Source organism: Allomuricauda sp. M10, from assembly GCF_020782875.1.
Lineage (GTDB): Bacteria > Bacteroidota > Bacteroidia > Flavobacteriales > Flavobacteriaceae > Flagellimonas.
Genome location: NZ_JAJGBN010000004.1, coordinates 172,788 through 288,130, shown reverse-complemented (window position 1 = coordinate 288,130; position 115,343 = coordinate 172,788). Strand labels below are relative to the sequence as shown.

At 42.0% G+C, this 115,343-nt stretch carries 104 protein-coding genes and 2 tRNA genes (2 of these 106 cut by a window edge); 57 read left to right on the top strand and 49 right to left on the bottom strand.

Going from position 1 to position 115,343, the window contains the following annotated elements:
* Nucleotides 1-83: the end of a hypothetical protein gene (locus LKX84_RS12530; protein ID WP_228237502.1), read on the top strand. The gene continues 808 nt to the left of window position 1, outside the view; the window shows 83 of its 891 coding nt (coding positions 809-891); the start codon falls outside the window, past its left edge; it ends in the stop codon at nucleotides 81-83.
* A gap of 5 nt (nucleotides 84-88) precedes the next feature.
* Here the strand turns inward: LKX84_RS12530 and LKX84_RS12525 are convergent, their stop codons facing one another.
* From LKX84_RS12525 to LKX84_RS12515, 3 genes are read right to left on the bottom strand one after another with little or no spacing between them, the layout of a single operon-like run.
* Entirely contained in the window at nucleotides 89-799 is a 711-nt protein-coding gene (locus tag LKX84_RS12525; RefSeq protein ID WP_228237501.1) for an acetolactate decarboxylase, read from the bottom strand.
* A 10-nt stretch (nucleotides 800-809) separates the two neighbouring features.
* Nucleotides 810-1,787: a permease gene (locus LKX84_RS12520; RefSeq protein ID WP_228237500.1), complete on the bottom strand. Its 978-nt coding sequence runs from the start codon at nucleotides 1,785-1,787 to the stop codon at nucleotides 810-812.
* Nucleotides 1,788-1,808: 21 nt separating this feature from the next.
* Nucleotides 1,809-2,045 carry a thioredoxin family protein gene (locus LKX84_RS12515; RefSeq protein WP_228237499.1) on the bottom strand — a complete coding sequence of 79 codons (237 nt, stop codon included), beginning with the start codon at nucleotides 2,043-2,045 and terminating at the stop codon, nucleotides 1,809-1,811.
* A 179-nt stretch (nucleotides 2,046-2,224) separates the two neighbouring features.
* On the opposite strand from LKX84_RS12515, the gene LKX84_RS12510 reads away from it, so the two are divergent.
* The 6 genes from LKX84_RS12510 (at nucleotide 2,225) to LKX84_RS12485 (ending at nucleotide 8,550) form a co-directional block, all read left to right on the top strand.
* Nucleotides 2,225-2,899, top strand: a complete 675-nt coding sequence (locus LKX84_RS12510; protein WP_228237498.1) for a response regulator transcription factor — start codon at nucleotides 2,225-2,227, stop codon at nucleotides 2,897-2,899.
* Nucleotides 2,900-2,902: 3 nt separating this feature from the next.
* Nucleotides 2,903-4,159: a sensor histidine kinase gene (locus LKX84_RS12505; RefSeq protein WP_228237497.1), complete on the top strand. Its 1,257-nt coding sequence runs from the start codon at nucleotides 2,903-2,905 to the stop codon at nucleotides 4,157-4,159.
* An 89-nt stretch (nucleotides 4,160-4,248) separates the two neighbouring features.
* Entirely contained in the window at nucleotides 4,249-6,666 is a 2,418-nt protein-coding gene (locus LKX84_RS12500) for a TonB-dependent receptor domain-containing protein (protein WP_228237496.1), read from the top strand.
* Nucleotides 6,667-6,676: 10 nt separating this feature from the next.
* The gene (locus LKX84_RS12495) at nucleotides 6,677-7,438 is read left to right on the top strand and encodes a hypothetical protein (RefSeq protein WP_228237495.1); all 762 of its coding nucleotides are present in this window, start codon (nucleotides 6,677-6,679) and stop codon (nucleotides 7,436-7,438) included.
* Nucleotides 7,439-7,514: 76 nt separating this feature from the next.
* Nucleotides 7,515-7,961, top strand: a complete 447-nt coding sequence (locus tag LKX84_RS12490; protein ID WP_228237494.1) for a PepSY-like domain-containing protein — start codon at nucleotides 7,515-7,517, stop codon at nucleotides 7,959-7,961.
* Nucleotides 7,954-8,550 carry a phosphatase PAP2 family protein gene (locus LKX84_RS12485; protein WP_228237493.1) on the top strand — a complete coding sequence of 199 codons (597 nt, stop codon included), beginning with the start codon at nucleotides 7,954-7,956 and terminating at the stop codon, nucleotides 8,548-8,550. The genes LKX84_RS12490 and LKX84_RS12485 overlap by 8 nt, the downstream gene beginning before the upstream one ends.
* A gap of 66 nt (nucleotides 8,551-8,616) precedes the next feature.
* Here LKX84_RS12485 and mnmE read toward each other — a convergent pair whose 3' ends face one another.
* A complete protein-coding gene (gene mnmE / locus LKX84_RS12480) occupies nucleotides 8,617-9,987 on the bottom strand; it encodes a tRNA uridine-5-carboxymethylaminomethyl(34) synthesis GTPase MnmE (RefSeq protein ID WP_228237492.1) in 1,371 nt (456 codons plus the stop codon).
* An 88-nt stretch (nucleotides 9,988-10,075) separates the two neighbouring features.
* Between mnmE and LKX84_RS12475 the strand changes: the two genes are divergently transcribed.
* From LKX84_RS12475 to LKX84_RS12465, 3 genes are all read left to right on the top strand, one after another.
* The gene (locus tag LKX84_RS12475) at nucleotides 10,076-10,438 is read left to right on the top strand and encodes a DUF4870 domain-containing protein (RefSeq protein WP_228237491.1); all 363 of its coding nucleotides are present in this window, start codon (nucleotides 10,076-10,078) and stop codon (nucleotides 10,436-10,438) included.
* An 84-nt stretch (nucleotides 10,439-10,522) separates the two neighbouring features.
* On the top strand, nucleotides 10,523-11,185 hold the full coding sequence (locus LKX84_RS12470; RefSeq protein WP_228237490.1) for an acetyltransferase: 663 nt from the start codon (nucleotides 10,523-10,525) through the stop codon (nucleotides 11,183-11,185).
* 117 nt (nucleotides 11,186-11,302) lie between these two features.
* A complete protein-coding gene (locus LKX84_RS12465) occupies nucleotides 11,303-12,610 on the top strand; it encodes a CoF synthetase (RefSeq protein ID WP_228237489.1) in 1,308 nt (435 codons plus the stop codon).
* Between the two features lie 43 nt (nucleotides 12,611-12,653).
* Here the strand turns inward: LKX84_RS12465 and LKX84_RS12460 are convergent, their stop codons facing one another.
* The 7 genes from LKX84_RS12460 to LKX84_RS12430 form a co-directional block, all read right to left on the bottom strand.
* Entirely contained in the window at nucleotides 12,654-13,466 is an 813-nt protein-coding gene (locus tag LKX84_RS12460; RefSeq protein WP_228237488.1) for a hypothetical protein, read from the bottom strand.
* Nucleotides 13,467-13,756: 290 nt separating this feature from the next.
* Nucleotides 13,757-14,839, bottom strand: a complete 1,083-nt coding sequence (locus LKX84_RS12455; protein ID WP_228237487.1) for a hypothetical protein — start codon at nucleotides 14,837-14,839, stop codon at nucleotides 13,757-13,759.
* A 154-nt stretch (nucleotides 14,840-14,993) separates the two neighbouring features.
* Entirely contained in the window at nucleotides 14,994-16,112 is a 1,119-nt protein-coding gene (gene dnaN, locus LKX84_RS12450) for a DNA polymerase III subunit beta (protein WP_228237486.1), read from the bottom strand.
* A gap of 122 nt (nucleotides 16,113-16,234) precedes the next feature.
* Nucleotides 16,235-17,899: a gliding motility-associated ABC transporter substrate-binding protein GldG gene (gene gldG / locus LKX84_RS12445; protein ID WP_228237485.1), complete on the bottom strand. Its 1,665-nt coding sequence runs from the start codon at nucleotides 17,897-17,899 to the stop codon at nucleotides 16,235-16,237.
* On the bottom strand, nucleotides 17,899-18,630 hold the full coding sequence (gene gldF, locus LKX84_RS12440) for a gliding motility-associated ABC transporter permease subunit GldF (RefSeq protein ID WP_228237484.1): 732 nt from the start codon (nucleotides 18,628-18,630) through the stop codon (nucleotides 17,899-17,901). The genes gldG and gldF overlap by 1 nt, the downstream gene beginning before the upstream one ends.
* A complete protein-coding gene (locus LKX84_RS12435; RefSeq protein ID WP_228237483.1) occupies nucleotides 18,630-18,932 on the bottom strand; it encodes a putative quinol monooxygenase in 303 nt (100 codons plus the stop codon). Before LKX84_RS12435 ends, gldF begins: the two co-directional genes overlap by 1 nt.
* Entirely contained in the window at nucleotides 18,933-19,763 is an 831-nt protein-coding gene (locus LKX84_RS12430) for an S-adenosyl-l-methionine hydroxide adenosyltransferase family protein (protein WP_228237482.1), read from the bottom strand.
* A 120-nt stretch (nucleotides 19,764-19,883) separates the two neighbouring features.
* Between LKX84_RS12430 and LKX84_RS12425 the strand changes: the two genes are divergently transcribed.
* The 10 genes from LKX84_RS12425 (at nucleotide 19,884) to acs (ending at nucleotide 30,962) form a co-directional block, all read left to right on the top strand.
* The gene (locus LKX84_RS12425) at nucleotides 19,884-20,843 is read left to right on the top strand and encodes a PhoH family protein (RefSeq protein WP_163633692.1); all 960 of its coding nucleotides are present in this window, start codon (nucleotides 19,884-19,886) and stop codon (nucleotides 20,841-20,843) included.
* 1 nt (nucleotide 20,844) lies between these two features.
* Complete coding sequence (locus tag LKX84_RS12420; protein WP_228237481.1) at nucleotides 20,845-21,798, top strand: phosphoribosylaminoimidazolesuccinocarboxamide synthase; 954 nt, start codon at nucleotides 20,845-20,847, stop codon at nucleotides 21,796-21,798.
* A gap of 123 nt (nucleotides 21,799-21,921) precedes the next feature.
* On the top strand, nucleotides 21,922-22,341 hold the full coding sequence (locus LKX84_RS12415) for a helix-turn-helix domain-containing protein (RefSeq protein WP_228237480.1): 420 nt from the start codon (nucleotides 21,922-21,924) through the stop codon (nucleotides 22,339-22,341).
* 90 nt (nucleotides 22,342-22,431) lie between these two features.
* Complete coding sequence (locus LKX84_RS12410; RefSeq protein WP_228237479.1) at nucleotides 22,432-23,658, top strand: hypothetical protein; 1,227 nt, start codon at nucleotides 22,432-22,434, stop codon at nucleotides 23,656-23,658.
* Nucleotides 23,659-23,677: 19 nt separating this feature from the next.
* Nucleotides 23,678-23,941 carry a DUF4212 domain-containing protein gene (locus LKX84_RS12405; protein ID WP_228237478.1) on the top strand — a complete coding sequence of 88 codons (264 nt, stop codon included), beginning with the start codon at nucleotides 23,678-23,680 and terminating at the stop codon, nucleotides 23,939-23,941.
* Between the two features lie 23 nt (nucleotides 23,942-23,964).
* Nucleotides 23,965-25,671, top strand: a complete 1,707-nt coding sequence (locus LKX84_RS12400; protein ID WP_228237477.1) for a sodium:solute symporter family protein — start codon at nucleotides 23,965-23,967, stop codon at nucleotides 25,669-25,671.
* A gap of 82 nt (nucleotides 25,672-25,753) precedes the next feature.
* A complete protein-coding gene (locus LKX84_RS12395; protein ID WP_228237476.1) occupies nucleotides 25,754-25,948 on the top strand; it encodes a hypothetical protein in 195 nt (64 codons plus the stop codon).
* Entirely contained in the window at nucleotides 25,941-28,637 is a 2,697-nt protein-coding gene (locus LKX84_RS12390) for a sodium:solute symporter family transporter (protein ID WP_228237475.1), read from the top strand. The genes LKX84_RS12395 and LKX84_RS12390 overlap by 8 nt, the downstream gene beginning before the upstream one ends.
* Nucleotides 28,634-28,996 (top strand): response regulator transcription factor, encoded by a 363-nt coding sequence (locus LKX84_RS12385; RefSeq protein WP_228237474.1) that lies wholly within the window; start codon nucleotides 28,634-28,636, stop codon nucleotides 28,994-28,996. Before LKX84_RS12390 ends, LKX84_RS12385 begins: the two co-directional genes overlap by 4 nt.
* Nucleotides 28,997-29,054: 58 nt before the next feature.
* Entirely contained in the window at nucleotides 29,055-30,962 is a 1,908-nt protein-coding gene (gene acs, locus LKX84_RS12380) for an acetate--CoA ligase (RefSeq protein ID WP_228237473.1), read from the top strand.
* A 7-nt stretch (nucleotides 30,963-30,969) separates the two neighbouring features.
* Here acs and LKX84_RS12375 read toward each other — a convergent pair whose 3' ends face one another.
* From LKX84_RS12375 to LKX84_RS12365, 3 genes are all read right to left on the bottom strand, one after another.
* Nucleotides 30,970-31,647 (bottom strand): PolC-type DNA polymerase III, encoded by a 678-nt coding sequence (locus LKX84_RS12375; RefSeq protein WP_228237472.1) that lies wholly within the window; start codon nucleotides 31,645-31,647, stop codon nucleotides 30,970-30,972.
* A complete protein-coding gene (locus tag LKX84_RS12370) occupies nucleotides 31,647-33,569 on the bottom strand; it encodes a DUF294 nucleotidyltransferase-like domain-containing protein (protein WP_228237471.1) in 1,923 nt (640 codons plus the stop codon). The genes LKX84_RS12375 and LKX84_RS12370 overlap by 1 nt, the downstream gene beginning before the upstream one ends.
* Before the next feature lie 82 nt (nucleotides 33,570-33,651).
* Nucleotides 33,652-33,725, bottom strand: a tRNA-Met gene (locus LKX84_RS12365).
* A gap of 137 nt (nucleotides 33,726-33,862) precedes the next feature.
* Between LKX84_RS12365 and LKX84_RS12360 the strand changes: the two genes are divergently transcribed.
* Together LKX84_RS12360 and LKX84_RS12355 are read left to right on the top strand one after the other, a co-directional pair.
* Nucleotides 33,863-34,246, top strand: a complete 384-nt coding sequence (locus LKX84_RS12360) for an START-like domain-containing protein (protein ID WP_163633715.1) — start codon at nucleotides 33,863-33,865, stop codon at nucleotides 34,244-34,246.
* Nucleotides 34,247-34,299: 53 nt separating this feature from the next.
* Nucleotides 34,300-35,154: an aminotransferase class IV gene (locus LKX84_RS12355; RefSeq protein ID WP_228237470.1), complete on the top strand. Its 855-nt coding sequence runs from the start codon at nucleotides 34,300-34,302 to the stop codon at nucleotides 35,152-35,154.
* Here LKX84_RS12355 and LKX84_RS12350 read toward each other — a convergent pair.
* The 5 genes from LKX84_RS12350 to LKX84_RS12330 form a co-directional block, all read right to left on the bottom strand.
* Nucleotides 35,147-35,707, bottom strand: coding sequence for a YqgE/AlgH family protein (locus LKX84_RS12350; protein WP_228237597.1), 561 nt, complete (start codon nucleotides 35,705-35,707; stop codon nucleotides 35,147-35,149). The two genes, LKX84_RS12355 and LKX84_RS12350, sit on opposite strands and share 8 nt — an antisense overlap.
* A gap of 122 nt (nucleotides 35,708-35,829) precedes the next feature.
* Entirely contained in the window at nucleotides 35,830-36,102 is a 273-nt protein-coding gene (locus LKX84_RS12345; RefSeq protein ID WP_163633719.1) for an HU family DNA-binding protein, read from the bottom strand.
* A gap of 177 nt (nucleotides 36,103-36,279) precedes the next feature.
* Entirely contained in the window at nucleotides 36,280-37,242 is a 963-nt protein-coding gene (gene fmt / locus LKX84_RS12340; protein WP_228237469.1) for a methionyl-tRNA formyltransferase, read from the bottom strand.
* Entirely contained in the window at nucleotides 37,223-39,115 is a 1,893-nt protein-coding gene (locus LKX84_RS12335) for an ATP-dependent DNA helicase RecQ (RefSeq protein ID WP_228237468.1), read from the bottom strand. Before LKX84_RS12335 ends, fmt begins: the two co-directional genes overlap by 20 nt.
* Entirely contained in the window at nucleotides 39,115-39,678 is a 564-nt protein-coding gene (locus LKX84_RS12330; RefSeq protein WP_228237467.1) for an AAA family ATPase, read from the bottom strand. Before LKX84_RS12330 ends, LKX84_RS12335 begins: the two co-directional genes overlap by 1 nt.
* Before the next feature lie 88 nt (nucleotides 39,679-39,766).
* Between LKX84_RS12330 and LKX84_RS12325 the strand changes: the two genes are divergently transcribed.
* The 3 genes from LKX84_RS12325 to murA all read left to right on the top strand — a co-directional run bounded on the left by LKX84_RS12325 (nucleotide 39,767) and on the right by murA (nucleotide 42,108).
* Nucleotides 39,767-40,054, top strand: coding sequence for a DUF493 family protein (locus LKX84_RS12325; RefSeq protein WP_228237466.1), 288 nt, complete (start codon nucleotides 39,767-39,769; stop codon nucleotides 40,052-40,054).
* Between the two features lie 83 nt (nucleotides 40,055-40,137).
* A complete protein-coding gene (locus tag LKX84_RS12320; protein ID WP_228237465.1) occupies nucleotides 40,138-40,785 on the top strand; it encodes a DUF4290 domain-containing protein in 648 nt (215 codons plus the stop codon).
* Between the two features lie 15 nt (nucleotides 40,786-40,800).
* Nucleotides 40,801-42,108, top strand: coding sequence for a UDP-N-acetylglucosamine 1-carboxyvinyltransferase (gene murA / locus LKX84_RS12315; RefSeq protein WP_228237464.1), 1,308 nt, complete (start codon nucleotides 40,801-40,803; stop codon nucleotides 42,106-42,108).
* Here murA and LKX84_RS12310 read toward each other — a convergent pair whose 3' ends face one another.
* The 10 genes from LKX84_RS12310 to LKX84_RS12265 form a co-directional block, all read right to left on the bottom strand.
* Nucleotides 42,109-42,519, bottom strand: coding sequence for an SRPBCC family protein (locus tag LKX84_RS12310; RefSeq protein ID WP_228237463.1), 411 nt, complete (start codon nucleotides 42,517-42,519; stop codon nucleotides 42,109-42,111).
* A 9-nt stretch (nucleotides 42,520-42,528) separates the two neighbouring features.
* Nucleotides 42,529-43,023, bottom strand: a complete 495-nt coding sequence (locus tag LKX84_RS12305) for an SRPBCC domain-containing protein (RefSeq protein ID WP_228237462.1) — start codon at nucleotides 43,021-43,023, stop codon at nucleotides 42,529-42,531.
* Complete coding sequence (locus LKX84_RS12300) at nucleotides 43,020-43,472, bottom strand: SRPBCC family protein (protein ID WP_228237461.1); 453 nt, start codon at nucleotides 43,470-43,472, stop codon at nucleotides 43,020-43,022. Before LKX84_RS12300 ends, LKX84_RS12305 begins: the two co-directional genes overlap by 4 nt.
* The gene (locus LKX84_RS12295) at nucleotides 43,459-43,797 is read right to left on the bottom strand and encodes a metalloregulator ArsR/SmtB family transcription factor (protein WP_228237596.1); all 339 of its coding nucleotides are present in this window, start codon (nucleotides 43,795-43,797) and stop codon (nucleotides 43,459-43,461) included. Before LKX84_RS12295 ends, LKX84_RS12300 begins: the two co-directional genes overlap by 14 nt.
* A 104-nt stretch (nucleotides 43,798-43,901) precedes the next feature.
* Complete coding sequence (locus LKX84_RS12290) at nucleotides 43,902-44,840, bottom strand: alpha/beta hydrolase (RefSeq protein ID WP_228237460.1); 939 nt, start codon at nucleotides 44,838-44,840, stop codon at nucleotides 43,902-43,904.
* A 15-nt stretch (nucleotides 44,841-44,855) separates the two neighbouring features.
* The gene (locus LKX84_RS12285; RefSeq protein ID WP_228237459.1) at nucleotides 44,856-45,857 is read right to left on the bottom strand and encodes a pirin family protein; all 1,002 of its coding nucleotides are present in this window, start codon (nucleotides 45,855-45,857) and stop codon (nucleotides 44,856-44,858) included.
* 89 nt (nucleotides 45,858-45,946) lie between these two features.
* Nucleotides 45,947-47,374, bottom strand: a complete 1,428-nt coding sequence (locus LKX84_RS12280; RefSeq protein WP_228237458.1) for an amidohydrolase — start codon at nucleotides 47,372-47,374, stop codon at nucleotides 45,947-45,949.
* A gap of 97 nt (nucleotides 47,375-47,471) precedes the next feature.
* A complete protein-coding gene (locus tag LKX84_RS12275) occupies nucleotides 47,472-48,785 on the bottom strand; it encodes a cryptochrome/photolyase family protein (protein ID WP_228237457.1) in 1,314 nt (437 codons plus the stop codon).
* Nucleotides 48,782-49,477: an SDR family NAD(P)-dependent oxidoreductase gene (locus tag LKX84_RS12270; RefSeq protein ID WP_228237456.1), complete on the bottom strand. Its 696-nt coding sequence runs from the start codon at nucleotides 49,475-49,477 to the stop codon at nucleotides 48,782-48,784. Before LKX84_RS12270 ends, LKX84_RS12275 begins: the two co-directional genes overlap by 4 nt.
* On the bottom strand, nucleotides 49,474-49,974 hold the full coding sequence (locus LKX84_RS12265) for an SRPBCC family protein (RefSeq protein WP_228237595.1): 501 nt from the start codon (nucleotides 49,972-49,974) through the stop codon (nucleotides 49,474-49,476). The genes LKX84_RS12270 and LKX84_RS12265 overlap by 4 nt, the downstream gene beginning before the upstream one ends.
* Before the next feature lie 176 nt (nucleotides 49,975-50,150).
* Here LKX84_RS12265 and LKX84_RS12260 point away from each other — a divergent pair, with 176 nt between their 5' ends.
* Nucleotides 50,151-51,005, top strand: coding sequence for a DUF2911 domain-containing protein (locus LKX84_RS12260; protein WP_228237455.1), 855 nt, complete (start codon nucleotides 50,151-50,153; stop codon nucleotides 51,003-51,005).
* A 48-nt stretch (nucleotides 51,006-51,053) separates the two neighbouring features.
* Here LKX84_RS12260 and LKX84_RS12255 read toward each other — a convergent pair whose 3' ends face one another.
* Entirely contained in the window at nucleotides 51,054-52,766 is a 1,713-nt protein-coding gene (locus tag LKX84_RS12255) for a sodium:solute symporter (RefSeq protein WP_228237454.1), read from the bottom strand.
* 111 nt (nucleotides 52,767-52,877) lie between these two features.
* Nucleotides 52,878-55,409, bottom strand: a complete 2,532-nt coding sequence (locus LKX84_RS12250) for a PIG-L family deacetylase (protein WP_228237453.1) — start codon at nucleotides 55,407-55,409, stop codon at nucleotides 52,878-52,880.
* A gap of 246 nt (nucleotides 55,410-55,655) precedes the next feature.
* On the opposite strand from LKX84_RS12250, the gene LKX84_RS12245 reads away from it, so the two are divergent.
* Complete coding sequence (locus tag LKX84_RS12245) at nucleotides 55,656-56,900, top strand: peptidase U32 family protein (protein WP_228237452.1); 1,245 nt, start codon at nucleotides 55,656-55,658, stop codon at nucleotides 56,898-56,900.
* Complete coding sequence (locus LKX84_RS12240; protein ID WP_163633756.1) at nucleotides 56,900-57,130, top strand: ferredoxin; 231 nt, start codon at nucleotides 56,900-56,902, stop codon at nucleotides 57,128-57,130. Before LKX84_RS12245 ends, LKX84_RS12240 begins: the two co-directional genes overlap by 1 nt.
* Here the strand turns inward: LKX84_RS12240 and LKX84_RS12235 are convergent, their stop codons facing one another.
* Genes LKX84_RS12235 through LKX84_RS12225 form a run of 3 tightly spaced genes read right to left on the bottom strand, consistent with a single transcriptional unit; the run spans nucleotide 57,131 to nucleotide 58,989 of the window.
* Entirely contained in the window at nucleotides 57,131-57,694 is a 564-nt protein-coding gene (locus tag LKX84_RS12235) for a Maf-like protein (protein ID WP_228237451.1), read from the bottom strand.
* Nucleotides 57,695-57,716: 22 nt separating this feature from the next.
* Nucleotides 57,717-58,244: a KdsC family phosphatase gene (locus LKX84_RS12230; protein ID WP_228237450.1), complete on the bottom strand. Its 528-nt coding sequence runs from the start codon at nucleotides 58,242-58,244 to the stop codon at nucleotides 57,717-57,719.
* Nucleotides 58,228-58,989 (bottom strand): Rossmann-like and DUF2520 domain-containing protein, encoded by a 762-nt coding sequence (locus LKX84_RS12225; protein ID WP_228237449.1) that lies wholly within the window; start codon nucleotides 58,987-58,989, stop codon nucleotides 58,228-58,230. Before LKX84_RS12225 ends, LKX84_RS12230 begins: the two co-directional genes overlap by 17 nt.
* Before the next feature lie 122 nt (nucleotides 58,990-59,111).
* On the opposite strand from LKX84_RS12225, the gene ccsA reads away from it, so the two are divergent.
* The 4 genes from ccsA to bshB1 all read left to right on the top strand — a co-directional run bounded on the left by ccsA (nucleotide 59,112) and on the right by bshB1 (nucleotide 65,796).
* Nucleotides 59,112-62,282 (top strand): cytochrome c biogenesis protein, encoded by a 3,171-nt coding sequence (gene ccsA, locus LKX84_RS12220; protein WP_228237448.1) that lies wholly within the window; start codon nucleotides 59,112-59,114, stop codon nucleotides 62,280-62,282.
* 172 nt (nucleotides 62,283-62,454) lie between these two features.
* Nucleotides 62,455-63,864, top strand: a complete 1,410-nt coding sequence (locus tag LKX84_RS12215) for an MATE family efflux transporter (protein ID WP_228237447.1) — start codon at nucleotides 62,455-62,457, stop codon at nucleotides 63,862-63,864.
* A gap of 35 nt (nucleotides 63,865-63,899) precedes the next feature.
* Nucleotides 63,900-65,066, top strand: a complete 1,167-nt coding sequence (locus LKX84_RS12210) for a trans-sulfuration enzyme family protein (RefSeq protein ID WP_228237446.1) — start codon at nucleotides 63,900-63,902, stop codon at nucleotides 65,064-65,066.
* 7 nt (nucleotides 65,067-65,073) lie between these two features.
* Entirely contained in the window at nucleotides 65,074-65,796 is a 723-nt protein-coding gene (gene bshB1, locus LKX84_RS12205; RefSeq protein ID WP_228237445.1) for a bacillithiol biosynthesis deacetylase BshB1, read from the top strand.
* Here bshB1 and LKX84_RS12200 read toward each other — a convergent pair whose 3' ends face one another.
* Entirely contained in the window at nucleotides 65,797-67,866 is a 2,070-nt protein-coding gene (locus LKX84_RS12200; RefSeq protein WP_228237444.1) for an ATP-binding protein, read from the bottom strand.
* A gap of 285 nt (nucleotides 67,867-68,151) precedes the next feature.
* Between LKX84_RS12200 and LKX84_RS12195 the strand changes: the two genes are divergently transcribed.
* Nucleotides 68,152-68,227 (top strand) — tRNA-His (locus tag LKX84_RS12195).
* Between the two features lie 102 nt (nucleotides 68,228-68,329).
* Here LKX84_RS12195 and LKX84_RS12190 read toward each other — a convergent pair.
* Complete coding sequence (locus LKX84_RS12190; protein WP_228237443.1) at nucleotides 68,330-69,886, bottom strand: M28 family peptidase; 1,557 nt, start codon at nucleotides 69,884-69,886, stop codon at nucleotides 68,330-68,332.
* Between the two features lie 140 nt (nucleotides 69,887-70,026).
* Between LKX84_RS12190 and LKX84_RS12185 the strand changes: the two genes are divergently transcribed.
* Together LKX84_RS12185 and LKX84_RS12180 are read left to right on the top strand one after the other, a co-directional pair.
* Nucleotides 70,027-71,283: an NAD(P)/FAD-dependent oxidoreductase gene (locus tag LKX84_RS12185; protein WP_228237442.1), complete on the top strand. Its 1,257-nt coding sequence runs from the start codon at nucleotides 70,027-70,029 to the stop codon at nucleotides 71,281-71,283.
* An 84-nt stretch (nucleotides 71,284-71,367) separates the two neighbouring features.
* On the top strand, nucleotides 71,368-72,303 hold the full coding sequence (locus LKX84_RS12180; RefSeq protein ID WP_228237441.1) for a hypothetical protein: 936 nt from the start codon (nucleotides 71,368-71,370) through the stop codon (nucleotides 72,301-72,303).
* 2 nt (nucleotides 72,304-72,305) lie between these two features.
* On the opposite strand, the gene LKX84_RS12175 is transcribed toward LKX84_RS12180, so the two are convergent.
* The gene (locus LKX84_RS12175) at nucleotides 72,306-72,968 is read right to left on the bottom strand and encodes an alpha/beta hydrolase (RefSeq protein ID WP_228237440.1); all 663 of its coding nucleotides are present in this window, start codon (nucleotides 72,966-72,968) and stop codon (nucleotides 72,306-72,308) included.
* Nucleotides 72,969-73,028: 60 nt separating this feature from the next.
* Between LKX84_RS12175 and LKX84_RS12170 the strand changes: the two genes are divergently transcribed.
* From LKX84_RS12170 to LKX84_RS12130, 9 genes are all read left to right on the top strand, one after another.
* Nucleotides 73,029-73,451 carry a PaaI family thioesterase gene (locus tag LKX84_RS12170; protein ID WP_228237439.1) on the top strand — a complete coding sequence of 141 codons (423 nt, stop codon included), beginning with the start codon at nucleotides 73,029-73,031 and terminating at the stop codon, nucleotides 73,449-73,451.
* The gene (locus tag LKX84_RS12165) at nucleotides 73,432-74,493 is read left to right on the top strand and encodes a chorismate-binding protein (RefSeq protein ID WP_228237438.1); all 1,062 of its coding nucleotides are present in this window, start codon (nucleotides 73,432-73,434) and stop codon (nucleotides 74,491-74,493) included. The genes LKX84_RS12170 and LKX84_RS12165 overlap by 20 nt, the downstream gene beginning before the upstream one ends.
* A 53-nt stretch (nucleotides 74,494-74,546) precedes the next feature.
* Nucleotides 74,547-76,283 carry a 2-succinyl-5-enolpyruvyl-6-hydroxy-3-cyclohexene-1-carboxylic-acid synthase gene (gene menD, locus LKX84_RS12160; protein WP_228237437.1) on the top strand — a complete coding sequence of 579 codons (1,737 nt, stop codon included), beginning with the start codon at nucleotides 74,547-74,549 and terminating at the stop codon, nucleotides 76,281-76,283.
* Between the two features lie 36 nt (nucleotides 76,284-76,319).
* Nucleotides 76,320-76,661, top strand: a complete 342-nt coding sequence (locus tag LKX84_RS12155) for a DUF2853 family protein (protein WP_228237436.1) — start codon at nucleotides 76,320-76,322, stop codon at nucleotides 76,659-76,661.
* A 64-nt stretch (nucleotides 76,662-76,725) separates the two neighbouring features.
* Complete coding sequence (locus LKX84_RS12150) at nucleotides 76,726-77,556, top strand: S1 RNA-binding domain-containing protein (RefSeq protein WP_228237435.1); 831 nt, start codon at nucleotides 76,726-76,728, stop codon at nucleotides 77,554-77,556.
* 159 nt (nucleotides 77,557-77,715) lie between these two features.
* The gene (locus tag LKX84_RS12145) at nucleotides 77,716-78,315 is read left to right on the top strand and encodes an SPOR domain-containing protein (RefSeq protein ID WP_228237434.1); all 600 of its coding nucleotides are present in this window, start codon (nucleotides 77,716-77,718) and stop codon (nucleotides 78,313-78,315) included.
* Between the two features lie 2 nt (nucleotides 78,316-78,317).
* Nucleotides 78,318-79,226 carry a 1,4-dihydroxy-2-naphthoate octaprenyltransferase gene (gene menA, locus LKX84_RS12140; protein ID WP_228237433.1) on the top strand — a complete coding sequence of 303 codons (909 nt, stop codon included), beginning with the start codon at nucleotides 78,318-78,320 and terminating at the stop codon, nucleotides 79,224-79,226.
* A gap of 33 nt (nucleotides 79,227-79,259) precedes the next feature.
* Nucleotides 79,260-80,012 (top strand): LytR/AlgR family response regulator transcription factor, encoded by a 753-nt coding sequence (locus LKX84_RS12135; protein WP_228237432.1) that lies wholly within the window; start codon nucleotides 79,260-79,262, stop codon nucleotides 80,010-80,012.
* A 1,430-nt stretch (nucleotides 80,013-81,442) separates the two neighbouring features.
* Nucleotides 81,443-83,404, top strand: a complete 1,962-nt coding sequence (locus LKX84_RS12130; protein ID WP_228237431.1) for a sensor histidine kinase — start codon at nucleotides 81,443-81,445, stop codon at nucleotides 83,402-83,404.
* Between the two features lies 1 nt (nucleotide 83,405).
* On the opposite strand, the gene LKX84_RS12125 is transcribed toward LKX84_RS12130, so the two are convergent.
* Complete coding sequence (locus LKX84_RS12125) at nucleotides 83,406-84,200, bottom strand: SDR family oxidoreductase (RefSeq protein WP_228237430.1); 795 nt, start codon at nucleotides 84,198-84,200, stop codon at nucleotides 83,406-83,408.
* 46 nt (nucleotides 84,201-84,246) lie between these two features.
* Here LKX84_RS12125 and LKX84_RS12120 point away from each other — a divergent pair, with 46 nt between their 5' ends.
* From LKX84_RS12120 to LKX84_RS12090, 7 genes are all read left to right on the top strand, one after another.
* A complete protein-coding gene (locus LKX84_RS12120) occupies nucleotides 84,247-85,299 on the top strand; it encodes an o-succinylbenzoate synthase (protein WP_228237429.1) in 1,053 nt (350 codons plus the stop codon).
* Entirely contained in the window at nucleotides 85,290-86,252 is a 963-nt protein-coding gene (locus LKX84_RS12115; RefSeq protein ID WP_228237428.1) for a CPBP family intramembrane glutamic endopeptidase, read from the top strand. The genes LKX84_RS12120 and LKX84_RS12115 overlap by 10 nt, the downstream gene beginning before the upstream one ends.
* Complete coding sequence (locus tag LKX84_RS12110; protein ID WP_228237427.1) at nucleotides 86,230-87,303, top strand: AMP-binding protein; 1,074 nt, start codon at nucleotides 86,230-86,232, stop codon at nucleotides 87,301-87,303. Before LKX84_RS12115 ends, LKX84_RS12110 begins: the two co-directional genes overlap by 23 nt.
* Before the next feature lie 32 nt (nucleotides 87,304-87,335).
* Nucleotides 87,336-88,682, top strand: coding sequence for a M24 family metallopeptidase (locus LKX84_RS12105; protein WP_228237426.1), 1,347 nt, complete (start codon nucleotides 87,336-87,338; stop codon nucleotides 88,680-88,682).
* Between the two features lie 37 nt (nucleotides 88,683-88,719).
* Nucleotides 88,720-90,909 (top strand): TonB-dependent receptor plug domain-containing protein, encoded by a 2,190-nt coding sequence (locus LKX84_RS12100; RefSeq protein WP_228237425.1) that lies wholly within the window; start codon nucleotides 88,720-88,722, stop codon nucleotides 90,907-90,909.
* A gap of 56 nt (nucleotides 90,910-90,965) precedes the next feature.
* A complete protein-coding gene (locus tag LKX84_RS12095; RefSeq protein WP_228237424.1) occupies nucleotides 90,966-92,714 on the top strand; it encodes a carboxypeptidase-like regulatory domain-containing protein in 1,749 nt (582 codons plus the stop codon).
* Between the two features lie 70 nt (nucleotides 92,715-92,784).
* Nucleotides 92,785-94,479: a carboxypeptidase-like regulatory domain-containing protein gene (locus tag LKX84_RS12090; RefSeq protein ID WP_228237423.1), complete on the top strand. Its 1,695-nt coding sequence runs from the start codon at nucleotides 92,785-92,787 to the stop codon at nucleotides 94,477-94,479.
* Nucleotides 94,480-94,484: 5 nt separating this feature from the next.
* Here LKX84_RS12090 and LKX84_RS12085 read toward each other — a convergent pair whose 3' ends face one another.
* Nucleotides 94,485-96,113 (bottom strand): acyl-CoA carboxylase subunit beta, encoded by a 1,629-nt coding sequence (locus tag LKX84_RS12085; RefSeq protein ID WP_228237422.1) that lies wholly within the window; start codon nucleotides 96,111-96,113, stop codon nucleotides 94,485-94,487.
* Between the two features lie 249 nt (nucleotides 96,114-96,362).
* Here LKX84_RS12085 and LKX84_RS12080 point away from each other — a divergent pair, with 249 nt between their 5' ends.
* From LKX84_RS12080 to ettA, 3 genes are all read left to right on the top strand, one after another.
* Entirely contained in the window at nucleotides 96,363-97,346 is a 984-nt protein-coding gene (locus LKX84_RS12080) for a Gfo/Idh/MocA family protein (protein ID WP_228237421.1), read from the top strand.
* Nucleotides 97,347-97,418: 72 nt separating this feature from the next.
* Nucleotides 97,419-97,595, top strand: coding sequence for a CAL67264 family membrane protein (locus LKX84_RS12075; protein ID WP_228237420.1), 177 nt, complete (start codon nucleotides 97,419-97,421; stop codon nucleotides 97,593-97,595).
* Nucleotides 97,596-97,630: 35 nt separating this feature from the next.
* Nucleotides 97,631-99,322, top strand: a complete 1,692-nt coding sequence (gene ettA, locus LKX84_RS12070; protein WP_228237419.1) for an energy-dependent translational throttle protein EttA — start codon at nucleotides 97,631-97,633, stop codon at nucleotides 99,320-99,322.
* A gap of 8 nt (nucleotides 99,323-99,330) precedes the next feature.
* Here the strand turns inward: ettA and LKX84_RS12065 are convergent, their stop codons facing one another.
* Both LKX84_RS12065 and LKX84_RS12060 read right to left on the bottom strand, forming a co-directional pair.
* The gene (locus LKX84_RS12065; RefSeq protein ID WP_228237418.1) at nucleotides 99,331-100,020 is read right to left on the bottom strand and encodes a hypothetical protein; all 690 of its coding nucleotides are present in this window, start codon (nucleotides 100,018-100,020) and stop codon (nucleotides 99,331-99,333) included.
* Between the two features lie 68 nt (nucleotides 100,021-100,088).
* A complete protein-coding gene (locus LKX84_RS12060) occupies nucleotides 100,089-100,874 on the bottom strand; it encodes an MBL fold metallo-hydrolase (RefSeq protein WP_228237417.1) in 786 nt (261 codons plus the stop codon).
* 163 nt (nucleotides 100,875-101,037) lie between these two features.
* Between LKX84_RS12060 and LKX84_RS12055 the strand changes: the two genes are divergently transcribed.
* Entirely contained in the window at nucleotides 101,038-101,928 is an 891-nt protein-coding gene (locus tag LKX84_RS12055) for a hypothetical protein (RefSeq protein WP_228237416.1), read from the top strand.
* A 78-nt stretch (nucleotides 101,929-102,006) separates the two neighbouring features.
* Here LKX84_RS12055 and fumC read toward each other — a convergent pair whose 3' ends face one another.
* Nucleotides 102,007-103,404 carry a class II fumarate hydratase gene (fumC, locus tag LKX84_RS12050; protein ID WP_228237415.1) on the bottom strand — a complete coding sequence of 466 codons (1,398 nt, stop codon included), beginning with the start codon at nucleotides 103,402-103,404 and terminating at the stop codon, nucleotides 102,007-102,009.
* A 156-nt stretch (nucleotides 103,405-103,560) separates the two neighbouring features.
* Here fumC and LKX84_RS12045 point away from each other — a divergent pair, with 156 nt between their 5' ends.
* Nucleotides 103,561-104,454 (top strand): DUF2167 domain-containing protein, encoded by an 894-nt coding sequence (locus LKX84_RS12045; protein ID WP_228237414.1) that lies wholly within the window; start codon nucleotides 103,561-103,563, stop codon nucleotides 104,452-104,454.
* Between the two features lie 395 nt (nucleotides 104,455-104,849).
* Here LKX84_RS12045 and LKX84_RS12040 read toward each other — a convergent pair whose 3' ends face one another.
* From LKX84_RS12040 to LKX84_RS12010, 7 genes are all read right to left on the bottom strand, one after another.
* On the bottom strand, nucleotides 104,850-107,333 hold the full coding sequence (locus LKX84_RS12040; RefSeq protein ID WP_228237413.1) for a TonB-dependent receptor domain-containing protein: 2,484 nt from the start codon (nucleotides 107,331-107,333) through the stop codon (nucleotides 104,850-104,852).
* A gap of 101 nt (nucleotides 107,334-107,434) precedes the next feature.
* The gene (locus tag LKX84_RS12035) at nucleotides 107,435-107,923 is read right to left on the bottom strand and encodes a hypothetical protein (RefSeq protein WP_228237412.1); all 489 of its coding nucleotides are present in this window, start codon (nucleotides 107,921-107,923) and stop codon (nucleotides 107,435-107,437) included.
* 62 nt (nucleotides 107,924-107,985) lie between these two features.
* A complete protein-coding gene (arsC, locus tag LKX84_RS12030) occupies nucleotides 107,986-108,333 on the bottom strand; it encodes an arsenate reductase (glutaredoxin) (RefSeq protein ID WP_228237411.1) in 348 nt (115 codons plus the stop codon).
* Nucleotides 108,334-108,373: 40 nt separating this feature from the next.
* Nucleotides 108,374-109,472 (bottom strand): peptide chain release factor 2 gene (gene prfB, locus LKX84_RS12025; RefSeq protein WP_228237410.1). Its coding sequence is split into 2 segments (ribosomal slippage): nucleotides 108,374-109,408 and nucleotides 109,410-109,472, totalling 1,098 coding nucleotides; the frame shifts between segments, so codons are not numbered across the junction.
* 49 nt (nucleotides 109,473-109,521) lie between these two features.
* Entirely contained in the window at nucleotides 109,522-110,388 is an 867-nt protein-coding gene (locus LKX84_RS12020; RefSeq protein ID WP_228237409.1) for a transglutaminase-like domain-containing protein, read from the bottom strand.
* Between the two features lie 29 nt (nucleotides 110,389-110,417).
* Complete coding sequence (locus LKX84_RS12015; protein WP_228237408.1) at nucleotides 110,418-111,365, bottom strand: alpha-E domain-containing protein; 948 nt, start codon at nucleotides 111,363-111,365, stop codon at nucleotides 110,418-110,420.
* 7 nt (nucleotides 111,366-111,372) lie between these two features.
* Entirely contained in the window at nucleotides 111,373-112,839 is a 1,467-nt protein-coding gene (locus LKX84_RS12010; protein WP_228237407.1) for a circularly permuted type 2 ATP-grasp protein, read from the bottom strand.
* Nucleotides 112,840-113,032: 193 nt separating this feature from the next.
* Here LKX84_RS12010 and LKX84_RS12005 point away from each other — a divergent pair, with 193 nt between their 5' ends.
* Nucleotides 113,033-115,343, top strand: the 5' portion of a protein-coding gene (locus tag LKX84_RS12005; RefSeq protein WP_228237406.1) for a zinc-dependent metalloprotease. Its footprint extends 92 nt past the window's final position; only the first 2,311 of its 2,403 coding nucleotides appear in the window; it begins with the start codon at nucleotides 113,033-113,035; its stop codon lies beyond the right edge, outside the window.

Below are 115,343 nucleotides of genomic sequence, written 5' to 3'. Positions count from 1 at the left end.
ATGGGGTGTATGAAGAGGATTTAAAAAATGTGTTCTATTGGTCTGCGGGCATCAGTTACTGGTTCAAGACCAAAAAGAATTGATCCAACTAATTCCGTTTTGGGAGATATAATTTGTAGGATGACGACTTTGTGTTGATTTCATCCAAATGACCCATGAACGATTTGTCCTTCTTCAAGAAATGGATATGAACAAAACTATCGGCGTGGGTGAACACACCTTGATGGTTTTCGGAATAAAACCCGACCAATTCGCCTTCCGTTTCTTCGAAAATAAATTTTTGCGACTTAACACCTTCACGATATCCTTCCACTTCCTGATTTCGGGGCGTTACAATATGGGCTGTTAGTTCATCAAATGGACCTTTGATCACAAATGGGAAAGGCTGTTTTAGATCATATCCGTTATCCTTGGCAATGGATGCCACCACATCTTGAATACCTGCCAAACAATCGAAGGAACTGGTTATTTTAAAAACCTTCCATTCCTTCACATCGGCATACACAAAAAAAGGTGATCGGATGTTCCAATCGGTGCCTACTTGGTATTTTCCGTCCTCAAAGGCCGTGGCAAAGTAGGGTTTACCATCGACAACGGTTATTTCGCCCTTCATTCTATCATAAGGGCCCATACCGTACAAATGCGATTTAGGAGAAATGGTATCCAATAAAATATGAAGGTCATAGGTGTTGCCCATGTCTTTCATGGAACCAGTGTTGTGAACCTTTGGAGTCTGGGCATGGAGTGTGCCCACAGCAAGCACATTAAAAAGAATTGATAGTAGATGTAAGTTTTTCATTTGGGTACAATTATAATATGATGTTGAAAAGATAACCCGAAACCATGATGCAGAGCATAACAACTCCAAAAAATATTCCAATCAATTTCATCGACATAACTTTTTTCAAAAGCATGGCCTCTGGTAATGAGAGGCCAACAACTCCCATCATAAACGCAATGGCCGTGCCCAAGGGAATGCCTTTGTCCACCAAAACTTGTACTACGGGCAAAATACCGGAAGCGTTGGAATACATCGGAACCGATAGCAATGTTGCAATGGGAACGGCAAAAAGATTGTCCTTGGCCATGTATTTTTCGAAAAATCCGGATGGGATATAACCGTGCATCAATCCGCCAATGGCAATACCGATGATAACATAGGGGAGCACTCCCTTGAGGATTTTTACTGCTTCATTCCAAATAATGGGCAAACGTTGTTTGAACATCTGTTTTTCGGCTACAAAGAGGTCTTGTTCCTTCTGTGCATTGGCCAGTACTTCCTTAATCCAAGGGGTCAAGTATTTTTCTAGTTTTAGTTTTTGAAGGATCAATCCAGAAATGGTTCCCAGGAAAATACCACTGACTACATAAATCAAGGTGGTTTTGAGTCCAAAGAGACCCACAAACAATCCGATGGCCACTTCGTTCACCAAAGGTGAAGTAACCAAGAACGCAAAAGTCACACCCAATGGAATACCCCCTCTTACAAACCCGATGAACAGCGGAACAGACGAACAGGAACAGAACGGGGTGACTACTCCGAAGAGGCTAGCCATCAGGAATTCGGCACCGTATAATTTGTTGCGGGACAGGTAGTTTTTGACTTTATCTACGGGGAAATAACTATTGATGATTCCCATTAAAAAGACTACGGTGAAGAGCAGTAATAAAATTTTGATGCTATCATAAATAAAAAAGTCAAACGCCTTGGCCAAATGATCTTCAGGAGGCAGTTGCAAAACATCAAAAACAAGCCATTTGGCCATTTGTTCCAACCAATTGAACATGGTACTTGAACTAGGGAATGATTAATTGAATAGGGCCAAAATCTCTTCCTTGGAAGGAATACGACCTTTCATGACCACTTTTTCGTCCACTACCAAAGCGGGAGTCAGCATCACGTTGTATTGCATTATATCCATAATATCTTCCACTTTTTCCACGGAGGCATTCACCTGATTTTCAGCGATTACCTCTTTTACCATTTTGGTCAGGTTTTGGCATTTGGGACATCCGGTCCCCAAGATTTTCACTGTATGTTTCATCGCAATATGTCTTTAAATTCAATAGGAATCCATTCAAAGGTACGTTGGGATGATGGGGCACACTGTGACATTTGTCACCAACAAAATCAAAGTGAGCGTCGAATGGCTCATTTATCTAAATAAGATATTTAAGATTTCCTAAAGAATTGGAACCTACATTTAATCCTTAAATTTAAATAATGAAAATCCTCATAGCCGAAGACGAGACTGAACTTCAAAATTCCATTGTTACCTACTTGGAAAGGGATGGAAACGTTTGTGAAACGGCTTGCGATTATTTTGAGGCCCTGTATAAAATAGATTTGTACGAGTATGATCTTTTAGTCTTGGATATCAACTTGATTACTGGTAATGGTCTCGATATTCTGAAGGTGATTAAAAGGAATAAGTCCAAAACCCCAGTCATTATTATATCAGCTAACAATTCGTTGGATGATAAACTTGAAGGCTTGGATTTGGGAGCTGACGATTACTTGACTAAACCGTTTCATTTGGCCGAACTGAATTCGCGCATTAAAGCAGTGTTAAGGAGAGGTAAGTTTGGTGGTACGGAGCGGATTGAATTCAATGAAATTTCCATAGATACCAATTCAAGAACTGCATATGTGGACAACATTCCTATCGTGTTGACCCGAAAGGAGTACGACCTATTATTATTTTTTATAACCAATAAGGGAAGGGTACTATCTAAAGAAATTATAGCCGAACACCTTTGGGGCGATAATAGTGATCTGGCCGATAATTTTGATTTTATCTACGTTCATATCAACAATCTACGTAAAAAGTTGACCGAAGCCGGAGGCAGGTATATCAAAACAGCGTATGGTAGTGGTTATAAATTCATGGAGGACTGATACATGAACAAGAAAATCAAGAAGATTCCACTGATTCAGAAAACCTCCAAGACTTTTATTTGGATAAGCCTTGTTTTGATGTTGGGGAGTTCTGTGATGCTCTACTACTATCTTCGGGTTATCCTGCGGACAGAGGTTGAGGAAGAGCTACATTCAACAGAGTCAAGGTTAGAAAAATCCATAGAGGAAGGTGGCGAGGTTTACCAGTTGCCCCCAATTGTGGAAGTGAAAAAGGTAACCGACCTGAATAAGGAAATTCTCAAGGACACGCTTATTTATGATCCGTCGCAGGATGAATTGGAAGAGTTCCGCGAACTGTCCACTTTTTCAATGATCAATGGTGAAAACTACAGGATTACGGTCAGGGCATTGGTGGTTGAATCCGAAAACATTTTGTTGGCTGTGGTACTTTCCTATTTGGTTATAATTTTGGTCGTCTTCGTCTTCTTGTTTTATCTCAATAAATCAAGAAACCAAAAGGTGTGGCACCCATTTTTCAGGAATTTGGACCAGATGAAGAGTTTTAGCCTTACATCAGAAAAACCAATTGTGTTGATGGAAAGCGATATTTTGGAGTTTTCCGAAATGAATAATGAAATAACCACTTTAACCAATAAAGTCCGTACAGATTATAAAAATTTAAAACAGTATACAGAGGATGTTTCCCATGAAATGCAAACGCCTTTGGCCATTATTCAGGCCAAAATTGAGAATGTGATCAATGGTGAAATGTTGGATAATGATCAATTTGTACAATTGACCTCTATCCAAAAGGACATACAACGCCTATCCCAAATTACAAAGCGTTTGACCTTGTTGACCAAAATTGAAAATAATCAATTCTTGAATAGGGAAAGATTGGATATCTCAAGTAAAATGAGCGAAACCATTCATGATTTCAGTGAAATTTCCACTATTAACATAGACTTTGAGATTCGGGAAAATGTCTGGGTCACTATGGACCCCTATTTGGCTCAAGTGCTTTGCAGTAATTTGATTTCCAATGCCATAAAATACTCATCGGGGCGTAAAAATATTTTAGTTACTACCCAACAAGGGCAATTGACCATTGCCAATCCAGGTGAATCTTCCATACAACGTCCTGAAATGCTCTTTTCTCGATTTTATAGGGAATCGGATGGAGCAAAATCAACCGGTTTGGGATTGGCGATTGTTAAACGCATTTGTGATCTGTATGGGTTTTCCATTGCGTATTATTTTGAAAGAGGAATGCATTACTTCACCATTTCCTTTTCATAATTTCTAAGGATTACACCTAGATTTCCAACAACTTTAAATTCCCTTAAGAATCTAGGGTTAGTTTTGGTTTTGAACTAATACGTTATCCTATGTACAAGGTGTTATCCGTTTTATTCCTTCTTCTTACACACCAAACTTTATTTTCCCAAGAGAACATTACAATAAGCGGGCAATTGATTGATTCTGAAACCCAACAACCTCTTTCATATGCGAATGTGGCTGTTCATGGTTTGGATAATGATCAGCTCATAACTGGGGCCATCACAGATGAGAATGGACGATTTAGGATTGTAGATCTTCCCTTAGGAAAGTACAAATTGTATTTCACCTTCTTGGGGTATACGGGTACTGAGAAGACTATGGTTGCAGGGGGATTGAATACCGTATTTGATCTGGGTACCATTTCCCTTTCCCCAGATGCACAATCACTGGAGGAAGTCGAGGTAGTTGGCAAACAGGCCACTACCAATGCCGCCCTCGACAAAAAGTCCTTTAATCTGGAAGACAATATAGCCCAATCCGGAGGTTCGGTCATGGATGCCATGAAAACGCTCCCTGGAGTAACTTTTGATCAAGATGGCAAAGTTATTTTAAGGGGAAGTGATAAAGTCGTGGTGCTGATTGATGGAAAGCAAAGCAGTCTTACAGGTTTTGGTAACCAAAAAGGTCTGGCCAATATTCCAGCCTCTAATATTGAAAAAATTGAAATCATCAACAATCCCTCGGCCAAGTACGACGCCAACGGATTTGCGGGTATTGTGAATATCATTTATAAAAAAGAAAAACAGACTGGGTTAAATGGAGATATTGGACTTTCTTTTGGCCTGGGTGCCCTTGGTAAAAGACGGGCAGATACGCCCACAGAGCTTGGCAGTTTTTCGGTCAACCCAAAAGTGATTCCCAGCCTCAACCTAAATTATAGAAAGGACAAGGTCAATTATTTTCTTCAGTCTGAATTCATTTTACAAGAGGCTTTGCCCAACAATGAGTTTACCACAAGGAACTATGATGATGGTAGAAACATTATTTCGCAGGTTCCCGAGAACAGAAAACAATTCCGATCTATAGTCAATGGCGGAATTGATTATGAGATGGATGACAAAAATAGTTTCACCTTTTCGGGGCTTTACGATCGAGAGCGGCATATCGATTCGGCCCAAGTTGCTTTCATCAATCTAAATACGAATAATAGAAATCGTTTTTATAGTTGGCAAGAGGAGGAAATAACCCGTTTTATTAATGCCACGGTAAATTACAGACATAAATTTGAACAACCAGGTCACACGTTAAGTGCCAGTGCCCAGTACACCCAAGGGCTCGAGGATGAAACCTATTCCTTAAATGATAGTTCTTCGGTAAGGATCGGAACGGATATGACGAACATCCGTGCCATTGAGAACACCACATCACTTGCTTCTGATTATGTTCGCCCCTTGAGTTCAGGACGAATGGAACTCGGGGCCAAACTGCGGATCAGAAGACTGCCAGTGGATTATACGATAACTCCGGGGAACCATTCCATTATCTATCCTGGTTTGGGAACGTTTTCCGATTGGGGTGAAAACTTGTATGCCGGGTATGTAAACTACGTTTTGGAGAAAGAGAAGTATGATGTGGAAACCGGACTTCGCGCTGAACAAACAAACGTTTTCTATGATTTGGACCCGGCCAATGCTTATTATCCCAACAATGACAAGTATGATTATTTTGAACTGTTCCCCAACGTGCGTTTCACCTACAAGTTAAATGACCACAACAAGATCTCGGCATTTTACAATCGAAGAATTGATCGTCCCGGAGAGCCGGAACTTAGGATTTTTCCAAAATATGACGATCCTGAACTATTAAAAGTAGGGAATCCCTATTTGCGCCCACAATTTACCAATGCCCTGGAACTGGCACATAAATATACATGGGGGAGTGGGTCTTTGTATTCTGCCGTTTACCATCGGATGATCCAAGACCAGTACATGCGAATTTATAGTATTGACAATTCAAACCCTGAGTATGACATTGTAAACCGGATCTATCAAAATACGGGCAAGGCCACAAATACTGGGATAGAACTTTTATTGGGACAGGACATCACCAACGATTGGAAGGTTTCAGGAACTTTTAACTGGTTTTCCAACACCATCGATGCCTACCAAGGAACCCTTTTGTTTCCCTATGAGAGAAGTTTTTCTACCGAGAAATCAACTGCCGACGCATGGAATGCCAAGATGAGTACAGAAATGGTCCTGCCCAAGGATTTTTCAATCCAGGTGACAGGCATTTATTATTCCGATAAAAACATTCCACAAGGGAAAGAACTGTCCCGTTCCTCCATAAATCTTGGGTTGAAGAAGCGACTTTGGGACAAAAAGGCAGAACTTACCTTTTCGGCAAGTGACATCTTGAACAGGTTTGGGATTCGTCAACGGGTCTATGACCAAGGGGTTACGGCCATTTATCAGAATTATTTCGAGACCCAAATATTTAGGGTTGGATTTAAATATAAAATCTAATTTCTTAAAAATGAAGACACTGAACAAAGTTGCAGAGATAACCCTATTGTTTTGGTTGATGAAAATTGTTGCAACCACGTTGGGGGAAACTTTGGGCGATTTTATTGCCCAAACCTTAGGGTTGGGATACGCTACGGGAATTTTGATCACCTTGATTTTTTTCGGGCTGGTGCTGGGCATTCAACTGACCAGAAAAACATACATCCCTGTATGGTACTGGCTCGTTATCATTGGTACCACCACCTTGGGCACCGAAATATCCGATTTTATAGATAGAAGCCTTCATTTGGGTTACACGTGGGGGAGTCTGTTGCTATTTTCTGGATTGATTTTGACGCTTCTTACTTGGCACAAAAGATTTGGAAACCTAGAGGTTTACCCCATATTTGATAGAAACAAAGAAGTCCATTATTGGATTGCCATTTTGTTTTCCAACAGCCTCGGAACCGCCTTTGGGGATTATTTGAGTGATGTTGTTGGACTGAGCTATTTATACGGGGCCTTTGTTACCGCAGGAATTATCGTTTTGGTGATACTCCTACATTATTTTACAAAGATGAACCAGATCATCCTTTTTTGGGTTGCATTTATATTCACAAGGCCTTTTGGGGCAACCTTCGGCGATTTTTTGACCAAACCTTTGGCCAAAGGAGGGTTAAACCTTGGCACCTTACCCGCAACCCTTGTTTCTGTAGTGTTGATCGGTTTGATGATCTACATTTCACATCGCCACATGGTTCCGACCCATACTGATGAACAGAAACAACTTTAAGACTGCTTTAGAATTGCTTAAAACCTTCTTTAGAATTGGGGTCTAGATTTACTAAAGAATTTAAAATCAGTAGATCATGAAGAATAAAAAGTATGTCATCGGATTGCCCATAGCATTGATTTTGGGATTTGGATTTTATGCTTTTGCACAACGTACTTCGGTTCCACCTCGTGTAAAAGCGTCCTTTGAAAAAAAGTTTCCGCAGGTGAAAAAGGTTTCTTGGGGCAAAGAATCGGATAAGGAATGGGAGGCCGAATTCCAAATGAACGGTACCGAATATTCCGCTAATTTTTTGGAAGACGGTGCGTGGAAAGAGACAGAACGTGAAATCAAGAAAAAGGACATTCCTGACAATGTATTGGCAACCTTAAACACACAATTCCCCGAGTACAATATTGATGAGGTAGAATTAGTTGAAAACCCGAACGGATCTCAATATGAGATTGCATTGGAAAAAGGAAAAGAGGAAATGGAGGTTTTGATAGGCACCGATGGTCAATTGATCAAAACAATTGATGAATAAGAAGGAAACGATGGTAACAAGATGTATAATTTGTACAGCCCTGTTCTTTGTTTTAACAGGCAAAGTATTTGGTCAGCAAACAGATTCTGCTGAAGAAATAATGAGGGAAACAACCATTGAACGGGCAGGGGATTTTGCCCAGTTTGCCCCTACGGCTGTTTCGCTTATTACCGTTTTGGCCAAAGGAGACAAGGAAGGGTTTTGGCAATTGGGCAAATCAATGTCTGCTAATTTAACAGCAACTTGGATCTTAAAGTATGCTATTAACAAGCCAAGACCGGAAGGAAGAACTGATGGACACGCATTCCCTTCTGGTCATACTTCCTTTGCATTTCAGGGAGCCTCTTTCCTGCAAAGAAGATATGGTTGGAAATATGGAATCCCTGCCTATGCCGTCGCAGGTTTTGTGGCTTACAGTAGGGTGGAGGGATTAAATGACCGACATGACGGTTGGGATGTTCTTGGCGGAGCCCTCGTCGGTATTGGGAGTACATATCTATTTACAACTCCCTACGCACAAGAGCATTTTGAGTTAAGTTTTCAAAGTGGGGATGGGTCCTATGCTTTGGGTTTGGTTTATAAGTTTTAATCAATGCCAAATTGAATTATGTCTCCAATTAAAATTGGCAGGCCGAAAGTATACATAAAACAACCATTATTTCCCGATGCAGAAATTGGAGAAAATGTTACCTAATAAATCATCCGTGGTCACGCTGCCCGTGATTTCCCCGAGATGATACAAGGCCTGGCGAATATCTATGGCCATCAGATCACTGGAAAGGTCTATGTCCAAGCCTTCCTTCACTTTTTGGATTTCCTCCAAAGCTTTCAATAGGGCGTCATAATGTCTGCTGTTGGAGATGATGGTGGTATCACCGCTCAAAGCTCCTGAATCTACCAATGACAGCAACTGGCTTTCCAGTTCGGCAATACCGATTTTGTGTTTGGCAGAGAGGAAAAGTACGTTGGGTACTTCACGTTTGATGCTTTCCATCTGTGAGTTGCTCAAAAGATCCATTTTATTGCAGATGGGCAAAATTTGCTTGTTCTGGTATTTGCTTTGAAGTTGTTCCAATACCGAGGATTCAAAATGCTCTCCTTCAAATAGATAGATGATAAGTCGGGCCTGTTCAATTTTCCCAAAAGTGCGCTCAATACCGATTTTCTCTACCACATCTTCTGTTTCTCGAATTCCTGCAGTATCTATAAACCTAAAATTGATGCCTTTAATACTGATATGGTCCTCCACGGTATCACGAGTGGTCCCCGCAATATCGCTGACTATCGCTCTTTCTTCATTTAACAACACATTGAGAAGGGTAGATTTCCCCACATTGGGCTGCCCCACAATGGCCACTGGAATACCATGTTTGATGACATTTCCCAAAGCAAAGGAATCGATTAGTTTTTTTAATACTTCACTGATTCTCCCCAACAATTGATTGAATTGTGTTCGGTCTGCAAATTCCACATCCTCTTGGGAAAAGTCGAGTTCCAGTTCAATCAGCGATGCAAAATTGAGCAGTTCTTCCCTTAATTTTTGGATCTCGTTACTGAACCCACCCCGCATTTGTTGCATGGCAATATCGTGGGCCGCTTCACTGTCGCTTGCAATCAGGTCGGCCACGGCCTCAGCTTGGCTTAGATCCATTTTCCCATTCAGAAATGCCCTCAAGGTAAACTCTCCAGCGGAAGCAGCCCGGCAACCCTTTCTCAACAATAGTTGAATGATCTGTTGTTGAATGTAGGGCGAACCATGGCATGAGATTTCCACCACATTTTCACCGGTATAGGAATGTGGCCCTTTAAAAAGTGAAACCAACACCTCGTCTAGAATCTTGGTGTCATCCACAATATGTCCCAAATGGATGGTGTGACTTTTTTGCTTCGTCAACTTTTTGCCTTTTACCGATTGAAAAATACCGTCTGCCAGTATGATGGCATCAGGCCCAGAAACACGGATGATGGCAATGGCACCGGTTCCTGATGGGGTAGCAAGGGCAACAATGGTATCTGTATACGACATGTGGGCAAAAATACGAAATAGCTGGCCTGCTGTAACATTTTGGTAAAAAGGGATACTTATATGGTATAATCATCAAAATCAATCAAAAATGGAAGTCATCAATGAAAAAGTAGTTAGAACGGACAATACTTTGTTGGCCATTACCCATCTTACCCAATTATTGTCCTATGCCATCGGTTTTGGGGGATTCATCACCCCTTTGATCATTTGGTTGTCCTCAAGAAACAGTGTAGAAGGTATGGATGAACATGGAAAGGCCATCATCAATTTGCAGTTGAGCCTTTTCCTTTATGTCATCATCAGCATTCCGGCCATCCTATTGTTGGGTCTTGGAATTTTGGGATTGATCACAGCGGGAATTTTAGGATTTGTTTTGCCCATAGTGAATGCGGTAAGAGCTTCTAATGGGGAATCTCCGTCGTATTTTCTTACTATACGGTTTTTATCATGATAATTTTTTGAACATCGTCTAATTTATTTTCGTTAGGCAAAACAAATATGTACTTTCATATCGTGAATTGCCAATAAAAATAAATTGGAAAAAGTTGTAATCTTTGGAGCATCCGGACATGCAAAAGTCACAATTGACATTTTGGAAAAATCCGGAAAATATGAAATAATAGGTTTACTGGATTCTAATAAAAATATAGGTCCGGATGTATTGGGATTTAAGATTTGGGGTGGAACAGATGTAGTTCCCGAGCTATTAAAAAAGTTTCCCGGACTAAAATTTTTCATTGCTATTGGAGATAACTGGAGAAGATCCAAGATTGCCCAAGAGCTATTGAAAATAGAGCCGAATATTCAATTTATCAATGCCATTCATCCAAGCGCGATTTTAGGAAAGAATGTCAGCCTAGGTAGAGGAATCATGATTATGGCAGGAGCCATTATCAATGCTGATAGCGTAATCGGAGATTTTACCATCATAAATACAAAAGCCAGTGTTGGGCATGAATCCACCATAATGGAATATAGTAGTGTTGCACCAAACTCTACTTTGGGAGGTAATGTAACGGTCGGTCGGTATTCTGCTATTTCTATCAGTGCTACTATTCTAAACGGTGGATCGGTAGGAGAACACACCGTAATAGGAGCAGGTGCTTTGCTGACCAAAGATGCCGATTCATTTTCAGTATATTATGGAGTTCCAGCTAAATTTATTAGACCAAGGGAACTTGGAGAAAAATACTTGTAAATATCCACAGCCATTCCCCCAAAAGCTGTTGAATTATTTGAATATTGTGCCGTCTTGTGCTTCTGAACGGACGAACAATGTTTGTTTTAAGGGAAGTCATCAAATTAATTTGACTATATGACCGATATTTTGAGCGTCTTGAGAAGAAGGGCGTTTTGGGGGCTGGATTCCTTAAAAGGAAAGCCAGTTAAAAGGCACTATGAAGAAATAAGGAACATCCTTGAAAATCCTCTGGATGTAGAGGCGGTGCAAAAAAGAGATGGGCATTTGAGCAAGGTTTTGATTCATGCTACCACCACCGTCCCTTTTTATAAAAGGTGTTCGGATTTTAAAAAGCTTCAGGATTTTCCAATCATAAACAAGAATTTGATCTTGGACAATTTTGAAGGTTTTAGATCTTCCCGCTTTGATAAAATGGAATTATTTCCTATTTCTACAAGTGGGTCCACGGGAATACCATTCAAGATTTTTCAGGATAAGAATAAAAAAAACAGGAACGTTGCCGATGTCATCTATTTTTCGGGGCAAGCGGGACACATCTTGGGAGATAAATTGTATTTCCTAAAGCTTTGGGATCACAAAAACCAAAAAGGAAGGCTGGTTTCCTGGTTACAGAACATTTATGCCCATAATGTTATGGATACCTCCAAAAAGGATTTAACCAAGTTGGTTTCCGATATTGGCAAAGACAAGCTGCCCAAGAACGTTTTAGGCTACCCCTCTTTTTTTGAGATACTTTGTGATTTTATGGATAGCATGGAAGTGGTTCCAAAAATACAGGGAACCAACTCAATAATTTCTTTTGCGGAAAATTTGAAGGACAAAGAGCGGGAAAGGATGTCCAAATACTTTAAAACCAGCGTCTACGCCCGATATTCCAATCAAGAAAACGGAATCCTTGCCCAGGAAACCGTTAAGGAACCCACTAGATTAATGCCTAATTGGGCCAGTTATTATTTTGAGGTATTGGCACTGGATTCCAATGAACATGTGAGGAGCGGTGAACTAGGTAGACTTGTGCTTACTGATCTCTTCAACTATGCCATGCCCATGATCCGTTATGATACCGGAGATTTGGTAGTTTATGAAGAATCTAAATTTGGACCCTATTTTTCATCCATCTTTGGAAGACGCATGGATACTGTATTCGATACTACGGGTAAAATGGTAAATCCCCATGTTTTTTATATGGTTTTGGACTATGGGAGTATCCGTCAATTTCAATTTGCGCAAATAGGGAAAAAGGACTATGCTTTCCGATTGAACGCAATAAAAGGACAGGTCCAAGAAAATCAAATTGTTGATTATTTTAAACCGTATTTGGGCAATGATGCCACAATATTGTTTGAATATGTTGATGGGATACCTTTACTGGCATCAGGGAAACGAAAAAAAATCGTCAATGAATATTTTGAATTCAAATAGAGATAAAAAAAAGAGGGCCGATTAGGCCCTCTTAGATTTTAATCTACTTGGAAGAACATTTGAATTTCTTTCTTCCGTGTTGATTCTTTCGTTTGTTTTTTTCGTGCTTACAGCCTTGTCTTATACATTTCCATGTGCGGTTTTTTCTTTTACAGATGGTACCAACATTATCTCCACATTCCAATTCATAGGGAATAAAAATGCTTTGCCTGTTATTGGTAGGGATGAGCACTATGGCAAGTGAGTCACCGTCACCTGGTTCATATCCTTCCCCATTGGCAAGTGCTAGATCAACTATTTCTTGACCCTTGGTTTTGCTCCAATCAGAACCTAAATAAGCACAAAGGGCACAGTTCTGATCATCGATCAATTCCCAAATGGCCCATTGTACATCACCAAAGGTGTAGGTTCCACCACTTGGGCTTTCCGATCCGATAAAATTTTGATTCAAGATCCAATTTATCAAATCAAAATTTTCAGGATGTTCAAATTTGCCCTCTGGCAAACTTTCGTAACTGGAATAAACCTTGGCCTCAAAACATTCATCGGCATTAAGGGACAAATCCACATCTACACACCAGGCACCATAATCACCCGCTAAACTGGAATCATTAATGGTCAAATTGAAATAACTGTTGTCTGCATCAACACCTTTTGCAGTGGTACAGGCATTCAAGGTTTCAGGAAGATCCGGAAATAAACTGATATCACAGCCCCCATTCTTGTCCTTATCTTTTTTGTACTTATACGTATGGTTCACGGCAGCAATGGTTTCCTCGGTTTGTGAAACATCTTCCTTGTCACAGCCAAAGAACACTATGGCCACGAACGTTGCTAAAATGTAGTTTTTCTTCATTTGTTTAGAATTGTGTTATTCAAAACAAAAATCTGACAGAATTGATAAGTTTTGATGAAATGCCTGTTGTACTACTTGATATGTAGATGATCGGTTGAAAGTAAGGGAAATATTTAACTATTTGAAAAACAGATATTTAATTTCACCTTTGAGTGGTAAATATTATCGACGAAAGGTATGGGTATTAGAGTCGGTTTGGATGATCCGTTGAAAGGTTTTTTGTGTCTGCCAATAAAAAAAGGCCAAGGTTTTAATCTTGGCCTTTCTACTATATAAAATGTTATTTAGTCTTAATCCTTGCAAACATCGGCATGGGCAATCACATAAATATCTCCAGATAAATTCTCTTCAATATAGTACTGTCCTGGAGCTACAGTTGGTTGACCATTTTTGGTTGGGAACATTACCTTACCGGCATAGGTATGGGTGGCAGAAACAGTGTAAGCGGCATCAATGTTATAAGTAACGGTTACATCGCCATCCACATAGCTCACATCCACGGTACCAACCAATTCTCCTTTGGAGATGTCGCACTGACCTGCACCGGCATACACATCATAAGTAGCTTGGGTTCCTTCTGCCAATGGGCCAATGCTCCAGCCCCAACGGCTGAATCCTTCACCGATAAAGCAGGTATCGCCATCGGTTCCTCGTGCAAAAGCAGTTTCACAGGAAGGTTCAGGTTCGCAACCAAGTGGAATGGTAACAATCACACTTTGGGTTCTTCCTGTTGGAATCAATACTACGGCCATAACTTTTCCTGCCCCTGGTTCATATCCTTCGCCATTGGCAATAGCAGCATCCACAATTTCTTGCCCTTTCACTATGCTCCAATCAGCACCTAAGTAGGCACAAGCAATACAGTTTTGGTTATCTACCAGTTCCCAAATGGCCCATTGAACGTCTCCATAGGTATAGGTACCTCCACTTGGACTTGGTTGTCCCACAAAATTTTGATTCATGATCCAATTGACAAGATCAAAATTTTCTGGTTGTTCAAATGCACCTGCTGGAAGTTCTGCGTAACTGGAGTATACGTTGTAATCATAACATTCATTGGCACCAAGGGAAAGATCTACATCAACACACCAAGCAGCATATTCTCCTGCAAGTTGAGAGTCATTGATGGTTAGGTCAAAATACGCTCCTAACAGGCTTCCTTCACCTTTGGATGTTGTACAAGCACTCACCATGGAAGGAAGTGTAGGCAAAAGACTTACCGTACAATCTGGAGTTTCTTGAGTTTCAGGTTTGTTTTTTTGGACTTTAGCTTTCCCGGCAACACCATCAATGGAATTGTCTACTGGTTCAACCTCACAAGAACTAAAGCTTAATGCAATTATCGCAATAACAGCCAATGTTATTTTTTTCATGTTCAATGGTTTAAGGTTTACATTTTTAATCTGTTAAAAGTATGCAAATGGGATGTGCCTAATCCCTAACCACGATGAATACGAAGTATAGATCGATAAACTGCACTTTATTAAAAATGCCTAAAAATTGGAAATGAATATCGTAAGAAACCCCCTAATTATTTAACATTACGGGCATTACAAGCATGGTAACGTGCTCTCCTTCATCCAATCCGTCAATCGGTGTAAGGATTCCCGCTCTGTTGGGTAAACTCATTTCCAAGGAGACATCGTCAGAGGAAAGGTTGTTGAGCATTTCCACCAAAAACCTGGAGTTGAACCCAATTTGCATATCATCTCCTTGGTAGGAACACGAAAGTCTTTCTTCCGCCTTGTTGCTGTAATCCACATCTTCTGCGGAGATATTCAATTCGGCACCCGCGATCTTCAAACGGATCTGGTGGGTGGTCTTGTTGGAGAATATGGAAACCCTTCGAACGGAACTTAAGAACTGGTTCCTTGAAATGGTCAGTTTGTTCGGGTTTTCCTTTGGGATAACAGCTTCGTAGTTGGGATACTTACCATCGATCAATCGACAGATCAATTCGGTATTGTCAAAAATGAACTTGGCATTACTATCATTGTACTCAATGGTCACTTCGGATTCAGAACCTGACAAAATTCCCTTCAACAAATTCAAAGGTTTTTTCGGCATGATGAATTCTGCAACCTGGGAAGCACTTACGTCCTGTCTTTGATATTTTACCAATTTGTGCGCATCGGTGGCTACGAAGGTCAAGTTCTCTGGTGAAAACTGGAAGAACACCCCGCTCATCACAGGGCGAAGGTCGTCATTACCAGCGGCAAAAATGGTCTTGTTGATGGCAGTTGCCAAAATATCTCCCAACAAAATGGTTGAGCTTGGGTTGGAAACCTCCACCGCTTTTGGGAACTCGGCACCATCGGCATAGGCCAAGGCATATTTACCATGGTTAGAGCTGATTTCCACTGTATTGTTGTCCTCTACCACAAAGGTGAGGGGTTGTTCAGGAAACGTTTTCAAGGTATCCAATAACAAACGTGCAGGAACGGCAATGGCACCTTCGGAATCGGAATCCACTTCCAAAACAGAACTCATGGTTGTTTCAAGATCGGATGCGGAAACCGTAAGTTGGTTCTTTTTAAGATCGAACAAAAAATTGTCAAGAATCGGCAGGGTGTTGCTGTTGTTGATAACTCCTCCCAAAACCTGTAGTTGTTTCAATAAATATGTACTGGATACGATAAACTTCATCAAAGAAATTCTTTAGCATTTAGGCCTGTTCCAAGTAATTTCAACCGTGAACGGGGCTGTTAAAATCGATAAAAGCAAATATATCTTAAATGGTATTAGCAAAGAAACAAAATTATCAACACTTAGGCGCTAAATTTCCGCTTTCGGTAAAAACCGAAGAACAGTCCAAAGACCAATGTCAAAAGTACTGGTAGCCCAATATTTATGATTTGCCACTTCGTTTTTTGTTCCGCTATTTTCTTCACATCGAGCAGCGGAATAGCCACTTTTTTGTTCCTAATGTTAATAAGCCCGTTATTTTCCAAAAGGTAATTGGTACTGTTCACCAAAAATTCCTTGTTGCCATAAAAGTTGCTCGTCCATTTGTCGTACCCTAATTCCAAGGGACGATTGTTTCGCAATTGGTTTTTAATGATATCCCCATCCGCAATCACGATCATTTTGTTTGCCGGTCCTTCTTCCATGGCATTGGCCAATTTTATGGGTTTGACACGGTTTTTATACATGGAAGTGAAATTACCTTCAACCAAAACAGCCAAAGGCAAATTTCCGTTGTTATAGGTGGCCTGATCAGGTTGGGATGTGATCATATCCAAACTGATCTGTCTCGGTATTCCATCTGTTTTGGACAAAGGTGAACTTTGCATCAGAATCGTCTTTTGATAATCGTTTTCCAAAATGTCCATCGGGCTGGTGAATTGGAGTCGCACCGCTTCAATATTAGTATTGATGGGATGGTTGTTCCGTGAAAACACCATTGGGTAGTAATACCAGGGCAGCGGGTTGTATTGGGAATCGTTTCCTTCTCCGGTAGCCAGAACAATTTGGGTAAAATACAGATCGTTCACCAAAACCGGATTGATCCGAACGCCGTACTTGAAGAATAGATCTTTCAAATTGAGTTCCCGTGGTAAGGCAAAGGCACTTCCGCCGCCGGTATAAATGCTGTCCATTTCCATGGCCACTTGATCGATCATCCAAATGGATTTCCCGCCTTGTACCATGTATTGGTCCATCACATATTTTTCCTCATCCGTGAAGGCTTCGGTTGGTTTGGCGATGAGGGCCAGATCAAAGTTTTTCAGTTGATCCAGAACCTTTTGGGGATTACTGGCGACGGAATCCAAAGTGATGGCGCCAATGTTGTAATATTCCCTTACTGTGGATAAATAATCGGCAATATAGATGTCACCCAATTCTCCATTGCCCTTAATGACGGCAATACTTTTTTTATCGGTAGTGCTTAATTTGGTAAAAGCATCGGCAAAGGCATATTCCAATTCCTGTACGGAGTTGTTGATCCGTTCTTCGGCGGTGGAACCTTGTTTGTTCTTGAGTAGAGGAACCTTAACTGTTTGGTCCTTGTAATTTACCATGGCCCAAGGAAAAACCAATTCGTTGGAAACTTTCCCGTTTTCTTCAATGGTGACACTTGCAGGCTTTAAGCCTAAACCTTGCAGTTCGGCAATGGTCTGTTCGGCTTGGGTTTCATCGGCCAGGGGATCCACCAAGCTATAGGAGATGTTTTTGTTCTTGGCGACAAAGGACTCCATCAATTGAACGGTTTCCGACTTTAATTTGGAAAATTCCGCAGGAATGTTGCCATCCAATAAAATATCGATGATGACTGGGGAATCAAATTTTTGGGCCACTTCCACAGCAGGTTGTGAAAGGGTATAACGTTGGTCCTCGGTCAGGTCAAAGCGAGTATACATGAACCCTGCCAAGATATTCAGTACAATCAGCGTAACCACGGCTTTCAATATGGCTATCCAAAATTTTCCCATTAGCGTGGCAATTGTTTTAAACGTTGAAACGTGAGATATAGAAACAACAAGGTGAGCGATATAAAATATACAAGGTCCCTCGTGTCGATAACCCCACGGGCAATACTGTCAAAATGGGCCTTGGCCCCGAATCCTTTTAGAATTTCTTGGGTTTCCCCATTGGAAAAAAGCGAAGCTGTGGCATCAAACCCGTTGAAAATCAAAAAGCAAATTAAAATTCCCACCAAAAATGCAATAATCTGATTGTCGGAAAGGGTAGAGGCAAAAACGCCGATGGCCGTGTAGGAACTGATTAAAAATAGCAGTCCGAAGTAGGACCCCAAAACAATTCCTAAATCATAATTACCTTCGGTCATGCCCAATTTGGAAATGGCAAAAACATAGACGATTGTGGGCACTACAGCAATCACACACAATAGAACCGCGCCCCAAAATTTGCCCAAGACCAACTTCCAGACGGAAATAGGTTTAATCAACAAAAGCTCCAAAGTTCCCATTTTTCGCTCTTCCGAAAAACTCTTCATGGTGATGGCCGGTACCAAAAAGATAAAGATCCAAGGGGCAAGAAGGAAGAAATTGCCCAAATCGGCAAAGCCGTAGTCAAAAATATTGTAGTCACCCCTAAATACCCAAAGGAAGAGTCCGTTGAGCAACAAAAACGACCCCACGATCAAATAACCAATGGGCGATGTAAAAAAGGACCGTACCTCTCTCTTGAAAATCGCGAACATTAAAATGGGTTTGTAGATTGGACTTTATTCACGCTCCAAGCTTCCGGTCTGTCGGAGAACAGCTGTTTTGTTCTGGCCCAAACCGTTTTGAAAAACTCGGAGTTCCTGTACTTTTCCAAATCTGCCGGGGTATCCCAAAAACTATAGGTGAAGAAGATGTTTGGATGATTGATATCCTGATACAGTTCTACCATGTTACAACCTTCAAAAGCCAAGATTCCGTTTTTAGTTTCCGCAAAGATTTGCTCAAAACTAGGAATATTTTCGGGTTTAAAGGTCAGTTTTACGATACGGGTCAACATTTAAAGGAAATTTATGGTTACGGTATCCCGATAATTCAAACCGAGTAAGGAAGAGGCCCCACCTACGGAATTCAGGTCGCTTTTAAAAATGGCAAGTTCAATATATCCTGCCGAATTGAAGAGGGCCAGAGCATCGCCAGGTCCCATCCGTTGTGAGCGATCTAGGTTGTAATTGACAATACCATTATAACTGTTATGGACCTTCCTGATTTTAGTGGTCCGCGCTATGATTTCATAATCACGCCCATTGCGATAGGCCTCAAAAAGTCCTTTTTGAATATTGGTGACCACGTTGCCATAGTTATCGATATAGATCACATTACCAGAAATAGACTTGCCATTGTTGATAATTCGTGGTTCAAATTCACGGAGTTCTTTCAGTTCATCAAAATTTCTTCCGATGACTTCAAGCTTTCCACCACGGGCTATATGACAGGCCACCTGGACGAAAATGTTCAACACGGGAAACGAACCGGATTCCGAATTCGGTAGGTTGATTTCCACAATTTTTTCTGGTTTCACTTCGGAAGTGATCAGAGAAATCACCCCACTGTTGGAGCTCACAAAATAATGTCCATCTACCTGAACCACAATATGTTGATTTTCGGGAGACCATTCAGAATCCACCCCAACCACATGAACGGTACCCATTGGGAAAGAGCGATAGGCGTTTTTTAGGATGTAGGCGCACTCTTGAATATTGAAGGGACTAATCGCATGGGAAATATCAACAATGGTTACATCGGGGAGGTTACTCAAAATCGCCCCTTTAACAGTACCTACAAAGTGATCTTTGTAGCCAAAATCTGTTGTTAAGGTTATGATTGCCATGCAATACTGTTGATATGTTTTTGCCCGCTCAAATTGATTTTTGGTTAAGTTTGCGATGTAAAATTAGTTAAAAAAGAAAGAATATAATTCTTCAAAAACAACTGTAACACCTCACTTTTTTTGAACGAACTTATAATAGAACTTACGGACATCAGCCCCCAAGATTTTTTTGGACAGCAAAATGAAAACATCGAACTGCTCAAAAAATACTTTCCAAAGTTAAAAATTGTGGCTAGGGGCAACAAAATCAAGGCTTATGGCGATGAAGAATTGCTTGAGGAATTTGATCGCCGCTTTGATGAAATCACGGGTCAATTTGCCAAATACAACAAATTGGACGAGAACATGATCGAACGCATCCTTACCAGCACCAGCCAAGAGGAATATACTTCTTCCCAAAGCAGTGGTGATGTTTTGGTACACGGTGTGAACGGTCGCTTGATCAAGGCCCAGACTGCCAACCAACGCAAAGTGGTGGATGCCTGTAAAAAGGACGACATGGTTTTTGCCATCGGTCCTGCGGGTACCGGTAAAACGTACACAGGTGTGGCCTTGGCCGTAAAGGCGCTTAAGGAAAAGCAAGTTCGCCGAATCATTTTGACCCGTCCGGCTGTGGAAGCAGGGGAGAACCTTGGATTTCTTCCAGGTGACCTTAAGGAGAAACTAGATCCGTACATGCAACCTTTGTATGATGCCCTTCGGGATATGATCCCAGCGGAAAAGTTGGCCAAATATTTGGAAGACGGCACCATTCAAATTGCGCCAATGGCGTTCATGCGTGGCCGTACCTTGGACAATGCCTTCGTGATTTTGGATGAGGCACAGAATACCACCCACGCCCAAATGAAAATGTTCTTGACCAGGATGGGTAAAAATGCCAAATTTTTATTGACGGGTGACCCAGGTCAGATCGATTTGCCGAGAAGGGTCATTTCTGGTTTAAAAGAGGCACTTTTGATATTAAAGGATGTGGATGGCATCAGCATTATTTATTTGGATGATAAGGATGTAATCCGACATAGATTGGTGAAAAAGGTCATTGATGCCTATAAAAACATAGAGCACCAAAATCAATTCTAATATGGGACTGAATACGTTGATGTCCACGGACTTTGAATTTCCGGGACAAAAATCTGTTTATAAAGGTAAGGTGAGGGAAGTATATACCCTTCAAAATGATGTTTTGGTGATGGTGGCCACGGACCGTTTGTCCGCTTTTGATGTGGTCATGCCCAAAGGTATTCCCTACAAGGGTCAGATCTTAAACCAGATTGCCACCAAAATGATGAAGGATACGGAGGATATTGTGCCCAACTGGTTGATGGCCACTCCAGATCCCAACGTTGCGGTAGGTGTGGCTTGTGAACCTTTCAAGGTTGAAATGGTAATCCGTGGATACCTTTCCGGACACGCAGCCAGGGAGTACAAAGCTGGTAAAAGAATGTTGTGCGGTGTACCCATGCCCGAAGGAATGAAGGAAAACGACAAATTTCCAAGTCCTATCATTACTCCGGCAACCAAAGCCGAAAAAGGGGATCATGATGAAGATATTTCTAAAGAGGATATTTTAAAAAGAGGTATTGTTTCCAAAGAAGATTATGAAGTGTTGGAACAGTACACCCATGCTCTTTTTCAGAGGGGTACCGAGATTGCTGCCAAAAGAGGCCTGATCTTGGTAGACACCAAATACGAGTTTGGAAAGACCAAGGATGGCAAAATTGTTTTGATCGATGAGATCCATACTCCGGATTCCTCCCGTTATTTTTATGCGGAAGGATATGCCGAGCGTCAGTCCAAAGGTGAAGCACAAAAACAATTGTCCAAGGAATTTGTAAGACAATGGCTTATTTCCAATGGATTCCAAGGGTTGGAAGGACAATCGGTTCCTGAAATGTCGGACGAGTATATTGAGTCGGTATCCAATCGATATATCGAATTATACGAGAACATCACTGGTGAAAATTTCGTAAAAAGTGATATTTCCAATATCGAGGACCGCATCTTCAGTAATATCAGTGAATATTTGGCCAAGTAGCCCTCAAATTGTCTTCCTTTTAATATTTGTGGGCTCAAATTGATGATTTCATTATTCTAAAGGAATTTTTTGTTCAACTATTTAAAGCTAAATTGGTATATTTATGCTAATTAAGTATATCCAATGCAAAGTTGTCCAAATTGTTCCTCTTCAGAATTCACCAAAGCAGGTGTCATTAATGAACGGCAACGGTTTAAATGTAAATCCTGCGGCTATTATTTTACGGTTCCCAAACTGGGAAAGCAAATTGATGATTACTACGTAAACAAAGCGTTACAGCTTTATTTAGAGGGACTTACCTATCGCGAAATAGAAAGGATCTTAGGTGTTTCCCATGTTTCTGTCATGAACTGGGTTCGTAAATACAACATAAAAAGACCATACAATTCCAAATACCACCCCACGTATAAAATATTGAACCTGGGAGAACTTCAAAAATATTTTCTCAATCCTGAAAATTTAAAAGGTGCTGGCCAGTTGGTTACTGAGCTTGGTGATAAGTTTATGCTTATAAAATGGGACCGATTTAAGGATCAAGTATAGATATTTAGCAAAAATATATACTGATTTTTCATTCAGTACTTTTTTTTAGGATGTTCGTAGTGCACATAACTCACTAACATCCAAACTGAAATGAAAAGAATCCTTCTTGGAATGGCACTGTTTATTCTGTTCATTCCTACTTCATTCTCGCAAGGTAACACCGAATATACGGGGGGTTACAAGATCAATTTTAACGAAGATGGATCTAAATATCTTCGAATCATTGCATGGGGTCAATTTTGGGCCCAATACAGCGATGATGTACCTGACGATGCCAGTAACCTGAACCTTAGCGTAAGACGGGCCAGGGTATTGACGTTTACCCAATTGAACAAAAAGTTTTTGATCCTTACCCATTTCGGGTTGAATAGTTTGAACGGCAGTAACCTAAGTCCAACCGGTAAAGGGGAATCTGCCCAACTGTTCTTTCATGATTTCTGGGGGGAATGGCAGATTGGCAAGAACATAGCAGCCGGTTCTGGACTACATTACTGGAACGGTATTTCCCGTTTGAATAACAGTAGTACCTTGAATTTCATGACCTTGGACAATAACAGGGAATCTTGGGCCGCATTGGGTCTTAGCGACCAGTTTGCCCGTCATTTGGGTGTTTACCTAAAAGGTAAGGTGGGTAAGTTACAATACCGTGTTTCATATAATGAGGCTATTACCTCTACTTTGGATTCCGGTAACGACCCAACACCAAACGGAAGGGCAGTCTATCGAGGAAGGGAACTATTGGGTGCGGGTAATGCAGGAAAAGTGGTACAGGGATTTTTTGACTACCATTTCTTGGATGAAGAATCTAATTTCCTACCTTACAAGGTGGGAACATACCTAGGGAGCAAGAAAGTATTCAATATAGGAGCCGGATTCCTGAACCATAAAAATGGTGTTGTGGTAATGGATGGAACAGGAAATTTAGATGGAGAGGATGTGAACATTTTCGCGGTAGATGCCTTTTATGATGCTCCCCTAGGAGATGATGGTTCTGCGATTACCGCTTACGGGGTTTTCCAGAGCAATGATTACGGTCGCAATTTTGTCTTGGGCCCATATGGAACAGGCAACATGATCTACGGGCATGTGGGGTATTTGATTCCTGGAGCGGCGGACAAATCAAGGGTACAACCTTATTTGTCATACCAAACCAGGACCATTGATGCGATTGATGACAATGCAACCCGATTCGGGATTGGGGCCAACCTGTTCATGACAGGGCACCATTCCAAACTCACACTGGAATACGCCAATTCCAAAGTTGGAAACGGCGATAGTTCCGGGGTGTTGACACTGCAAGCACATATTTATTTATAATTCACTAAACCAACAAATTATGTTAGAAAAACAGAAAAAGGCAACTGCCTATTGGAAAGAGAACCTGAGGTATCTGGTTATTCTTTTGACCATTTGGTTCTTGGTCTCCTACGGAGCCGGAATCATGTTTAAGGATGCGTTGAACAGCATTCGCTTGGGCGGATTTAAACTAGGATTTTGGTTCGCACAACAAGGGTCCATCTATGTATTTGTCATCCTCATTTTTGTCTACGTTCGATTGATGAACAAGCTGGACAAAAAATACGGCTACGACGAAGATTAACTAACCAACTAAAAACTAGAATCATGAGTGTACAAGTATGGACATATCTATTAGTGGGCCTATCTTTCGCCCTATATATTGGCATAGCCATTTGGTCTAGAGCCGGATCTACCAAAGAATATTACGTTGCTGGTGGTGGCGTTTCGCCATTGGCCAACGGTATGGCAACAGCAGCGGACTGGATGTCGGCAGCTTCCTTCATTTCCATGGCAGGTATTATTGCCTTTGCAGGATATGATGGCGCCGTTTACTTAATGGGTTGGACCGGTGGCTATGTGCTCCTGGCCCTGTTACTGGCGCCTTATCTGAGAAAATTCGGAAAGTTTACAGTGCCAGATTTTATCGGGGAACGCTATTATTCCAAAACGGCTCGTATTGTAGCTGTTATCTGTGCCTTGATCGTATCCTTTACCTATGTGGCCGGGCAAATGCGTGGCGTGGGAATCGTTTTCTCCAGATTCTTGGAGGTCGATATCAACACAGGGGTAATCATCGGTATGGTCATTGTTTTGTTCTACGCCGTGCTTGGTGGAATGAAAGGAATCACCTATACCCAGGTGGCACAATATTGTGTTTTGATTTTTGCCTTCATGGTGCCCGCAATTTTCATTTCCATCCAAATGACCGGAAATCCTATTCCACAATTAGGGATGGGAAGCACAGTAGCAGACGGAACATATCTATTGGATAAATTGGACGGACTTTCAACAGAATTGGGCTTTGCGGAATATACGGATGGGACTAAAAGTTTGGTAGACGTTTTCGCCATTACCCTTGCCCTGATGGTAGGTACTGCCGGATTACCACACGTAATTGTTCGTTTCTTTACGGTGAAAAGGGTTAAGGATGCGAGGAAATCTGCTGGATGGGCCTTGTTGCTCATTGCCATTTTATATACTACAGCTCCGGCAGTTGCTGTTTTTGCTAAAACCAACCTAATCGAAACCGCAAGCAACAAAGAATACGCTTCCATGCCACAGTGGTTCAAAAACTGGGAAGAAACTGGTTTATTGAAATATGATGACAAGAATGGTGATGGCAAAATACAGTATGTGGGGGATAAAGCTAAAAACGAATTGACTGTGGATAATGATATCATGGTATTGGCAAATCCTGAGATCGCCAACTTGCCAGCGTGGGTGATTGCTTTGGTTGCTGCCGGCGGTTTGGCCGCGGCTCTTTCCACTGCAGCCGGATTGTTGTTGGTGATTTCATCTTCCATTTCACATGATTTGATCAAAAACGTATTCAATCCTACCTTGTCAGAAAAAGGAGAGCTTTGGGCCGCTAGGATTTCTGCTGCTGTTGCTGTAGTTATCGCTGGTTACTTCGGAATCAATCCACCAGGGTTTGTGGCGGCGGTGGTCGCCTTGGCCTTCGGCTTGGCAGCAGCATCGTTCTTCCCGGCCATTATTTTGGGTATTTTCTATAAGAAAATGAATAGTAAAGGTGCCATCTCAGGCATGATCGTTGGACTTTTACTGATGCTGTATTACATGCTCAAATTCAAATTTGGCCTTTTTGATGGTGGTAAGGATGCCGTAGCTGGTCTACAAGGGGATTGGTGGTTTGGAATTTCGCCAGAAGGTTTCGGAACCATTGCCATGATCGTCAACTTTATCGTGGCACTTACTGTAAACCAATTTACACCAGAACCACCTGAAGAAGTACAGGAAATTGTAGAACACATTAGAATACCTAGCGGTGCAGGTGAAGCATCGGCACATTAATTTAGTTGGTTGTGAAAAAGCGGTGCGGTATTAAATTACCGCACCGTTTTTGTAATTTTAATTAGCCGACGAGCTAGAGAAAATGAAGAAAAGGCATCAACAAAAATTGATACTCATTTCCATAGTCCTGTTCTTTTTATGGAATGTTCCCTTCGTGGGCATTTTTGATATGGAAGGACAGATCTTGGGGTTCCCTATTCTGTATGTCGCTATTTTTTCCAGTTGGTTGTTGTCCATCATTTTTGCATACATCATTTTAAAGAAGTTCTATGAGTAATTATGTGATAGGACTGATTATTGTGATGTATCTGGCCATGCTTTTCGTATTGGCCTATTTTGCCGAAAAAAACCCTCGTGGCAAATGGACCAACAATCCCTATGTGTATACCCTTTCTTTGGCGGTGTACTGTACGGCATGGACCTATTATGGAAGTGTTGGAATTGCTTCTCGTTCCGGAATCAGTTTTTTGGCCATTTATTTGGGCCCTGTTATTTCCTTCCCGCTTTGGATCGTATTGATGAAAAAGGTCATTCGGATTTCCAAGCAGCATAAGATTTCGAGCATTGCGGATTTTATATCTATGCGATATGGGAACAACAGATTTTTGGGAGCCTTGGTCACCATAACCTGCTTATTGGCCATCATTCCTTACATTTCCTTGCAGTTAAAGGCGGTTTCAGAGACCTTTTCCTTGATTTCTTCAAAGAACAGTTATGTTTCCACAGGATTTCTAGATGATTCCACTTTTTATATTGCCTTGCTTATCGCAGTATTTGTTGCTTTTTATGGCACTAGATCTACGGATACCTCTCAACACAAAAAGGGAATCATTGCAACCGTGGCCTTTGAATCCGTTTTAAAATTGGTGTTCTTTTTAGCTATCGGCATATATGTGACCTTCTATCTTTTTGACGGCACTACGGATTTATACAATCAGGCATCGGTACAAGCTAATTTTAGTCAATTGACCTCTTTGGGTGGTCTGGAAAACGGTTTTAACTGGCTTTTTACCATTTGTTTGTCATTCTTTGCTATTTTCCTGTTACCCAGACAGTTTCATGTGGCTGTGGTGGAAAACGACAATGAAAATTACCTAAAAAAGGCCATTTGGTTGTTTCCTTTGTACCTATTGTTGTTCAATGTTTTTGTGATTTTCATCGCTTGGGCGGGCAACATTAGCCTTCCAGATGTGGTCAATCACGATTACTATTCATTGTTATTACCGTTGCAGCAAAACCACCAAGGCTTGGTGCTGATGGTGTTCATTGGGGGATTCACGGCGGTCATTTCCATGATCGTGGTTTCCACCTTGGCATTGTCCACCATGGTGAGCAACAATATTGTGATTCCTTATGGTTTTATCAAGAAATTGGTGGAAGGCAATCCTGAAGAGAATACCAAAAGAATCAAGAACTTGAGGAGATTGGCCATTTTCCTATTGATCATTTTCGCCTATTTCTTCTATGTAAACTTCTCGGCTCAACTTTCCCTATTTTCCATTGGGTTGATTTCCTTCGTGCTTATTGCCCAGTTAGCGCCTTCTTTTTTTCTTGGATTGACTTGGCGAAGGGGAACGGCCAGGGGAGCGGAAATTGGAATTTTGGTAGGTTTGGCAGTGGTTTTTTACACCCTCCTTTTACCCATTGTAAGCCAAGTGATGATGCCTAATGTGAAGTTCGTGGAAGAAGGTCTTTTTGGCTTTTCCTGGCTTAAACCGGCACAGCTTTTCGGATTGGATTACTTGACTCCCGAAAGTAATGCCTTTTTATGGAGTTTGTCCTTTAACACCTTGTCCTTTGTGGGTTTTTCACTTCGAACCAAAGGAAATTACAGGGAACGAAACTATGCCGAGATGTTCGTGAACCATTCCAATTATGAAAATCTTCAGGAAGGTGCCTTTGTTTGGAAAGGAGAGGCCTACGTAGCAGATATCAAAAGATTATTGAGCAGGTTTTTGGGGGAAACAAGGACCAATAGGGCCCTGCGCCTTTTCAATAAAAAACACAATATTTCAGACACAGAAGAAAAGGCGGATGCCCGTTTGATCAACTTTTCAGAAAAATTATTGACCGGAAGTATTGGTAGTGCTTCGGCCAAGATATTGTTGGCATCCGTTTCCAAAGAAACCCCAATCAGTTTGGTGGAAGTACTCAATATTTTGGAAGAGAGCAAGGAGACCAAGGCCAACAATAAATTGTTGTTGGAAAAATCGGAGCAACTCACTGCCATGGCACATCAGCTCAAAGAGGCCAATGAAGAACTGCTATTTCAAGATAGACAGAAAGATGAATTTTTGGACACGGTGGCCCATGAGCTCAAAACGCCAATTACATCAATTAAGGCGGCTTCGGAGGTTTTGGAAGATGATGACATGCCACCAGAATTGCGAAGGCAATTTTTGGAGAACATCAGTAGGGACACTGATCGATTGGACACATTGATCCACAACATTCTTGATCTTGAAAAATTATCGGACAATAGGACAGAACTCGATATTAAAAAACGCAAGATCAACAAGACCATAAAAAAGGCACTTAAAGGGGTGGAACAAATTGCGGCCAAAAAGCAAGTGACCATCAACTTCAAAGAAAAGGATAATGTTGAAGTACCCTTTGATGAAGACCGTTTGTTACAGGTTTTGACGAATTTGCTATCCAATTCCCTTAAATTTACAGAACCACATACAGGAACCATCAATATCCGTTTGGAAGATGGTGATAAAACGGTGAAAGTTTCAGTTGAAGATAATGGACGTGGGATTCCAATAGAAGATCAGGCCTATATTTTTGACAAGTTTTATCAGTCTAAAAACCAGAATACCAAAAAACCTCAGGGTAGTGGATTGGGCCTCGCCATTTGTAAAAAAATTGTGGAAGGCCATAAGGGTTCCATTTGGGTGGACAAAGGATTTAAGAAAGGGGCACGTTTGGTTTTTGAACTGCCCAAAAGCAGAAATGGAACATGAAGAAAATTTTGATAGTGGACGACGAACCCAATATTGTCATGTCTTTGGAATACGCTTTTAAGAAAAAGGATTTTGGTGTTTTCATAGCCAGGGATGGAACCGAGGCTCTGGAAATAGCGGAGCGTGAAATACCAGATTTGATCTTGTTGGATGTTATGATGCCACAAATGGACGGTTATGAAACCTTGAAACGAATTCGGGAAAATGAAAAGTTAAGCCAGACCAAGGTTGTTTTCCTATCGGCCAAGAGTAAGGAGAAGGATATTGAAAAAGGACTGGAAATGGGAGCGGACGGATATATGACCAAACCCTTTTCCATAAAAAAAATAATCAGTGATGTGGAGGAAATGATCACATAACATAACCTTTCATCATCAAATTTATAACGAAACTTATATTAACTAAACATAACATTAGATGAGTAATTATCATATCAAGCACTTGGAGGAATATTTTCAGGTGTACCGTAAATCGGTCAGAAATCCGGAAGGCTTTTGGGAAGAAGTGGCGGAAGAGCACTTTTTATGGAGAAAGAAATGGAATTCTGTGTTGGAATGGGACTTTACCAAACCAGAGATCAAATGGTTCGATGGTGCACAATTGAACATCACCGAAAACTGTCTCGATAGACATTTGAACATTCGTGGGGACAAGACCGCCATTTTGTTCGAACCCAACGACCCCAATGATCCTGCCGAGCATATTACGTACAGGCAGTTACACGAGCGTGTTTGCAGGTATGCCAATGTGTTGAAGGATCAAGGTGTAGGAAGAGGGGACAGGGTGGTCATTTACCTGCCCATGATTCCTGATCTGGCCATTTCGGTTTTGGCCTGTGCGCGTATCGGGGCAGTACATTCCGTGGTTTTTGCCGGATTCTCATCAACGGCATTGGCCACAAGGATTAATGATTGCGGTGCTAAAATGGTATTGACTTCTGATGGATCATATCGCGGAAGCAAAGCCATCGACCTTAAAGGAATTGTGGATGAAGCTTTGAAACATTGCCCAGATGTAAAATCGGTTTTGGTGACCAAACGTACCGGTAGTGAGATCCATATGAAAGAAGGGCGTGACCAATGGGTACAACCTCTTTTGGACAAAGCCTATGGCGATTGCTCACCAGAAATCATGAATTCAGAAGATCCTTTGTTCATTTTGTACACCTCGGGTTCCACAGGTCGCCCAAAAGGAATGGTGCACACAACAGGTGGCTATATGGTCTACACGGCCTATACCTTTAAAAACGTGTTTCAATATAAAGAAGAGGATATTTATTGGTGTACAGCTGATATCGGATGGATTACAGGACACTCCTACATTGTATATGGTCCCTTGGCCAATGGTGCCACCACGGTCATGTTCGAAGGAGTACCTTCCTATCCTGATTTTGGAAGGTTTTGGGAAGTGGTGCAAAAGCACAAAGTAACCCAATTCTACACCGCACCAACGGCCATCAGGGCATTGGCCAAGGAAAATTTGGATTTTGTGACCAAGTATGATCTTTCCAGTTTGAAGGTACTCGGAACTGTTGGGGAGCCCATCAACGAAGAGGCTTGGCACTGGTACAATGACCATGTTGGGGATAAAAAATGCCCGATTGTGGATACTTGGTGGCAAACGGAAACAGGGGGTATCTTGATTTCCCCCATTCCATATTCCACGCCTACAAAACCAACATATGCTACCTTACCTATGCCAGGTATTCAACCTGCATTGATGGATGAAAACGGCAAGGAAATTAAAGGCAATCAAGTAGATGGAAGGTTGTGCATCAAATTCCCATGGCCATCTATTGCACGAACCATTTGGGGTGACCATGCCAGATACAAGGACACCTATTTTTCAGCGTTTGAAGGGAAATATTTCACTGGCGATGGTGCCTTGCGAGATGAAGTTGGCTACTATCGAATCACGGGTAGGGTAGATGATGTAATCATCGTTTCCGGACACAATCTGGGAACCGCACCAATCGAGGATGCGATCAACGAACACCCAGCGGTTGCAGAATCTGCCATTGTTGGTTTCCCACATGACATCAAAGGAAATGCCTTGTATGGTTACATCATTTTGAAAGAAACTGGGGAAACCCGTAATAGGGAAAACCTGGCCAAAGAGATCAATCAATTGATTACGGAGCACATAGGTCCGATCGCTAAACTGGATAAAATTCAATTTGTACCAGGATTGCCGAAGACCCGTAGTGGAAAGATTATGCGTCGTATCTTAAGAAAAATCGCATCCAAGGATACCAGCAATTTAGGGGATACTTCCACATTGCTGAACCCAGAAGTGGTGGAACAGATCATGAAGGAAAGTTTGTAAATCAAGTTTATAGACCAAATCGTAGAGGACCTTGTTTTCGGATAAGGTCCTTTATTTTTTTTGGTTTGAGCTTTTCAACTGTCCGAAGAAAAGCAATGGCCGTGATAAAGGCATCTCCCAAGGCGGTATGTCGGTCCTTTCTGGAGATACTGAACTTTTGGGCCAAATCATCCAAAGTATACCGGTCCTTTTTTTGGACAACAGTAGATATCAACAAAGTACGTTTGTATAGAGATTCCGTGTCCAAGTTTTCATTTTTCAACTTGGGCAATCCGTTGCGTTTTAGGGCGGCATTGACCATGTTCACATCGAACATAACATGGTGGCCTACCAATACCTGGTTTTCGATATAGACCAAAAATTGTTTCAAAGCTTCTAGCTCCGAAGTTCTATTACGCTTACTTTTTTTAAGGATTCCATGTATTTCGGCGCTTCCCACATCATAGTGTTCCTGTTCAATGTACACCTCAAAACTGTCCTTTACCACTATATTGTTGTCCTTCAATTTAAGGGCTCCGATGCAAAGAATCCGATCCTTGGTCAAATTAAAGCCTGTGGTTTCCGTGTCCAACACAATAAAGGTATTGTCCTTGATCAGCTCTGGCAACGGATGTTTGAAGTGCTCTTCATAGGCCCACCAAAAATCAGGAAATTCCAGTTGCTTCTTTTTTGGGAAAGGCCACATCAGCGCAACAGGTTTTTAACTTGGAACCGGATTTCAATCAAAGATTGAATTTCTTTAATGGTCTTAAAAGTCCGTTTCAATTTAATTTTTTCTTCCTTGTTCAGTTGGTCCAAAGCGATGAACCTACCGGAATCGTTGTGCAACAAACCTTGGCGAGTCCTGAACTTCAACAAGGCCTTGCTGGCATAGGAGCACGCCAAAAAGAGTTCTCGGTTGTTCGGTTCCAATTCTGCCAATTTCTCGTATCGCTCCGCTGTATTGTTGATGGATTTTATGGAATGGGACAGGATCAAAACCCTTGCCGCATCGATTATGGGCATCAATGCGCGAAGTTTTAAATCGAAAAAATCCTTGTGTTCCCCGTCCTGTTCTACCAAAAAATCTCTGAAAAACCCAGAAGGGGAGGGATTTTGCATGGCACCGCTGGCCAAATGCGTCAAAAATTGAGGATATCTTCTGGCATGATCAAAAATGCTGTGCGATAACTCATCGGCCAATGCCTTACTTCCATAGGTGACATTATAATCGAAGAAAATGGAGGAAAGCAGTATTTCCTCCGGCCCGGGATTGTTGATCCAGTGGGAGGTAACGTCTTTCCATTCACTCAAACTATGACACCATGAGGGGTTGGATGCCATCATATCCGCGGGGCAATATTCAAACCCAACGGTGTTGAGTTCCTGTGAAATTTTAGATCCGAGCTCTAGAAAATAAGTACGGGTTTCTTCCAGTTTTTCTTCAGGAACGTCTTCAAAAAGAATAGCGTTGTCCTGATCTGTGTTCAATAATTGTTCTCCACGTCCTTGACTCCCCAAGGTCAGCCATGTGAAGTTAACGGGAGGTTTTACTTCCATGCTATCCAAAGTGATTTCAATAATACGTTTGGTGGAGGCATCATTAAGTTCGGATATGATCTTGGACACCAATCCAATGGGGATGTTCTGCTCCAAATAGCCTTGCAAAAGGGTCATGATTCCATGCCTAATGCTGCGTAACCTTTTGGAATCGGTGGCCCTTTTAATGGCCCGAAGCAAAACAGCAGGGTTATTTCCCAAGGCCAACATTACATCGTGTTTGGAAAGGATTCCAACGGCTTTGGCATCCGCTGTGCCATCTTCGGTAAGCACCAAATGACTGATATTGCTTTTCATCATGGCCATTTGTGCTTGGGCTACCGTTAATTCTTTTGGATAGGTGATGACTGGAGACGACATGATGGATTTGGCGCTGCCTGTAATGGGAAAAAGTCCCGTAGCTACTTTCTGCCGAAGGTCCTTATCGGTAATAATGCCCAGAGGTAAATCGCCATTCAGCACCAGAATACTGCTCACATTGTGTTTGGCCATGGTAGTGGCCACGGTTTTGATCTTAGTGCCTTCTGTACACGTGACCAGGTCAGTGGAATACCGCACCGGTTGAAGGTCCAATATTTTAGTGCTGGGGTTATTTTCGGTAGTATTCGCCGTGACCCCATAGAGCTTTCCACGGTGTTTGATGGAGTAGGGGTTACGGGTATTGGAGGCAAAACTTTCGATCAAAAAATTCCCGACGCGCTTGTTTTCCAAAGCTAATGGCTTAAAATCCTTGATGGGAACCGCATAAAGAATGGTTTCTTCATAGGCTTTGGCTTCCAATTTATAACTTTCTTGTGCCAGTAAGGGGCGGAGCCCAAACACATCACCTTCATCACAGATGTCCAAAATTTGACTGGATCCTTTTTTGGTCAGGGCTATGGCCCCTTTGTTCACCACATAAAAATAGGCATGGGGTTCTTCCTTTTCGCTAAAAACCACGCTATTGCTCTCTTTGTGAATAATGGTCACCTGTAGGGAAAGTTCATCCAACTGTTTGTTGTCCAGTGAATTGAATGGCGGGTAGTTTTTCAAAAAGTCCGCAACGCGTTCAGAAATGGTATTTTTCATAGTACCCTAAATTTAAGGGTAAAACCGGATTTTTGGACTATGTGGAATAAAAAAAGACCATCAAATTGATGGTCTTTTTCTGTAGCGAGAGGGGGACTTGAACCCCCGGCCTCCGGGTTATGAATCCGACGCTCTAACCAGCTGAGCTACCTCGCCATGGTTTTGTTAAGCGGGTGCAAATATATAGTTTAATTTTTGCTGAATCAAAATTCGGGATTAATTTATTATTTGACATTTATTTTTTTATCTTCCCAAACTATATCAAATGTTGAAAAGGATAAATCGAATGCTACATGAATGATAAGGTTAAATTTGAAATGGAGTTTGTGATCCATGCTTCACCTCAGTTACTTTACCAATATATTTCCACCCCTTCAGGATTATCAGAATGGTACGCCGATAACGTAAATTCACGTGGCGAAACCTTCACTTTTATATGGAACGATTCAGAGGAAAGGGCGAAAATGCTCAAACGTAAAAGTGAGGAGTTCGTGAAATTCGCTTGGACCGAGAATGAGGACAATTCTTTTTTTGAAATGCGAATCATAGTCGATGAGATCACAAAGGATGTTTCTTTGTTCATCACCGATTTTGCTGAGGAAGACGAAGTGGACGAAGCCAAAATGTTATGGGAAAACCAAATTTCCGATCTAAAACAGGTTTTGGGTTCCAAATAGAACGATTCTAAAGGATGCCGTATATTTGGTCCCGATAAATTCGGGACTTTTTTATGATTAATTTCAACGGTACACTTTTTCCCAGGGACAAGGAATTATTGACAGCCAATAATAGGGGGCTGAAGTTTGGCGATGCCCTTTTTGAAACCCTTCGGTGTGTAAACGGAACCCTCTTTTTTTGGGAAGACCACTATTTTAGGTTGATGGCCTCCATGCGTATCCTTCGTATGGAAATACCCATGAGCTTTACTTTGGAGTATTTGGAGGAAGAAATCAAGAAAACCATTGCTGCCAATGATCTTGAATCTGGCGCGGCCAGGGTTCGCCTTACCGTTTTCCGAAATGGCGGTGGGTTATACACCCCGGCTACCAATGAAGTATCTTTTGTAATCGAAACTTCGGCTTTGGAGTCTCCCTTTTATTTGGTAAATGAAAGTCCTTATGAGGTGGAACTCTTCAAGGATTTTTATGTAAACAAGGACATGTTGTCCAATCTTAAAACCACTAACAAGGCTTTGCATGTGGTCGCCAGTGTATTTGCAAAGGAAAACGGCTATGCCAATTGCCTTTTGGTGAATACTGAAAAGCAGGTTGTGGAGGCCATAAACGGGAATCTTTTTGTGGTGAACGGCAAACAGATCAAGACCGCACCTCTTTCCGATGGTTGTTTGGATGGCATCATCCGTAAAAAAGTAATGGAAATTATTGCTTCTAGCGAAGAACTGGAACTGTTGGAAGCCTCCATTTCACCTTTTGAACTGCAAAAAGCGGATGAATTGTTCATCACCAATAGTATTCAGGGCATACAGCCTATCACAAAGTACCGTAAAAAGGAATTTGGATGCGAAGTGGCTAAAAGTTTGGTTGGAAAACTGAACGCCAAAGCAAGGTTGACCCAAACTAGTTAAGGGAAGGGTTTTCAGGGGCATTGGACCACAAAAGATAGTCGCCCCCAAGTTCCACCATTTTTTCTTTCCAGAAAGCGATGGAGGATTTTTCGAGAATCCCACTTTCGTATTCATTTTGCACCACCACCCACGATTTGGACGAAAGTTCTTGGTCCAGTTGCTGTGAGCCCCACCCGGAATACCCCAAAAAGAAACGGATATCCTGTTCGGTAATGATTTCATTATTGATGAGTTCTACGGTAGTTTCAAAATCACCGCCCCAAAAAATACCATCTGAAATCTCCACGCTGTTTTCAATAAGATGGGGCACTTTATGGATAAAATAAAGATTGTCCTGTTCTACTGGACCTCCATTGAAAACTTGAAAAGGTATTTTGATTTCGGTAACCAGATCACAGATGCTGTAATCCAAAGGTTTGTTTAGGATAAACCCAACGGAACCCTCTTGATTATGCTCTGCCAAAAGTACCACAGATCGGTTGAAGGAAACGTCTCCGGTAAGCGAAGGTTCCGCAACAAGCAATTTTCCTTTTTTTGGCTGATGGCTCACCATTTTCATAAGGATTCTTGTTTTTAAATTTAACATAATATACAACATTTCCAAAAAAACCAAAACCCTATAAATGAAAAAAGCACTTCCGTAGAAGTGCTTTCATATATTCTAAAAATAATTGATTAGTTTACTGCACCGCTCAATTCAGCACCTGCTTTGAACTTTACAACGTTCTTGGCAGAAATCTTGATGGTCTTACCAGTCTGAGGGTTTCTACCTTCTCTGGCACTTCTTTTGGAAACTGACCAAGAACCAAAACCTACCAAGGAAACTCTGTTTCCTTTTTTAAGTGATCCCTCTACATTTCCCAAGAAAGATTCCAATGCTTTTTTAGCTGCTGCTTTGGTGATGCCAGCATCAGCTGCCATAGCATCGATTAATTCTGTTTTGTTCATAATGGAATTAAATTAATTGTTGTTAAAATAATTTTAATGCTGAACAAATTTATACGGATTTGCCAGTAACGCAAGTAAAACCTAGGGAAATCGGGCTTTTTGTTGATAACTTCAAACGTTTGTTGATAAAGTCGGAAAAAAATGACAAGGTATTGCCAGCCCACTTATAGCAAGGGCTTAGCGAAGATAGGCGCCTTCCTCCAGCTTTAATCCGTTCAAAACCTCGTTCACTTTCATCCTGCGTTTACCGGGTAGTTGCAATTCCAGAAGAAGAATGAAACCATTTTGGACAGCCACTTTGATGGATTTTTTGTCCAATACCAGTGTTCCAACGTTGTAGTGGTGTTTTCCAACTTCCATCTTGGTGGCAAAAATCTTGATCTGCTCCTCCTTGTCTCCTTGTACCATGGTTGTCCAAGCTCCAGGGTACGGACTAAGTCCTCTTATATGGTTGTAAATGGTTTCAAGGCTAGTGGACCAATCTATTTCACAAGTTTCTTTGTGAATTTTAGGAGCGGGTTTAAGTTCCGGGGCATCTTTTTGGGCTTTTAGTTCTACGTTGCCCTTTTCAATTAGTTTGCAGGTTTCCACCACTAGTTTGGCTCCCGTTTCCATCAATCGGTCGTGTAAATCTCCCACATTGTCTTCGGGATGAATTATTTCCTTTTGTTGAAGAATAATGTTCCCCGTATCAATTTTTTCATCAATAAAGAAAGTGGTTACTCCAGTCTCGGTTTCCCCATTGATGATGGCCCAATTGATTGGGGCCGCGCCACGGTATTGGGGAAGGAGGGAGGCATGCAGATTAAAAGTGCCATACGCCGGCATTTGCCAAACCTCTTTGGGCAACATCCTAAAAGCCACAACAACTTGAAGGTTGGCCTGAAGAACCTCCAATGCTTTCAAGAATTCCGCATCCTTAAGATTGGTGGGTTGCAATATTTTTAAGTCATGTTGAAGTGCAAATTGCTTTACCGCAGATTCCTGCAATTTTTGCCCACGACCGGCCGGACGGTCTGGTGCTGTGATAACCCCGACCACATTTAGACCGGCTTCCAAAATATGTTTTAGACTGCCCACTGCAAAGTCTGGGGTTCCCATAAATACAATGCGAAGTGGACTATTTTTTAATATACTCATTTCTGAAATTTAGAGTGATCACTTCATCTTCAAGTAATCCCTGTAAGGTTTTTAAAAGTTCCTTTTCGTCTGCCCCGGTTACTTTTTCCAATTGTCTGGAGGTATGTGGAGCTAAGGAAAGGAGTTCCAAAATTTTACCTTCCAGATTGGGAAAGGATGCCTTTTTGGAATTCTTGGTGCAAATATCGCACGTACCACATTTTTCTGCTGATTTTTCTCCAAAATAATCCATCAAATAAACACTGCGGCATTGGGTAGCATTGTCAACATAACCCAGCATGGCATTCATATTGTTTAGTTTGATGTGGTTGAAGTCCTTTATTTTATTGGCAAAAGGATTTATGGTATGGTCATCTTCTCTCGGGACCAAAAATGTGATTTCCAAATCACTGGTGCTGTGCTGATATTCCACCATACCATCTTCCTTCAACTGGACCAAAAGCTTTTTCAGTTTACCTTCTCCAACACCTGTTTTTTTTGAAAGGAGGTGAAGGTCTATTTTGGTGCCGTAATCTGTTATGCCACCATAAGTACGCAAAATGGTCTGAATTATCGGCGCCGCAGTGCGGTTTCGGTCCAAATATTCAAAGATTCCTGCTTTGGATGCCACAAATTGGAGCATATTTTTCTCCTTGAAGTTCTCCGAAATGGTCAACACAGAATTCTGGTCCAACGTGCGCAGTGCATTGAAGGCCAGATTGGGTTCTAAATCATATCGCTTGCAAAATTCATTGAATTGGAGGGATAAAGGTTCCTCCACCCATTCGCCGTATGAAATCTGGAAAAAAGTATTCAGTTTGGAGTAGATTTTTTTCACGATGGACACATCGGGCAATGAGGACAAAAATTGTTGTTCTGCACGCTGTTTGTCTTCCAACGAAGTCAACATCAAAGCTACCGAAGGTTGACCATCCCTTCCGGCCCGTCCGGCCTCTTGGTAATAGCTTTCCAAACTGTCCGGAATTTGAAAATGGACGACCAATCGAACATCTGGTTTGTCCACTCCCATCCCAAAGGCATTGGTGGCTACAATGATCCGGATATCCCCGTTCAACCAAAGGTTGAGTTTTTCCGACTTTTCGGATTTGGTTATTCCCCCATGAAAAAAGGTGGCCGAAAATCCATTCTCATTCAAAAACTTGGAAAGCGAAACGGACATTTTTCGGGAACGTACATAGACAATGGTGCTTCCTGAAATTTTGCCCACATATTTTTTGAGTTGAAACAGCTTGTCTTCGGTACGTTTTACCCTAAAGATAATATTGGGGCGAGTGAAGGAATCCTTGAAAATTTGGGCGTTTTCTAGTTTCAGGTTCTCAAGAATATCATCCACAACCCTAGGAGTAGCTGTCGCAGTCAGGGCAATAATGGGTATGTTCGGCAATAATTCCCTCAGAATGGAACAACTTAAATACGCAGGCCTAAAATCATTGCCCCATTGGGAGATACAGTGTGCCTCATCAATGGCGATCAGGTTCACGTCCATTTCCTGGATCCGCTCCTGAACCAAGCTTTGTTGCAGTCTTTCAGGGGATAGATACAGAAATTTATAGTTTCCGAACAGGCAATTGTCCAAGAGGTCATTGAGTTCGTCAAATGGGATGCCGCCAGTAAGTGAAATGGCTTTGATACCCTTCTTTTTTAATTGGGATACTTGGTCTTGGATCAATGCTACAAGAGGCGAGACCACAATACAAAGACCCTCTTTGGCCATGGCGGGCACTTGATAGCAAATGGATTTGCCACCACCTGTGGGCATCAAGGCCAATACATCTTTTCCGGAAAGAACCGAATCAATGATGGTTTGCTGGGAACCCCTAAAATTATTATGCCCCCAGTATTCCTGTAAAATGACTTTGGTATTCTTTTGCACTACATGGTATTAAGTGTTTCCAAAATAAAATCAATCCGCTTGGGGACTTCATCTTTTGGCACTTCAATGGGGTTATAGCCAAATTGGGAGTAAGTGGCCATTAGGGCCAAATGTATTTTTTCCGCTTCTTCGAAAGATTCCAACCGTTCGTTGTCCGAAATATAGATTTCTTCCCACGGGGGAACAATGAACACGGAATCATAGCGATGGATCTCGCAGTAAGCCATGAATTCTTCGTCATATACTTGTCCAAAGAAATCCATATAGGCCAGCACATCCGGTATGCCACGATCAAAAAAACTGATGGGTACGTTGGTTTTTAACGATTGTTTGTAATGGGCGGTACGGCCAAGGAGCAAGTCCATATTGAACTGATGGGCATCTTCCACAAAAACCAAAGGGTTGCTCACAAATTCATTGGAATTACCTTCTTTCTTTGCTTTGGAGGTCATATCGCGAATAATTTCATGGAAACAATGGAAGCCCTTTTGTTCCAATCCGTTCACGATGGAAGTCTTACCGGTTCCCGGCGCACCAGTGATTACAACCTTATTCTTGCCCAAACATCTTAATTTGATGGTACAAAGTAATGAAATAGCCCCAAGGAAAAAAAATTGTTGGGTAAACCCTATATTTGTAAAAAATAAGGGCATGGAGAAGGATAGCACGGATGAATTTTACGAAAGGTTGAGGGAGCAACTCTTGGAAAACACCGTTTGGCCCTCTGATTATCTATACAAATTTATTGTTCCGACCGATGAGGATCGCATTGCCCAGATACATGAAATTTTTAATAATACCGGGGCTGTCATCGAATCCAAACAATCCAAAAAAGGAACCTATACCAGTCTTTCCATTACCGTAAATTTGAAGGATCCCGATGAAGTGATCGCCAAGTACAAGGAAGTGGCCATTGTAGAGGGTGTAATTTCCTTATAACGGCAGACTTTGCCATAATTTTATTATTTTGCGGACGTTATCGGATAGAGACTTCCCATTATTAATTTTCTAAACGTTTTAAATTGAATATAGTAGAAAACTTAGAGTACAATACTGAACGTCCACAACTTTATATTCCGGAATATGGCCGTCATTTTCAAAAGATGGTGGACCATGCCGTTGCCATTGCGGATCGTGAGGAACGTAACAAGGAAGCCAAGGCCATTATCAGTGTGATGGGCAACCTTCAGCCCCACCTTCGTGATGTGCCTGATTTTCAGCATAAATTATGGGATCAGTTGTTCATCATGTCCGATTTTAAACTGGATGTGGATTCGCCATTTCCCATTACTTCAAAGGAAGTGTTGCAGCAACGTCCAGAACCGTTGAAATATCCACAGAACCACCCAAAATATCGGTTTTACGGGAATAACATCAAACGTATGATAGATGTGGCCGTTAAATGGGAAAAAGGCGATATGCGTTCAGGATTGGAATATGCTATTGCCAACCACATGAAAAAGTGCTACTTGACCTGGAACAAGGATACCGTTGAGGATACTGCCATTTTTGAGCATTTGAAAGATATGAGTGATGGGCAAATCGATTTGGCAAGGGATGGCGAAAACTTGACCGAAAGCAATCAGTTTCTGAAAAGCAGACAGGCCAAATCCAACAGAAACGGAACCAACAAAAAAGGTGGGCAAAGAAGCCGCAAGAAAAGATTTTAAACGCCAAAGGAATACATGGGTACATTTCGAATAGAGGGTGGTCATCAATTACACGGTGAAATAACCCCACAAGGAGCAAAGAACGAAGCACTTCAAATACTTTGCGCCGTATTGCTTTCCGAAGAAAAAATTACCATCAACAACATCCCGGACATCGTAGACGTCAATAAACTGATCGCCCTTTTGGAAGATCTTGGTGTTAAGATCCAAAAGAAAGGCAAAGGTTCCTATACCTTTATGGCCGATGATGTGAATCTGGAGTATTTGCAATCATCACAGTTCAAGGAAGATGGAAGGGCCCTTCGAGGATCCATTATGTTGGTGGGACCACTTTTGACCAGATTTGGAAAAGGATACATTCCCAAACCTGGTGGCGATAAGATTGGACGTAGACGTTTGGATACCCATTTTGAAGGCTTTATAAAACTGGGCGCCAAATTCCGATATAACAAAGAGGAGCATTTTTATGGAGTGGAAGCCAAAAAGCTAAAGGGTACTTACATGCTTTTGGATGAAGCTTCGGTAACCGGAACAGCCAATATTGTCATGGCCGCCGTATTGGCCGAAGGCACCACCACCATCTACAATGCAGCCTGTGAACCCTATCTTCAGCAATTGTGTAAAATGTTGAATCGAATGGGTGCCAAGATCACCGGTATCGGTTCTAACTTGTTGACGATTGAAGGCGTGGACAAATTGGGAGGCACCGAGCATACCATGCTGCCCGATATGATCGAAATCGGTTCTTGGATCGGACTTGCAGCCATGACCCAAAGTGAGCTGACCATCAAAAATGTAAGCTGGAACGATTTGGGACAAATCCCAACCGTGTTCAGAAAATTGGGGATTACCATTGAAAAGAAGGACGACGACATCTTTATCCCCAAACACGATAAAGGGTACGAAATCCAAAATTTTATTGATGGTTCTATTTTGACCATTGCTGATGCGCCGTGGCCAGGATTGACACCAGATCTTTTGAGTATCATCCTTGTTGTAGCCACCCAAGCGAAAGGCGAAGTGCTCATTCACCAAAAGATGTTCGAAAGCCGCTTGTTCTTCATAGATAAGCTCATTGATATGGGGGCAAAGATCATTTTATGTGATCCGCACCGAGCTACTGTTATCGGACATGACTTTAAGTCAACCTTAAAGGCCACCACAATGGTATCACCGGATATCAGGGCAGGGGTGAGCTTGTTGATTGCAGCACTATCGGCAAAAGGTACTTCAACCATCCACAACATTGAACAGATTGACCGTGGTTATGAAAATATAGATGAGCGTTTGAGGGCCATTGGGGCCAACATCGTTCGGGTATAACTAATTGGATCCCGTGTATTTGGCATAATTGTCCAAAATGGCCTGCCAGCCATTTTTCTGTAGTTCCAAGGAATTTTGGTTTTCGGCATCGAAGATGATTTTCACATTGGTTGAGTCACCTTTGGGTTGAAAAAGTACTTCTACTTTTCTACCATCTCCGATTACGTAAACAATTTTTTTATGTTTATCTACTTCGGTGTAGGTGGTTTCAAAATCAAATCCGAAACTGCCATCTTTGGCTTCCATGCGAGCTTTATATTTGCCACCAACCCGAAGGTCGTTTTCCGCAGAAGGGCAATGCCATGAGGGATCGGCAAAGTTCCATTGGGTAATATGTTCAGGTAGCGTGTAGTAATCCCAAGCTTTATCGGTTGGGGCTGCAACAAGGGTTTCAATAGTGATGGATTGCATGGTGCTGTGTTATTTTTTAAAAATTTCGTCCAAGTTGTTCAGGGCGAGGGTAAATCCTTCCTTAAAGCCAAGTTCTATAATTTTTTCCAGATCTGTCAATGTTTCGTAGGATATGGTAATGTCCACGAGGGTGGTGCTGCCTTGATCTAGGAAATCAACATTCCAATTGGATTGGGGGAATTCTGTATTGATGTTTCCTTCGCTGTCACAAAATCCATCCACATATTGAAAATTGGTTTTGGGTGATATGGAAACATAATCCGCAAGGTCCCAATATTCCTCCCCGTTGGGGCCACACATGGTATAGAGCCTTCTACCACCTTCTTTAAAGTCCATGGACTTGGTCTTGGAGATAAATGGTTTTGGAGCCCACCATATATCCAATATTTCGGGTTTTGTGAAGGCATCCCAAACCGTATCTTGATCGGCATTAAATTCTCGTTTGATCAAAATTTTGTTGTTCACCTTGTCAGCAGTGAATTCAAATAAAAGGCTTGTTTTCATGGATTGGATTTTAGGTTGGATAGATAAGTTTCAAGTTTATCAACATTTTCTTTCATGCCTTTGTCTGCTTTATGGGCTTTGATAACCGTTTGAAGCATTTCTTCTGAATCAAATAACATGCTCCATTCCATCTTAGTGGTTTGTCCAATTGCTTCAAATTCAACTGTTGTAAAAAAATGTGGATTGAAATGTTCGAACACAATTTTTTTGAAGGGAACCACTTCTTTGTATACACTTCTGTTGGGATAATTGGTACCATCGGGACCGTGCATGGTCAGCTTCCATTCGCCACCTTCTTGCACATCCATGGTTTGGATGGTATTGGTAAAGCCATTGGGTCCCCACCAATGCGCAATATGTTCAGGGGTGGTCCAAACTTCCCAGACCAATTCTACTGGAGCTTGGAGCAATCTTGAAATACTTATAGATCGGTTTTTAGTGTTTTCCATTTTTCTTTTCGTTTTGGATTTTGGCCAAATAGGCATCAAGGTTATTGAAGCGATCTTCCCAAATTTTCTTGAACTGTTCTAACCAAAGGTCAATTTCTTTCATTTTGTCGACCTTAAGTTCATAGATCATTTCACGGCCCTGTTGCGTGGATGCGACCAAATCACATTCACCCAAAATTTGGAGGTGTTTGGATATGGTGGGCCTTGCCACATCAAAATTGGAAGCAATAGCACCTGCGGTCATGGTCTGTGAGGCCAAAAGAACCAGAATGGCCCTACGGGTAGGGTCGGCAATGGCTTGGAAAGGATCTCTTCTTATTTTCATCATGAAGGAATTTAAAATATGAAGCTATATGGCTACAAATATATATGTAGTTATTTGACTACGCAATTTTATTTGAAAAAATAGTGCTGAAAATGAATAGCTATTTATTTGATGAAGGAGGTAATACGTTCCAAAAGCCCATCAATTAAGGGAAGTTCGGCCATGCTATAGGTAGCTATGTTGGCATTTCGGTCTGCAGGTGCTGGTTTTAAAATATGGTTCATGCCTTCAATAAGCTCCAATTTGGCTTTTGGGTTAGCCTCTGACAACTCGGTTGCATTACTAACATCAACCTGAATATCCGTGGTGCCTTGAACAATTAGAATAGGAATTTTCAGCTTGGCCAATTCCGATTTAGGGTCGTATTGAAACCAGGAAATCATGTAGGGTTGTACACTCGGCCGGAAAAGGGAGTATAACATTGGTGGAACGGAATCTACCTGTTTGCCCATTTCCAATTGATCCAAAATAGGATTGGAGAGTTCCGAGACAAACGCAGGTTGTGCTTTAAGTTGTTCCTTTAAGATTTTGGCTGCAGGATCTGAAACTCCTGCAACAGAAATATACTGTGCTACATTTTTGTTTTGTGAGGCTATCATCCCGATCAAGGATCCTTCACTATGGCCCAATACCACAATTTTAGAAAATTTGGGGTCTCCAGCAAGGAGTTCCACCCAAGCCTTGGCATCATCCACATAATGTTCAAATCGAAGTTTGCTTTCTTCTAGCCCTGCCGACTTACTTTCCCCAATACCTCTTTTATCATATCGAAGGGATGCGATTCCCTTTTCTGCCAAACCTTCGGCCAGCATTTTCAAGGAATTGTTCTTCATGAAAGGATTGTTGCCATCCCGATCTGTTGGACCAGACCCAGCTATGATAAGTACCACTGGTGGGTTTTCAGGGGTGGATGGAATAAGCATGCTGCCTTCAATAATTCCGGAAGCAGTTTTCAAGGTTATGGCTTGTTCCTTAGACTGGGAGTATCCAAGGTAAAAACCAGCAAGAATGAAAAGCAAAAGAATACAAATCCTGTTCTTCATGATGAGCTTGTTACGTTATTTTTCCACCAAAGTGCCATCTGGATAAAGGGCAAAGCGACCCTTATCCTTGTCATGCACATGGTCTGGATAGGGCCAAGGCCACCCACCAAATTGGGTGAGTCGGTATTCTTCCATGGCTTGTTGGATTTCCAATTCGGTATTCATCACAAATGGACCATACTTGGCAACCGGTTCATTCATAGGCTTTCCTTGTAGCAGAATAAAATGGGCTGTTTTATTTCCAGTTTTGATGTTGACTTCCTGCATGGAATCCAAAGCAATACCATGATTGTTGGTTATGGTTTGCCCGGTCATTTGGATGGTTTCGCCATCATACAAATAAAGTGTCCGGTTCACCGATGAACTTGCCGCAGGTAAAACATAATCCGAATTTGCATCTACATGAATGTTCCAAATGGCTACCTCATTTTCAGGGTCCGCGGCCCAAGAATCAGGGGCAGGATTAATGGATTTAGTCAATTTATAATTTCCTGCCACCACCTTGATCTGGGCGTTTTCTTCGATGACCATCGGAATCTCTTCATTCCACAACATTTTAAAGTGGGGTTCCACAAACTTGCTGGCCTTTGGTAGGTTGAGCCAAATCTGGAAGAGTTCCAAGGGATTTTCTTGGCCATCGTTCAACAGCGGAAACATTTCAGAATGTTGCACTCCTCTTCCTGCCGTCATCCATTGCACATCTCCTTCACCGAACCGACCTGCGGCACCAAGCGAATCGGAATGATCACAAAAACCCTTGTTCACAATGGTTACCGTTTCAAAACCTCTGTGCGGATGATACGGAAATCCAGGAATGGTCTGCCCGTGGTACATGCGCCATTTTTCCTGCGGATTGAAATCGTTACCTAAGTTTCTTCCCTTTAGCAGTTCTGGTGCTGGTCCCATTTCTCCGTTACCCTTTGGGTACTGATCATGGTGATACACAGAAAACAAAAATGGATCTTGGGTTTGCCAAGGCATACTCAATGGAAAGATTTTTATAATGGGGTTGTTCATGGGAATCAAAAATTTGAAATATTGTACATCAAAGGTATGGCTATAATTGAAAAAGCCTGCTATGTAGCAGGCTTATCTCAATTTTTAAATTATTTACCAGGGATTGGAGGAGGACCATCGATCATGGCCTTATATTTTTCATCCCCTTTTCTGGTTTTGTATTCTTCTTTCACCTTGGTCACTAATTTAGGATCTTTGAATAGGTCGAACATGGTCAATCCCATGGCCTTTGCAGCGTGTACCATCCCTTTGTGACCAATGCTCATTCCACCACAGGCCACTACGGCCCAAGAGTGCCACGGAGTGTCCTTCGGTGCAACGGTTACACCCAAATTGATGTTGGGCACGTTCCAACTTACATCCCCCACATCGGTAGAACCACCACCGGGAAGATCTTCTGTTTCCTTGAATTCGTGTACTGCGCCGTCCATGCCTACTTCAGGTTTACCAGTGGCACGTTGAATGGCCTTTCCGTATTCCGTTTCTTCTTCAGTATAGGTAATGGGACCCAAAAGTTCCAAATTGTTTTGCATGATCTCGCCTCCTGCACGGTTCACCAAGGTTTCATAAATACCGGATACCAAGGAAATCTTGTAATCCACATTGGCCATAATGGCGGCACCTTCGGCCATGGCCTTCACCCTTTCGTAGGTGGGAAGCATCACTTTTCGTTTGGGATCGCGGACCCTCACCCACAAACGGGCATAATCCGGTACCACGTTAACCACCTGTCCACCATCCTGAATGTGATAATGAATTCTTGATGTGGGCATAATGTGCTCCCTATAATAGTTGATACCGGTAGTGTAAAGTTCTAAGGCATCGGCGGCACTGCGTCCGTTCCAAGGATCTGCAGAGGCATGGGCAGCCTGTCCGTAGAATTCCACAATAAAGTCAACCAAGGAAAGTCCGCTTTGTACATCGGCTTCAATTTGTGCTGATGGGTGCCAGCTAACGTTCACATCAACATCATCCCAAAGACCTGCTTCTACCATCCAGACTTTCCCGAAGAATTTCTCTTCTGCAGGTGTTCCGAAGAATTTAACGGTCCCTTTGATTTTTCCGGCTTCAATCTGTTCTTTAATGGCAATGGCGGCACCTAGACTGGCGGCACCAAACATGTTATGTCCGCAACCGTGACCCGGCGCACCAGGAATGCGTGGATCCTTGTTGGGAACAGAATTTTGCGAAAGACCTGGAAGGGCATCAAACTCTCCCAAAACACTGATCACAGGTTGCCCAGAACCATAAGTAGCAATGAATGCAGTGGGTATATTGGCCACTCCGCGGGTAACGGTCATTCCATTTTTTTCGGCATAATCGGCCAATAATTCTGCGGAAATGGATTCTTCGAACGCTGTTTCGGCCAACGCCCAAATGGAGTCGCTAATTTGAATCAGGTTTTCTTTGTGTTTTTCAACAGAGGCAACGACCTCATTTTTGTCCTTGGTCATCTTTTGGGCCGCCAAGTTGAGCGAAAGCAATCCCAAAAGCAATAGGGTTGTGGTTTTTTTCATTTTAAAGGTTTACAGTTAGTTAGAAATATGCAGGACCCCATATTCTGGAAGAAAAATCCGTGGGGCCACTGCTGGAACTAAAATTACTGAAAAAGCTTTAACCCACAGCCTCTTTGTACACTTTTAAACAGCGTTCACGGGCCATTTTATGGTCTACCATGTGGGAAGGGTAGGTAAGTTCCTGAAGTTCTGGAACCCATTGATTGATATAGTCAAGTTGCTTATCAAATTTCTCCACTTGCGTCATGGGGTTAAAGATCCTGAAATAGGGTGCTGCGTCCACACCGCTGCCTGCCGCCCATTGCCAATTTCCCACATTGCTCGCCATTTCATAGTCCAACAGTTTTTCGGCAAAATAGGCTTCTCCCCAACGCCAATCGATCAATAGGTGCTTGCAAAGAAAACTTGCCACCAACATACGCACGCGATTGTGCATATAACCTGTTTCGTTGAGCTCCCGCATTCCGGCATCTACCAGGGCATAACCAGTTTGGCCAGATTTCCATCGTTCAAATTCTTCTTCGTCGTTTCTCCATTGAATACGGTCATACTTGGGTTTAAAAGCTTTGTGTATGGTTTCAGGGAAATGCCAAAGAATCTGCATGAAGAATTCTCTCCAGATCAGTTCGTTCCAAAAAGTTTCATTCTTTTCCGCAATGGCCTTTTTTACCATCTTTCTGATGGAAACCGTTCCAAACCGAAGGTGCGGACCTAAATGGGAAGTTCCATTTTCAATGGCAGGATAATCCCTGGTTTCAGCATATTTCTTGATAAGATCCGATGAAACCAAATAATCGGGAACTTTAATTTCCGAAGTTTCAAAACCCATTTCTTCCAACGAAATTTTTGGTAATGATTTGGTTTTGAACAACTTTTTTGAAAGTAGGGGAAGGGTGTCATAATTCACCAAATGAATGGAAGGAATGAAATTTTCCTTCCATTTTTTCATGAAAGGGGTGTACACCACATAAGGGTCGCCATCATCCTTCACCACTTCATTTTTTTCAAATATGACCTGATCTTTAAAAGTCTTGAACGCTATGTTGGATTTTTCTAATAGATTCTTGATTTGCTTGTCCCGTTCTTGTGCATAAGGCTCATAATCATGGTTGGTAAAGACAGCTTTTACATCAAACGTTTGCATCAGTTTTTCAAACACGGATTTGGGTGAATCATGGAACTGTGCCAATCCACTGTCATGATCGGTGGTCAATTTTTGATGTAATCCTTGAACCGTTTCGTGAATAAAACTGACCCTGGCATCTTTTTTGGGTAACTGTTCCAAAATTTCCTTGTCGAAAATAAAAATCGGCAAAACCGGATGTTCGGAAGTTAGGGCTTGATAAAAACCCACATTGTCATCCAACCTTAAATCTCTTCTGAACCAAAAAATGGAAATGGTTTCCTTCATGAATTAATGTTTAAAGTAGAAATCCCGCCATCAACACCAATTACTTGGCCAGTGATCCAAGAATTTTCATAATCCAAGAGAAAAATGGCAGCATTCGCAATATCGGAAGCGGACCCCACTTTTTTCAGCGGATGTCGCTGTGCCATCATTTCCCTTTTCTTGTCATTATTGAGTAATCGCTCCGAAAGTGGTGTGTCAACTAAGGAAGGGGCAATAACGTTCACCCGAAGTTTTGGGGCATATTCAGCTGCCAGTGCCCTTGCAAAACCTTCAATAGCCCCTTTAGCCGATGAAACACTGGTGTGAAATGGCATACCGGTTGAAACGGCCACGGTACTGAAAAACACCATACTACCACCTTCTTCCATGTTACCTATAACGGATTTTACAGTTTTGACCAAACCGAAGAAGTTGATTTCCATTTCGTTGCGAAAAATTTCTTCGGACATAGTCTTAAATGGTTTTAGGTTGATGCTACCAGGACAATATACGAAGCCATGTATTTGATCAGGAAGATTTTTCTCCGATAGGTTTTCCGCAAGTACATCAAAAGGAATATGAGTAATATTGGTCTGTGGTAATTGACCGATAGTCCTACTGGCAACGTAAACGTGATTTTTCTCAGACAATTGAGTGGCAATCTCCAGACCAATACCGTGGGATCCACCAATGAGTAAGATATTTTTCATCATCCAATTTTCTTAAGGGTCAATTCATTTTGTGCCCCATCCAATTTGCCAAAAAGTTCAGTGAGTTTCTGTTCCCTAAATGCAAAGATTTTTTGCAATTGGTTTTTCACTAAAAAGGGATGGGTTAAGACTCCTAGTATTCCAAATGGCAATTTATAGTCGATAATATCCTCCATCTCCACGCCATTCGGAACTTCTTTCAAAAAATGTTTGTGATGCCAAAGGGCATATGGACCGAAACGTTGTTCGTCTACAAAGTATTCCCCGTCCTTCACATGGGTAATTTCGGTAACCCAGATGGTACTGAACATGGGAAAAGGTTTCACCTTATATTGAATGATCTGACCAGGATACATGTTTTTGTCAGCTCCAGAAAGAATATCGAAACCCATATGTTCCGGAGTTATGGTTTTCAGGTTTTTGGGATCCGATAAAAATTGCCACGCCTCCGATTTGGATATTGGCAATGCTTGCTTGGCATGGAGTTGATAAAGTGTCACTTGCATTTTTTTTCAAAGATATATTGTTTAATAAAAATAATAAAAGATTAAACAAAAAATATCGAATTGTACTTATCCAATGGGATATATACGAATGGTTTTTAAGGTTTTCTTAACAATTGAAGGGTTTCTTTATCTTTAGCTTTGTTCGACTAAACATTTGTAACACTATTCCTATGAAAAAAATTTCACTTTTATTATTTGTTGCGGCATTATCCTTTAGCGTGAATGCCCAAATACAGACGCCGGCTCCCAGTCCTTTTCAAAAATTGGAACAGAAAGTTGGGTTAACCGACGTGGTGGTAGAATACTCCAGGCCATCCATGCGCGGTAGGGCGGTTTTTGGAAACCTCGTACCTTTTGATGCTGTTTGGAGAACTGGTGCCAACAAGAACACAACTATTTCCTTCAGTGATGATGTGGTGGTAGAAGGCAAAGAATTGAAGGCAGGAACCTATGCGATATACACAAAACCGGGAGAAGCCGTTTGGGAAGTTATTTTTTATTCGGACACCGAAAACTGGGGAAATCCACAAGAATGGGATGCTTCTAAAGTTGCTGCCACTGTTAAGGTTGAGGCCTATCCAATGTCCGAAAACATTGAAACTTTTACCATTTCCATTGATGACCTGAACAATAACGGGGCTTCCTTGGGTATTCTTTGGGAAAAAACCTATGTGGGTGTGAAGTTTGTGGTTCCTACCGTGGACAAGACTATTAAAAGCATCACCGAGACCATGTCCAAAACCGAAGGACTTACCGCCAATGATTACTTTGCTGCTGGTTCATACTATTTCAGTGAAGGAATGAACATGGAGCAAGCCAAGGAGTGGGTAGACAAAGCCGTTGAATTGGATGGAGGTAAAGCCTACTGGATGATGCGTACCCAATCTTTGATCTATGCCAAATTGGGTGATAAAAAAGGTGCCATTGAAGCCGCTAAAAAATCTTTGGCCGCTGCTCAAGCTGCTGGCAACCAAGATTATGTAAAAATGAACCAAGACTCACTAAAAGAGTGGGCTGAAATGTAATAAGCATTCAAATACTGATTGAAAGACCCACTTTTTAAGTGGGTTTTTTTATTCTTCTACTTCAACTGGTGCATTACCCAAAAAGTTATCGAAACCTTGGGTGATAATGGCCAAAACAATCACCAATACACAGCCGAATGCGTTGAGCCATAGATAGGACATCCAGTCCAGATACCAACCAATTATAACGATGACTTGGGTAACGATGGCGGCCACAAAAACGGCATTTCCTTTTACAAATTTGAAGAAGAAAGCAAGAAGGAAAATACCCAATACGTTTCCATAGAAAATAGACCCGATGATGTTGACCAACTGTATCAAATTGTCGAACAGATTGGCCACGTTCGCTATGCAAATGGCAATAATTCCCCATAACAAAGTGAACCCCTTGGTCGCCATGAGATAGTGTTTGGGATCCTTATCTTTTTTCTGATTTCTTTTATATAGGTCAAGGGCGGTGATGGTACCCAATGCGTTCAATTCGGATGCGGTGGAGGACATGGCCGCGGATAAGATCACGGCCAACAATAATCCTATCAATCCCACGGGAAGATTGTGCAAAATAAAGTGGATGAAAACATAGTCCTTGTCATTGGTTTCCACTTTGGTATTGGCCTTTGCAATCAGTTCCTTTGCAGCCTCCCTGCTGGCCATCTCCTTTTCGTTTATTTTGATAATGTCCCGTTTGGCCTGCTCAATAGCGTTGTACTCCTTCAGTTCCAAAGCACCGGAAAAGGCATGTTGGGCAATCTGCTTTTCCATTTCGATTTTCTTATGATCCTCTTCCAGGGCCGTATATTCATTAGCATATTCGGAGGTCATTACGGCTTGGGTGGCCGCGGGATTGAAATTTAAAGGAGAAGCATTGTATTGATAGAAAACAAAGACCATGGCACCAACCAATAGGATGAAAAACTGCATCGGAATCTTAAAAATTCCATTAAAGACCAATGCCAACTGACTTTCCCTGACCGATGCCCCGGATAAATAACGTTGTACCTGGCTTTGGTCCGTGCCAAAATAGGCGAGAGCCAAAAAGAATCCGCCAGTGATACCACTCCAAAAGGTATAACGGTTATTGGTGTCGAAGGTGAAGTCAAGAATATTGAGTTTGTTATTGGCCCCAGCTATTTTCAAAGCTTTATCAAAGGAAATATCGGTAGGCAAGGCTCCAAGGATAAAGAAAAAGGCAAAGAACATGCCCAACATAATGATGAACATCTGTTGCTTCTGAGTAACGCTTACAGCTTTTGTTCCTCCGGAAACGGTATAGATGATTACTAGAATTCCGATGATGATGTTCAAAGTGCGAAGGTCCCATCCCAACACGGCTGAAAGGATGATGGACGGGGCAAATATGGTAATTCCCGCAGCAAGTCCGCGTTGTATCAGGAATAAGATTGCTGTTAGGGTGCGGGTCTTCAGATCGAAACGTCCTTCCAGCATTTCGTAAGCGGTAAAAACCTTTAATTTTTTGTAGATGGGGATAAAGACCAAACAGATGACGATCATGGCCAAGGGCAATCCAAAATAGAATTGCACAAACCCCATCCCATCGTGAAAAGCTTGGCCAGGAGTAGATAAAAAAGTAATAGCACTGGCCTGGGTAGCCATAACCGATAGACCTATGGTCCACCATTTTACATCGTTTCCACCACGAACATAATCATCAACATCCTTGCTGCCACGGGTTTTCCAAACGCCATAGGCTACTATGAACAATAGGGTACTGCCAAGAATGATCCAATCTAATAAGGCCATTAAAAATTCTAGTTATTTAGTAGCATGATGAAGTAAAAAATCAAAATATAAATGGCGTTCAAAAGGACTACTATGGTGTATTCCTTTTTCCATTCCATTTTGGTATCCATATTATCCTTTGACATTACTTTCTTTTTTTACTTCACTTTTTCCAACGGACAGCATATTCGCAAAAAGCTTATAAGCTCCGGATACACCAGCAGGGAGTTCCCTGAAAAAGCTCAATCCGGTGTAAATATAATGACCTTCTCCATATGGTGCCACCAAAAGACTTCCTTCGGTGGGTGATTCCCCTTCGTCGCCCATGGAAATCACTGGCGTAAATTCTGAACTCCAAGCCTTTGGAAAATACAATCCCCTTTCTTGTACCCATCCATCAAAATCACTTTTTTGGATGTTGTTTGGAAAATTCATCAAGGCATTCCCTGGCGCTACGATTTTTACCTCCGAGTTTTCATCGGTAACCCTATCACTGGACAGGGTTAGATCATAGGGGGCAATATTTTCAAACTGGCTGGCCCATCTTCCGGCCGTGTTGTACTGCACGATCATGGTTCCCCCATTTTTTACATACTCAAAAAGCAGGGGCTGTTTGAATTTCAAAGCTTCCACTACGTTGTACGCCCTAATTCCAACTACAACCGCATCATATTTATCCAAAGAACCTTTTTGGATGTCATTGGGGTCGATGATATGCACTTGATATCCAATTTGTTTCAAACTTTCCGGCACCATATCCCCAGCTCCCATAATATACGCAATGTGTTCTCCGGATTTTTGAATGTCCATTCGAACTGCTTTGGCTTCGGATGGCAACAAAATGGATTGTCTTGGGATATGGTCGTAATTAATTTCCACAAGTTCCTTGCCATATTTCTTGTTTCCAATGGTAATTATGGGCGAAATTTTTCCTTCACTGTCCGTATGGGGCGGTGTAACCTTAAAGGTAACCGTCACTTCTTGGCCTTTTTGTGGAATGTTGAAAGGAATACTGGACGGGGTTACAGTCCATCCAGTTGGGTGATCCAAGGCAACTGAGCCGGCCACATTATCCTTTCCGGCCCTAACCTTAACTTGTATATCTTTTGCGGCATCCGTGGCGAAGATCAGTACCTTTTCATCAATTTTTGAAGTGGCTTCAGGCAAAACGGCAAAAGGTTCATAAAGTTCCCCTTTGTCCGGTTTTGAAAATCGGTGTACCACTGGTTTATCGAAAGCCATATCAGCACCAGCAAGATTCAGTACAAATCTGGCTGAGAAGGCTGGTGGAGTTTCTGGTTTACCGATCAAACTTTGGTCGTTCACCGCGTAGGTGCCCAACGTTCCTGGTTCGTTCAACCAGTAGGGACTAGTGTAATCGGTGTTTTCCGGAACGGTAAAACTGATTTCAAAATTCTTTTCCTCGTTGTTGGCCAACGCAACATTCGGGGTCAATTTGGATGAAGCCCCAATAATATCGATTTCTTTCAAAGTGATGTTCTGTGCACTTCGGTTTATAGCCTCTATGCGGATTTTGGCGGCACTTCCCGGGGTTGTGGTACCCGATTCGGAACTGGCTTCCAAATATACCCCGGCACATTCCAAAATAAGATTTTTAAGTTCTTCGGATTTAAGGGTTTTCCAATGGTTATCTTCCACTTTTTGAAGCAATTGGTAGGCTTTCACCAAATCTGGAAGGTGTTTGGATGGATCCCTGAAATCAAAATTGTCCTGAACTTTGTACAAGATTTCTCCAACGGCCTCACCACCCTTTACTCGCGACCATGTGGTGTTGATACCCGCAAAAAGATCATTGTTGGCTGGTTTGTCGCCCTTCAAGAATTCTATGTATTCATCCGAAGAACCACGCTCCGTCATCCTTCCAAATCCTTGACAAAGGTGTTGGCTACGCGCCATGGCGGCTATTTCATTGTTGGATAAACCCAATTCGGGATAGTAGACACCAACATCCATTTTAACCAAATTGGATTTGTCCGCTTTCTCAAAATTTTCCTGACTGCCATAAAACCACCACGAAGTATTGAAAAATACTCTTTTGGGCTGCCACAGTGATGTTGATTTCAATTGCTCAGGATAGGCTGTTGCGTCATTGGCCAGATCAAAGGCTTCCATACTCAAAATGGCGGAAGAGGTATGGTGACCATGGGTAGATCCCGGTGTACGATGGTCAAAACGGTTGATGATGACATCGGGTTTTATGTTCCGAATAGCCCAAACCACATCACTCAACACTTTGTCCTTGTCCCAAATCTTCAAGGTTTCATTAGGGTGTTTGGAAAAGCCAAAGTCGTTGGCCCTGGTAAATCGTTGTTCCCCACCATCTATGTTTCTTGCAGCCAAAAGCTCTTCGGTACGTAGAACACCTAAAAGTTCCCGTAGTTCCGAACCGATCAAATTCTGTCCGCCATCACCGCGGGTCATGGACAAGTACACGGTATGGGCATGTTCCTGGTTGGATAGATAGGAAATCAGATTGGTGTTTTCGTCATCTGGGTGGGCAGCCACATAAAGGGCGGTCCCCAAAAAGTTCAACTTTTGAAGGTCGTGGTAAATTTCCGAAGTCGTTGGTTTATCAGGTTTTTGGGCGAAGGAATTAAAACTGATCAATAGGATAAACAGAAAATGGACCCAAAAGTGCTTCATGGTTGGTTCTTTAGTGGTTGAACCAAATATAGAAAGATAAAAATTAGGGTTTCGGCAATTTAGAACAGTTTTAACATGGCGCATACATTGCAAATAAAGGGGTTACGGATCACAACTCTCCGTTAAAGTTAGATCATAGTTTTTATATCGTAACGAAATAGGAAAAATAACAATCCCGCTTAACTTTTTGTTATGCAAGCTAAAAGCGTAGTTTTGCAAAAAAATTGAAGCATTAAAGTGATGGGAATGCAGCAGATAGAACTGATGGCACCGGCAGGCAACTTTGAATCGTTGCAAGCAGCTTTGGACAATGGGGCGGATTCTGTTTATTTTGGAGTGGAGCAGTTGAACATGAGGGCAAGGGCATCCATAAATTTTACGTTGGATGATCTTCCGGAAATATCCAAAAGATGCAAGGAAAAAGGGGTGAGGACCTACCTCACATTGAACACCATCATTTACGATCACGATCTTTCCATCGTAAAAACCTTGCTAAAAAAAGCAAAGGAGGCCGATCTTACGGCTATTATTGCCATGGATCAGGCGGTAATTGCTTCTGCCAGGGAACTGGGATTGGAAGTGCATATTTCAACCCAAATCAATGTCACCAACATAGAGACGGTGAAGTTTTATGCCCTTTTTGCCGATACGATGGTGTTGAGCAGGGAGTTGAGTTTGAGACAAGTAAAGAAAATTACCGATCAAATTGAAAAGGAGCAGATAAAGGGTCCATCAGGTCGATTGATAGAAATTGAGATTTTTGGTCACGGGGCCTTGTGTATGGCGGTTTCGGGGAAGTGCTATATGAGCCTTCATTCCTATAACTCTTCGGCCAATAGAGGAGCCTGCAAGCAGAACTGCAGAAAAAAATATACCGTCATCGACCAGGAGACCGGTTTTGAAATGGAACTCGATAACGAGTACATCATGTCGCCCAAAGACCTTTGTACTATCGATTTTTTGGATCAAGTGGCCGATGCTGGCATCAAAGTATTGAAAATCGAAGGTAGGGGCAGGGCACCCGAATATGTGGCCAAAGTCATTGGTTGTTACCGACAAGCCATTGATAGTTTGTACAATGGTACTTACGACAAGGAAAAGGTCATCACTTGGATGCAGGAATTGGAAAAAGTGTACAACCGCGGTTTTTGGAGTGGATACTATCTGGGACAGAAATTAGGGGAGTGGAGTAAAATTCCTGGTTCTTCGGCTACCCAGAAAAAAGTCTACATCGGAAAAGGAGCCCATTTCTTCCCCAAGACCAATATTGGGGAATTCAGTATTGAGGCGTATGATATTTCCATAGGTGATACTATTCTGATTACTGGCCCTACCACGGGAGCCAAAGAAATGAAGGTGACCCAAATGTTGGTGAATGATGCTCAAATCTCCACAGGAAAAAAGGGCGACTCTGTTACCATTCCTTTGGAATTCAGGATCAGGGCTTCCGATAAATTGTACAAAATCGTTGAAAATAAGGTAGAGGCCTAATGGTTGTAGTGACCTTGCAGCGCGAAAAGTGTATCGGGTGCAATTACTGTGTGGAAATGGCGCCGGAACAGTTTGCCATGTCCAAAAAAGATGGAAAATCTGTGCTGTTGCATTCCCAGAACAAGAAGGGGTTTCACACCATCAAATCGCACGACGATGATATTTTTGACAACTGTGAGCAGGCGGCAAAAGCCTGTCCGGTAAAGATTATTTCGGTAAAAAGTATTTGATCAAAGGTTCATCAATGTCTCGTAAACCAAATGGGTGGGTAAACCAACAACATTGGAATAGGAACCTTGGATTTCTTCAATTCCGATCATCCCGATCCATTCCTGAATGCCATAGGCACCCGCTTTGTCAAAGGGTTCAAATTCCTCAATGTAGTAGTTGATTTCATCATCGGTGAACTCTTTGAATTTCACCTTGGTAACAGCACTGTCGGTTTTTTGGAAGTCCTTCGAAGTAAAACATACCGAAGTGATCACTTCATGCCAGTCCCCTGATAATGTCCGTAGCATATTAAAGGCTTCTTCTTCATCGGCCGCCTTCGCCAAGGAGACACCATTGTGCCAAACCACGGTATCCGAAGTGATGACAACCTCGTTGGGTTTTAACTCTGCTTTAAAAGGTTCTGCTTTCAATTGGGCTAAATAGTCTGATATTTCTTTGCCTTGAAGGTGTTCGGGATAAACTTCTTCCACAGATTTGGTCCGAACTTCAAATTCGAGCCCTAATTCTTCCAAGAACATTTTGCGTCTTGGGGATCCCGATCCCAGAATGATTTTGATTTCCATTAGTTTTTCCTTTAGCGGATTCTTAGTCATTCTTGGCGCTAAAATTATCGTTCCAATGCCCTCGAACTTTTAAAACCTGTTCTATAATGTCCCTTACACAGCCATCACCTCCATTTTTATGGGAAACATAATCCGAAATGGCCTTCACCTCTGGCACTGCATTTTGAGGGGAAGTAGCCAGGGCCACCATTTTCATTGGTGGGATATCCGGTAGGTCATCGCCCATATACACAACACATTGTGGGTCAATGCTATAAACATCCAGATACTCTTTCATAGGCTCTTCCTTATGATGGGCACCCATGTAAAAATCGGTAACCCCCAAACCTTTAAGGCGTTCCTTCACCCCAGGGTTGGTGCCACCGGTAATGATGCAGACGTTATATCCTTTTTGAATGGCCGTTTTAACCGCATAACCATCCTTCACGCTCATTTTTCGAAGCAATTCCCCATCAGAGGTAATCAGTACAGAGCCGTCGGTAAAAACACCGTCCACATCAAAAACAAAGGTGGTGATGTTGTTCAAAAGCTCTTTATAGTTTTTCTTCATAAACTTCTTTTATGGCATCGCTCAACAGTTGATACAGAGCGATGTGTTTTTCATTTTTCAACAGTTTCAGGTGGTTTTGCATGCTCAACCGATCCTTCCGTCTCGCAGGACCCGTTTGGGCATCACGCGGGGCAAAGGTCTGCACCTTTTCTGCAGTTTCCAAAATCAAAGGTTTCAAAAGATCAAAAGACAAACCTTCTTCAACGCAAATTTCTTTACCAACGCCGTACAGGTAATTGGTGAAGTTGCTCACAAAAACTGCAGCAAGATGTAACTTTTTTCGCTGTTCGGAATCAATTTCCTGTACGTTATCAGAAATGGAATTTGCCAGTTCCTTGAGTACTTGAAGCGATGATTCCTCTTTAGCTTCTATACAGATGGGAATATTCTTGAAATTGAGCTCCCTACCTTTGGTAAAGGATTGCAAAGGGTAGAAAACCCCTTTGTTTTCAGGAATAAGAACATCCATGTCCGTAGCCCCAGATGTGTGTGCCACAACACCCGGTTTGTTGGCCAAACATTTGGAAACTTGTGCAATGGCATCGTCCTTAACTGCAATCAGGTAAATGTTGGCATCAAAAACATCATTAAAATCATTGGAGACGGCAGTATGATGGGAAAACCAGGCCAAGTCGTTCAAATTCCTGCCAACCACCTGCACAATTTTTGCCCTATCCGATTTGGATATGGCAGCGAACAAATGTCTGGCAAGGTTTCCGGTACCCAGGAGCACAACGTTGAGCATGCCCAAAACTACAAATTTAGGACTGATGCATCATCTATATAATTAACATTATTTATTGGGCCAAAAACAACAAAATGGTAAAAAGGCCTTATTTTTGCCAGCCGTAAGCATACCGAATTTCCATGATCGATATCCTAAAAAAGACCCTATTTTCCACAAGACTTATGGCCGTTCTATTTTTGGTTTTTGCAGCAGCAATGGCCATAGGTACCTTTGTGGAAAGCTGGTACAGCACCGAAACTGCCCGAATCTATATCTACAACACGACTTGGTTTGAGGCCATCATGGTCTTTTTTGTCATCAACTTTATCGGCAACATCTATCGCTATCAACTTTTGAATTGGAAGAAATGGGCCATTTTGGTACTGCACTTATCTTGGATATTGATCATTGTTGGCGCTTTTGTAACCCGTTATATCAGTTTTGAGGGAATGATGCCTATTCGTGAAGGCGCTACCGAGAACATATTCTATTCGGATAAAACGTATCTGACGGCCTATGTGGATGGTGAAATTAATGGGGAGACCAAACGCCGTATTCTAGAAGATAAAATTTTGGCGACCCCGGAAGGTAAAAAAACAAGCTTGCCATGGAAATCCGATTTTAACGGGCAACCGTTCACCATTTCTTATGTTGATTTTATCCGAGGAGCAGAGAAGGGATTGATTCCCGATGAAAATGGGACAGAATACCTTCAGATTGTGGAGGCCGGAAACGGACAACGCCATGAACATTATTTGGAAAACGGTAAAATTGCCAGTATACACAATGTACTTTTTTCTCTGAACAATGAAACGGCTGGCGCGATCAACATTTTTTATACGGAAGAAGGGGGTTACCAGTTAAAACCACCTTTTGAGGGCCATTTCATGCGAATGGCCGACCAGCTTCAGGGATCCGTAGTGCAGGATAGTCTTCAAACCCTGCAACTACGTTCGCTCTATAACATGGCCGGAATGCAGTTTGTGATCCCGGAACCTATCGTGAAAGGCACTTATGGTATCGTAAAGGTTCCAGATGAAGAAATTACCAAGGTAACGCAGGATGCGTTGGTGGTTTCCATTGCAACCAATGGGGAATCCAAAGAAGTGAAATTGCTGGGAGGCAAGGGCACAACCAACTTCTCGGATAAGATCAATGTGGGTGGATTGGATTTTGCATTGAGTTATGGCTCAAAAATCTATGAACTGCCTTTTTCTATTGAACTCAACGATTTTATTGCTGAAAAATATCCGGGTACCGAGGCAGGTTACGCTTCTTTTATGAGTAGAATAACGGTTCATGATGAGCGACCTTTCGACTATGATATTTATATGAACCACGTGTTGGACCATCAAGGATACCGATTTTTTCAGTCCAGTTTTGATCAGGACGAAAAAGGAACCGTTCTTTCTGTAAACCACGACGCTTGGGGTACATGGATTACCTATACTGGGTATTTCTTGCTCTATATTGGTTTGATGGGCATCATGTTCTTCGGGGATACCCGATTTAAAGATCTTCAGCAAATGTTGGAAAAAATCAAGGCCAAGAAAGCAGCTTTGACCATAGCTTTTTTAATGCTGACTTTAACCGGAGTACATGCTCAAGAATCCACAGATGAACATGGGCATTCCTCAATGCCGACCCAAGCCCAGATTGATTCCGTACTGAAGGCCACAACCGTTGCCAAGGAACATGCTGAAAAGTTTGGAGCCTTGGTCATCCAAGATGGTGCCGGTAGAATGAAACCTATTCACACCTTTTCATCAGAATTATTGAGAAAACTAAGTGGCAAGGACAAGTTTAATGAAATGTCTGCCGATCAGGTCTTCCTTTCCATGATGTTGAATCCTGGGGTTTGGTATACTGTGGATTTGATTGAAGTGGGCAAATGGCAAAACGATAGCATCCGAAAAGTAATTGGCGTTCCGTCAGGTACTAAATATGTAAAAGCCACCGACTTTTTTGATGAAAAAGGAGCTTACAAACTTCGTTCCTATCTGGAAAAAGCCACCGCTACCACCAATCCATCCAATTTTGAAAAGGACATTAAAAAAGTAGGGGAAAGGTTAAGCTTGTTAGATATGGCCCTGAGCGGAAATATGGTAAAAATATTCCCTTTGTTGAACGATGAGAACAACAAATGGGTTTCCACTGTGGATTATCGTGGAGGGAATTATGTGGTGCAGGATTCCCTGTATTCCAACTTTATCCGCAATGCCATTCCGTTTTATTTGAATTCATTGCAACAGTCGATTGTTTCTGGGGATTACTCCCAACCGGACCGAATGTTGGAAGCTTTCAAACAGAACCAAAAAAATCACGGTGAAGAAGTTTTGCCATCCGATAACAAGATCAAAACAGAGATCATCTACAACAAACTGGATCTCTTCAACCGATTGTACAAATATTATGCAATGGTGGGGGTGATCCTGTTCTTGGTGCTCATGATCCAAATTTTCAAGGAACGAAAAATTTTAAATGCTTTCGCATATCTTTTAAAAGGAACGATTATTCTGTTTTTCATTTGGCATACCATTGGTTTGGTGTTGCGTTGGTACATTTCGGGTCACGCTCCATGGAGCGATGCTTATGAAAGTATTCTATATGTTTCTTGGGCTACTATGGGTATTGGTTTGGCTTTGGGAAGAAAAAGTGAACTGACCATTGCAGCCAGTGCGTTTGTGACTTCCATGTTGCTGTGGATTGCCCACCAAAGTTGGGTAGATCCTGCCATTGCCAACCTGCAACCGGTTCTTGATAGTTATTGGTTGATGATTCACGTAGCGGTCATTGTGGGTAGCTACGGTCCGTTCACCGTGGGAATGATCTTGGGAGTAGTTTCCTTGCTATTGATGGTGTTAACGACCGAAAAGAACAAAAAGCGCATGGACTTGAACATCAAAGAGCTTACGGTAATCAACGAATTGGCGTTGACAGCCGGCTTGGTCATGTTGACCATCGGTAACTTTTTGGGTGGTCAATGGGCAAATGAAAGCTGGGGTCGTTACTGGGGCTGGGATCCAAAGGAAACCTGGGCCTTGATTTCCATCATGGTGTATGCCTTTGTGCTGCACATGCGTCTTGTTCCAGGATTAAGGGGCAAGTGGAGCTATAATTTTGCAAGTGTCTTGGCTTTTTCCAGTATTATGATGACCTATTTTGGGGTGAACTTCTATTTGGTAGGGCTGCATAGCTATGCCAGCGGCGACCAAGTGATCACACCAAGTTTTGTTTGGTTTACGGTGTTAGGGGTCTTTATTTTGGGAGCTATCAGCTATTGGAGATATAAAGTGCACTACGCCAAATAAATAAGATTTTTCTTTTCTCTTTAAAAAAAAGTTGCATCTTTGCTTCATCATGAAGTTATAAGAATTATGTACGCTATAGATGTCACCTTTGGCTTTACGCCAAAAAAGTAACCGGAATTCTTTTCGGACTTGTTGACATTCACACACATTTCTCACGCATAATTCTTTTAAAATGACAGATCACAATACACTTTCATTCAAAAAATTGATTCAATATTTCTGGATTGCCGTATCCGGAAAAGAAACTGAATTCACCACAGGAAGCATCCGAAAGGCCATTTTCATGCTCTCCATTCCCATGATCTTGGAAATGCTCATGGAATCCATTTTTGCTTTGGTGGACATTGCTTACGTGTCCAAGGTCAGCGTTAATGCCGTAGCCACAATTGGTCTAACCGAATCAGTAATCACCTTGGTGTATGCCTTGGCCATTGGGTTGAGTATGGCAGCAACAGCTGTGGTTGCCCGTAGAATTGGTGAGAAGGACGTACAAGGAGCCAAGGTCGCGGCAGTTCAAGCCATTAGTCTTGGAGTGCTGATTTCAGTGATCATAGGTATCGTTGGAATTCTTTTCGCCAAGGAAATTTTGGCCTTGATGGGAGGGGAGCCTGATCTCATAGAAGAAGGTTTTGGCTATACCAAATTCATGATCGGGGGCAATATTACAGTGGTTCTCCTTTTCTTGATCAATGCCATTTTCCGTGGGGCGGGAAACGCCTCCATTGCCATGTGGGCCTTGGTTTTGTCCAACGGACTCAACATCATTTTGGATCCCATGTTCATTTTCGGATTTGGTCCAATCCCGGAATACGGGGTAATGGGAGCTGCCATTGCTACCAATATTGGTCGAGGTTCGGCTGTTCTTTTCCAGTTGGGGATATTGTTTTTCGGTTGGGGTAAGATCAAACTGGCATTGTCGGACTTGGTCCTGAATTTCAAGGTCATGGTAAATTTGATCAAGGTTTCACTCGGTGGTATCGCCCAATTTTTGATCGGTACCTCCAGCTGGATTTTTTTGATGCGGATCATGTCCGAGTTCGGTAGCGAAATTTTGGCAGGCTATACCATCGCCATACGAGTGATGATGTTCACCTTGATGCCATCTTGGGGCATGAGCAATGCAGCAGCTACTTTGGTAGGACAGAATTTGGGAGCAAAGCAACCCGATAGGGCAGAAATATCCGTCTGGAAAACAGGTAAATACAATGCCATTTTCATGGGAACTGTCTCTTTGGTCTATCTCATTTTTGCCAAACAGATCATCTCATGGTTCAATACCACACCAGATGTGGTGAAAAATGGGTCACTTTGTTTGCAGGTGATTGCTGCTGGATACATCTTTTATGCTTACGGGATGGTGGTGAGCCAAGCCTTTAATGGTGCAGGAGACACCAAGACACCTACCAAGATCAATTTGATCTCCTTCTGGATGTTCCAACTACCGCTGGCCTATATAGCCGCATTGGTTTTGGAGTGGGGTGCCATGGGTGTTTTTTTGGCCATTACTTTGGCTGAAGTGGTCCTTGCCATCTTAGCTATTGTTTGGTTCAAAAAAGGAAACTGGAAGCAAGTACAAGTATGATGGGTTTCGTATCTTTAACCTAAAGATCGACCATCATGAATTCAAACAAGAAAGGCATCAATACTATTTGTACCCACGTTGGGGAGTTGGAGGATACAGTCTACAAAGGGGCAACTTCCCCATTGTATATGAGTACTTCCTACCAATTCGGTGAAGTGGATATAAAACGGTACCCGCGATATTACAATACCCCGAACCAAGAGGCACTCTGTAAAAAATTGGCGGCCTTGGAACATGCCGAGGCCGCTTTGATTTTTGGTAGCGGTATGGCAGCCATCAGTACGGCTCTCATGAGTTTTTTACAAGCAGGAGACCATGTGGTGTTACAGCAGACCATTTATGGGGGAACCTATCATTTTGCGGTGACCCAGTTTCCAAAGTTTGGCATCACCTATTCCTTTACCGATGGTTGGGATCCCACGGATTTTGAAAACGAGATCAAGCCCAATACCAAGTTGATCTATATGGAAACGCCTTCCAATCCGTTGCTGACCATCACCGATATTAAAGGTGTCTGTGAGTTGGCAAAGAGCAAGGGCATCGTTACCATGATTGATAATACGTTCGCAAGTCCCATTAACCAAACTCCAATAGATCTTGGGGTGGATGTGGTATTGCACAGTGCTACCAAGTATATGGGTGGACATTCAGATATCTGTGCCGGAGTGGTAACCGCATCCAAGGAAAATATGGAAAAAGTGTTCCAAACGGGAATTTGTTTTGGTGGAAGTTTGAGCGATTATACGGTTTGGCTTTTGGAACGTAGTATGAAGACCATGGCCTTACGGGTGAGGGCCCAAAACGAAAATGCCATGAAAATGGCCGAGTACCTGAGCCAGAATGAAGATGTGGATGCAGTTTATTATCCAGGTTTGGAAACCCATCCCGAACATGAACTGGCCAAGTCACAAATGAAAGGTTTTGGTGGTATGTTGTCCTTTGAACTGCCCAATGTGGACCATACGCTTTTCTACAAACATTTAAGGTTGGTAAAACCGGTCATGAGTTTGGCAGGGGTAGAAAGTACCATGACCTCGCCTGTATTAACTTCCCACGCATTGATGAGTCCAGAGGATAGGGCCAAACAAGGCATCAAGGATTCACTGATCCGTTTTTCGTTGGGAATAGAAGAAACAGAAGACATCATCGCGGATATTGAACAGGCCATTGCCAAGGTAAAGGCATTAACGGTCACCGCATAAGTAGCTTATGAAATTAGATATTTTAGTATTCGGGGCACACCCTGATGACGCAGAGCTTGGAGCCGGGGCAACCATTGCCAAGGAAGTTTCCAAAGGAAAGAAAGTAGGAATCGTGGATTTGACCCGTGGGGAACTGGGAACCCGGGGATCAGCTGAAATTAGGGACTCCGAAGCCTCAGCTGCAGCCAAAATCTTGGGTATTTCGGTAAGGGAGAACATGGAGTTTGCCGATGGTTTTTTTGTGAACGACAAGGAACATCAGTTGGAACTTATCAAAATGATCAGGCTTTATCGACCTGAAATTGTGTTGTGCAATGCGGTGGATGATAGGCACATTGACCATGGAAAAGGAAGTAAGTTGGTAAGTGACGCTTGTTTTTTGAGCGGTTTGGTCAAAATCGATACTAAAATGGATGGCGATGATGAATGGCAGGAAGTATGGAGACCCAAAGTGGTCTATCACTATATCCAATGGAAAAACCTGGAACCAGATTTTGTTGTTGATGTATCTGGATTTATAGACACAAAGGTGGATGCGATAAAGGCTTACGGTTCACAGTTTTATGACCCAAACAGTGATGAGCCCGAAACTCCGATCAGCAGTAAGAATTTCATCGACAGTGTTATTTACCGTGCCAGGGATTTAGGAAGGTTGGTAGGAGTGGAATATGCCGAAGGCTTTACCGTGGAACGATTCCCAGCAGTAGATAGCTTAAGTGATCTTATTTGATCAACTCGCCTTTTGGTACCGTTTTTCAGCTTTGGGAACGGTGAAGAAGAAAGTGGTTCCTTTGCGTGTGATACTCTCCACCCAAATTTCACCATTGTTTTTCAAGACCATTTCCTTACATAAGGATAGCCCAAGTCCGGTACCTTTTTCATTATTGGTTCCATAAGTGGTCACATTGGAAGAGTTCGTAAAGATTTTCTTTTGGATTTCCTCACTCATCCCAACACCGGTATCACGTACAGAAATTTGCCACATATCTTTTTTCTCTTCGGCCTCAACAGTGATCAAGCCATTTTCAGGCGTAAATTTAATGGCATTACTCAACAGGTTTCTCACCACAATGTCAATTTGGTTTTGATCGGCCCAGATCAGAGGATTTTCAGGCAACTGATTGATGAGTTTGATGGATTTGCTATTGGCCAATTCGGATAGCAATTGAAAATTGTTGGATACGATTTTGTCCAAAGAAATACGTCTTGGTTTGGTAACCACTCCGTTCATCTGGTTTTGACCCCACGATAATAAGTTGTTCAGCGTGAACGAAATATTGTCCACATCCGACTTCAATTTAGGAATAAAGGACAAAAACTCGTCCTTACTGATTTCACCGTCAGTAAAAAGTTTTAAAAGTCCTTGCAAGGCACCGATAGGTCCTCTAAGGTCATGACCGATAATGGAGAACAGCTTGGTTTTGGTCTTGTTGATTTCGTGCAGTTCGGTTTCCCGTTCGGCAACGGCCAAGGATTTTTCCTTAAGCTCCTTGTTCAGTTTTTTCTGGATGCCTTCACTTCGCCTGATTACAAAAGTGATGATGCTGAGAATCAACAGAATGATAACAGAGAAATAAATATAGTTACGCTGTTTGGCAAGGGCTATTTGATTGGACTCTATCAATTCCTGTTTTTCCTGCTCATAATGCAACTTCGTCTCCAACAAGGAAAGGCTTTGCTTGTTTTTATCACGGGAGAGGGAGTCGGAAAGTTTTTTGAATTCTTCTAGATAAGCCAATGCATTGGCATCGTTCCCGCTTTTTTTGTTCAATTTATACAAGGTTTCGGAACAGTCTATCTGTCCTTGCAATGATTTTATTTTGGTGGATAGCCCTAATCCTTCCATTGCATATGCCATGGATAAGCTATCTTTTCCGATACCGAGATATACCTTGGCCATACCGTTCATCAACTGGATCTTGATCCGGTCATCCTCTATCTGATTTTTGAAGAGCATGTTGCTCTGGTCATACCAATAAAGGGCCCATTGGTATTTTTGTTGCTCCAGATAAATATCCCCCTTAACCTCATAGGCATAGGCCAACCAATCAATGATTTTATGTTTTTCAAAGGTATTGATGCTTCGGTTGATGTTGAACATGGCATTTTTAAAGTCCTTGGCATCTTTATACAGGGCGGCCATGTTACTTTGTGTCTCCGCATCGATGACCTCATTGCCCAAACGACGGTTTATTTTTTGTACCGTATCGTAAAACATCAAAGCATTCTTAAAGTCCTTTTGATCGGCATACAAGCTGGCAATGTTCTCATTTAGAACGGAAAGCATTTGTTGCATATTGATCTTGCGGGCAAGGTCAATTCCTTTAAGGTTCAGACTGAGGGCCTCTGCATAATTGCCTTCAAAGCTATAGTTTTGAGCCAGGGTATTGATGATGGTGATCTCAGATTCTATATCTTCTGTTTCCTTGGCCAATTGAAGTGCTTCTTGAAACAAAGGCATGGATTTTTTTCGATCCCCCTTGTTGTAATAATAACCGGCGAGGGCATCCAATCCTTTTACTTTGCCATAATCGTAATCAATGGCATTACTGTATTCGAGCACTCGGCCCGCAATGGAATAGAGACTGTCACTGTCCAAATAACGGTAGGATTTTGCCAGTCGGATCAATAGATTGATGTGGGTAGTGTCCTTGGGATTGAACCGATCGGTTATCTCCAAACGTTGCAATCGGAAAGCTAGACTATCCCTTTTGCTGGATTGTGCGGACAAAGATGATGTTGTAAGCATCAAACAAATGCACACGACCAATAAAAGGAGTAGGTTTTTGGATTGAGACATGAAGTTTTTTTCCGACAACAACAGGCAAAATTAATTTGATGTAAAAATAACTTTAGGTTGCTATCAAGGGAATAAATTGTTGTGAAATGTCAAAAATAGTGTGTTTGGTCTAAAAAAACGTGCATTTCATCGGTGATTTATACCAAAAAGGGAAGGGTAGTACTTTTGACGGTAAAATTCTAAAGTATAACCAATTGTAAGTAGGTAGAAATTTTTAATCATCGGAATTGTAAAAATATTTTGGTTGAATCAATCCAAAAAAGTATTTTTGCGTCCGCTTTAAATGGTGGTTGTAGCTCAGTTGGTTAGAGCGCTGGATTGTGGTTCCAGAGGTCGCCGGTTCGAACCCGGTCTTCCACCCTTAAGTAAACAAAACCCAAGCTGTACGGCTTGGGTTTCTTATTTCACTAAAACAAAAAAGCCCTTATAAAATAAGGGCTTACTATTTTGTAATCGCTAAGATTTATTTAGAGGCCTTGTCCACCACCAAGCGATGGTCCAGGTTGGCAATTTCCCAAGCCGTGTAAAAAATCAAACGGGCACGGTTTTCCATCAAATCATAATTGATTTTATCTGGTGTGTCACTCGGACGATGATAATCCGCATGGGTACCGTTAAAATAAAAGATGATCGGAATGTTGTTCTTGGCAAAGTTGTAGTGATCACTTCTATAGTAAAACCTGTTAGGGTCGTTTTCGTCATTATAGGTGTAATCAAACTCAATGTTGGTGTATTTTTTATTGATATCCTCAGAAAGATTGTGCAGTTCGGTGCTCAACTTATCGGATCCAATTAAATACAGGTAATTTCTTGCTCCCTTATAATTGGGGTCGATCCTTCCGATCATATCAATATTGAGGTCCACAACGGTTTCTGATAGGGGAACAATAGGATCCACATCGGTATAATACATGGAACCCAATAATCCTTTTTCCTCCCCGGTAACGTGCAAGAATATAATGGAACGTTTAGGTCCATGACCTGCATCGGCCGCTTTTTTGAACGCTTGGGCAATTTCCAAAACGGAAACGGTACCCGAACCGTCATCGTCCGCACCATTGTTGATTTCCCCATTTCCAGTGATGCCAATATGATCCAAGTGGGATGAAATGATCACATATTCATCCGGCTTTTCTGTACCCTTGATGATGGCAGCTACGTTCTCCGAGCTTAATTTTTCGTTACCGCTGGTAACATTAAGTTCAAGTTTCACGGGTACAGAACTGGTTTTGGTTGCTTCTGTAATATCACTTTTGATGGCTTTGGCGGCTTTTTCATCCAAAACGAACAACATATTGTCACTATGCTTGGCAGCCAACTCCATTCTGCCGCCTTCGTTGTTTTTCATATAATTGAAATACCCCTTGTATCTGGCAAAATTCTGATCATCCAAGTACAAAATGCCTTTAGCGCCTTTTTCAATGGCCAATTCGGATTTTTTACCCATTCCTTCGGACATATTGCCCCAAGCGGATTTCTCGGAAGAACCGGAAATCACATAAGTGCCATCTGCATTCATGGGCTCCCCGGATTTGATGAGCACCAATTTTCCGTCCACATCCAATCCGTTGTAGTCGGAATAATCACCTTCTTCCACACCGTATCCAACAAAAGCAACTTCTGAATAGGAACCTTCCGCTGAGGAAAAAGTAACGATATCATCTCCCAATGGGAAAGAGGTGCCATTAATGGTTACACTTCCTTCAGGAACTTTGGATACTTCCAAAGGAACTTCCTGAAAATAGTCGCCATTGCTTTGTGCAGCTGCAATGCCATGGGAGGTATAGAACGCCTTTAGGTATTCAACGGCTTTTTTCTGACCAGGCTTTCCGGTTTCCCTACCTTCAAATTCATCGGAGGCATAGGTATATAGGTATTCTTTAAGGTCTGCTTGGGTAATGGATTCTGCATAGGGTACAGGATCTGCCGCTACTGTGGTCTTTGGCGCTTCCGAAACGGTTTTTAGCGTTGGGTTACATGCCATTACAAGACCTAGGGCTAGTAGGGATACTTTTTTCATGTATGGATTGTTTTCAAAATTTCCCAAAAATAGGGAAAAGATAGTTATGGAAAAGGCATCTCCTTCTTATAACTATTTCAGGCCCTTTGTGTAAATTGGCACCCAGTTTCAAATCAACAATAACCATAACAACCAGGCAAATGGGCAATACCAAGAACATCGTTGTGGTAGGGGGCGGCATCGTCGGACTTTCCACAGCTTATTATTTGCAAAAAGCGGGGCATCAAGTGACCGTTTTGGACAAATCTGATATTTCTTCGGGAGCATCCTTTGTAAATGCAGGCTATTTAACCCCAAGCCATATAATTTCTTTGGCTGCACCTGGAATGATTACCAAAGGATTGAAGTATATGTTCAATTCTTCCAGTCCGTTTTACATGAAACCTAGGTTAGATCCGGAATTCTTCAAATGGGCGTGGTACTTTAAAAAATCCTCCACTAAGGAAAAAGTGGCAAAGGCGATGCCCATTATTCGGGATATCAATTTGCTCAGTAGGGAATTGTACGAGGATATTCAGGCATCTGGAGATTTAGGCAATTTTTCTATTGGGGATAAGGGACTGTTGATGGTGTACCAAACGGAAGAATCCCGAGATCATGAAATGGAAGTGTTGGTAAAGGCTGCCGAATTGGGATTACAAGGCAGGGAATTGTCCATGGAAGAACTAAAAGCCCTGGAACCCAATGTGGATTTTAATGCCAAAGGTGCCATTCTTTGGGAATGTGACCGGCACACCACGCCACCCCTCATCATGAAAAAAATGATGGAGTATCTTATTAAAAGTGGTGTTTCCATCCATAAAAATGAAGAAGTGGTGGATGTTAAGGCATCGGGGAATAAAATTTCGGAAGTCATTACGAATAAGGCTACCTATAAACCGGATGAAGTCATCTTTGCCGCTGGCGCTTGGACCGGTGAAATTGCTAAGAAAATGAAACTTGTACTTCCCCTTCAAGGAGGGAAAGGATACCGCATCAACATGGAGGCGCCTACTGGAATTACCATGCCGGCCATTTTGATGGAGAGAAAAATTGCGGTGACCCCTATGGAAGGTTTTACCCGTTTTGCGGGCACCATGGAATTTTCAGGAAACAATCATTTTATCAGAAAGGAGCGGGTAGAGGCCATTGCACATGGGGTAGAACATTTTTATAAGGGATTGCATATCCCCGAAGAGGATAAGAAAAATGCCCAATGTGGACTTCGCCCTGTTAGTCCTGATGGCTTACCCTATATTGGTAGACCTAATGGTTTTGACAACCTGGTTGTGGCCACAGGCCATGCGATGATGGGTTGGAGCCTTGGCCCAGCTACGGGTAAACTGGTCACAGAATTGGTTTCTGGTGAAAAATTATCAATGGATATTACTCCTTTTTATCCAGAACGCAAGTTTTAACCGTCAATATTTACTTTGGGTTAAATTGGGCATGGTGTGTGCTTAAAATTTTTTAGTTGCGTTATTAAAAAGTAATTTTACGGTATGAAAAGAAATTACACCACCTTTTTGTTTTTCTCCATTGTTCAGGTTTTTGGCGTTTGTGCCCAAGAGGTTCAAATATTTAAGGTAGAGGACTTTGATCTTAAGGGTAAGGTGAAATCGTGTTTGGTGATTACGGATTATGGCCGTGAATATTTTGAGTTCAATGAGGAAGGCATCCTGACTAAGACCATTACCCAGTACAATGAATCCGATCAAGACATTACCGATTACAAATACCGTAATGGGGAATTGTTGGAAAAGCGCATGGAAAGTTACAAGAACAATGTGCTTGACGAATCCACCTCCATGGCCAATTTTTATACTGTGGATACGGTTCCAACACGGAAGGTGGTGGAAAAAATTGTATCCTATGACAAGCAATTTTTGGAAAAAGAGGAATACCAATACAATGAGGACGGTAAACTGGTCCGTATCATTTCCTCCAATATTGATGGTGTGGACGAAACGACTTTGGAGTATACGCCTTTCAAGAACGAATTGACCGTGAGTACTTTCACCAATGGAGTTTTGGAAAAATCGATCAGGACTTCCGAGCGAAAGGGAACAAAAGGCATCCAAAAAGTAATTTTGACCAAGGAATATTTGGACGGCGAACCCAATACCGCTGTGGAAGAAGTATACAGTCCAGAAGGGAAACTTTTGACCCAAGAAGATTTTTTATATAATGCTGGGGATAAAGAATTTGTGTCTCAGAAGAAATTGTTCTACAGCTATAAAGAAGGGGTATTACAAAAAGTAGTCACCAAAACCTTGAACACCGAAGCGGTGGATGAATATATCTTTCAATTTGATGGGCATTCCCCAAAAAACTGGACCAAAAAAATCATCACCCCGGATAACACCTATACTACAAGGGTTATCAAATATTATCCTGAAGAAGAAACCCAGAAGGAAAAGACCGACAAGAAGCGTTAAGCTCACAATTCGGTGGGTTCGTTCATCAATTTCCGGATAATCTTTGGTTTCACCTCATGCCCCCCTTTAAAGGTGATGATGTAGGCATGGCCACGAAACAAAGTCTCTATTTTTTGATGTTCTATTTCAAGTCTGTCAGGGGTTAAAAATTCATCTTGGTCCCCATAAATGATTTTGATTTTGGTTCGATCAAAATCCAAGAAGGCAAAATCTTCTGAGGTCAATTCGTTTGGAATTCCACCTGCGTAAAGCACTATCATGCTGCAAGGGAGTTTTTTTCGGACCAACCAACGAGTTAAAACCGAGACCCCTTGTGAAAATCCGAATAGATTAAGATTCAGGTTGTTGGGGAGATTTTCGGAATCCAATACCGCATCAATGTAATTGATGACGTTCTCAATTTCCGAAACCGTGTTTTCCTTGGTAAGCCAACTGGCACCCACATATTTATATTCATTTTTTAAGTAGTATTTGGATGGTGCCTGTGGAACTATGATGTAATTTTCATCGGGATCCAAACTTTCAAAATACTTGACAAAATAGCGGCTCAAATACCCAATGCCGTGGAACGATAGCCAAATATTCTTGGTTTTGGAAGTAATTTCATTGAGCGTTACATACGTGTTTTCAGTGGTATAGGTTACCGACTTTTCAATATTGGGCATAATCATGGGGGTTGATTAGTTATTGCCAAAGCTTTATGTAATTTTACAAAAAATAGGAGAATGAACGAACATAAAGAGAAAATTCTAGCCGTATGCAACCAAATTTGCAAGGGAACCTTAATGGAAACGCTGGACATTACCTACATTGATGTGGGTGAAAACTTTCTCTTGGCTAGAATGCCTGTAACACCAAGGGTACACCAACCTGATGGCGTTTTGCATGGAGGTGCCTCTGTGGCCTTGGCCGAAAGTGTGGGCAGTGCGGCTTCCTATATTTTTTTGGATGGAAAGGAATTTTTTGTCCGTGGAATCGAAATTGCCGCCAACCATGTCAAATCCATTAAAGAAGGATATGTATACGCCAGGGCTTCCATATTGCACAAAGGCAGAACCACCCAACTTTGGGAGATAAAGATTACCAATGAGGCGGGGGAACTCATTTCCAACTGTAAATTGACCACCATTGCATTACCCAGAAAATAAAGATTCCCAATATATTTTTGATCGAATCGGTTCTTGTTTGGAGCATGGATTACCGTTTGTCATTTATAGAAAACCCAATGAAGTATCCGTAATCGCTATTTTTCAATCCAATGCTGACCTGAATATAATAACGGATTTTTCAGAAACCGGTTTTGTTTTTGCTCCTTTTTCAATGGAGGAAGGTGTCATCTTGATTCGGCCCGATAAATGTTATCAATTCAATGTTGAAGAAGAAGGAAGAGGGAATACCAAAGATTTTGACGTATCAGAATTGGGCAAAATGGAACACATCCATTTGGTTGAAAAAGGGATAGAGGAAATCCGATCAGGTCGATTAAAGAAAGTAGTCCTTTCCCGAAAACTGGAGGAGAAAATATCAAAATCACCGATTCCCATTTTTAAAGATTTACTCGGCAATTACCCCAATGCCTTTTGCTATTTCTTTCATCACCCCAAAGTGGGCACATGGTGTGGTGCTACTCCTGAAACCTTGGTCAAAATCAAGGATGGAAAGTTGACCACCATGTCATTGGCCGCAACCCTTCCTTTTGAAGAAAATATAAACCCGAGATGGGGTGCAAAAGAAATTGAAGAGCAGCAAATGGTTTCGGATCATATCCGGAATTCTCTGGGCACCTTGATGGAAAATCTGGAAATTGGACAAGCGGAATCGGTTAAGGCAGGTAATCTGTGGCATCTACGATCCGAGGTAAACGGTATTCCTCGCCCGGATACCAGCTTATTGAATATCATTGAATCCTTGCATCCCACTCCGGCCGTATGTGGCATACCTACAAAGGCTGCCAAGGAATTCATCCTTCAAAATGAACAATACAAGCGTACTTTTTATACCGGATTTTTAGGGGAATTGAACATGCATACAGATGGTGAGACCTCCCTTTTTGTGAACTTGCGATGTATGGAAATTAATGCCGACTCGGCTTCCATTTATGTGGGCGGCGGTATTACGGCCAGTTCGGTTGCGGAGCAAGAATGGGTAGAGACCCAGAACAAAAGCAAAACCATGCTTCGCATTCTATAATAAGTTGCGCATAACATATGGCAATACATTTTTCAGATGTATTTTTGTAGTTGATGATGTACTCTGATATTCCCTCTGCCCAGACCTTGGTTTTGTATTTTAAATCCAAGGGTGTTAAACATATTGTGATTTCCCCAGGATCTCGGAATGCTCCGTTGACCATCAGTTTTACGAAGAATCCATTTTTCCGTTGTTATAGTGTTGTGGATGAGCGTTGTGCGGCATTTTTTGCCTTGGGAATGGCCCAACAGTTGCAAGAACCTGTGGCAGTGGTATGTACATCCGGCAGTGCCCTTTTAAATTATTATCCCGCTGTTGCAGAAGCTTTTTATAGTGATATTCCCTTGATTGTGGTTTCCGCGGATCGTCCCAGTTACCGAATCGATATTGGGGACGGGCAGACCATTCGGCAAGAACATGTTTTGGAAAGACATATTGGGTACGAAGCCAATTTAAAACAAGATGTAAACCACGCTACGGACAAAATCTCCAACTATGGGCCATGGCTTTTGGAAGAAAGTCAAGAAACGGTGCAGCAATTCAATGAGTCGGAAATAGGGAAAGCACTGGAAGCTACTTTTCAGCAGAAATCCCCAGTACATATCAACATTCCTTTTGAAGAACCTTTGTATGGGAAGGTGGAAACGCCATCGGTGGTAATCAATGAAATACCATTTGAACCTTCGGAAATGATAATCGACCAAAATTTGGAGGAACTTTCCAAAATTTGGAAAGAGTGTACACGGAAAATGATTTTGGTAGGCGTAGATCGTCCAGGCACTTTGGATGAGAGCATAATGGAGAAGTTGGCCAGTGACGGTAATACCTTGGTATTTACGGAAACGACTTCCAACCTGCACCATCCGGATTTTTTCCCGAGCATCGACAGCATCATCGCCCCAATTGAAAAATCAAAAGATAGTGACGAACTCTTCAAAAAGTTGCAACCAGAACTATTGGTCACTTTCGGAGGTTTGATCGTTTCCAAAAAAATCAAGGCGTTTCTGCGAAAATACAAGCCCGAGCATCATTGGCATATTGATTCCAAAAAAGCATACAACACCTTTTATTGTCTTACGGAGCACATCAAACTAAACCCGAACACTTTTTTCAATCATTTGGAAATTTCGCCAACCAAAACCGGTGAATACAAGTCCTATTGGGAAACAATTAAATCTAAATACGAAGCTAAGAGGGAAGCGTATCTGGAACAAATTCCTTTTTCCGATTTTCTCGTGTTTGATAGGTTGATGAAGTACATACCCAAAGGGTATCAGGTGCATTTGGCAAATAGTTCAACGGTTAGATATGCCCAATTGTTCCCCATGCACAAATCCCTAAAGGTATTTTGCAACCGAGGCACAAGCGGTATTGATGGAAGCTCGTCCACCGCCGTTGGGGCATCGGTACATTATCCTGAACCGACCCTTTTAGTTACGGGCGACCTTAGTTTTTTCTATGATAGCAATGCGTTATGGAACCAGTACATTAGGCCCGATTTCAGGATCATCCTCATCAACAATGGGGGAGGGGGAATTTTTAGGATCCTTCCTGGTAAAGAGGAAACCGAAGAATTTACCACCTATTTTGAAACGCATCACGCACTAACGGCTGAGCATTTGGCACAGATGTACGAATTTGGATATGATAGGGCAGAAAACGAAACGGAAGTCCTGCAAAACATGGACAGTTTTTATAGTCCATCAGCAAAACCGAAGATTTTAGAGATAAGCACACCAAGGGAACTGAACAATAAAATTTTGCTTGGCTACTTCGATTTTATATCTTAGAGGCTACGCTATGAATCCATAAAACACTAATCAATCATGAGCAAAAGAGACGAGTTGATCGTAAAGTACGCAGAGGACATCAAATCCAAATTCGGAGAAACACCCAATATGGACCTATTGACCAAAGTGGCCATTGGCCTTGGTCCGGCCATCTACAATTTGGATGCTTCCAAAGTATCCGGATCGGATGAAAAAGAATTGGGGACTGTAAAGAACAATTTCTTAATCAAGAAGTTGGGACTAGCAGATAGTCCGGCTTTGATGGAAGGCATCAACAAGGTCATTGCCAAGTATGGGCAATCCGAAAAAAACAAACATAGGGCGGTCATCTATTATATGTTGACCAAGCACTTTGGAAAAGAATCGGTTTATAATTAAGATTACAACGCCGTTTTAAAGAGCTGTCCAATTTGGGCAGCTTTTTTTGTTCTACTTTTGCGATATGATAAGACTTGGCGATTATAATACGCTTAGAATAGAAAGATCCACCAGTGTTGGACTTTTTTTACAGGACGATGAGGGAACTGAAATTCTTTTGCCGAACAAGTATGTGCCGGACGATTTTAAAATAGACTCCGACATAACGGTATTCTGCTATCTGGATAATAGTGAACGTCCTGTCGCTACTACGTTAACCCCTTATATCGTACGTGATGGATTTGGCTTTTTAAAAGTAGCTGAAGTCAGTGCCTATGGTGCCTTTTTGGATTGGGGCCTTGAAAAACACTTGCTCGTTCCCTTTAGGGAACAGTCCCAACGAATGGAAGAAGGCAAGAAATATTTGGTGTATTGTTACATGGATGAGGAAAGTCAAAGACTTACCGGATCCAGTAAGCTGGATAAAGTTTTGGCCAACCAAAATCCCGAATACCAAGCCAATACCGAGGTAGATCTTATGGTCTACAGAAAAACACCATTGGGTTGGGAGGTAATTGTGGACAATAAATTCAAGGGACTTATTTTTGACAGCGATATTTTTCAACCCATTTCCATAGGGGATAAGCTCAAGGGTTTTGTGAAAAAAGTTCGCGAGGACCATAAAATAGATATTTCCCTGCAGCCCATTGGTGCCAAGATGTTGGAACCCACAGCCAAGATGATCTTGGATAAATTGCAGCAGCATAACGGTTTTCTGCCGTTACATGACAAGTCTACACCGGAAGAGATCCAGGATCAACTTCACCTGAGTAAAAAAGCCTTTAAAAAGGGAGTGGGGATTTTGTATCGCCAACGAAAGATCATTATTCAGGATGATGGCATCCGACTCATATGAAGGGAGGTCAAAACCTAGGTTTTTTGCTTTATAAGTGTGTAATTTTCATACCATTGAGTTTTTTTCTTTAGGTAAAAATTTTACATTTGTAAGGATACGTTTTTAAGATGACAAAAGATGCGTATTGAACATTATATTAACCCATAACCCCTTGACAACATGCCTTTTATTGAAGAAAGTGATTTGTTGGACCTTCATAAGGATATAGATAAGGCCCAGATTATCAACGAAAGATTACTGGATCAGATCAAATACAAGAACAAAGATTTGCGTAAATTAAAGATACAGCGCAACATTCTTATGGGTTTTGTGGGAATCTTTGTCATCGGTATTTTGGCCATTACATCCTTTACCGCTGGATGGAGTAGCAAGCAATCTTTCGAGAACCAAAGCAATGTACTGGTTTCCATCGATAGTTTGGATGTGATCAAGGCAAGGATCAATAACTTGAAATCCCAAAACGAGGAACTCAGCTTGGTAAAAGAATTCTATTTGGCCAAGGAATTTTTGAATAAGGAAAAAATTTATTCCGTTCAGGTCCAATCATTTGTAGATAATAATGTGACTTTGGCTTCTGAAGCTTTGACCAATACCCTTTTTGTAAAGACCAATCCTTTTTATGCCTATTCCCTTGGTAATTTTGAAACCTTGCAAGAAGCCCAATCCTTTAGAAAGCAGTTAGTGGATATGGGATTCAAGGATGCATTCGTGGCGTCTTACCAAGATGGCAAAAGAATTAAAATAGAAGATCCGTTTTAAGCTTGGCAAATACGAAGACCTGGATTCAGGCCGCACGATTACGAACACTCCCGCTTTCCCTTTCAGGAATTTTTACTGGGGCCGCTTTGGCCACCAAACAAGGTTTTTTTGAACTTTCCATTTTTATTCTGGCCCTTTTGACCACCATCGGTTTTCAGGTGACCTCCAATTTTGCAAACGATTATGGGGATGGGGTAAAGGGCACGGACAATGAAGACCGCATAGGTCCGGCTAGGGCACTGCAAAGTGGTTTGCTAACAAGGGAATCCCTCAAAAAAGGGATTATAGTTTCCATTGCCATATCCATGATTTTGGCCTTGGTTCTAATTTACAGAGCATTTGGTTTGGAAAACGTGCCATACATTATCCTCTTTACCGCACTTGGAATTTTGAGCATTTGGGCCGCCCTAAAATATACCATGGGCTCCAACCCTTATGGCTACAAGGGATTGGGAGATTTATTTGTGTTTTTATTCTTCGGTTTGTTAGGCGTTTTAGGGAGCATGTTTTTATTTACCAAAAGCTTGGACGTAGCTTCGTTTCTGCCTGCAGTGGCCATAGGACTATTGTGTGTTGGGGTTTTGAATCTCAATAACCTTCGGGATATAGTATCCGATAAAAAACACGGAAAAATAACGTTGGTGGTTAAAATGGGGTTCAAAAACGGTAAACGCTACCATTTCTTCCTGATTTTAACAGCGTTGCTGTGTTTTTTGATTTATATTGGGGTAGTGGGCATGCATTGGAGCCATAGTTTTTTTATGTTGGCTTTTGTGCCATTATTGACCCACTTGAGAAAAGTTATGTTGACCCACGAACCGGTGAAGTTGGACGGAGAACTGAAAAAGTTGGCATTGGGCACTTTTTTACTTGCTATACTCTTCTTCACGGCAGTCAATATTTTTTTGTAAATTTGATTAACAACCAGATAAACTTTAAGGAACTTGGAACATCCAATCAGAATTCTAATCGTAGAGGACAACGTTATCATTGCTGATGACATGCAATCCATGCTCGAAGAAATTGGGTATGAGATTGTAGATAATGTCATAGTGTACGAACAGGCCGTGGAGGTATTGAAGAACAACCATGTTGATTTGGTGTTGATCGATATTATCTTGGCTTCGGACAAGACAGGTATTGATCTAGGCAAGCATATCCGGGAAAATTATAACATTCCGTTCATTTTTGTGACCTCCAACTCGGATAGGGCCACTGTGGAAAATGCCAAGACCGTTAAACCGGATGGTTATTTGGTAAAGCCTTTTGAGCAGCAGGATCTGTATACTTCCATTGAGATTGCACTTTCCAACTTTAGCTACTCCAGAAAAGAAAATAGCAAGGAGTTTGAAGATGCAGGGGAAAGTTTCACCTCAAACTCGGTACTTAAGGATTCCATTTTTGTGAAGAAGCAGCATCTTTATTATAGGATACAGTTCAAGGATATCCATTTTATAAAGGCGGACAATGTGTATCTGGAAGTGAATACGGTGGATAAGAAGTTTTTAGTACGTTCCCCGTTAAAGGATTATCTAGAAAAATTACCACAGAATAAATTTTATAGAGCGCACAAATCCTACATCGTAAATGTGGACCACATTGATGCCATCAATTCCAAGGATATTGTAATCAACAATAATTTGATACCTATCTCCAAGGACTTCAAGGATTTCATTCTTTCATCCATGAACAGTTAAGGGATAACCCTTTTGATGATATGGAAGCGCCCAAATTGGGCGCTTTTTTTATACCACAATATTGAATTTGGAAAATTACCACAACTTTTATGGGGTTCACAACATAATTTTCCCCTTCAGGTTAGTCCACCATACTTTAGCAGTGTTAATAATTCAGAAAGTAATTTTTTCATTTTCATATAGTGTTCTCGTAAAAGAGTCTTGACCCAAGTGGCAAGGCTCTTTTTGATTTTATACTATCCAACCTGTCATTCTGAGCGCAGTGAAGAATCTCAATTTCTTCTGAATAGAGTTATACACGAATTTCCCGAATGACATTAATATGGATATTGCTTGTCATTCTGAGCACAGCGAAGAATCTCAATTTCGTTAGACACGAATTTCCCGAATGCCACCAATAAGAATCTTGTTTGTCATTCTGAACGTAGTGAAGAATCTCCAGTTTGGACTAATCTGATTGACACGAATTACACATATTCCTTGCCAATGCCTTTCTTGTCATTCTGAGCACAGCGAAGAATCTCAATTTCGTTAGACACGAATTTCCCGAATGACATTAATATGGATATTGCTAGTCATTCTGAACGTAGTGAAGAATCTCAAGTTTGGACTAATCTGATTGACACGAATTACACATATTCCTTGCCAATGCCTTTCTTGTCATTCTGAGCACAGCGAAGAATCCCAGTTTCTTCTGATCAGAGTTGGACGCGAATTTCCCGAATGCCACTAATATGGATTTTGCTTGTCATTCTGAACGTAGTAAAGAATCTCAAGTTTGGACTAATCTGATTGACACGAATTACACATATTCCTTGCCAATGCCTTTCTTGTCATTCTGAGCACAGCGAAGAATCTCAATAAAGGAATGGATGCCCATACAGGTAATTCATTGCTCATTGTTAATTGTCCACTGTCCATTGATAATTGATAACCACACATTGAATAAAAGTCATAAAAAGGTGAAATCACCACAGCTACCGGCAACTTCGCAACAATAATTTCCTTCGCAGATACCTGAAATATACTTTTACCATGTAATTAATCAGAAAGTAATTTTTTCATTTTCATATAGTGTTCTCGTAAAAGGGTCTTGTTCAATCGGCAAGACCTTTTTTGATTTTTGCCAGCTCCAAATTCATTGATCTATTCCATGAAATGCACAAAACATCGATATAATGCCTATTGACATACATTGATGGCCTTTTCACAACAGAATATGGGGTTTTCACAACAATACTGGGCAAGTCTGATGTCTGGAATTTAATTTTGGGATCAAACTAACGTTCTTTATATACCCCATACTTGGTTTTCAGCGACTGTTTTTCGTCTCTGAAATTGTCCATTTATAGGGGCTATAAAGGAAAAATGGGCACAAAATCATATGGAGCCGTTCCAATTAAAAAGCGGTTTCCGTATCAAGAAAATTAATGGGACGTTACGTAAGATATTTATTCACCACCTTATATTTTGTTTTTCTTTTTACTGCCTCGGCTCAAGTCGCTACGGATGATGAGCAAAGTGTGCTAAAGGAATTTCAGGATGCAGGCGCCCCATCCACCAGGTTCAATGTTTTCTTCAATTCGGTGAACCGCTACAATGTCCATTCCGCTTACGATTGGTTGGACACCATCAAAGTTTATTTGTCCAATGCAGAAAAGACCAACGACACCTTGGCATCCAAAATGTATCGTGTAATGGAGGCACAGGTATACAACGATTTGGGCGAATATGATAAAAGTACCGCTTTGGCCAAGGAACTATACCTGTCCGAAGATTCATTGAACTTTGAATCCAAAAAAATCATCCTGGAAATGTTGGATGATAATTTTGCCAATCTTCAGTTGTTCGATAAGCAAATAGAAATTCGGAAAAAAAAGCGTGAACTGGGCATTACCGATAATGTAGCGTTCTACGATATCTACAGCAACCTTGGACTTTATACCGAAGCGAGGAACAAATACATCATGGAAGTCAAACCGACCATTGCGGACAATGATTCCTATGGTCTGGCCAAATACCACAGTAAAGTGGGGAATTATTTACGGTTGGACAACTCGGCCCCGACCGCTCTGAGCGAACTTAAAAAGGCCAATGCTTATTTGGATGTATACCTGAATGATATATCCACCCAGAAAAGTGACGCCGATATTTTTGAAAGTGATCTTTTAAAGGCAGAAATAGAAGGGAATATTGCCAAATGCCATGTTCAACTTGGCGAATATGAGGAAGCTATTCCATTATTGCAGAACAGTATCGAGGTACTAAAGACATCTCCCAAAAATAGCGATAAGAGTCAAGTGGTGGAAAATACACTCTATTTAGCCGATGCCTATTTAAAAATGGAACGCTTTACAGAGGCCAAAAAATATTTGGATGCTGAATTTGACAACATCACCGTTTTTCAGACCATAAAGCGGAATAGCCTATTGGCTGCATATTACGATAAGATTGAAAACTACAGGAACGCAGCGATTTATTATAAACGCAATGAAAGGATTAATGATTCCATGTCCCAAAAAGAGGCGGCCCTGATCAAACAGCAGTTGGTTACGGTTGTGGGCAATGAGGAAATGCAGAACAGCTTGCGTATCATTAACGAGCAAAAGCAAATAAACGCCCAAGCCCGTAGTGAAATGAAAGCGAAAGAGGAACAGATTAATTTGGTCATCATTTCATTGATATTCACCTTGTTGGGATTTGCAGGATTGGTGTATGCCTATATGAAGAGTATCAAAAACCAACGACTGATCGCCGAACAAAAACATATCATAGAGAATGCCTTGATAGAAAAGGATTCCCTCTTGAAAGAAATTCACCATAGGGTAAAGAACAACCTTCAGATGGTGTCCAGCTTGTTAAGTTTACAGACCAAAAATACGAGAAGTAAGGCGGCGATCGAGGCCTTGGAAGAAGGAAAGAGTAGGGTAAAGGCCATGGCCTTGATCCATCAAAAATTATATCAGAATGATGACCTTTCGGTTATTGAAATGCAGGGTTATATTGAAAGCTTGATCAATAGCGTGCAGTCCGTTTACAAAAAGGGAGGGCATAACATCAGCATTACCATAGATGCCGAAGGTACCGAGCTGGATATTGACCGGGCCATTCCTTTTGGTCTGATTTTGAATGAATTGGTCTCTAATTCCTTCAAATATGCTTTCCCAGAAAATGATGAAAATGGTAAGATTTACATCCACCTTCGTAAAAATGGCGACCAGGGCTATTTTGAGTATTCGGACAACGGGGTCGGTCTGCCTGAAGATACGGAAGAAAGAAGCCATTCCTCTATGGGTATTCGCTTGATCAATCGTTTGGTGAACCAGCTTCAATCCAAGCTCAATATTGATAAGCAGAACGACGGGGTCAGGTTCTGGTTCAATTTTAGTTAGGTTACCGCACCTGACTTTTAAGGACTACTTTATGCAGTAATTTGGGAAAAAACCGTTTCAGGTAAGCGCCACTGATTTCTTTTCCACCAATATTCACTTCAAATTTTTCCTTTGTGATTGCCTTGATCATTTTTTGGGCTGCCAATTCAGGGGAAATACCATTTTGGGTTGCAGTATCATCTGTTTTTTGGGGTGTGCCATCAGCTGTTAATGCATTTTTGGCCACATTGGTCTGTACAAAACCAGGACAAACCAAGGTTACTTTTATCCCATCTTTTTCGTGCTCCATCCGCATCACATCAAAAAAGCCATGTAGGGCATGTTTGGCCCCGCAATATCCTGATCTATAGGGAGAACCAAATTTGCCCATCAGACTGGTAACGGTAACGTAATGTCCTGATTTTTGACCCAAAAAATAGGGGAGGATTGCTTTGGACAGCGCCACGGTCCCCAAATAATCAATATCGATAAGCTGTTTGTAAACAGTCATATCGGTGTCCTTGATCAATGACCGTTGACTAATCCCGGCATTGTTGACCAGAATATCCACTTTGCCATAAAACGAAATAGCTTTTTTGGCAACCATTTCCATTTGGTCATGATTTTTCAGGTCCAAGGGCAAAATGGAAATATTTTCGGTACCTCTGCAGGCTTCCTTTGCCGATTCCAATTCGCCTGTTTTCCGTGAGGAAAGAATAAGGTTACAGGGATATTTGCTCAGTTCCAATGCCAGACTTCTTCCTATACCTGAAGAGGCACCTGTAATCCAAATCGTTTTTCCCGCGATGCTTGCCATTTGTTCTCTTTTAGATGTAAAATATAGTTAAATTTGGTAGCACAGGATGAAAGCAACCTACAAAAAGTACACCCTTAATTTTAAAGTTCCCAGTGGAACTTCACGTGGTATTTTGACGCAGAAGGAAACTTGGTTTTTGATTCTCAATGAGAATGGAAAAACAGGTATCGGGGAATGTGGACTTTTAAAAGGTCTGAGTATTGATGATGTTCCTGAATATGAACAAAAACTGGAGTGGGTCTGTCAAAACATCCATTTGGAAAAAGAGCAACTATTGGATGAATTGATGGCTTTTCCTTCCATTCAGTTTGGGCTTGAACAGGCATTTTTATCCCTGGCGAGTCAAGATTCATTTGAACTTTTCCCTTCTGATTTCACAAAAAAGGAAGCTCCAATTCCCATTAACGGGTTGATTTGGATGGGTGATGAAGGATTCATGTTATCGCAATTGCAGAAAAAACTGGATGAAGGTTTCCGTTGCATCAAAATGAAAATTGGTGCTATTGATTTTAATAAGGAATTATCCATTTTAAAATCCATACGCAACAACTTCGACCCAAATGAAATAGAATTGCGGGTTGATGCCAACGGGGCTTTTCCCCCTGAGGACGCATTGCACAAATTGGAAATATTGGCAGCATTTCAATTACATTCCATAGAGCAGCCCATAAAACCCAAACAATGGGAAGTAATGGCCCAACTATGTGAAGATTCCCCATTGTCCATTGCGTTGGATGAAGAGTTGATAGGAATATTTTCAGTAACAGAAAAAGAAAAACTACTACAAACTATAAAGCCACAATTCATTATTTTAAAACCCAGTTTGGTAGGTGGTTTTGCAGGAAGTGAACAATGGATAGCAATTGCCGAAAAATACAATATCGGTTGGTGGGTCACCAGTGCACTGGAAAGTAATATTGGCCTTAATGCCATAGCACAATGGAACTATTCCTTGAATACATCCATGCCACAAGGTTTGGGAACAGGGAGTTTATATACCAATAATATTGATAGTCCACTTGAAGTTTCCCAAGGGAATATATATTATAGACAATACAAGAGTTGGAACCAAAAAGAAATTGAAAAAATATGTTTATAGAGCAAGGATACAAGGGATTAAGCGAAGGTTGGCGGTACATCGTTGGTCTTTTGATCATTTTTTTTGGATGGCAGATTTTAGGTGGGATTCCCTTATTGGTGGCACTCATATTAAAATCCGATTCCATGATGAACATGGCTATGGATTATGGGGCCATGGCCGATACGCTAGGGTTGAACATGTTCTTCTTTTTGGTATTGTTGACTTTTGTGGCTGCCATGGGTAGTCTTTGGTTGGTTGTGCGCTTCGTACATCAACAGTCCTTTACCAGTTTTACCACTTCGCGTAAAAAAGTGGATTGGAAGCGGATTCTTTTCGCATTCGGTCTTTGGGGCATCGTTTCTTCCCTAATGGTATTGTTGGATATTTACCTTTCCCCAGAAAACTATGTTTTCAACTTTAAGCCCATGCCGTTTTTGGTGTTGTTGGTCCTTTCCATCGTTTTGGTGCCCATACAGACCAGTTTTGAAGAATATTTCACACGTGGTTATCTTATGCAGGGCATAGGGATTGCATCCAAGACAAAGTGGCTGCCGTTTGTGGTAAGCTCTTCACTTTTTGGTCTATTGCACATCTTTAATCCAGAAGTTGAAAAACTGGGGTACGGTGTTTTGGTGTTCTACATTGGTACGGGTTTCTTTTTGGGCATATTGACGTTGATGGACGAAGGATTGGAACTCCCGCTCGGATTCCATGCAGCGAACAACCTTTTTACGGCACTTTTGGTCACTGCGGACTGGACAGCATTCCATACCAATTCCCTTTATAAAGATGTTTCCGAGCCTATACTTGGTTGGGATGTTTTGGTGCCTGTTTTTGTATTTTACCCGATTCTCATCCTTATTTTTTCCCAAAAGTATGGTTGGAAAAATTGGAAGGAACGTCTATTTGGAAAAGTATTGACCAAGGAAGAATTTGCAGCCCTGACCGATGGAGATTCCGATTTGGCATAACATACATCCCGATTTTAAATTCAACGGCTTTTCCTGTAATCTGGATGACCTTTCCGAAATAGGATATAGTTTGGTTAAGGAAGGTGAACCGTATGAAGTGGTCATCGGGCAATTCGTGTTGGATTGGATATCGAACAAACCCACCTTGGAAGTCTTTACCTCTGGCTCTACAGGCAAGCCAAAACGGATTGAATTGAACAAGGAACATATGGTCAATTCTGCCTTAGCCACTGGGGAATATTTTCAACTGAAGCCAAAACAACAAGCACTCCTTTGTTTGCCCTGTTCAGGCATTGCAGGAAAAATGATGTTGGTTCGTGCCATGGTCCTGGGCCTTCATTTAGATGAAGTGGAGCCTAGTTCAAATCCACTGCAACACAACAAAAAACTTTATGATTTTGTAGCGATGGTACCGCTTCAAGTGGAACAATCTTTACAAGAATTGGATAGGGTAGGTATTTTAATTATTGGCGGTGCCCCAGTGAATGATAAACTTCGTGCTGTGCTGGAAAGTGGCTCTACCCAGGTTTATGAAACGTATGGCATGACAGAGACCATCACCCATATTGCCGTTAAGGAAATCGCCCCAGAACCAAAACCGTATTTTGAAACTCTTCCCAATATAACATTGTCTACTGATGACCGAGGTTGTTTGGTCATAAATGCCCCAAAAGTGGCCAACGAAAAGGTCATTACCAATGACATTGTGGAACTAAAGGGAACAAATCAATTTACATGGTTAGGACGGTATGATTCCATAATCAATTCAGGAGGTATCAAATTAATGCCAGAATCCATTGAAGCCAAGTTGACCCCTCTAATGCCTTCCCGTTTTTTTGTGGCAGGTATTCCTGATGAAGTTTTGGGTGAAAAACTGATTTTGGTTATCGAAGGACAACCTTTGCCCACTGACGAAATACTTCAAAAAATCAAGTCTCAAGCAAGTATTTCAAAATATGAAGTGCCAAAGGACATTTACTTTGTAAAATCTTTTGTGGAAACGGCCACGCAAAAGATTCATCGCGATAAAACTTTAAAATTAATCTTGTAATTTGAGCATTCAAAACAACCAAAAATAACCCCATGAAAAAAACCATCCGACTCATCTTTCTGTTGATTCCATTTACCTTTTTTGCTCAAGAAATTTTACCCGAAGTAGAGCGGGCCCGTGTGGTGGATGAAATTTTGGAAGAACGCTTCAACATCCTGCTACCAGAGTTAATGGACCGCACCGGAATTGATATGTGGATAGTGATTTCAAGGGAATACAATGAAGATCCTGTAATAAAGACCATGTTGCCCGCTACTTGGTTAAATACCAGAAGGCGCACCATTTTGTTATTTTATAGGAACAAGGACAAAAACACCATTGATAAATTGGCAGTTGCCCGATATAACGTAGGGAAGAGCATTATTTCCGCTTGGGACAAGGAACAGGAACCCAATCAATGGAAACGTTTAATGGAACTGATCGAAGAGCGAAATCCGAAGAAAATAGGGCTCAATTTTTCGAAGGATCACAACATTGCCGATGGTTTGGACAAGACGGATTATGATGAGTTCATGGCCAATCTTCCAAAAAAATATCATTCCAGAGTTGGTTCTGCAGAACAGCTGGCCGTACGTTGGATTGAGACCCGGACCCCGAGGGAAATGGCCATTTTTGCACAATTGACCGATATTACACACAGTATTATTGCCGAAGCTTTTTCAGAAAAAGTAATTACACCCGGCATCACTACTACGGACGATGTGGTATGGTGGATGCGTCAAAAAGTGACCGATCTTGGTTTGGAAACGTGGTTTCATCCAACAGTGGATATCCAAAGAAACAATGAAGGATTGGTTAGTCATCTAGCTGCATTTTCAGCAGGTGAAGTTGAAAAAGTGATCCTGCCTGGGGATTTGTTGCATTGCGATTTTGGTATCACTTACTTGAGACTCAATACGGACTGTCAAGAAATGGGCTATGTTTTGTTACCGGACGAAAGGGAAGCCCCTGAATTTTTGGTCAACGCCTTTAAGGATGGTAACCGAGTGCAGGATTTCCTGACCCAGAATATGATCAAGGGAAGGGTGGGGAACGATATTTTGGCCAAATCCCTTCAAGCTGCGAAGGATGCAGGTCTTCGCCCCTCGATTTATACCCATCCCTTGGGTACTTATGGGCATTCAGCAGGAACAACCATCGGAATGTGGGATGCACAAGGTGGTGTGATGAAGGATGATGGGGAAAATTATCCACTTAATCCCAATACGGCGTATGCCATAGAACTGAATGCCACCGTGAATATTCCCGAATGGAACAGGGATATCCGTATTATGCTGGAAGAACCTGGATTTTATGGGGAAGAAGGTTTTAGGTACGTAAATGGTAGACAAACCGAAATGTTGCTCATCCCCCGACCTAAACCTCAATTAGGGAACTGATTTTTTGTAACTTAGGTAACCATCCAACAAAACAGATATGAGGTTACCTATGATCTTTTGTATTCTACTCAGCTGCCTGTTCGTGAAACTGTATCCGCAGGCAGATCCTGGACAATTGTTTATTTGTTGGGACACCTCCCTTTCCATGATGGACAGGGACGTGGAAAAGGAATTCGAATTTTTGGGCAAGGCAATAGCGAACAAACCAGACCAGAAAATCGTCCTTTATCTATTCGGGACGGAAGTGATCGAGGAAAGATATAGGGTAGAGGGAGGCGATTGGTCAAGCCTAAAACAAAGACTGGAAAACCTTCCCTACGCAGGAGCAACGATCTATTCGCAGCTCAATGAAAGGATAGAGGGCAAAAAGGTATACGTGTTCACCGATGGCAACGCCCTTTTCAAAGGGGACCGGCTGTTGTTAGAGAAGGGCAGTGTAATCGTCAACAGCGCCCTGGCCAGAAATGAGGATTTCCTAAAGCGGACCGCTTTGATCAATCGTGCCAGGTTGATGGATTACGCTTCCATATTGGACATTGGAAACCGGCAGGAAAATGCTGATGCCACGGGCAATTTGGTGACGGGAAGGGTGTATATTGATAATGTGCCCTCTCCCCATGTGGCCATTGGAATCAAGGGAACGGACGAGTTCTATTATACCGATGCGGAGGGAAATTTCAGTATTCCCGCAAGCAGGAACGACAGTCTCTACATACGCGGTGGTGAAAAAGGGGCAGTATTGGATTATGCCGTGTCCGATATGGACAACAATAAGATCTTCCTATCCTCCAAGGTAGTGGCCCTGGACGAAGTGGTGCTGGTAGAGGAACGCAAGGAAAAGTTGGTCACCAAGGCCACGGCGTACGGGGATATTGATGAGAAACGGGTAGGGGTGGCCATACAGACCATAGGGGAAGACCAGATCACGGATATCAACACCAATGTCTCCACGGTGGTACAGAACCGCTTTTCCGGTGTGGAAGTAAAATCCGCTGCCCCGGGCCAGGAACCGGAATTGGGATTGGTGAAAATGAGGACGGACTGGACCATGCTGGGTAACAATTATGGGCTTGTGGTCGTCAATGGCATTCCCATGGAGCAATCTAGTTCAGCTACTAATCATTTGGCACGCTTTAATTTCTTGGATCCCAACAGCATTGCCAGTATCACCGTCCTGAAGGGACTGGCCGCCACCAACAAATATGGTGAAATAGGCCGCAACGGGGTGTTGCTCATCACCACCAAGACCGCCAAGGTGCCCACGGTGAACGAGGGCCAAGTAGAGGACAGGGCAAGGTTGAAGAACAACGTGTACGACAAGGAGGAGCGATTGGCAACGCCAGGGGATTCCCCCTTTTATAATCTGTTCGCCCAGGCCGAAAACCTGGAGGGATCTTTTGTGACCTATCTTTCCCTACGGAGTTTGAACCTGGACAACCTGAAGTTCTATCTGGACAGTTATGCCTTTTTCGCGGAAAGGGACAAAACCAAGGCAGCCCAAGTGATCACCGATCTTTGGGAGCTGCACCCCGATGATGGGCGTATCCTCAAGATGGTGGAGCTATGCCTGTCCCAATTGGGGAAAAATGAACTGGCGGCCCTTGTGAACGATCAAGTGCTCCGTCTGGACGGTGGCAATCTCCAGGCCAATTACAACAAGGTGCATTATTTGGGGAATGGCTCACCTAAAGGGGAACTGGATGCCCTCATTGCCCTGTGCAACGGGGGACAGGGCTTTCAGAATCTGAGGACCTTCTTGATATCCAAGACCTTGGATAGGGACATCAAAAACCTGATCCATCAAAAAGGGGGACAGATGGATGTGACCCAAGTGGACCCCAAATACCGGAACAATGTCATGTACGATGCACGCTTTGTCTTTGAGTGGAACAACCCGGAGGCGGAGTTCGAGATCCAGTTCGTGAACCCTCAGAACCGGTTCTTCAACTGGGAATATTCCAATGCCAAACCAGAAAGGATAAAACAGGGCATCGAGGAGGGCCTGACCATGGAGGAATTCGAGTTCTATGGCCAAGAGGCGAAGGGCAATTGGGTGGTGAACGCCAAATTTTTGGGAAACCTATCGGAAACGGACGCCCTGCCCTTGGTGTTGAAATGTAATCTCTACACGAACTTTGGCAAGCCTGACCAAAAGGAGGAGCAGCTTGTGGTATACTTTACCGAGAGGGACGAAAAGCGTAACATCAAGTCCCTGCATGTCAATTGAATGCCATTATTTAGTAACTTAAGCATGGAAATAGTACATTTCTTAAAAAAACTGCTATGAAAAAAAATGCTGCATTCTGTTCCTTTTTTCTATTCATGGCCATTTCCTTGGCCCAAGAAAACTCAAAAACGGTCTATGGTACCATTTCCGATGATTTTGGTCCCCTTAAAAATGTAAGTGTACAAATTGAAGGTACTGAAAAGGGTACGGTTTCGGATAGCGGTGGAAAATATGAGATAGAAACCCAAAAAGGGGAGATTTTGGTGTATTCCCATGTGGGGATGAAGACGGTGAAGATAAAGGTGGAAGATGTTACCAGGGTCTTGAATGTGAAATTACCCCAAAAAGTGGAAGAGTTGGACGAGGTTACCGTATCCAAAACCATTTTAAAAAGCCAAAAAGAACTGGAACTGGAATATGATACCAATCCCAATGTCATCAAAACGGCTTTTGGTTTTATGGACAAGAACACATCCAATTTTTCATTACGGATAATAGGTGAGGAAGAAGTGGACAAGGCCCCTAATCTTAATTTTTTGGTCAATGGAAGGTTTGCGGGGATATACGCAAGTTGTAGACCGGATACAGATAAGTTCATTGTGGCCATGAGACCAACAAATAGCTTAACGCTTGCTGGCGATGCCATTTTTGATGTGGATGGGCAAATTTTGACCGAAGTGAATTGCAGCTGGCTCAATGGAAATGTGAGAAGGATTGCCTTTATACCTTCTTATGCAGCCCTTACACGATATGGGGCCATGGGGAAAGGCGGAGTGGTAATCATCAATACTAAAGCTGGAACAGTCACAACAAAAGAAAACGATGGCAAACCTTTTGATCGTGCCAAGCTCAGGAACAATTTTTATGATCAAAGGGCTTTGGGGACCGAAAAGGTAGCCAATAATGCCCCCCAATATGTAAAGGATCTTTATACCAGTCCACAGAAATCCGATGCCATCGCTTTATACGAAAAGAATGCCAGGGCCTATTCTGGTTCCTATTGGTTTACATTGGATAACTACCAATACTTTATGGAGCAGTGGAACGATCAGGATTTTGCGGATAAAATCATTTCCGACCAAAAAAGTGCATTTGAAAACAATCCAGTGGCTTTAAAGGCATTGGCCTATAGCTATGAATCGGAAGGAAGATGGCAGAATGCCCACGAAATTTATAAAGAAGTATACACCCTACGGCCAGATTATGCCCAGAGTTTTATTGATATGGCCAATAGCTACCGTAACTTGAAAAATCCTGAAGCGGCGGCTTCTCTATACGCAAGGCACGCCTATCTTTTGGATGAAGGGTTGTTGCCTAGGGATACTGTTGACCTTGCCAAGATTATGGAACGTGAACTGGAAAATCTCTTCGCATTGGACAATGGGACCCTTAAAATCAGTAAAAGAAAAGTTTTGTTGGAAGAGGAGGGCATTAGCACAAGATTGGTCTTTGAATGGAACGATTCGGAAGCCGAATTTGACCTTCAATTTGTAAATCCCGAAAACCAATATTTTCAATGGAAACATACCATGGAAGATATGCCGGACAGAATCTATTCCGAAAAAGAACTGGGCTACTCCATGGCCGACTTTTTGTTGGATGATAAACTTCCAGGGACATGGAGCATCAATGCAAATTATTTAGGAAACAAACAACTCACTCCCACCTATTTAAAAGTTACTGTTTATAGAAACTATGGGAGCAAGTTACAGAGTAAGGAGGTCAAAGTGTTCAAGCTTGGACTGACCGGCTACAACCAGCACCTGTTCAATCTGAAGCTGCCCTCTGTGGTGGCCCACAATTAAGACATCGGATTTGTTCATGATGAGAACCTGTACATCCTTAATAGTTATCTTTTGTTCCATTGGAACCCTTTTGGGACAAAATATCGTTAAGGGCCGCATTACCAATGATGGCAAATCATTGCCCAGTGTTCATATTACCAATATTGCTTCTGGTACAACAACAGGCTCTGATGACAATGGTTTATATGTGATTCAGGCTCGGCCAAAGGAAGAATTGAGGTTTACCTACCTTGGCATGGACACAATTTCAATTATTGTGGAGGATGTCACCCATATTCTGAATATCAAAATGTATCCCAAGGTGGAACAGTTGGATGAAGTCGTGGTTGAAAAGAAAATCAGTAGACAGAAAAAACTGGCCATGGATTATTTTACGGATTCTACAGTGGTCAACACCTCCTTCGGTTATATCAGTCCAGCTACAAGTGCTTATCATCTTAAGGTGATAGATGGCTCAGAATTCCATCCTGGAATGGATTTGTTGTTAGCCATTGCCAGTAGAAGGTCAGGCATAAATGTAGAAACTTATTATCCTGATAAAGTACCCGTTCGCACCTTATTCATGACTAGAACTTTGGGGTCTTCATTGAAAAAAATACCGGTACTCTACGAGGTTGACGGTATGATCCATACCGATCCACCGAACTGGTTGGATGTTTCCATGGTACTTCGGGTAGGGATTATCCCGGGACTACAGGCTGTTTGGCGTTATGGCCATATTGCCAGCGGTGGGGTTGTGGTCATTAATACGGTCAATGGTGTACATGGTTTAAGGGAGGAGGACAGCAACAAGCATTATGACAAGGCAAGGCTACGTAGCAATTTTGTGATTGGGAAGGTGGTATCCAATACAGAACTGAAGGAGGAATACCCTTCTTATTTAAAAATGATGGATGGGGCATCTAGTTTAGAGGAAACCCTTAGGATCTATGCTGAATATGAAAAATTGTTCTCCAAGGTTCCCTATTTCTATTTGGATTGTTATAGGTTGATGTTTGAAAAATATGGTGGGAAAGAAGCCGATAAGATTTTGGATGAAAACGTTGTCCAGTTCCAAGAAAATCCTGTTTGGTTGAAGGTACTGGCCTATTTGTACGAGTCACAAAATCGGTTTGAAAAGGCACATGAGCTCTACAAACATGTGTATATGCTGCGTCCGGAATATGCCCAAAGCTTTGTAGATATGGCCAATAGTTATCGGAGCTTGGGGTTGGCGGAATCCGCCACTTCACTTTTTGCAAGGCATGCCTATTTACAGGAGGAAGGTTTATTGCCAATGGATAGTCTGGATTTATCCAAGATGATGGATCGGGAGCTTGATAATTTGTTTGCTATCGATAACAATACTACCAAAATTAGGGAGCGAACCTTCAACTTGGAGGAGCAGGGAATAAGCACAAGATTGGTTTTTGAATGGAACGATTCCGAAGCGGAGTTCGACCTGCAGTTTGTGAACCCAAACAATCAATATTTCAACTGGAAGCATACTATGGAGGACATGCCAGAGCGCATTCGTTCCGAAAAGAAGCTGGGCTATTCGATGGCCGACTTTCTCTTGGATGATGAACTGCCGGGAACCTGGAAAGTGAACGCGACTTATCATGGCAATAAGCAATTGACGCCTACTTACTTAAAGGCTACCATATACAGAAATTATGGAAGCAAGTTGCAAAGTAAAGAGATCAAAGTATTCAGATTGGGATTAAAAGGTGCCAACCAGTTTCTGTTCGACCTGGAATTACCTTCGTTAGTGGTTCGAAATTAATTCCATCATACTTGAAGAACACCCAAATTGAATTGCTTCTCAATCGGTGCATGATTTGCGGCCTCAATACCCATCGAAATCCATTTTCGGGTGTCCAAGGGGTCAATGATGGCATCCGTCCAAAGTCTGGCAGCGGCGTAATACGGTGAAATTTGATCATCATAACGCTGCTTGATCTTGGCAAAAAGGGCTTTCTCTTTTTCTGGGTCGAGCGGCTCTCCATTTTTTTCCAATGAGGCTTTCTCTATCTGAAGCAACACCTTGGCCGCTGAATTTCCGCTCATTACTGCAAGTTCGGCACTCGGCCACGCTACGATGAGTCGGGGGTCGTATGCCTTTCCACACATGGCATAATTGCCTGCCCCATAACTATTTCCGATTACGATAGTGAATTTAGGCACAACGGAATTACTTACGGCATTCACCATTTTGGCACCATCCTTTATGATACCACCATGTTCACTCTTGCTGCCCACCATGAATCCTGTAACATCTTGAAGGAAGACCAACGGTATTTTCTTTTGATTGCAATTGGCAATAAAACGGGTGGCCTTATCTGCAGAATCGGAATAGATCACACCGCCAAATTGCATCTCACCTTGTTTGGTCTTTACCACCTTACGTTGATTGGCCACAATGCCTACGGCCCAACCATCAATACGGGCATAACCGGTCAAAATGGTTTTGCCATAACCTTCTTTGTATTGTTCAAACTCGGAATTGTCCACCAACCGTTTGATGATTTCCAGCATATCATATTGATCACTTCGCGATGAAGGAAGCAGACCGTAAATATCCTCTGGATTATCAATGGGTGATTTGGCATCGATCCTATTGTAGCCCGCTTTCTCAAAATCCCCAATTTTATCTACAATATTTTTGATTTTGTCCAAGGCATCCTTGTCATCGGCTGCTTTATAATCGGTGACTCCGCTGATTTCAGAATGGGTCGTTGCCCCGCCAAGGGTTTCGTTATCGATGCTTTCCCCAATCGCAGCTTTAACCAGATAGCTTCCTGCTAAAAAGATGCTTCCGGTTTTGTCTACGATCAAAGCCTCATCACTCATAATGGGCAAGTAGGCGCCCCCGGCCACACAACTGCCCATTACGGCCGCAATTTGGGTAATGCCCATGCTACTCATGATGGCATTGTTCCTAAAAATGCGACCAAAATGTTCCTTATCCGGAAAAATTTCATCCTGCATGGGGAGGTAAACTCCTGCACTGTCCACCAAATAAATAATGGGAAGTTTGTTTTCCATGGCGATTTCTTGCGCCCTTAAATTCTTCTTCCCGGTGATGGGAAACCAAGCTCCAGCTTTTACTGTGGCATCGTTGGCTACCACCACACATTGTTTTCCCTTCACATACCCAATCTTCACTACAACACCTCCCGAGGGGCAACCACCATGCTCAGCGTACATGCCATCGCCTGCAAACGCACCAATTTCGATCACGGGAGCATTTTTGTCCAACAAATAATCGATACGCTCCCTGGACGACATTTTTCCTTGGGCATGCAGTTTTTCTATCCGCTTTTTACCGCCACCCAGTTTTACTTCGGCAAGTCTTCTTCGTAACTCGGAGAGTTTTAGTTTATTATGGTCTTCGTTTTTATTGAAGGTAAGGTCCATTTTTGTCCAAATTCGTTTAGTTGGCTAAAGATAAGGAGTTATAGTAATTAACCTTTATTGCTTTTTGAGATATAATGTATCAGCGAGTTGTCAGTTCGAGTTTTTTCACTTGTGAAAAAGTATCGAGAACTAGGGTATATATCGGAAAATGAACATTCTCGATACAATTTTTCTCGCAATCGCTCCAAACATCACTCGAATTGACTTATAGGTCTGAAAGCATGCTGGGAATCATTACTTTTGGGATATATGGAAAGCAAAATCAAATGGGGCGTTGTTGGCCCAGGAAAAATAGCAAGAAAATTTGCGTCGGACCTTCAATTGGTTGAAGATGCCATGCTCACAGGAGTTGGCTCAAGAAATGTACAAAGGGCACAGGAGTTTGCGGATGAATTCGATGTACCGCATGTTTTTGGCACTTATGAGGAACTTTTTCAATCTCCCGAAGTAGACGTGCTGTATATTGCCACACCACATAATTTTCATAAGGATTTGGCCATAATGGCCATGAAACATGGGAAACATATTCTGTGTGAAAAGCCATTGGGTATAAGTAGGGCAGAAGTGCAAGAGATGGTGGCCGTATCAAAAAAGAACAACGTTTTTTTGATGGAAGCCATGTGGTCTCGCTTTAATCCCACCATCCAGAAGGTAAAGCAAATGGTTGATGATGGTGAGTTGGGCAAACTTTGTTACCTGCACGCCGATTTCGCTTTTTATGCCTTGGACAGGGATCTGGATTCCCGATTATTGAATCCGGATTTGGCCTCAGGTTCAGTACTGGACATTGGAATCTACCCTATTTTTCTTTCGTATTTGTTATTGGGAATGCCGAAGAAGATTTTGGCTACCTCCAATTTCCATTCCAATGGCACGGAGCTCCAGACCAGTATGATTTTTGACTACGACCAGGCACAAGCGGTTTTGTATTCCGGTCTGACCAGTCGGTCTAGTATGATTGCTGAAATTTCCTGTACCGAAGGGGAGTTGCTTTTAAATTCCAGATGGCACGAAGCAGATGGATACAGATTGTCCAAAGACGGGGAAGAAGAAGAATTCCCAATGCCATTGACAGGGATTGGGTACTATTATGAAATCTTGGAAGTGAACAAATGCCTCAAGGCCAAGCAGATTGAAAGTAAGCTCTGGTCACATCAAAATAGCCTGGATTTGTCGGAATTGCTGGATAGCGTACGTGAAAAATGTGGCATAACCTTTCCTTTTGAAACTTAATCCTTGACATAGCCTTTGCATTAGTTCATTTTTTACGATATTTGGACCTCTTCAGAACTACAGACAATGGGAATGAACAAGAACACGGTGCTCGCATGGGCCACATGGATTATGATTTTTGTGGGAATTGGAATGATAGCACTTGGGGCATTTAAATATGATGAAGTGGCAGGATATGGTTTTGCCGCTGTAGGTATCGGATTTTTTGCTGTGGCGTGGGTATTCAACGCGCTGAAGGGAAGGGTGTAGTCCCTCTTTTTTCTTAACTCTTTAATTAAAGCCAAATGTCAGACGATAAAAAGGTCATTTTTTCAATGTCCGGGGTTACCAAGACCTATAAAACGGCCAACACTCCCGTACTCAAAAATATTTATCTCAGTTTTTTCTACGGAGCCAAAATTGGTATTCTGGGTCTCAATGGATCTGGTAAGTCCACCTTGTTGAAGATTATTGCCGGAGTAGATAAAAACTATCAGGGAAATGTGGTTTTTTCACCTGGATATACGGTAGGATATTTGGAACAGGAACCATTGCTGGATGAAAGCAAGACGGTTTTAGAAATTGTAAAGGAAGGTGTTGCCGATACCGTTGCCATTTTGGACGAATACAACCAGATCAATGATATGTTCGGGTTGCCTGAAGTGTATGAAGATCCTGATAAGATGCAAAAGCTGATGGACAAGCAAGCGGCTTTGCAAGATAAAATTGATGCTACCAACGCCTGGGAACTCGATACCAAGTTGGAGATTGCGATGGATGCCCTTCGCACGCCAGAACCCGATAAACCAATCAGTGTGCTTTCGGGAGGTGAAAAAAGGCGAGTTGCGCTTTGCCGTCTGTTGTTGCAAGAGCCGGATGTATTGTTGTTGGATGAGCCTACCAACCACTTGGATGCGGAATCGGTACATTGGTTGGAACATCACTTGGCACAATATAAAGGTACCGTTATCGCCGTAACGCACGACCGTTATTTCTTGGATAACGTAGCTGGTTGGATTTTGGAACTGGACAGGGGAGAAGGCATTCCATGGAAAGGGAACTATTCCAGTTGGTTGGATCAGAAAGCCAAGCGATTGGCCCAAGAGAGCAAGCAAGCTTCCAAAAGGCAAAAAACATTGGAGCGAGAGCTTGAATGGGTACGTCAAGGAGCAAAAGGCCGTCAGGCAAAACAAAAGGCCCGTTTAAAAAATTACGATAAACTCCTCAGTCAGGATCAAAAACAGATAGAGGAGAACTTGGAAATCTATATCCCCAATGGCCCTCGTTTGGGAACAAACGTAATCGAGGCAAAAGGGGTGAGCAAAGCTTTTGGCGATAAATTATTGTATGAAGAATTAAACTTCAACCTTCCTCAAGCCGGTATTGTGGGTATTATTGGACCCAACGGTGCTGGTAAGACCACCATTTTTAGAATGATTATGGGGGAAGAAACCCCAGACAAAGGAGAATTTGTGGTAGGGGAGACCGCCAAGATTGCCTACGTAGATCAAAGTCATTCCAACATCAATCCTGAAAAAACCATTTGGGAAAACTTTAGCGATGGACAGGAATTGGTGATGATGGGAGGCAAACAGGTAAATTCAAGGGCATATTTGAGCCGTTTCAATTTCTCCGGAAGTGAACAGAACAAAAAGGTGAATATGTTATCCGGTGGGGAAAGGAACCGACTTCACTTGGCGATGACCTTAAAGGAGGAAGGCAACGTTTTGCTTTTGGATGAGCCTACCAACGATTTGGATGTAAATACGTTACGTGCTTTGGAAGAAGGTTTGGAAAACTTTGCGGGTTGCGCCGTGATCATTTCGCACGACAGATGGTTTCTGGACAGGATATGTACCCACATCCTAGCTTTTGAAGGTGATTCACAGGTGTATTTCTTTGAAGGATCCTTCTCGGATTACGAGGAGAACAAAAAGAAACGCTTGGGCGGTGATATTATGCCCAAGCGCATCAAATATAAAAAGCTGATAAGATAAAAAGAGGATTATTCTTCTCCACCGAGATTTTTGATTCCCTCTTCCAGTAATTTTTTGGCTTTTTCCAGATAAGCTTTTTGGTGGGATGCCAAATTATTGGGGTCACCGTTATCCTGTTCTGGATTGTTTCCAATGGTTTTGGCCAATTCTACCAATTGGGAAATGGCATTTTCAGCAGATTTTAATTTATCCTGTGAGTGTTTATCGAAGATTTTGATCATTTCCAACTCCATGGTGTTCACACTCTCCGTTTCCTCCACTTGAGGATGCGCCTCGTTTTCCATGATGGTGGTATCGGTATCCACAACGGTTGTGGTATTGGAAACCCCCAAGGTACATTCATCAAGGAAGGTGATCAACTCACCGATCTGGGCCTGTGCTTTTTTGGTAAAGAATCGGCCTGCTTCCCAGTCTGAAGGTTCAATGGCCTTGTCCAAGGATTCCATTGCATCGATGGTTATTTCATCAGCCTTGGCACAATCGCAATCACCTTTGGAGGCTTTTGCCTTGTCCAATGCGTCCCATGCCCTTTCGGCATAGTACATCTGGTGTTCAAAATTAGTGGCAGTCATTGCTTTTTTACAATGGTTGAGTGCGTAGGTTACCTTTGAATAAAAAGCATCACACTGAAAAGCGAAGGTAGTTTGAACGGCAAATAACATCACCGCAACTACTAAAACATGGGATTTGGGGGCCATGGTCAAGTATTTGATTTGGTTAATAGTCTGATAAGCTAACGCCAAAAAGGCGCTATTATTATATTAGGTTAGAAATCGTCCTTGGGATACCAATCTAATTGCACCACCTTAATATTGGGGTCACCTTCGTTCACCAAGGTTTTGAATTTATCTACGTCGCTTACATCCGGACGGCCTCTATAATGATAAGGATACACTTCTTTCGGTTTGAATTCCAATACGGCATCAGCGGCACTTGTTTCCGTCATGGTAAACGGTAGGTTCATACAAACGAAGGCTTTATCTATATTTTGTAAAGCCCTCATTTCAGGAATATCCTCTGTATCCCCTGAAAAGTAAAGTCGTTCTTCACCCAATGTCAACACGTACCCATTGCCTCTTCCCTTGGTGTGAAAGTTGAGGGCTTCTTCCCTAAGATTGTACATGGGGATGGCTTCCACCGTAATTCCGGAGAAATTCTTGGTCTCGCCATTGTTCATCACGATAACGGGAGATCTAAAATCGGCAGGAATTTGATCGGCAACCGCTTTTGGAGCAATCACGGTTGCTTTAACCGTATCCAATACCTGTAACGTTTCCATACTGAAGTGATCTCCATGGATATCCGTGATCAAAATCAAGGTTGGTGGTTTTTGGCCTTCATAAAGTTCTTTGCTTCCAACGGGGTCCATATATATAGTACTGCCGTTCCATTCCAAAATGGCAGTGGCATGTTCAATAGGAATGATGGTCGCGTCTGCAGGCGTTTCAACCTCCACTTCGGTAGCAGTATCGGTGGTTTCATCGTTTTCTGTCTTGTTCTGCTTGCAGGAAATAAGCAATATCAACACTATGATTGGTAAAATTCTTTTCATGGTTATTTTTTTGGATTCCTTTAAAAATAAGGTTTCTCTAACATTATGGTGATTTTTTCACAATTTTTTTTAACCAAATAATCCAAACGAACATCTCATGCGTATATAAACCAAACACGATTGATCAAAACATTTAAACGAGAATCAATTAAATCAAAAAGTTATGACTGAAACAAAAAGCAATAACAATGGATTGAAGGTAATTGCCGGGTTGTTGGGTGTAGTTCTTTTGGGGACCATTATCTATACCGTGAGCCTTTACCAAGACAAAAAGAAAACAACTGAAGCTCTTACCCAAGAGAAAGAATTGGTTGTTGAGGACTTGAACAACTTGAAATCCGAGTACGACAAGGCCATTTTGGAAAGCAACGCTACCAACGAAGAATTGGTTGCTGCAAGGGACAACATCGCTAAGTACATTGACTCTGTACAAACTATGAAAGCTGACATCGCTTCTCTTTCTAGATACAGAAGACAAGTAAGCGTTCTTAAGGAAGAAAGAGAAAAGCTATTGAGACAAGTAGATTCCTTGACCCAATCCAACACTTTGTTGGCTATGCAAAGGGACAGTACTTTTGTGGAATTGGAAAAACAAACTGTTTTCAACGATTCTTTGATCGTACAGAACACCCAATTGGCCGATGCTGTTGAAAGAGGTTCTGCCCTTAACCTTTCCACTATCAGCGTTGATGCTGTAAAAGAAAGAACTAGCGGTAAATTGGTTTCTACCCAAAGAGCAAAAGCTACCGATAAACTTAAAGTATGTTTCACTGTAGCTAGCAACACTATTGCTGAAGCTGGTGACAGGGAATTCTATATCGAAGTATTGGGTCCACAAGGAAACGTACTCGGTGACGGTTATTCCAAGACTACTGATGCTGGTTCTTCCATCACCTATAGCAAAGGAACCAATTTCTACTATGAGAATGATGCTTTGGATGTATGTGATTACGTGAACAAGCCAGCCGGTGATTACCAAAAAGGTAACTACATGGTAAATGTTTATGACAACAAATTGAAATTGTTGGGTACCTCCAAGTTCGAGTTGAAATAATACACACTATCCATCATAAATAAAAGGCCCGTCCAAATTTGGACGGGCCTTTTTATTGCTTATTTTTTTTGAATCGAATTATTTCAAACTTCCCACCATATCCTCAGGACGTACCCAGGCATCATATTCCTCAGGGGTTACATAGCCAAGGTTAACGGCCTCTTCTTTCAAAGTGGTACCATTTTTATGAGCGGTATTGGCAATTTCTGCAGCTTTGTAATATCCAATTTTGGTGTTAAGGGCAGTAACCAACATCAAGGAGTTGTTCAAAAGGGTTTTGATTACCTCATGGTTGGGCTCAATGCCGATGGCACAGTGTTCGTCAAAGCTTACGCAAGCATCTCCCAACAATTGGGCCGATTGTAAAATATTGGCGGCCATTACAGGCTTGAACACGTTCAGTTCATAATGACCTTGGGTTCCACCAACACTGATGGCCACATCATTACCCATTACCTGGGCACAGACCATGGTCAGGGCCTCACATTGGGTTGGGTTCACCTTTCCTGGCATAATGGAACTACCAGGCTCGTTGGCTGGAATGATGATTTCTCCAATTCCCGAACGTGGGCCGGAGGCCATCATACGGATGTCGTTCGCAATCTTGTTCAAAGAAACGGCCAATTGTTTCAAAGCTCCGTGACTTTCCACAATGGCATCGTGGGAGGCCAAAGCCTCAAATTTGTTTGGTGCGGTGATAAAGGGTTGACCGGTAAATTGGGCAATATATTTGGCCACCAAAACATCATAACCTTTTGGTGTATTCAGACCGGTACCCACTGCAGTTCCTCCTAAGGCCATTTCGCTCAAATGGGAAAGGGTATTCTTCAATGCCTTTATGCCGTGTTCCAATTGGGAAACGTAACCAGAAAATTCTTGTCCCAAGGTTAGGGGAGTGGCATCCATCAAGTGCGTCCTACCAATTTTTACAACGTTCTTGAATTCTTTGGATTTTTTGTCCAACGTATTTTTCAATTGTTCCACCCCAGGAATGGTAACCTCTACAATTTTTTTGTAGGCGGCAATGTGCATTCCGGTCGGAAAAGTATCATTGGAAGACTGGCTTTTGTTCACATCATCGTTAGGTTGGATGGTTTTTTCACCTTCCCCGATTTTTTTCCCGGCAATCTCATGGGCCCTGTTGGCAATGACCTCGTTCACGTTCATGTTGCTTTGGGTACCTGAACCGGTTTGCCAAATCACCAATGGAAATTGGTCGTCCAATTTGCCTTCCAAGATTTCATCACAAACTTGCGCGATCAAATCCCTTTTCTCTACACCAAGTACACCAAGTTCATGGTTGGCATAGGCTGCTGCCTTTTTTAGATAGGCAAATCCGTAGATGATATCCATTGGCATGGAAGCCGCTGCACCGATTTTAAAATTGTTGCGGGAACGTTCTGTTTGGGCGCCCCAATATTTATCCGCGGGCACTTTTACCTCGCCCATGGTGTCTTTTTCTATTCTGAAACTCATTGGAATAAGAAGATTTTGTTGTTGTACAAAGATAAACCATCATATCCGCATAAGTAAAAGTCAGCCAAAGAATATTGCCATTCAACTAAAATTGATATTGTAGTTTTTTTCTTTCATCAATAATGATTTAATTGAAACCAATATTAAATACCAATCATGAAAAAACTAACCATTTTAGCATTTTTGCTCACAATTTCCTTTGCCTTTTCCCAAACAGATACTACCGAGACCAATATTGAATTGGATGAAGCCGCCTACCAACAAATCTTGGACAGCATCAATAATTCCTACACCTTTCAGAAGGGAAGTATTCCATTAGGGAATGATCTGGCTACCTTACATGTCCCGGAAGGTTTCAAATTTTTGAATGCCGAACAAAGTCAACAGGTACTTACTGACCTTTGGGGCAATCCACCTTCGGAAACAATGGGAATGCTTTTTCCTGAAGACATTTCCGTAGTGGGGGATAATTTTACATATGCTATAGAAATCACCTATTCCGAGGAGGGTTATATTGAAGACGATGATGCGGATGATATTGACTATGATGACTTAATGGAAGATATGCAGGAAAGTGCCATCGAAGAAAACAAGGAACGAACAAAACTTGGATATCCTACCGCCGAGATCGTGGGTTGGGCAGCAGAACCATTTTATGATCAATCTTCAAAAAAACTGCATTGGGCCAAAGAAATCAAATTTGAGGGAATGGAAATGAACACCCTTAATTACAACATTAGGGTTTTGGGCAGAAAGGGATATTTAAATTTAAATGCCATTAGTGATATGGACAAGTTACCTTTGGTACAGACAAATATAGATAGGGTCATTTCCAGTGCAGAATTCAATCCAGGTAATCGATATTCAGACTTTAATCCGGATCTGGACGAGGTAGCAGCTTACGGTATAGGAGGATTGATTGCAGGTAAAGTATTGGCCAAGGTAGGATTCTTTGCGGCCATATTGAAATTTTGGAAAGTGATCGCTATTGGAATCGTTGCCGCTTTCGGCACATTAAGGAAGCGGATTTTTGGATCCAAAAATGCATAAAATTTAAAAGAGGCCTTGTTTAAAACTATTTTTTCATTGTATCTTTGTTACATCTAAAGGAAAAAAAATGTTTGAATTTGACCAGTATTTAGGTTTTCTAGCTTTTTTAACGATTTTGACCATAGGTTTTTGGTTGATGATTTTCTTATTGACCTTCGTAGTGCCTTATTGGTTGGTCGGTAACCTTAGAGAATTGTACAAAGAAAAAAAGGAGGCCAGACAAGCGGCCAGACTTAAAGAATAAAGAAAAGAAGCCAATTTGGCTTCTTTTTTGTTTTTGGGTTAACTCAATCTTTTAAAGTTGCAATGAACCTCAATTGTTTTAATTCAAAATACTACAAATAAAAAAAGAAGCCGTTACGGCTTCTTTTTTCGCTTAGTTTAGGTTGGTTGGTTTATCCTTGAAATTGTCTTTCCTCATCGTTGTCTTCTGGTTGTTGTCCCCTTCTGTTGTTCCTTTCCTTCGGTTGGTTGAAGCGGTAAATGAATGACAAGTTTATTTGTCTTTTTCTCCACTGGAATTCACTATCCGATGAAAAATTGGCCGTTTCCGTAAAAGACCTTCTCTTTCTGGAATTGAAAACGTCACTTACATTCAACGATAGAGTTCCTTTTTCCTTAATGATATCCTTGCTCATGGCCAAATTCAAAGAGAACATTCCTTTGGTGCTGCTTTGGGCAGTTTGTCTTGGACCCATATAAAATGAGTTGGCCTGTAGTTCAATCTTGGCAGGCAAGGTGAATTTGGAACTTAATCTGGAGAACCAGCTGGTATTGGTGGTCCCATATTCAACCCCATTGAATTCCCCATCAGAAGTGAAAGTGAAGAAGTTGAAGCTACCATTCAATCTCCACCATTTGGCAGGGCTGTATATTGCACCTGCTTCCACACCGATTCGCTCGTTAGTGGATAGGTTGATGGGAACCGATCTAATGATCTGGATACCATCCGAAGTCACACCTGCCTCTTCACTGATAAATTCGAAAGATCTTGTTTCCTTTTGATAATATACCGAAGTGGTCAAAGTCAACTTCTTCCATCTTTTCATATAGCCCACATCATACGCGTTGGCGTAGGCTGGATCCAAGTCAGGATTTCCTTGAAAGACGTTGGTCCTGCTGGAACGGGATGGAAACGGGTTGATGAACCAGCCTCGTGGTCTGTTGATCCTACGGTTATATCCAATAGAAATGTTCTGTGTTTCCGATAATTCGAAAATAAGGTTCACCGTTGGAAAAAGCCCCAAATAATTTTTATCAAAATTAAGGTCAACATCCTGACCCACAATTTCTTGAAGGGCCTCACTGTCAATATTGGCATCTACATTTCCCTTCATTTGGGTGTTTTCCAAACGCAATCCCATCAAGAAGGAGAACTTACCATATTTGTTTCCATATTGGGTGTAAAGCGCATTCACATTTTCGCGATAGGTGAAAACATTGGTCAAATCGTCATTGGTAACAAACTCTCCTGAAATGGTATCGTACTGATCCAATAAATAATCGTTGATTTCTTTTTTGAATGTGCCACGATAACCGGCTTCAAATTGGGCATCGCCCATAGGAAGTACATAATCGGCTTGAGCCAAAAACTGTTCTTCCGATTGTTTTTCATAAATATTTTCAAGGGCCAACAAATTGTTGTTGGGAAAAGTGTTGTTCTCCTGAATACCAGTCAATCCGTCCTCATTGTCATAAGAATATTGCAGATCTGCGGTCAATTTTTGCCCATCATCATTAATATTATTGGTATAGTTCAAAGAGAACTGACGGCTATTTTCCTTTTGGCCTTGATCTTCGGTTCGCAGTGTTCTGCTGTCCAAACTCTCATCAATAAACCTTTGGTTGTCGTTTTCAGTTACATTGTTCTCATCAGACCATCTGTAGAAAAAGCTACCGGTAATGGATGATTTGTCCGTTAGGAAATATTCCATCCCAATATTCACATTGAAACCGTCGTCATCACGATTTGTATCACGGTCTTCAATGATCCTGTCATAATCGCTGGCATCGGAAAAATAGCGGTTGTCATTTTTTCCACTTCCTGGTGATTCCCTATGGAAATAACCAAGCGTGTTGAAAATATTGAACTTTTCTGTTCTAATGTTGAAGTTGGAAGTTACCCTTGCATTGAACGGAATCCCAACAGTGGTATTCACGGTACCATTGATACCCAAGGTTTTTTCCTTCTTCAAAATGATATTCAAAATACCGGCGGTTCCTTCAGCGTCGTAACGAGCAGACGGACTGGTGATTACCTCTACTTTTTCAATGGCATCCGCAGGTAATTGTTGAAGGATGTCCGTAGAACCAAAACCTGCCAAGGCAGAAGGCTTCCCATTGATCAAGATACGGACGTTGTCATTTCCACGAAGACTGATGGCGCCTTCCACATCCACGGAAACAGATGGAATGTTGCTTAATGCATCGCTTACGTTACCACCACTGGTGGTGATGTCCTTACCGATGTTGTAGATTTTTTTATCAAGACGAACTTCAACCGTGGTGCGTTCCCCAACTACCTCAACAGCTTCCAACTGCGCAACATCGGCTGCCAATTTTATGGTTCCCAAATTAGTGGACGAAGTATATGTTTGGCTATTGGATGAATATGTTTTAAAAGAAAGGAACTCAACTCTAATGTTGTATTTTCCAGGCGCTGTTTCAATGGAAAATTCCCCAGAAGTGTCGGTAATACCACCCGTAACCTTGTCAGGGTTATCGGTTTCCTGAAGTACAAAAGTGGCATATTCCAGTGGTTGTCCGGAATCGGCGTCCACAACTTTACCGGAGATTGTAATGTTTTGTTGATTTTGCCGTACCTGACCATGAATGGTTGTTAATGTCAGTAACAGCAACGGGATGATAATCCTGTGCATAGTTTGATTTTAGTGCAGCAAAAATGTAGGGAAAAAAAGAAGGGACGAAATATTTGTCTCTCAACAACATATTTGTCCCTGCGAATGACCTTAAAGAATTGTTAATCTTTTTTATTCTTCTTTTTCTTCTTTTTGTCGGCTTTGAAACTGTTTTCCTGAAGGGCAACGAAGGCCTTGTACTTGTCTTCAGGCAGACCCATTTTCAGTTCTTCTAGTGTATTGCGATCAATCTTTTCGAATTCCTCTTTTGTTTTCAAGGGCTCCAGCTCCAAAATCTGTATTTCTATTTTCTTTTGAACGGATTGGACCAAAGCAGTCCTTACCACTGCTTGTTCAAATGGGTCCAGCGTAAGTTCCTCTGTAATGGAGGGCATTTGGGCGTCCACAATTTCTTCTGCGGTTGGCGGCGTTTCATCTTTTTTGGATTCTGTTGGGCCACCATTGGGCACCATGCTTTGCCCCCTGCCATAACGATTATTATAGGGATATCCGTAGCCTCCGTACCCATAACCATATTGTGCGGCCATGTCAGTAATGGCAAACAATCCGGTAACAAAGGACAAAACGATGAGGGTCTTAATATTTTTCATATGTTAAAGATATGATTTTGTGTTGATTCAACTTGAAATACCATGTTAATTTACATTGGTTTTCAATCGGATAGCAAGGTATTGATTTTTTCAGGAGGTCTGCCGATAACCGCTTTGTTCCCAACCACCACGATTGGTCTTTCTATTAGTTTCGGGTTTTCTACCATAGCTTGCAAAATGGCATCATCAGATAGTTTTTTGCTTTTGTACTTTTCTTTCCAGATGGATTCGTTTTGACGGACCAATTCAAGAGGGGAAATGCCCAGTAACTCAATCAAACTTTTTAGTTCATCCTTCGTTGGGACCTCTTCCAAATATTTGATGATTTCAAATTCCTTCCCTGAATGCTCCAAAATTTGCAATCCTTGCCTTGACTTTCCGCAGCGCGGGTTATGGTAAATCTTGATCATTTTATTTTTCAGACATCAGACGTCGGATATCAGATTTTGATTATTTTTCTTCTTTTTGCCCCATCATCATGAGGTAGGCTTTCAAAAAAGCATCGATATCACCATCCATCACGGCATCCACGTTACCAGTTTCCTCAGCAGTGCGTACATCTTTCACTAACTTATATGGATGCATCACGTAGTTTCGGATTTGGGATCCCCATTCGATTTTCATCTTAGAGGATTCTATTTCAGCCCTGGCTTCCTGCTTTTTCCGAAGTTCAATTTCATACAACTGGGATTTCAGCATTTTTAATGCTGTTGCCCTATTGTCATGCTGGGAACGCGAATCGGAACACGAAATTTGGATCCCCGTAGGTTTGTGGAACAACTGTACTTTCGTTTCCACTTTATTGACGTTCTGTCCACCCGCACCACTGGAACGGGCCGTGGTGATTTCAATATCGGCAGGATTGATTTCAATCTCGATAGTGTCATCGACCAATGGATACACATAAACAGAGGCAAACGAAGTATGTCTTTTGGCATTGCTGTCAAAAGGGGAGATGCGCACCAAACGGTGCACCCCATTTTCGCCCTTCAACCATCCAAAAGCATATTCGCCTTCAATCTCCAAGGTTACGGTCTTTACCCCGGCCACATCACCTTCCTGATAGTTGAGTTCTTTGACCTTGTATCGGTGCTTTTCGGCCCACATCAAATACATCCGCATCAGCATGGATGCCCAATCACAGCTTTCGGTACCCCCGGCACCGGCAGTGATCTGAAGTACGGCCGTTAGCTCATCACCTTCATCGGACAGCATGTTCTTGAACTCAAGGTTCTCGATAAGGTCAACAGCTTTTTTGTATTGCTGTTCCACTTCGGCCTCTGTAACTTCACCTGCTTGTTGGAACTCTACCAATACCTCAAGATCCCCAACAAGGTTTTGAGCCTCATTGAAGTCTTCTACCCATTTCTTTTTGGATTTTAAGGTCTGCATTTGTATTTGGGCTTCTTGTGGATTGTCCCAAAAACCGGGTTCGAGTGTTTTTTCCTCCTCGTTTTCTATTTCGATAAGTTTGGCATCGATGTCAAAGATACCTCCTTAACGCACCAAGGCGCTCAATAAGATCTTTCTGTTGATCTGTAGTTACCATGAATTGAATTTTGGGGCAAAAATAGGTTTCTTTCCGCAGATAAAATAATCTATTGTTGCTGCTGTTCTTCTGCGGTTTTTACGAGCACGGAATACTTGGTTTCGTTATCGCCAAGCGTGTAAACCACTCCTTTTAAAGGTGCACAATCATTATAATCCTTGCCGTGGCACACCTTAATGTGGTTATGGTTGGCCAATAGGTTGTTGGTGGGGTCGAACCCGATCCAACCCACGTTCGGCACAAAAGCCTCTGCCCACGCATGCATTTGCGAATCACCAAAAAAGCCAATACCCTGATGAAGATACCCCGATACATACCTGCAGGGAATCCCATTATTCTTGGCGACCGCACAAAAAAGATGCGTAAAGTCTTGACAGACCCCATGCCTTTTTTCGATGATTTCGGCCAGCGGCGTGTTCACGTCGGTAACGCCCACTTTAAAATAAAGATGTCCGAACGCCCAATAATTTAGGTCTGTCAAATTCTCGAATACGGATTTATTGGAATCGAACAGGAAAATGTCCCGGTGTTGTTCCGGCAGGGCGGTAAGTCTGGTTTTTCTCAGGTAGGGTTCATGGTCCACCTTGAAATCGAGGCTGTTCAAAATCTCAATTTCATCATTTAAGTTCATGGGTAGATCAAAATCAAAAGGGTTGATTTCTTTCTTTTTTAGTTTGAAGTGCGCATTGAACCTGATATGGTCAATAACTTTTTTGGACCGTACCTGTACTGTTTTAAAACCCAATCCGTTCTCTGAAACACTGTTCCGTTCCCCTAGATCGTTCTCAAAATGCCAGTACGTGACCTCTTGGGTTTCATTGTCCTCCGGAATTACCATGAACTGCCAAAAGGCTTCGTTCAGCCCTTTTTCATAGGAGTTCTGGGTATCATAATCTATTTCATATTCATAGAACATGTGAGCGCAATTCAATCCAGCCAAGTTACTTAGTAGTTGAAGAATTCCTTCTCCATGTTCTCACTAATTTTGAACATTTTATTAAGGATCATATCCAGGTTCCCCTGAACATCGTCCTGTATCTCCTCAATCTGCTTAAACTCGAACTCAGCACGAATTTTCCCGACCATAAAAGCGGTGGAACCTTTATCATATTCCACTTTTTTGTCCAGTTCATGAATGTGTTTGTACACTTGGTTGATACAGTTCATAAAGGAACGGGGACATCTTCCATTCAAAATCAAAAACTCAATGGTAGAGGTGCTGTTGGGCGATTTTTTATACAATCGGCGCATCATATCATAGCTTTCGGCACATTTGAGCAAGGTGCTCCATTCAAAGCTATTGCCAATGGGATCGCCATAACTACCCTGGGCCATTAGGGCATCGTTGAATTTGGTGTTGATGATTCGCGTAACCTGTATGGCCCGTTCAATGTTTACACCCAACATGATGATGGCATAGACTTCATCATGGAGTAAGGTTCCCCTGATTTTTCCTCGGAGTACTGCCGTCATTTCAGTAACATTCACAGTAAAATCGTAGAGGTTTGTCTTTACAAAAAGCTCCTTGGAATAGTTCATTACAAAGTGATAGAACTTGTTCAAGCTTTCATAAAGTTCTGTAGAAATCAAGTCACGGGAGCTGTTGGCATTTTCCCTAGCGGTCTTAATGCTACTGATCACGGAATAATTCTTTTCCGTATTCAGGCCAATATCAAATAGGACACTTTCTTCATCCAGTTCAAGGGTATCATCATATACGGGGTCCCCGACCATAAAAAGCATGGACCGAAGTACAAATTGCCTGGATTGTGACAATTGGTTGGGTGCATCCAGAGAGGAGAAATAATTCACATTCATAAATCGGGCAACATGTTCTGCCCGTTCAATATACCTACCCATCCAAAATAGGTTGTTGGCTACTCTTGCTAGCATAATGTTCTTATTGTTTTAATACCCAAGTGTCCTTGGATCCCCCACCTTGGGAAGAGTTAACGATCAAATTTCCTTCTTTCAATGCCACACGGGTCAATCCGCCTTTCAACACGAATTGCTTGTCCTGGCCTAACACGGTATAGGTTCGAAGGTCAATATGCCGTTGTTCAAATGATTCTTTTGAGTCAATATAAGTGGGGTGTACCGATAAGGACATGATGGGCTGTGCCACAAATTTTCTTGGATTGGCCTTTAATTTGATTTTTACTTCCTCAATTTCTTCCTTGGTAAGTTTGTTCCCAATGGAAATGCCATAGCCACCTGCTTCATCTACTGGTTTTATGACCAATTCGCTAATATGATCCAGTACATATTGCAATTCATCAGGCCTGCTGCAATGATAGGTATGTACATTTTTGAGGATGGGTTCCTCACCCAAATAATACTTAATAATGTCCGGAACATAGGTATAAATGGCCTTGTCATCCGCAACACCAGTTCCCGGGGCATTCGCCAAGGTCACATTTCCTTTTCGATATGCAGCAAATAATCCTGGTACCCCCAAGGTGGAATCAGGGTGAAATTCCATTGGATCAATAAAAAGGTCATCAATTCTGCGATATACCACATCTACCCGGACAGGACCTTGGGTGGTTTTCATGTAAACGAAGTCGTTTTCCACAAAAAGGTCACGTCCTTCCACCAATTCAACCCCCATTGCCTTTGCCAAATAGGAATGTTCATAATAGGCAGAATTGAACATGCCCGGAGTGATGACCACACAAACAGGGGAATCCACGCCCGGAGGTTTTACGCTTTCCAATAGATTGAGCAAATTCTCTGCATAATCGGTTACGGTGTAAGTCTTATAATGGTTAAAAACACCAAAAAGGGCACGTTTTAGGGCTGTGCGATTACAGATTACGTAGCTGACCCCGGATGGGCATCTGATATTATCTTCCAATACATAATAATTACCATCGGAATGTTTGATGATATCCGTACCGGAAATATGGTTGTAAATTTTGCTGGGTGGGTCCACATCCATCATTTGGTGCAGATAGTTAGGGGAGGAACTCAAAAGTTCAATGGGTACAATCCCATCCTTTACGATCTTCTTGTCGTGATACACATCCCATAGAAAATGGTTCAGGGCCAAACTTCTTTGGATTGCCCCTTTTTCAATGATTTCCCATTCTTTGGGGTCGATGATCCTTGGAAATAGGTCAAAAGGGAAAATTTTCTCCTGACTTTGCTTGTCCCCATAAACCTGAAAGGTGATCCCTTGGTTAAAAAAAGAGGATTTTGCCTTGTTGTTCAGACTGACATAATCTTCAATAGATCGAGCCCCATATAGGTCCAATAGCTTCTGGTACACTGATTTAACGTTTCCATCCTTTCCAAAAACCTCGTCGAATAGCCCGTCTTTCCTTACATAACTGGAAAAGATGGTTTTGTCTGTATCTGGCCCCATGTTGTTTTTTTATTAAAGTATGGATTTTCAAACTTTTATGAAATGAACATTGCATAAAAATGTTGCCCTTAAAAAATGGATCAGTTAAAAATCGGTGCTGATTTTTACTAAAATGGGTTTTATCCCCAACTCTTCATCTTAAAGGTTTTTTTTAAAATGAATTCCATATTTTTAAGGTCTATTTAAACCAACTATGAAGAACTCAACTACCCTCATTGCATTATTCTATTTTGTTTGCTCCGCACTAAGTGCTCAAACCTTCGAAAAGACCAAGGATTTCCAAAAATTCAGTGGCTATTTTAATTTTTTCTATGATGACAAGACCGACAAGATCTACTTGCAGGTTGATGACCTGGAAAAGGATTTCCTGTATGTCTATTCCTTAAGTAGTGGAATTGGAAGCAACGATATTGGTTTGGACCGCGGACAATTGGGGAACGAGCAAGTGGTGTTCTTCAAAAAAGCAGGGAACAAATTATTGTTGGTGCAGCCCAATCAAACATTTAGGGCCATTACCGATAACGAACTGGAACGCAAATCTGTGGAACAGGCCTTTGCCAAATCAGTGATGCACGGTTTTAAAATTGAGGAGGAGTCCAAAGGGAGCTACCTTATTGATTTTACCGATTTCTTAATGCGTGATGCCCATGGCGTATCCGATAGATTAAAAAGAACCAAACAAGGTTCCTATAGCGTGGATGCCAGCAAAAGTGCCTTGGCTTTTGAACGTACCAAAGCTTTCCCAAAAAATGTGGAGTTTGATGTAACCCTTACCTTTAAAGGTAATCCTGAAGGTGCTTGGATTCGTTCAGTGACCCCAGACCCTAGTTTGGTCACTGTGGCACAACATCATTCCCTCGTGGAACTTCCTGATGATAAATTTGAAAAAAGGGATTTTGACCCAAGAAGTGGATCCTATCCTTTTAGTTATTATGATTATGCCACTCCAGTTCAAGAGCCTATTTTGAAGCAATTCATCAGAAGGCATCGTTTGGAGAAGAAAAATCCGAATGCAGCGGTTAGCGAAGCTGTGGAACCTATCATCTATTATTTGGATAATGGTACCCCGGAACCCATCCGTTCTGCTTTGATGGAAGGTGGTAAATGGTGGAACCAAGCTTTTGAAGCCGCCGGATACAAGGATGCCTTTCAAATGAAGATATTGCCCGATGATGCCGATCCGCTGGATGTTCGGTATAATGTGGTACAATGGGTACACCGCTCCACAAGAGGATGGAGCTATGGTAGCAGTGTTACTGATCCACGTACCGGAGAAATCATCAAAGGTCACGTAAGTTTAGGTAGTTTACGTATCCGTCAAGATTTTATGATTGCACAGGCGTTGATGAACAAACCGTTTGCTGAAAGGGACGATAATTATCAACCCATGTTAGATATGGCGTTGGCAAGGATCAGACAGCTTTCTGCTCATGAAATTGGTCACACCCTTGGCTTTGCCCACAATTTTGCGGCTAGCCCCATCGATAAGTCCTCCGTAATGGATTATCCGCATCCACAGTTTAAGTTGGAAGGAAACAATATCAGTTTTGCCAATGCTTATGAATCAGGAATTGGTGCATGGGACAAAGTAACCGTTGCGTATTCCTATTCTGATTTTCCAACGGGAACAAATGAGAAGGATGCCTTGAATGCTATTTTGAAAAAAGCCCAAGATGATGGTTTGCGTTACATTTCCGATCAAGATGCCCGACCAACGGGTGGAGCACATTTGTTGGCCCACTTGTGGGACAACGGAAAAAGTGCCAGTCAAGAATTGGAAAGCATGCTGGAAATCAGGAAAAAAGCCATCAACAACTTTTCCATAGACAATATTAGAAGTGGCGAGGCCTATTCCACTTTGGAAGATGTATTTGTACCTATTTATTTCTTCCACAGATATCAAGCAGAAGCAGTTTCCAAGATCATTGGAGGTTTGGATTACAATTATGCTGTAAAGGGCGGAGGTCAATTTGCAGTGAAACCGATCAATGCCGCCGTACAGGAACAAGCCATGAAATCTATATTGAAAACGTTGGATGCCGAGGTTATTGCAGTGCCAAAAGATAAATTGGATCTTTTTCCACCAAGGGCCGTTGGTTTTCCACGCACCAGGGAATCCTTTAAAGGTAGAACTGGGGTAAGTTTTGATGCCCTTTCCGCTGCCGAGACTGCGGCTGATATGACCTTAGGGTTGTTGTTGCATCCTGAGCGTGCTTCCCGATTGATCCAACAAAAGAGCTTGGATAAAAATCAAATGGGCCTAAAAGAAGTGTTGGACGAAACCATCAAAGGTACTTTTGACCTTTCCCACAAAGATGATTATGAGGAAGAAGTACAGAACACTGTCAATTTTAGGGTTCTTTACCATATCATGAACTTGGCTGCCCATACCGATGTGCACCCACAAGTAAATGCCATTGCGTTGGAAGCTTTGAAGGATTTAAAGGTACAACTGCTAGGCAATGGAAAGAGCGCCAACGCGGCAGAAATGGTTCAACGCATTG

Bases quoted from the DNA above. Each gene is read 5' to 3' on its own strand.
- LKX84_RS12300 (WP_228237461.1), bottom strand. From the start codon at position 43,472: ATGGAAAACACTAAAAACCGATCTATAAGTATTTCAAGATTGCTCCAA.
- LKX84_RS12305 (WP_228237462.1), bottom strand. From the start codon at position 43,023: ATGAAAACAAGCCTTTTATTTGAATTCACTGCTGACAAGGTGAACAAC.
- LKX84_RS12250 (WP_228237453.1), bottom strand. From the start codon at position 55,409: ATGAAGCACTTTTGGGTCCATTTTCTGTTTATCCTATTGATCAGTTTT.
- LKX84_RS12065 (WP_228237418.1), bottom strand. From the start codon at position 100,020: ATGGCCCCCAAATCCCATGTTTTAGTAGTTGCGGTGATGTTATTTGCC.
- murA (WP_228237464.1), top strand. From the start codon at position 40,801: ATGGGTACATTTCGAATAGAGGGTGGTCATCAATTACACGGTGAAATA.
- ccsA (WP_228237448.1), top strand. From the start codon at position 59,112: ATGATCGATATCCTAAAAAAGACCCTATTTTCCACAAGACTTATGGCC.
- LKX84_RS12350 (WP_228237597.1), bottom strand. From the start codon at position 35,707: ATGGTGAGCCATCAGCCAAAAAAAGGAAAATTGCTTGTTGCGGAACCT.
- LKX84_RS12145 (WP_228237434.1), top strand. From the start codon at position 77,716: ATGCCTTTTATTGAAGAAAGTGATTTGTTGGACCTTCATAAGGATATA.
- LKX84_RS12455 (WP_228237487.1), bottom strand. From the start codon at position 14,839: ATGAAAAAAATAACATTGGCTGTTATTGCGATAATTGCATTAAGCTTT.
- ettA (WP_228237419.1), top strand. From the start codon at position 97,631: ATGTCAGACGATAAAAAGGTCATTTTTTCAATGTCCGGGGTTACCAAG.
- LKX84_RS12275 (WP_228237457.1), bottom strand. From the start codon at position 48,785: ATGAAGGAAACCATTTCCATTTTTTGGTTCAGAAGAGATTTAAGGTTG.
- gldG (WP_228237485.1), bottom strand. From the start codon at position 17,899: ATGGGAAAATTTTGGATAGCCATATTGAAAGCCGTGGTTACGCTGATT.
- LKX84_RS12150 (WP_228237435.1), top strand. From the start codon at position 76,726: ATGATAAGACTTGGCGATTATAATACGCTTAGAATAGAAAGATCCACC.
- LKX84_RS12060 (WP_228237417.1), bottom strand. From the start codon at position 100,874: ATGAAAAGAATTTTACCAATCATAGTGTTGATATTGCTTATTTCCTGC.
- acs (WP_228237473.1), top strand. From the start codon at position 29,055: ATGAGTAATTATCATATCAAGCACTTGGAGGAATATTTTCAGGTGTAC.
- LKX84_RS12130 (WP_228237431.1), top strand. From the start codon at position 81,443: ATGGGACGTTACGTAAGATATTTATTCACCACCTTATATTTTGTTTTT.
- LKX84_RS12110 (WP_228237427.1), top strand. From the start codon at position 86,230: ATGGAGATTCCGATTTGGCATAACATACATCCCGATTTTAAATTCAAC.
- LKX84_RS12505 (WP_228237497.1), top strand. From the start codon at position 2,903: ATGAACAAGAAAATCAAGAAGATTCCACTGATTCAGAAAACCTCCAAG.
- LKX84_RS12490 (WP_228237494.1), top strand. From the start codon at position 7,515: ATGAAGAATAAAAAGTATGTCATCGGATTGCCCATAGCATTGATTTTG.
- LKX84_RS12285 (WP_228237459.1), bottom strand. From the start codon at position 45,857: ATGAACAACCCCATTATAAAAATCTTTCCATTGAGTATGCCTTGGCAA.
- LKX84_RS12100 (WP_228237425.1), top strand. From the start codon at position 88,720: ATGAGGTTACCTATGATCTTTTGTATTCTACTCAGCTGCCTGTTCGTG.
- LKX84_RS12225 (WP_228237449.1), bottom strand. From the start codon at position 58,989: ATGCTCAACGTTGTGCTCCTGGGTACCGGAAACCTTGCCAGACATTTG.
- LKX84_RS12080 (WP_228237421.1), top strand. From the start codon at position 96,363: ATGGAAAGCAAAATCAAATGGGGCGTTGTTGGCCCAGGAAAAATAGCA.
- LKX84_RS12210 (WP_228237446.1), top strand. From the start codon at position 63,900: ATGAATTCAAACAAGAAAGGCATCAATACTATTTGTACCCACGTTGGG.
- LKX84_RS12500 (WP_228237496.1), top strand. From the start codon at position 4,249: ATGTACAAGGTGTTATCCGTTTTATTCCTTCTTCTTACACACCAAACT.
- LKX84_RS12075 (WP_228237420.1), top strand. From the start codon at position 97,419: ATGAACAAGAACACGGTGCTCGCATGGGCCACATGGATTATGATTTTT.
- LKX84_RS12290 (WP_228237460.1), bottom strand. From the start codon at position 44,840: ATGAAGAACAGGATTTGTATTCTTTTGCTTTTCATTCTTGCTGGTTTT.
- bshB1 (WP_228237445.1), top strand. From the start codon at position 65,074: ATGAAATTAGATATTTTAGTATTCGGGGCACACCCTGATGACGCAGAG.
- fmt (WP_228237469.1), bottom strand. From the start codon at position 37,242: ATGAGTATATTAAAAAATAGTCCACTTCGCATTGTATTTATGGGAACC.
- LKX84_RS12525 (WP_228237501.1), bottom strand. From the start codon at position 799: ATGAAAAACTTACATCTACTATCAATTCTTTTTAATGTGCTTGCTGTG.
- LKX84_RS12215 (WP_228237447.1), top strand. From the start codon at position 62,455: ATGACAGATCACAATACACTTTCATTCAAAAAATTGATTCAATATTTC.
- LKX84_RS12405 (WP_228237478.1), top strand. From the start codon at position 23,678: ATGTTAGAAAAACAGAAAAAGGCAACTGCCTATTGGAAAGAGAACCTG.
- LKX84_RS12475 (WP_228237491.1), top strand. From the start codon at position 10,076: ATGGAAGTCATCAATGAAAAAGTAGTTAGAACGGACAATACTTTGTTG.
- LKX84_RS12295 (WP_228237596.1), bottom strand. From the start codon at position 43,797: ATGAAAATAAGAAGAGATCCTTTCCAAGCCATTGCCGACCCTACCCGT.
- LKX84_RS12485 (WP_228237493.1), top strand. From the start codon at position 7,954: ATGAATAAGAAGGAAACGATGGTAACAAGATGTATAATTTGTACAGCC.
- LKX84_RS12310 (WP_228237463.1), bottom strand. From the start codon at position 42,519: ATGCAATCCATCACTATTGAAACCCTTGTTGCAGCCCCAACCGATAAA.
- LKX84_RS12385 (WP_228237474.1), top strand. From the start codon at position 28,634: ATGAAGAAAATTTTGATAGTGGACGACGAACCCAATATTGTCATGTCT.
- LKX84_RS12280 (WP_228237458.1), bottom strand. From the start codon at position 47,374: ATGAAAAAAACCACAACCCTATTGCTTTTGGGATTGCTTTCGCTCAAC.
- LKX84_RS12085 (WP_228237422.1), bottom strand. From the start codon at position 96,113: ATGGACCTTACCTTCAATAAAAACGAAGACCATAATAAACTAAAACTC.
- LKX84_RS12020 (WP_228237409.1), bottom strand. From the start codon at position 110,388: ATGTTCTATGAATATGAAATAGATTATGATACCCAGAACTCCTATGAA.
- LKX84_RS12400 (WP_228237477.1), top strand. From the start codon at position 23,965: ATGAGTGTACAAGTATGGACATATCTATTAGTGGGCCTATCTTTCGCC.
- LKX84_RS12435 (WP_228237483.1), bottom strand. From the start codon at position 18,932: ATGTTGACCCGTATCGTAAAACTGACCTTTAAACCCGAAAATATTCCT.
- LKX84_RS12395 (WP_228237476.1), top strand. From the start codon at position 25,754: ATGAAGAAAAGGCATCAACAAAAATTGATACTCATTTCCATAGTCCTG.
- arsC (WP_228237411.1), bottom strand. From the start codon at position 108,333: ATGATCAAGATTTACCATAACCCGCGCTGCGGAAAGTCAAGGCAAGGA.
- LKX84_RS12515 (WP_228237499.1), bottom strand. From the start codon at position 2,045: ATGAAACATACAGTGAAAATCTTGGGGACCGGATGTCCCAAATGCCAA.
- fumC (WP_228237415.1), bottom strand. From the start codon at position 103,404: ATGAGTTTCAGAATAGAAAAAGACACCATGGGCGAGGTAAAAGTGCCC.
- menD (WP_228237437.1), top strand. From the start codon at position 74,547: ATGATGTACTCTGATATTCCCTCTGCCCAGACCTTGGTTTTGTATTTT.
- LKX84_RS12185 (WP_228237442.1), top strand. From the start codon at position 70,027: ATGGGCAATACCAAGAACATCGTTGTGGTAGGGGGCGGCATCGTCGGA.
- LKX84_RS12120 (WP_228237429.1), top strand. From the start codon at position 84,247: ATGAAAGCAACCTACAAAAAGTACACCCTTAATTTTAAAGTTCCCAGT.
- LKX84_RS12345 (WP_163633719.1), bottom strand. From the start codon at position 36,102: ATGAACAAAACAGAATTAATCGATGCTATGGCAGCTGATGCTGGCATC.
- LKX84_RS12465 (WP_228237489.1), top strand. From the start codon at position 11,303: ATGACCGATATTTTGAGCGTCTTGAGAAGAAGGGCGTTTTGGGGGCTG.
- LKX84_RS12510 (WP_228237498.1), top strand. From the start codon at position 2,225: ATGAAAATCCTCATAGCCGAAGACGAGACTGAACTTCAAAATTCCATT.
- LKX84_RS12200 (WP_228237444.1), bottom strand. From the start codon at position 67,866: ATGTCTCAATCCAAAAACCTACTCCTTTTATTGGTCGTGTGCATTTGT.
- LKX84_RS12415 (WP_228237480.1), top strand. From the start codon at position 21,922: ATGCAAAGTTGTCCAAATTGTTCCTCTTCAGAATTCACCAAAGCAGGT.
- mnmE (WP_228237492.1), bottom strand. From the start codon at position 9,987: ATGTCGTATACAGATACCATTGTTGCCCTTGCTACCCCATCAGGAACC.
- gldF (WP_228237484.1), bottom strand. From the start codon at position 18,630: ATGTTCGCGATTTTCAAGAGAGAGGTACGGTCCTTTTTTACATCGCCC.
- LKX84_RS12175 (WP_228237440.1), bottom strand. From the start codon at position 72,968: ATGCCCAATATTGAAAAGTCGGTAACCTATACCACTGAAAACACGTAT.
- LKX84_RS12360 (WP_163633715.1), top strand. From the start codon at position 33,863: ATGAATGATAAGGTTAAATTTGAAATGGAGTTTGTGATCCATGCTTCA.
- LKX84_RS12325 (WP_228237466.1), top strand. From the start codon at position 39,767: ATGGAGAAGGATAGCACGGATGAATTTTACGAAAGGTTGAGGGAGCAA.
- LKX84_RS12010 (WP_228237407.1), bottom strand. From the start codon at position 112,839: ATGGGGCCAGATACAGACAAAACCATCTTTTCCAGTTATGTAAGGAAA.
- LKX84_RS12260 (WP_228237455.1), top strand. From the start codon at position 50,151: ATGAAAAAAATTTCACTTTTATTATTTGTTGCGGCATTATCCTTTAGC.
- LKX84_RS12105 (WP_228237426.1), top strand. From the start codon at position 87,336: ATGAAAAAAACCATCCGACTCATCTTTCTGTTGATTCCATTTACCTTT.
- LKX84_RS12155 (WP_228237436.1), top strand. From the start codon at position 76,320: ATGAGCAAAAGAGACGAGTTGATCGTAAAGTACGCAGAGGACATCAAA.
- LKX84_RS12015 (WP_228237408.1), bottom strand. From the start codon at position 111,365: ATGCTAGCAAGAGTAGCCAACAACCTATTTTGGATGGGTAGGTATATT.
- LKX84_RS12420 (WP_228237481.1), top strand. From the start codon at position 20,845: ATGGGACTGAATACGTTGATGTCCACGGACTTTGAATTTCCGGGACAA.
- LKX84_RS12115 (WP_228237428.1), top strand. From the start codon at position 85,290: ATGTTTATAGAGCAAGGATACAAGGGATTAAGCGAAGGTTGGCGGTAC.
- LKX84_RS12255 (WP_228237454.1), bottom strand. From the start codon at position 52,766: ATGGCCTTATTAGATTGGATCATTCTTGGCAGTACCCTATTGTTCATA.
- LKX84_RS12125 (WP_228237430.1), bottom strand. From the start codon at position 84,200: ATGGCAAGCATCGCGGGAAAAACGATTTGGATTACAGGTGCCTCTTCA.
- LKX84_RS12390 (WP_228237475.1), top strand. From the start codon at position 25,941: ATGAGTAATTATGTGATAGGACTGATTATTGTGATGTATCTGGCCATG.
- LKX84_RS12495 (WP_228237495.1), top strand. From the start codon at position 6,677: ATGAAGACACTGAACAAAGTTGCAGAGATAACCCTATTGTTTTGGTTG.
- LKX84_RS12235 (WP_228237451.1), bottom strand. From the start codon at position 57,694: ATGGAAATCAAAATCATTCTGGGATCGGGATCCCCAAGACGCAAAATG.
- LKX84_RS12095 (WP_228237424.1), top strand. From the start codon at position 90,966: ATGAAAAAAAATGCTGCATTCTGTTCCTTTTTTCTATTCATGGCCATT.
- LKX84_RS12430 (WP_228237482.1), bottom strand. From the start codon at position 19,763: ATGGCAATCATAACCTTAACAACAGATTTTGGCTACAAAGATCACTTT.
- LKX84_RS12245 (WP_228237452.1), top strand. From the start codon at position 55,656: ATGCAGCAGATAGAACTGATGGCACCGGCAGGCAACTTTGAATCGTTG.
- LKX84_RS12190 (WP_228237443.1), bottom strand. From the start codon at position 69,886: ATGAAAAAAGTATCCCTACTAGCCCTAGGTCTTGTAATGGCATGTAAC.
- LKX84_RS12520 (WP_228237500.1), bottom strand. From the start codon at position 1,787: ATGTTCAATTGGTTGGAACAAATGGCCAAATGGCTTGTTTTTGATGTT.
- LKX84_RS12270 (WP_228237456.1), bottom strand. From the start codon at position 49,477: ATGATGAAAAATATCTTACTCATTGGTGGATCCCACGGTATTGGTCTG.
- LKX84_RS12180 (WP_228237441.1), top strand. From the start codon at position 71,368: ATGAAAAGAAATTACACCACCTTTTTGTTTTTCTCCATTGTTCAGGTT.
- LKX84_RS12240 (WP_163633756.1), top strand. From the start codon at position 56,900: ATGGTTGTAGTGACCTTGCAGCGCGAAAAGTGTATCGGGTGCAATTAC.
- LKX84_RS12460 (WP_228237488.1), bottom strand. From the start codon at position 13,466: ATGAAGAAAAACTACATTTTAGCAACGTTCGTGGCCATAGTGTTCTTT.
- dnaN (WP_228237486.1), bottom strand. From the start codon at position 16,112: ATGAAGTTTATCGTATCCAGTACATATTTATTGAAACAACTACAGGTT.
- LKX84_RS12230 (WP_228237450.1), bottom strand. From the start codon at position 58,244: ATGAAGAAAAACTATAAAGAGCTTTTGAACAACATCACCACCTTTGTT.
- LKX84_RS12045 (WP_228237414.1), top strand. From the start codon at position 103,561: ATGAAAAAACTAACCATTTTAGCATTTTTGCTCACAATTTCCTTTGCC.
- LKX84_RS12170 (WP_228237439.1), top strand. From the start codon at position 73,029: ATGAACGAACATAAAGAGAAAATTCTAGCCGTATGCAACCAAATTTGC.
- LKX84_RS12410 (WP_228237479.1), top strand. From the start codon at position 22,432: ATGAAAAGAATCCTTCTTGGAATGGCACTGTTTATTCTGTTCATTCCT.
- LKX84_RS12375 (WP_228237472.1), bottom strand. From the start codon at position 31,647: ATGTGGCCTTTCCCAAAAAAGAAGCAACTGGAATTTCCTGATTTTTGG.
- LKX84_RS12370 (WP_228237471.1), bottom strand. From the start codon at position 33,569: ATGAAAAATACCATTTCTGAACGCGTTGCGGACTTTTTGAAAAACTAC.
- LKX84_RS12040 (WP_228237413.1), bottom strand. From the start codon at position 107,333: ATGCACAGGATTATCATCCCGTTGCTGTTACTGACATTAACAACCATT.
- LKX84_RS12055 (WP_228237416.1), top strand. From the start codon at position 101,038: ATGACTGAAACAAAAAGCAATAACAATGGATTGAAGGTAATTGCCGGG.
- LKX84_RS12035 (WP_228237412.1), bottom strand. From the start codon at position 107,923: ATGAAAAATATTAAGACCCTCATCGTTTTGTCCTTTGTTACCGGATTG.
- LKX84_RS12355 (WP_228237470.1), top strand. From the start codon at position 34,300: ATGATTAATTTCAACGGTACACTTTTTCCCAGGGACAAGGAATTATTG.